Here is a 115,343-nt window from a genome sequence, read left to right as displayed (position 1 = left end):
TCACGGGCGGCTCTCAGCATACAGGCAAGGTGGTTCTTCTCACGCTGCATCTGGGTGTTCAACAGGCTCATGTAGCCCTCGCGGCCGCCCCAGAAAACGTAGTTGCGGCCGCCAAGCTTGATCGTGGCGTCGATGGCGGTCTTGATCTGGACACCCGCACGCGCCACGACGTCGAAGTCGGGGTTCGTAGCGGCGCCGTTCATGTAGCGCTTGTTGCCGAAAACGTTGGCGGTGCCCCAAAGAAGCTTGATGCCGGTCTGACCCATACGCTCAAGAGCGTAGTCGGTGATCGCAGACATACGAGACTCGTACTCGGAGATCGTAGAGCCCTCGTCGACAAGGTCTACGTCGTGGAAGCAGAAATACTCGATACCGAGCTTGCCCATTATCTCGAAGCCGGCGTCAAGCTTGTCCTTGGCACGCTGCAAGGCATCGTCGGAATTGTCCCACTCGTAGCTGCGGGTCTGACCGCCGAACTGGTCACCGGACGCGCCGCAAAGGGTGTGCCACCAGGCCATCGAGAAACGAAGCCAGTCTTTCATCTTCTTACCCATTACCAACCTCTCGGGATCATAGTAATGGAAAGCCATCACGTTCTTACTCTCGGGACCTTCGAAAGGAATCTTACCGATCGAAGGGAAATACTCTTTTGACATAGTTATATTTTTTTATTTGATAAGTTATACATTATGTATTCTGTTAAGTGTCTCTTTCCATCTTGAATATGCTTGCAGATATTCTGAACGATGTGCCTCGTCCGGCTCTATCACTTCCAGCTTGTCGAGCGTGGCGAAAGCTTCGTTGTTGTCTTTATATATACCTGCGCCTATACCGGCACCTTTGGCCGCGCCCACACTGCCGTCTGTATCATACAATTCGATTGTCGCACCGCTCACGCCGGCCAATGTGTCGCGGAACAGCGGACTAAGGAACATGTTGGCTTTACCGGCGTGTATCTTTCTGATATCCATGCCCATCTGCTGCATTATCTCCATTCCATAGCAGAAACTGAACACTATACCTTCCTGAGCGGCACGGATTATATGGCCCTTTCCATGTTTGTTAAAGTTTATTCCGCTCACCGAGCAACCCACTTCCTTGTTTTCCAATACACGCTCCGCTCCGTTACCGAAAGGTATCACCGTAACGCCATCACTGCCGATAGACACCTGTTCCGCCAAGTTGTTCATCTCGGCATATCCTATTCCCTCCGGAGCCACGGTGCGGCGAACCCACGCATTGAGAATACCTGTACCGTTGATGCAAAGCAGGACACCGAGACGGGTCTGCTCCTCCATGTGATTGACATGGGCAAACGTGTTCACACGGCTCTTCTTATCATAGTTAATATCACCAAGCACACCATACACCACACCGGAAGTGCCGGCCGTAGAGGCAATCTCACCGGGATTGAAGACATTCAGGCTGAGAGCGTTGTTAGGCTGGTCGCCGGCCCTATATGTTATAGGTGTCCCTTCTTTCAACCCCGTCTCGGCGGCTGCGGCGGCAGAGACACGGCTCTGTACGCTGAACGTTGGCACGATATCGGATATCACAGAGGCATCGAAACCATAATAGCTCATCAATGAATCCGACACCTTGCCCTCTTTGAAATCCCAGAACATGCCTTCGCTTAATCCGCTGACAGTTGTATTGGGCGCTCCGCTGAGACGCATGGCTATGTAGTCTCCCGGAAGCATTATCTTGTGGATACGACCGTAAAGTTCCGGCTCGTTCTCCTTTATCCATGCAAGTTTTGCCGCAGTGAAATTACCTGGAGAATTGAGCAAGTGTGAAAGACAATGCTCCTGTCCCAAATCACGGAACGCTTTCTCGCCGTAAGGTACGGCTCGCGAATCACACCAGATAATAGACGGGCGCAAAACATCAAGATTCTCGTCTACACATACGAGCCCGTGCATTTGATATGAGATACCTATTGCCGCTATCTCATCTGACTTTGCACCGGAATCGGCCATTACCTTGGCCAAACTTAGCTTGGCATTGTTCCACCACATCTGCGGATCCTGCTCCGCCCATCCTGCCTTTACGGCCAAAATCGGCGCCTCGCACTCGGGAAAAAACGCCGAAGCCTTACATTTTCCCGTATCCGCATCTACCAAAGACGCTTTCACCGAGCTGCTGCCCACATCAAAGCCCAATAAATATCTGCTTGCCATAAATATTAAATTTAAATCAAAATTTGTTATAATTATTTTCAGGAACAAATTTCGTTAAATATTTTCTAACCTGCAAGTTTTTTGTAAACAAGAAATACTTTTTTTATATTTATTTGCTACTATTTATTTTTTTTCTTATCTTTGCACTCTATAAGCAATGACTTTTTTGGTAAAAATCTTTACTAAGAAAACAAGTATAACGAAAAAACAACTGAACCTGATGAAAAAGAAAATACTTATTCTTGATGACAAAGAAACAATAGCCAAGGTGCTTTCGATATACCTCATGAGCGACTACGAAGTACAATGGCTTCCGGACGGGCTGCAAGGCGTAAAATGGCTGCAAGCAGGAAATACCCCCGACCTTATAATATCAGACATCAGAATGCCGGAAATGCGAGGCGATGATTTCCTTGAATGGATAAAACAGAACGAGTTGTTCCGCCACATACCTATCGTAATGCTAAGCAGTGAAGATAGTACAAGCGAGCGTATTCGCCTTCTTGAAATCGGAGCGGAAGATTATATAGTAAAGCCTTTCAACCCGATAGAACTGAAAATAAGAATCAAGAAAATCCTACCAAACTAATAATCATTATGTTAGGTGTAGTATATTATGGGACAAATCCCTACACCCAAGAACGTCTGAAGTTTATTTCGGGACAGTTCATAAGGATCACAAGCACCTATAAAGACGCGGCATCGGCATGCGTCTCGGGGTTTAACGGGAAACACAAGCACCTCATCGTACTTTTTGAGAAAGGCCTGCTCACCGAAGACATCACCGCCATAACATACCTTCGGAAGAAATGCGACAATATTTATATTGTATTGTTAACAGAAAAACTATCGGACGAAGAACGCTGCCAATACATGAAATGCGGCATTAACGACACTATAGGCAAAGATGCCACCGTGACGGATATAAACAAGAAAATACGGTTTATATCCGACAGGGAAGACATATTGTTCGACAGCAAGGCTCCAAAATACAAAATATTACAATTTGAGATACCGGTATGGAAACGGCTTTTCGATATCGTATTCTCCTTGATTGCGATAATAATATTATCTCCCATATTCCTTATTACTGCCATTGCCATCAGGATGGAAAGCAAAGGTCCTATTCTGTTCAAGTCAAAAAGAGCCGGAACAAACTACAAAATATTCGATTTTCTCAAATTCAGAAGCATGTACTGTGATGCGGACAAGCATCTGACAGAACTGAGCAAATCTCACAACCAGTATTCCGGGGGGGGCCATCCGGAGAGTATCACGACAAAAATACCATACAATGCTGACGATAACGCAGATACGTTTATCACCCAAAACAGAGACACGGGCGAAGAAATAATGATCGGAGATGAGGAGGTAATGCTCGTAGGTGACGATTTTGTGGTGGCAGAAAGTGATTTCGCAAAGCAAAACAATGAAGAAAAAAACAACGCTTTCATAAAGATAGAAAACGACCCGCGCGTAACAAAAGTGGGCCGTTTCATTCGCAAATACAGTATAGACGAGTTGCCACAACTATTCAATATCCTCAAAGGAGATATGTCGGTGGTAGGAAACAGGCCTCTACCTCTATACGAAGCGGAGAAACTCACGGGAGACACAAGTATCGACAGGTTTATGGCTCCTGCCGGTCTCACAGGTTTGTGGCAAGTGGAGAAAAGGGGCGATAGTGGAACAATGTCGGCAGAAGAGCGCAAACAACTTGACATCAGATACGGCCAAACCTACAACTTTGCTTTGGACATGAAAATAATATTCAAGACTTTGACCGCATTCGTACAGAAAGAGAATGTCTGAAAACAACTAAGAACAAACATAAGTTTTAATACCATAAGCACCGTATGAATAATCCTAGACACACGATATGTCTGCTTTTACTTACGATAATAAGCCTATCAGCAAAAGCACAGTTCAACAACAGCGGAATAAGTGCCGGTTTCTTCGATTCAAGTGAAAACAGCACCATAAACTTCTCCAAATTCCATTTACCGCCACTGGCAGTCCTGTTTGAGAACGCCAAGTCCAATCCACAAATTTTAGACCTGGCCAAAGCACAGGAAATAGCACAGGCTGAAGTCGCCAAACAGAAAAGGCACATATTCTCATACCTGCGAGGCCATGCCAGCTATAGCTATGGAAAAACCGACATGTGGGGTAACAACTCATCCACATATAACCAGATGATATACCAATTTCAAGGCAGCGAGCAGAACTATTGGAACGTAGGCGTAAACCTAAACATTCCATTGGAAGATATCCTCGACCTGGGTGCGTCTGTGAAAAGAAAGAGATTGCTCGTCGAACAGGCACAGATAAAAAAAGACATAGCATACGATCAACTTAAATTGCAGATAGCATCACTGTACGTTAAAATAACAAATGACCTCGTTTCGCTGAAAACCGCAAGCGAGAATGCCGCTATCTACCAAGGCGCAGGTGCCTTGAACCAAGAAGATTTCCACCAAGGCAACATGAACATTGAGGCTTTCGCATATACAAAATTAAGGGAACAGGAAGCCGTGAGCCGTTATCAAAACCTTCAAACGCAAATAACGACAGACATAATAACGCTCGAAATCCTTACACACACGCCTATAATAACAAACACCACCACGGATATTACACTGGACAGCGACATCCAGAAGAGCGACAAACAAGTCGCGAAAGAAAACAAAGCGGTGGAAAAACAAATAAAGAAGAACGCGGAAAAGGAGCAGAAAAGATTTGAAGCATTAGAAAAAGCGGATAAGGAAGCACAGCGAAAGGCAGCCAAAGAAAAGCCGAAATCATCCGGGAACAGCTCAGGAAACACTTCGAATACGAGCAGATAAGAAGAAAAAGACATACAAGCAACAAGATAAGTCAAACCACTATGGATACATTCAGATATTTAGTCAGATTCTTATACCGCATCAGATGGTATCTCGCCATACTGCCGCTGATCGCTCTTGTTATCGCATGGTTCCTCACACGGCACATGGAACGTACATACGACACAAACACAACTATATACACCGGAATGATAACCGGATACAACATAGAGGGAGGAACAGGGGTTGCCGGTGGAAATCCGCAAGCCAACATCAAGAACCTGATGCTCATAATAACCACAGACAACACCATACATGAAGTTGCTTTGAGGCTGTTCGCGCGATGCATGATGTACGGTAATCCCGATAAGGACAACAACTACATATCCGCCGAACACTTCCGCGAACTGACACAATCCGTTCCCGCTGACGTCAAAGCATTGATAAACCATAACAGCGAGTCGGCGACATACGCCAATCTGAAAGCATACGAAAAACCTTCACAAGACAATTATCTGTTCGGACTGCTCAATTATCATCCGTATTTCGGCATGAACAACATCACTTCGCGTCTTAAAGTAATGCAACTCGACAACAGTGACATCATCGATATCGGATATTCGGCCAATGACGCCGGTGTAGCATATAACACTCTTGACATCCTAAACGAGGTCTTTGCACGCCAATACCAACAAATAAGATTTGGAGAAACCAACAACGTGATAAAATACTTCGAGCGTGAGGTCAAGCGTTATTTCCGCATCCTGACAAACGCAGAGGACGATTTGGTGAAATACAACATATCAAAGAGAGTGATAAACTACCCGGAACAAACCAAACAACTGACCATACTGGATGCCACACAGCAGACATCGGACAATGACTTGCTCATGAACTACACTACGACGAAAGCCCTGATGGACTATCTTGAAAGACAATTAGGCAACAGAGCCAAGGTCGTAAGAGCCAACAGAGACTTTACGGATCAGGTTCGTGACATTTCAAGAATACAATCAAGGATTTCCAATCTGCAACTAATGAGCAGCGAAGGCGGAGGAAACGTATCCGAATCGCAGCAAGAACTGGCTAAAGCACAAAAGCAACTGGAACAGGCCACCAGCAAAGTGAAAAGCCTCACGCAAGATATCGAAGCCGGCACTTACAGTACTGAGACAGGCGTGAAAGCAAGTTCGATGCTGACCAAATGGCTCGATCAAGTTCTTCTGTTGGAAAAGACAAAGGCACAGATGACCGCCCAAGACATAATGCGCCAGAAACTAGACCAGCAAATCCTTTATTTCGCCCCCATAGGAGCCACGCTCGACCGTAAAGACAGGCACATAGGCTTCATTGAAAGCAACTACATGGAAATGCTCAAATCGCTAAATGCCGCCCGCTTGCGCCAGCGCAACCTGCAAATGTCTACCGCCACATTGCGAGTTCTCAACCCACCGATGTTCCCGCTCAACGCACAACCGACAAACAGATTGCTGATATTGCTCAGTGCATTCATCCTCACATTCCTGATGACAACAATGTACTTCTTCATCATCGAACTGTTAGACAGAACATTACGAGACCGCATGCGCTCCGAACGCATAACCAAGATACCTGTCATGGGATGTTATCCGAAAGACAGCAACTTACGCTATCGCAGATACAACAAGATTATCTCCGACATGGCACTACGCCAACTAAGCAAAACGTTGCTCCCCCACTTTAAGACCGGACAGCAAAACGTACTCAACCTGATATCCACCGACTCGGCAAACGGCAAGAGTTTTCTTGCGCAGGAACTTGAAAACTATTGGATTTCCCTCGGATTGCAAGTTCGCAGGCTTGCATACGATGAAGATTTCCTTGCCGATGACGGAAAATACATCATGGCAAAAAGCATAAAAGAACTGTGTCCCGACATTCTTCCTGACGAGATTGCCATCGTTGAGTATCCCAATCTCAACGATCATCCCATAGCCCCGGCATTGCTCAACCTCGGAACAGTCAACCTCATAGTGACCCGTGCCAACCGCACTTGGAAGGATGTTGATCAAAAAGCGCTTAAAGAGATAAAGGCACAGCTTGAAAACACAGAGTCCCTTTATATGTATCTCACAGAAACAAGCAGATATGCCGTTGAGGAATTTGTGGGCCAGTTGCCGCCATATACAAAATTAAAGAATTTCGTTTATCGGATTTCGCAACTCGGCCTGACAGCCACCGAGAACATCCACGCCAACTGACGGCAAGAAGCGTCTATTACTGATGATGGAGAACGGCAAATCAGATAACATATCAAAATACACAAGCGAAAACGGGGGAAAAGTATTACTGCTCTTCCTCCTGTTTTTAATTGCACTCTATCAGCTCATCACCATGGGCATCACCGGTTTCGCCATTGTCTGCATGCTGCCGGCTGTGGCGCTGTACGCCATCTTTGCGATGCGCCATAAGATGATAACTTTCTGGACTCTGTTCGTCATCAACTACTTCGTAATGTTTCTAAACAGGTACAGTTACATGCCCGTTCCTGTCTCAATGCCAAACGAAGTACTGGAAATAATATTATTGGCCATTGCCATAATCGATGCCAAAAGCCTTCACCTCGGCAGGGTGGCGAATATAATGTTCTTTGCCCTGGTAATATGGTGTGGTTTCTGTACCATCGAGGTTCTCAATGATACCTGCGACCTCGGAATCGACATTGCGTCATGGTTCTCAGGCGCACGCCTCATGGCTTTCCAGCTCATGTACGCTTATCTCGTATGCATCATATACATATCCACTCCAAAACGGGTGACAACATTCCTCAGACTATGGGCAGCCCTGTCACTCTTCGCCGCCTTCTGGGCATGGAAACAACAGCACATAGGTTTCACGAGCATCGAGAAAGCATGGCTTGTATACGGAGCGCGGACCCACATTGTGAATGGCATCACCAGATATTTCTCCATATTCAGCGATGCAGCCAACTTAGGATGCAACATGGCCGCGAGCGCCGTTGCGTTCTTCATCGTTTCCGTGTCACACAAGAGCATTTGCTGGAAAGAACGAATATTCTTCTTCATTACCGGTCTGGCATGTACATGGACTATGTTCGCTTCCGGCACGAGAACCGCCATATTCTGCTTTGCTTTTGGCGTTTCCATATATGTATTCCTTTCCAAATCCTTTAAAATAGCCATTCCCGTAACCATCGTATTCGGTTTCTTCATGTTCATTCTGGTGTTTACCACCATAGGCCAAGGCAATTCCATGATCAGGCGCATGCGTTCGGCATTCAACAAGGAAGACGCCTCTCTCGGTACACGAGAAATCAATCAGACGGCAATGAAGAAGTACATGCAAGACGCACCGTGGGGCATCGGCATCAGCCGCAACCTCGGTAACGTGCCGGCAAACAATAAATACAGGAAAGTTTCCGTCACCGCTCCCGACTCTGAGTACGTTTTCATCTGGGTACATACAGGTATCATCGGCATCACCACCTTCATTGTAACAACAATGATGATGTTCCTTGGAGCATGTATAATTGTCTTTTTCAAACTGAAAAACAAATCACTGCAAGGCATAGGAGCCGCTTTCTGCTGTGCTTTTGCAGCCATACACCTCGGAGGATACGGCAACCAGATACTGATGCAGTTCCCTAATGTATTGATCTTCTACGGAGGCCTGGCTGTCGTATATATCCTGCCACACATCGAGAATGAATACGACGGGCTGGAAAAAGACATTATTTCAAAAAGAGAAGAGCGCAAACGATTAATAGCGGAGAAGCAACGTGCATCAAGAGATTGAGCTATCTATTATCACTGTCAATTACAACGGCTACAAAGACACCTGCGAACTGATTGACACACTACCCCTTGACGACAAGTCGTTGGAGGTGATAGTCGTCGACAACGGTTCCCGAGACGATGAGGCCGCACTCCTGAAACAACGCTATCCGGCAATAACCGCAATTCGTTCGGAGCGGAATGTGGGATTTGCGGGCGGAAACAATATAGGAATGAAAGCCTCATCCGGCAAGTATCTGTTCCTCGTCAACAACGACACAATATTCAAAAACCGCAATTTCCACAATTTAACAAGCCGCCTCTGCTCATCACCGACAATAGGAATGGTATGTCCCAAGATATGTTTTACCGACGATGAGCGCAAGATACAGTTTGCCGGCTATACAAAGCTATCGCCCGTCACACTGCGTAACCGTGCCATCGGATACAACGAGGACGACCGCGGACAGCATGACACCGCCTACCCCACTCCTTACGCACATGGCGCCGCCATGATGATAAAGCGCAGTGCCATCGAATCAGCAGGCCCTATGCCCGAGTGTTATTTTCTGTACTATGAAGAGTTAGACTGGTCTGTGCGCCTGCACGAAGCCGGATATGAAATATGGTACGACCCGTCGTTCACCATCTACCACAAGGAGAGCCGCTCGACAGGCACCGACAGTCCTTTAAAGACATTCTACATAACCCGCAACCGCCTGCTTTTTGCAAAACGAAACACCAATGGCATTGAGAGATTGGCGGCATATTTTTACCTGATTACCATCGCTTCACTCAAAAACATCATAACACACAGTATCAAAGGCCGCTTTGACTTGGTAAAATCCACTGTCGGCGGCATCGTGAACTTCTTAAAATCATAACATCATGAACATCGGATGGATTGTCATAAACATAATAGACATCATACTGTTTGCAATCGTATCACTCACGGTTGCATATCTCACCGTATTCTCGATTGCCGCCCTTTTCAACAGACGTACCGGTGTTCCGGCGGCAAAACACCAGAACCGTTTTATCATCCTCATACCCGCATACAAACAGGATAAAAGCATAGAACAGACCGTCAAGACCGCTCTCGGACAGACATACCCGCAGCGTCTGTTCGACATAACCGTCATTTCCGACCATCAGAAAGAAATAACCAACTTTCATCTCGCTCAATATCCAATAACACTGCTGACCCCTAATTTTGCCAGCAGTACGAAAGCCAAGTCGCTGCAACTGGCCATCAACAACCTGCCGCAGTTCAAGATATACGACATAGCGATAGTGCTCGACGCGGGTTCGGTGGTAGAGCCCGAATTCCTCCAACAGATGAACGACGCATTCGAAACAGCAGGCACAAAGGCCATACAGGCTCATCGCCTGTCTAAAAACCGTGACACGGCAATAGCCAACCTCGACGCAATATTCGAAGAGATAAACAACTCCGTCTTCCGCCGTGGACACATAACACTCGGAATATCAGCCGCCATATCCGGTTCGGGCATCGCTTACGACTTCAAATGGTTCAAAGAAAACATAATGAAGATAAACACAGGATGGGAAGACAAGGAACTGGAGGCGTTGCTCATGCGCCAGCATATATACGTAGACTACTTCGACCATATCCACGTGTACGATGAGAAAACAAGACAGTCGGCCGATTTCAACAAGCAGAGAGGCCGGTGGGCATCCACACAACTGCGCTCTTTATTCTCAAACGCGCGCTATCTTCCGGCCGCAATATTGAAAAAACGATACGACCTGATAGACAAAATCATACAGTGGATGCTTATCCCTCGCACAATAATGGTAGCCGTGATGGTGCTCATGAGCATCGTCCTGCCGTTCATTTACCTCACACTGGCCGTGAAATGGTGGATTATGTTTGCCGTCACTATGCTTGTACTGGCCATAGCCACTCCCGATTACCTCGTAGACGACAAGTGGGACAAATCATTTTTCAAGGCACCGTTCATCATGCTTGTATCACTGCTGAACATAACGAAAATGATACGCCGCAAAAAGAATTTCGAAAACCGCAACTGACAGCAAGCCATGACATGGACAATAATACATATCATCGACATAACGCTATGGCTTTTAATGGCCGGTTCGGTCGTCTACGTGCTTTTCTTCGCCGTCGCCAGCAAGTTCAATAGCGGAAAGACACAACGCAGACCAAGGGCATGCAACGACCGGAGGCACACATTCCTCGTATTGTTTCCCGCATACAATGAAGACAATGTGATAACGACATCCGTATCAGCATTCCTCAACCAAGACTACCCCACCGACCACTATCATGTCGCAGTGATATCAGACCACATGCGGAACGATACCAACAACAAACTAAGCTTGATGCCGATAACACTCCACAAACCGGTTTTCGAGAACAGTTCGAAGGCCAAGGCCCTTCAGTATGCCATGGCAAACTGTGACCGCCGATACGACTTCGTCGTCGTGCTCGACGCCGACAACGTGGTGAACAGCGATTTCCTTATCCGGCTCAACACAGCCTGCCAATACGGATATTCCGCAATTCAGTGCCACAGGCTCGCCAAAAACACCGATAACGACATTGCCGTGCTCGACGGACTTAGCGAGGAGATAAACAACACCATATTCAGAAAAGCCCACAATAACATAGGTCTGTCTTCCGCTCTGATAGGCTCTGGTATGTGCTTCGACTTCAAGTGGTTCACGGACAATGTAAGACTTCTCTCAACCGCCGGCGAAGACAAAGAGCTTGAAGCACTCCTGCTCATGCAGGGTATATATATAAAATATGAGGAAGACATCGCCGTGTTTGACGAGAAGGTGGCAAGTAAAGACAATTTCCAGCAGCAGCGGCGGAGATGGATGACAGCCCAGATACAATGTCTGTCAAGAATGCTCCCGCACGTTCCCACCGCCATAAGGCAAGGCAACATTGACTATATCGACAAGACGGTACAGCAGATGCTCATCCCGAGGTCTATACTCATAGCCGCCATACTATTCTTCGCCGGGCTGTCACTTGTAGCCGTTCCGGTGTGGAGCATGAAGTGGTGGGCTCTGCTCGCCGTTCTCTGCCTCTCTGTCATCATGTCGATACCAGGAAAGAAACGCTCCGGAACCACTCTCCGCAAAGTTACGGCCATGCCCCACCTCGTATGGAAGATGCTCGCCAACATCCGTCATATCGACAAGAACGACACTACATTCACACACACAAGACACGAAAGATGAGAATAGCCGTCCTGACATCCGGAATACTCCCCGTACCGGCCACAGGCGGAGGAGCGGTGGAAAACCTTATCGATTTCTATCTCGAATATAACGACCGTCACCGCCTGCACGACATAACCGTATACAGCACAGAAAGCAAAGAGGCCCGCAAGCACCGTGCACTCGCCTCATCCGTAAACCACTACGTGTTCATAGATACGGAAAGTTTCATCTCAAAAATCATGAAGCGCATACACCGGCTGACAAACCGGAACGAATACTACCACTATACCATCGAGTTCTATCTCGCCAAAGCCCTAAGGCACATCAACAGGCAAACCTACGACGCCATAATAATAGAAAACCGCCCCGGCTATGCGCTTCATCTGGACAGCCTCGCCATACGTCCCAAGATCATATATCACCTGCACAACGATGTCTTAAACCGGAATACACCGAGACAAAAAGAACTGTACGACGCTGCCGACACAATAATATCCGTGTCAGACCATATCACCAAGCAGGTAAGCGCAGTGAGCGGTAAAGACAGCAAGTGCGTCACCGTGCACAACGGTATAGATACGGCCATGTTCTCCGCATGCGGGAAACAAGAGATGCGCAGAGCCGATATCGGCCTGGCAGAAAATGATTTCGTTGTCGTTTTCAGCGGAAGGATTATTCCGGAGAAAGGCATATCCGAGCTCATGGATGCCATGACAGCCCTACAAGACAGACCAGACATAAAACTGCTTATCGTGGGCGGAGCTTTCTTCGCCAACGAGACCGGAACCAATCCGTTTATAGACTCGCTCATAAAAAAAGCCGCCCCTATTAAAGACCGCATCGTATTCACCGGCTTCGTTCCCTATGACAAAGTGCCACTATACCTGCGTCTGGCAGACATCGCGGCACTGCCCTCTACATGGGAAGAGCCTTTCGGGTTGACATGCGTGGAAGCTATGGCCGCCGGACTGCCAATCATCACGACAGACAGGGGCGGACTGCCAGAAACGGCCACGGACGAATGTGCGGTCATCGTCACTCCCGGCAACGATTTGGCACGACAACTGGCCTACGCCATATCAGACCTTATGGACTCTGCCGAAAAGCGGGAGAAAATGGGAAGAGCCGCACAGGCACGTGCCGCCATGTTCTCAAAGGAGCGGTATGCCGAAGCGTTCTTCAAAGCTCTGCAAGCGATATAAAAAGAATTAAGACACAATAAAAGCCATCAATAATATTTACAAAACTCCTTTTATATTTCAATCATCTGAAAACAAAAATCCTCCGGACGGAAATACCGCCGCATTTCACAAGTTTTCACAAACACCTGTGTATCAATACAATACATCTGAAACACATTGTTTATTCAACAAACACCCCTCACCTGCCTTGGGTTGTATTTGCGTTTAGCGTCCCGTTAGCCTGCGTTTAGCCGCCCGTTGTCTTCCAACGAGCGGCTAAACGCAGTGCAATTAATTGCCAAATGCGTTCCAAGGAGTATCCCGCTGCAAAAAAAACAAAGAAGCAGACATCCCACAATCGATATACTATCGCAATGCGTATAGCTACACATATCGCATTGTTGTTCTATTTCAAAGAAAAACAAAGTGTTAATTTTATGATTTTTTCATTACAACAGATGATTAAAAAGTCAAATAAAACCAGTTCATTACCGATTCTTTTCCGTATCTTTGCAAAAGACAGGCGGTGCCCAGGCAAATTGAGACATAATCCATTGCTTACGGTTCTTAGCCATCATTCCCACATATAATGAACCGATGAAAATACTCTTTCTCGTATATCACGGCTTTTCGGAAGCAAGCGGAATAAGCAAAAAGATACGCAGTCAGGTAAAAGGACTGCGCGAGAACGGTCATGACGTGCATGTGTGCTATTATGACTTCTCGGCCGACGGACACCGATGCCGCTATGTGGACGATACAGTAATACAAGACTACGGCACCGGACTGCATGCCGCCATACGGCAACGGTACGACTACGGATGCGTGTACAAGTACTGTGCCGGTAACGGCATTGATTTGGTATACGCCCGCAGTTTCATGAATGCCACTCCGCAGCTCGCAAGACTGTTCGCCCGCTTGCGCAAATCGGGCATAAAAACCGTGACCGAGATACCCACATATCCTTATGACGGCGAGTTTGCGGGCTTCCCGTTGAAAGAGCGTATCAGGCTGTTTGTCGATAAAATGTTCCGCCGCAGGCTCGCAAAAGAGATGAGCGCGATAGTAACGTTCTCCGATGCCGAATATATTTTCGGCTGCAAGACTGTGAATATCAGTAATGGAATAGATCTCGACAGCATACCTATACATGAGTGCCGGCACAGAGACAATGCCGTACACCTAATCGGAGTGGCCGAAGTTCACTATTGGCACGGATACGACAGACTGATCGCCGGCCTGGGAGAATACTACGCAAAACCGGGAACAAGACGCAATGTATACTTCCATATAGTGGGAGGTGTGGGCGAAAGTGAGATGCACGGCTCCGCCCATGCTCCGGGATTTGCCTGCATTATAAAAAAATACAGGATAGAGAAAAACGTTGTTTTCCACGGTCAGTTATTCGGCACAGAGCTCGACAGGGTTTTCGACAGCTGCGTCTTTGCCGTGGGAAGTCTCGGCCGTCACCGCAGCGGAATAACCTCGATAAAGACATTGAAAAACCGTGAATATGCCGCCCGAGGCATTCCTTTCGCATATTCCGAATGCGACAGTGATTTCGATGGCCGCAGATATGTGCTTAAAGTGCCGGCCGATGAGTCGCCGATAAATATCGGCTCCATAATCGAGTTCATCGAAAGCCACGACTTCCAACCATCAGACATTCGCGACACCGTATCCGATTTATCATGGAAAACGCAGATGAAACGAGTCGTAGACGCGGTAAACAAGATGTGATTTCCACCGGTGTCTTATTGAGACACGCCTGTATCCGCGATATTAAGAAAGCGTTTGAATTGCCATACGGCAATACATAAATCCAAATTTCACTGCCACCACGCCCTTTTAAGCCAGAACACAAGGATTGATTTCAGCCCGATATATCCCATATACCCGGATTTCACAGCCCTGGCGAACAGTCCGAACTTGTATTTCAACGGTATCAGATGACCGGTGTAGAACACGATGGGAAGCATAAACCCGAGGTATCTTTCGGCCGTCTGGCCACCGTTTAACTTCTTAATCTCATCCGCCACGGTCATATAGCAGTCAAGATTGCGCCTCGTGAAGCCCGTGCCCATCGTGGAACCAGTCCTTATACGGTGGGTGACAAAAACTTTCCGAATACAAAAAACACTCCGACATTTAAGGAAAAGAGATGTCGAGAACAACTCATCCTCATGTATTATTCCATTGTAAAACGATATGCCCGTGCCTTTGAGAAAAGACCGTCTGACCATATAAAGCCACACGACAGAATTATATCTGCCGTTGTCCATCATTATATTCAACAGCTCTTCCCCCGTATATGCCCTGCCCTCTTCAAGAAAACGGCTCTGCCTGTAATCCCATGATATCGGGCATGCCCCCTCCTCATATACCGTATCGGCGTCGAACACGCACATGTCGGCATTGTTTACTGAGGCATATTCATGGCATGTTTTCAATGCGTCGGGATGTATAGTGTCGTCGGAATCCATGAAATAGATATATTCCCCGGTAGCGACGGCCATTCCGGCATTTCTCGCCGCGGCCTGTCCACGGTTCTCCTGATTGATGAGCGTGATACGGCAGTCTGACGCCATATACTTCCTTACTATCTCCTCGCTGTCGTCTGTCGACCCGTCGTTCACCGCTATAATCTCAATATCACGCAGGGTCTGGCCCATCAACGACGTGAAAGTGTCGTCAAGGTATAACCCGACGTTATATATGGGAAGTATTACGCTTACTTTATTCATTGTTACGGCAAATTTAATAAAATCTTTTCACTGTGGGAAATAATTACAACGCCTTTTCCTAATGTCGGAATAAATGACTATCTTCGCAATGTTAAACAACATAACGGCTCACTGTGCTTAAATCTTTCCGATTATGAAAATAGCCTATTGCACTCCATCTCTATATATTGCAGGAGGTGTCGAGCGTGTATTGACATTGAAAGCGAACTATTTTGCCGACCGCTTCGGTCATGATGTGACAATCATTCTGACCGACGGACATGGCAAACAGCCGTATTATCATCTTTCGGATAAAGTGAGGGTGATAAACCTCGACATCGGTTTTGAGGAGTTGTGGACATGCACCTTCATCAAAAAAGTGTTCGTATACCTGCGCAAGCAGCGGCTTTTCAAACGCAGACTGCGTGCCGAACTCATGCGCCTCAGACCGGATATAACGGTCAGCATGCTGCGACGAGAGATAAATTTCATCACCGACATCAAAGACGGAAGCATGAAAATCGGCGAGATGCACATAAACAAAAAGAACTATCGTAACTTCGAAACGGAAGATACGAACATTGTCAAACGGTGTTTTGCAAAGTTCTGGATGTACGGTTTGGTATCTAAATTGAAGAAGCTGGATAAGTTTGTAGTATTGACGGATGAGGACAAAAAAGCGTGGAACGGATTAAAGAACATGGTTTCCATTCCCGACCCCCTGTCTTTCACTCCCTCTACACGCAGCGACCTAATGCGGAAACGGGTGATAGCGGTAGGCAGATACAGTCATGAAAAAGGCTATGACCTGTTGTTGCGGGCATGGAGTAAAGTGGAAAAAGAATGTCCAGACTGGGAACTGGCTGTTTTCGGAATGGGCAACAGAGAGCCATACGAGCAACTGTCGGCCGAGCTTGGAATAGACAGTAGCCGCTGCAGGCTGAACGGCAGCACTCACGATATAGAACGGGAGTATACGGCCAGCTCGCTGTTTGTGTCAAGCAGCAGGTTCGAGGGGTTCGGAATGGCACTTGTCGAAGCTATGGCCTGCGGACTTCCGGTAATATCTTTTGATGGCGCCTGCGGTCCGAGAGCTATAATATCCCACGGCACCGACGGTCTGTTGGTACCTGCCGAAGATGCCAACGCGCTTGCCGCTGCAATGTCTTCATTGATGAAATCGCCGGGAAGGATGAATGAAATGGCAGGCAACGCCGTGCGGAAATCCGAAAATTATGACATGGACATGCTTGCCGAAAAGTGGCGTGAATTATTCAATGAAGTATGCAATAAGTGAAAACAGACATGGCTTGGTACAATAAATATCTTTCTATATACGACAAACCAATAGATGAAATACCGGTAGCGGTACTTGACGAGATACGTGAAAAGCTGGCCTCATCGCAGAGTGGAGAGCCGGTAGTGTCTGTGGTAGTCATCGCGCACAACGAGGGCAGACGCCTTGCCGCTTGTCTATGGTCGCTCAGCGAGTTGAAATCAAGCCATCCGCTGGAGATTATCGGAGTGAACAATAACTCATCGGATAACACGGAGGATATATATAAAACACTTGGATTGCCTTATTTCAACGAACCGCGACAGAGTCCGGGATTTGCCCGCCGGTGCGGATTATACAACTCGCGCGGCAAATATCATTTCTTCATAGACGCCGACACGGTATATCCTTCCGGGTATATAGATATAATGATGTCAACACTTTTAAAGCCCGGGGTATCATGTGTCGGGGCTCTTTGGAGCTTCTATCCGGATGAAAAGCATTCCGCCGCAGGGCTTTTCATCTTTGAGGCAATTCGTGACTTCTTTCTGTTCGTACAACATTTCAAGCGTCCGGAACTTTGCGTTCGCGGCATGGTATTCGCCTTCAACGCTGATTACGCACGCCATGAGAACATACGCACTGACATAAAACGTGGAGAAGACGGCTCACTCGCCCTGTCATTGAAAAAATACGGCCGCATAGCGTTTATCCATGATAGAAAAGCCCGCCCGGTAACCGGATATGGCACACTGGGCAATGATTCGCTGATGAAGAGCCTGATGAAGCGAGTCCGCATGCAGTCCAAAGGAATATGGCGCATATTCTATAAAAAAGAGCACTACGAAGACTCGAAAGACAACCTTGTATAAACATTATTCTCAATACTTTGCGAGGCTTATTTCAATATACGCCTAAAAATCCGCAACATTTATACAGATGCTATAATGCTTATTTACCAAGTGTATAACACATATGCCTAAACTGATTTCAGCACATTTTCAAACAGTTCAGCCCACTTTCCCATCACCGTTTCCCTCGAATACCGCCTGATGTTCTCCCTGGCCTTGCGCCCCATTAGCTTTCTCGTCTCCTCATTTTCGATAAGGAAACAAATCTTGTCGGCCAGCTCCTTGCAGTCCAAGTATCTCACAATAAATCCGTCTTCACCGTCTTTTATCACATCGGCCGGACCGTAAGGGCAGTCAAACGACACGCAAGGCACACCGCAGGCCATAGCCTCTATCAGCACCATACCGAACCCCTCGAAACGCGAACTCATGGCATATATGCTGCTTTCGAGATACTTTTCCATTATATTTTTAGTCGGTTTGTGTATGACAAATGACCGTTCAAGTCCCTTTCCGGCAATAATCTCCCTCAAACGGCCCTCATCTTCGCCCTCACCATATACATTAAGCGTCCAGTCGGGATGCCGCTTGCTCACCGACTCCCATGCCTCAATCATGTATTCGTAGCCTTTCTGCTCGCTGAGACGTCCCACGCATATCACGTTTTTATTCTCGCAAGCGCTCGATTGGCCAGGATAGAACGGCAATGAGTTGGGTATCACGTATGTACGGGCAGTCCCTTGCCAACTGGCAGCATCGTGCCCGGTCAGCAATACGAGTGCCGCCAGCCTTGAAACGGCTTTCTCCTGTTTCCGCCGCCAGTGCCGTGCCACGTATTTGTATATCCCCCCACGTTGTTCGAGCAAGTGAAAGTTTCGCGAATACTCTTTCGCCACGTGCGATTCGCCTATTTTCACACTCCCGTCGCGTATCGATGTCAGGAACTCCATGTCCCTTCCGAGCGTGGTTATCACTATATCCGGCTTTTCTTCACACAGCAACCGCGTGAGCGCACGCTTGTATCTGCGCATATAAATGAAGTAAACGCACGCCCGTAACACCGTATTGTATCTGTATTGACGGTCGAAATCTATGTCAATGCTTATCATTCTCGCTTTCGGCGATAACGGAAAGAACGGCTCCCTGCCGTTTTGCGACGTTGTGACAATAGCCACCTCATGCCCGTTCTCGGCCAGATAGTTTGCCTTTTCGACGATAACCCTGTCGGCTCCGCCTACCGTCGTGAGCGAATAATAGATATAAAAGATTTTCATTGGTTAGATATCTTTTTGTTAATGCGTATCGCCAAGCGTGTTATTTTGATGATGATGCGGTGTAAGCGGTCTCTTGTCGAAAGATAGGCGATGTCTTCAAGCAGCGGACTGCGCAACCGGCGGAAGAACATGTAGTCTTCGGCTATTCTCTCGGGAAACATCTCTTTCATTATGATATCCTGTTCCCTGTATCTCGCCCCGGCATCAAGACTGCTTATTCCGGTGACGTCATATACCGCAATCATATTGTCGACAACCCTATATGTACGGTTATCGGCCACTATGCACTTGACCGTCAGTTTCCAATCACTCAGCAATCTGAGATTTTCATCGTATCTGTCCGTGTCGAATATACTCTTCTTATAGAACGCAGACTGGTGATTAAACCCGTAAATACATAACGAATAGAGAGTCATACGCCCCGCAGGCGACCATATATTGCCGTCACTTCTCAATGCTTTGCCGAAAATAATGTCTTCATCCGCATCTTGCGGCAGATTAATAAGAACGTCATTATCGTGAAAACAGTCGCCCGAGTTCATGAAGTTAAGATATTCTCCATGTGCCTGCGCCAGTCCCTTGTTCATGGCATTATATATTCCTTTGTCACGTTCGGACACCCAATAGTCTATCTTTCCGGCATATTCTTCTATCACCTCCACGCTACCGTCTGTCGAGCCGCCGTCGATTACGATATATTCGATGTCCCGACAGCTCTGGTTGACCACGCTCTCTATTGTCTTGCGCAGTCCGTCACGGTTATTATAGTTTATCGTTATAATGGAATATCTCATTTCTTGAATACTTTTATTCGTCCGATACAGTCTCTCGCTCCTTTTGCGAAAAGTAGAAGACCGGTTATCTCGACAGCAAGGAATATAGCAAGACATGTGACCGAATAGCCGATCCACTGTATATAACCTTCATACGGATTTATCGGTATGAACTGTTCGAGAACCGTCCCTGCCGCAAACGCAGCCCCAAAGACGACATAATATCTTACAGCGCCGTTCCAATATTGCGTGACGGGCAATTTAAGACCGGCGGTAAACAGGTAGTACGGCTTCCAGAATATGACTATCGCAAACACACTGACTATCTTTCCAGCCAGTATTCCCGTGATGCCATACATCCATCCGCCCACAATAGTTATTGTGATGTTTATCGCCAGCTCTGCCCATGCCGACCATACATCGGCATACAGGCCGTGCGAGTGATTGAATATGTCCACCACTCCTCGTGAGTTTATCATGTAAATGTATATCACGAGCATCAAAAGTATGTCATGGTCCAGGATAAATTTATCTCCAAGCCATAGCGAAATGAACGGTTCCATACCGTAGTATATCGAGAAACAGAGCACTCCCGCCACAAAATGACGTATGGTCATAAGCTCCCAAAAGACCTTCATCATATTGTCTTTTCTACCCTCTGCCACAAGATTGCCCACTCCGGCATTCACACTGTCGAGTACAGAGGTGAAAAGAAGAGTGATCTTCGATGTTATCATTATATAGTTACCGTAGTAAGCTACCATTTTAAGCGAGACGAAAGCAAATATAAAAAGCTCGTCACTCTTGCTCAAAACAAAGTCTTTTATCTTGTGGATGAATATCTGCCGTGTGTTTGCCAGTATCTCGGGATACCGGCTCAGCAGGCGGCGTCCGCTCGCCTTGTCGGTTCTAAGCCACGGGTATTCCTTGTCAATCTTACGGTTTAGGACAATACAGGCGAACACCCCGAACATAAACTCTATCGCGACCCATACATAGAGATTATGATATCTGTATGCAAGAAAGATCTGGACGGCTGTCTTTACCAGCCCCGCCGACTGGAAATAAACAGCCACAAGATAGTTCTTCTGGTCTGCTTGAAGCAGTATTTGGCGGTAGTTTATGAAATATGATATAAGCGAAGAGCCGAGAAAAGAATAGAAAGTGAAATAAATTATAGGCATACCCAATTTCTCTCCGCCGAACATCAAAGGGAAAAAGAGACTCAGAACGACGCCCGCCCCAAGCATTGCGAAACCGATACAACGATACAGATAACCTAAAACAGACAATATCTGACCTATCTTTATCCTGTCGCCAGCCTGAATAGGCTTATACAGAAAGAAACTGACGCAACTGCCGATACCCAACTCCGCAAGGTTAAGATAACCGAGAATATTACCCAATGTGCCGGTGAGACCTATGAAATCGGCACTCAGGTTGTCGAGAAATATCTTACGGGAGAAGAAAGCCAAGAACAACGACAGGAAGTAAAACAAAAGATTTACCTCCGCGTTTATAACACTTTTATGTACTCTTCCACCCATCAGGCATGCGTTTTTCCATCGACTATACTATGCAAAGATAAGTCAAATATTTGGAAAAACGATTTTTTATCGCTATTTTTGCGGATATCAAAGAAACAGGCCATGAACAATGAACGTTTGCGACAAAACTTTAAATCTGATACCGGTATAAAAAGACTTATAGGCTTTCTGATAATGAACCGGGTGCAGACAAGACCGCGTTGGTACGTCCGTATGCTTGCCCCGCTATACCAACACAGAGGCAAGCACTCCGTAATACACCGCAGCGTGCGTATGGACACACCGCCATACAGACGTTTCTCGCTCGGCAATCGCAGCGTCATAGAGTCGTTCTGTTGCATCAACAATGCAGTGGGCGACGTGATTATCGGCAACGACAGCCGCATAGGCCTCCACAGCACAATTATCGGCCCGGTAACGATAGGCAACCATGTACACCTTGCCCAGGGCATCACCGTGACGGCTCTCAATCATAATTTCACCAATCCGGACAAGCGAATAGACGAACAGGGAATCACGACCAAACAAGTGACTATAGAGGACGACGTGTGGATAGGCGCCAACGCCGTGATCCTTCCGGGAGTGAATATCGGACGGCATGCAGTGGTTGCGGCGGGAGCCGTGGTCACAAAAGACGTGAGCCCGGGTACACTTGTGGCTGGAGTACCTGCAATATTGAAGAAAAGGACACTATAATCGGCATACGATGAGAATAGGGATAGAGGCGCAGAGAGTTTTCCGGAAAAACAAACATGGCATGGACTATGTGGTTTTGCAGGAAATACGCGAATTGCAAAATATTGATACGGAAAACGAATACTTCGTATATGTGAAACCAGGGGAAGACATTTGCCTGACAGAATCGTCCAACGTTCATATCCGTGAGACTAGATGTCCGTCGTATCCGCTATGGGAACAGTATGCACTGCCGCGTGCGGCAAAGCACGACAAGGTAGACATTCTGCACTGCACAAGCAACACCGCCCCCATATTCACCGGAGGCATACCGCTTGTTCTCACACTGCACGACATCATTTTCCTCGAACCGAGAGACAAAAAGAACAAGTCGCTGTATCAAAACATGGGGTGGCTGTATCGCAGGCTCGTTGTACCGAGAATAATATCAAAGTGCCATAGAATAATCACCGTATCAGACTTTGAGCGAAACAACATACTCAAAAAACTACACCTGAAAGACAAGCAGGTGACAAGGATATACAACGGATATAACGAATGGTTCGTACCGGCTGACAATGAAGACGGCAACTACAGAAAACACATCGGCGAAAAGGACTATTTCTTCTTCCTGGGTAACACGGATCCGAAGAAAAACACGGAACGGACACTCGTTGCCTACTCCAAATACTTGAAACACTCGGACATAAAGAGAAAACTGCTCGTTGCAGACCTGTCGCCAGAATATATAGCGGAAATTCTGAAAGCCAACGGAATAGAGCATGTGATGGATAACATATCCGCACCCGGATATATCGCCAACACAGACCTGCCCGGCATATACGGAAACGCTTTCGCTTTTCTGTATACCTCGTTAAGAGAAAGTTTCGGCATACCGTTGCTCGAAGCCATGGCCTGCGACACGCCGACAATAACGGCCAACCGCTCGTCGATGCCAGAGATAGCTGGCAGCGATGCCGCTCTCATAGACCCGGAAAATGCCGATGAGATAGCCGCTATGATGCTTAAATTGGAAAACGACCCTGCCTTTTATCAAAGTCAAAAAAGCATAGGACATAAACGGACAAAACTGTTCTCATGGAGAAAAACGGCCGAAGAACTGCTGCGGCTATATGCCAACGTTTTTAATGAGATAAAGGAAATACGGTGAAAAAAGCGACATACCGCCACAAACGGACCTATTCATTCAGACAAACAAATCGAGTGAAAGATCTCTAACCGGAGGCACTTCCTCTTTCACTACCACAGTCTCGTCACGAAATTCGAGCATCAGCTGTCGTGCGTCATCACTGTTATCGGTGTTCAATCTGTAATACCCCCTACGCCCTGTACTCTCTATCAACGATTGAGACGATTTGGAATTTCTCGAAAGATACTGCTGCACATAGCGATGAATTTCGCCAATATCGGGAGAAGAGAACAAGCCGCAGTTCATGTTATAAACATGCTTCGCCAATACCTGCACGCTTATTCCGCCGCTTCCGGCTTCGGACATTATTCTTAATATCTGTTTGTCGTATGTCATCTTGACCATAAAAAAGGCCGGTAATACCTATGCATACCGGCCTTTCCTTAAATGTATCACATTATAAATTTAAGCCAATGTAATCTTATCTTCCACTGAAACAATCTTGCCTTCCTTGAAGAGCCAGCCCATTCCAAGAAGAGTCTCCTCCTCGCTGATACCCGCCGCTTTTGTAATCTCTTTCAATGTCAAGGCTTTCCCTGAGGCTGCAAGTGCCTGATAGACATCACCTGCTTTAAATCCTACATTCTCAGCATTGAATGACACAACTGTCTTTTTAGCCGTTGCGGCTTTCTTCACGGTTGTCTTCTTCGTCTCCGCTGCCTTTGTCGCAGTCTCTTTCTTTACAGTTTTCTTTTCTGCCATAATAAAAAATATAATACTCTAACGAGTGATTTAATTTCTTTTTGTTATCACTTCGGATGCAAAAGTACGCTTTTTATTATTAACTGCAAATTTTTTATTACAATAATTAGCTAAGTTTCAACTATTTAAAAGATTTTTATCACCATTCTTGATATAAATCACGGGCAGCCGTTATTATTCTTGACGTATATCAAGTTTTAATTGAAGCTCATCCAGTTGTTTAGGATCAAGTTCACCTGGTGCGTCGAGCATTACATCGCGTCCGCTGTTGTTTTTGGGGAAAGCTATGCAGTCGCGTATGGAATCAAGACCGGCCATCACGCTCACGAAGCGATCGAGACCGAACGCCAGACCGGCATGAGGCGGCGCACCATACTTGAACGCATTTATGAGAAATCCGAACTGAGCCATGGCCCGCTCGGGCGTAAAACCGAGAATACGGAACATTTTCTCCTGAAGCTTGCCGTCGTGTATACGCAAACTGCCGCCTCCCAACTCTATTCCGTTGCACACAAAGTCATAAGCTCTGGCACGAACACGCTCGGGATGCTCATCGAGCAGAGGTATATCGTCGGGGTTGGGCATGGTGAACGGATGGTGTGTGGCCATCAGGCGCTGCTCCTCGTCGCTCCACTCGAAAAGCGGGAAGTCCACAATCCATAGGCACTCGAACCTGTCTTTGTCGCGCAATCCCAGCCTGTCGCCCATCTCAAGACGCAATGTGCAAAGCTGGGTACGTGTCTTGTTGGCCTTGTCGCCGCTGAGAATGAGGACAAGATCACCGTCTGCGGCACCCATCTTCTCCTTCAACGCCTGCAACACCTCAGGCGAGTAAAACTTATCTACGCTTGACTTAACCGTGCCATCGGCATTGAACTTAACATATACAAGTACCTTGGCACCTACCTGAGGACGCTTCACGAAATCTGTAAGCTGGTCGAGTTGCTTGCGGGTATAGTCGGCGCACCCCGGCACGCATATACCTCCGATATACTCGGCACTGTCGAACACAGAGAATGTGCCTGTACCTTTGAGTACATCCATCAGTTCAACAAATTCCATACCGAAACGCAGATCGGGCTTGTCGCTGCCGAAACGCCGCATGGCGTCGTGCCATGTCATCTGAGTGAGCTTTGCCGGAAGTTCCACACCGCGCACCTCCTTGAACAGGTGACGGGCCATGTCCTCAAACAAATCTATCACATCGTCTTGCTCTACAAAACTCATCTCACAGTCTATCTGAGTGAATTCCGGCTGACGGTCGGCACGCAAATCCTCGTCACGGAAACACTTGGCTATCTGGAAGTAACGGTCGAAACCGCTCACCATCAGCAGCTGTTTAAGTGTCTGCGGACTCTGCGGCAGCGCATAGAACTGTCCCGGATTCATACGCGACGGCACCACGAAATCACGTGCGCCCTCGGGGGTTGAACCGATGAGGACGGGAGTCTCCACCTCTATGAAGTCCTTTGAGTCAAGAAAGTTTCTGATCAGTATCGTCATGCGGTGGCGCAACTCCATGTTGCCGCGCACGGCATTACGGCGCAAGTCAAGATAACGGTATTTCATGCGGATGTCGTCTCCGCCGTCTGTATTGTCTTCGATAGTGAATGGAGGGGTGGCGCTCTCGCTCAGCACATTAAGTTCGGAGGCGATGATCTCAATGTCGCCTGTGGCTATATTATTGTTTTTGCTCTCGCGCTCGCTTACCGTACCCTTGACCTGGATGCAGTACTCTCGGCCGAGCCTGTTGGCCCGCTCGCAAAGGGCGGCATCCACAGCCTCGTTAAACACCAACTGAGTGATTCCGTATCTGTCGCGCAAATCGACGAACGTCATACCGCCCATCTTGCGGCTCCGCTGTACCCATCCGGCAAGCGTGACCACGCTGCCCGCATCGGAGAGTCGCAGCTCTCCACAAGTCTTACTTCTATACATAATTAAGTGTTATTGACTTTTATTCTATTATTATTGTATGCAAAATTATACAAAAATGCGGAAACAAGCAAATTATTGACTTCTTTTTAAAACTATGGCCTCGGTATACGATCGGAGCATGCCCCGATACCCGCTGACAGCAATATGAAAGGCACAAGGCTATCAGCAACAGACAAATGCGAAAAAAGATGACAAAAAGTCGCTTATAAATTGTTCGTAAAAAAAATAAAAATCCCACGGCCGAAAATACTGTCGCATTTCACGATTTCACGCAACCGCCTGTATATAAATAAAATACATTTACAACACCTTATTCTGGCACCAGATATACCCGACTAACTTAGGGGTGTTTTTGCGTTTAGACGCTCGTTGCATTGCAACGGGATGTCCGTTGCAATGCAACGAGCGTCTAAACGCATCGCAATTAACGGCCCAACGCACTCCAACGAGCGTCTAAATGCAGAAGAATCCCTTTTCCGTATTTCTGCCTATCGTAATGCATATAGCGACATATATCGCATCGCTTTTCTATTTCAAGGAAAAATAAAGTGTTAAATTCATGACTTTATTATTACTTTCACATTCTTAATCGGAATGATTTGAGTATCTTTGTAAACAGACTATAAATACCTGTTTTTATGAAACGACACATCATCACACTGCTCTGCGCCATGACGCTCGCGGCCAGCGCCCAACAACCGACCGTGGAATTTATCACCCCGGAAATCGTAAGGGTACGGTGGACGACAGGCAATGAGCCTACTGACAATGGAACGGGAGTATGCGTGTATGAGAGGAAAGACGTAAAAGTAAAACACAAAGAGACCACGGAAAGCAGTGTTCTCACCTCATCCGCACTCACGGTAACGATAGACAAGACAAGCGGCGCCGTGACATTCACGGACAGGAAGACCGGCAAAACACTGTTCAAGGAAAACACGGCACTGCCGCATGAGGCCGAGACGGTATTCAGGGAGCGCATCGTATATAACGACAAGACGGCGCGAATGGAGGAGACGGCAAACGGGAAAGTGACAGTAAAGGACATCATGCGCCGCGACACAACAGGCACATACACACGCTACAAAGTGAACTTCTCATACTGTGGCCCGGAGGCCGTGTACGGACTCGGATCACACATGGAAGACTACATGAACCTGAGGGGAAAGACGATTTATCTCACCCAGCACAACCTTAAAGCGATGGTACCGGTAATTGTGACGACGGGCGGCTACGGATTGCTGTTCGACGCCGGCTGCGCCATGAAATTCAGCCCCTGCGGACAGACGGCAGACGGGCATGCGGAAACCTCGGGATTTTCCATGGAGCTTGACGCGGCAAAAACCGTGGACTACTACTTCATAAGAGGGGAAAAGCCCGACGACATAGTGGCGGGCTATCGCCATCTCACGGGAAAAGTGTCGCTCATGCCGAGATATGTGTTCGGATACACGCAGTCCAAAGAGCGTTATGTATCGTCGGACGACATTATCAGCACCCTCCGCGAATACCGCCGGCGGCATGTGCCAATAGACATGATAGTACAGGACTGGAACTACTGGCCGGAAGGATGGGGATACATGAAAATGAACCCAAAGCACTATCCCGACCCGAAAGCTCTCGCCGACTCGGTGCATGCGATGAACGCCAAACTGATGATAAGTATCTGGCCCAACCCGCAGTACTGCCCCGAGGAGCGTGATTTCCGCGGCAGAGGGTTCATGCTCGAACACTCGGTATACGACGCTTTCAACGCCGAGGCACGCAAACTCTATTGGAAATACGCCTACGATGAGTTTTTCTCACGAGGTTTTGACGCATGGTGGTGCGACAGCAGCGAACCTCTTGACGGCGACTGGAACAAAATCCCCGACCAGAAAGACGGCAAACCGTATGGCCGGGACGACCACGAACGCCGCTGGCAGCTGAACAAAGACATACTTGGCGACGCTCTCGGAGCCGAACGCGGCAGCCTCTACTCGCTATATCACTCGCAGGGAATATACGAGAACCAACGGTTGACGACTGACAGCAAACGGGTAGTGAACCTCACACGCAGCTCATACGCCGGGCAACAGCGCTACGGTACGATAGTGTGGAACGGCGACACGCACGCATCATGGAGATCATTTCGCCAACAGATACCTGCCGGCCTGAACTACATGGCAACAGGCAATCCATATTGGACTGTGGACGTAGGCTCGTTCTTCACGCGCGACGACGGACGGCGGTGGTTCTACACGGGCGAGTTTCCCGACGGAGTGAAAGATGACGCATACAAAGAATACTACACACGAATGTTTCAATGGGCTACATTCCTGCCCATGCTCCGCAGCCACGGAAGCGACACACCGCGCGAGATATGGCAGTTCGGCGAACCAGGAACACCGTATTACGACGCCATATTGAAAATGATAAACCTGCGCTACACCCTGATACCATACATATACAGCATGGCAGCACGGCAAACCATGCACAGCTACACCATGGCACGCCCAGCTGCTTTCGACTTCCCGACCGACCAGACAGTACTCGACATGAAAGACGAATATATGTTCGGAGATTTTCTCGTATGCCCGATAACTTGCCCCATTGCCGAAAAAACACACAGAAAAGTGTACCTTCCGGCCGGAACGGACTGGACATACTACTTCAACGGCACTACATACAGCGGCGGACAATGGCTGGAAATGAAAGTGGAAACAGACAAGTTGCCACTGTTCGTGAGGTGCGGCAGCATAATACCCACAACCGAAGTGGCAGAACATACTGCCGCACAAACGGGCAAGCCGATAACCTTAAACATCTACCCGGGAGCCGACGTTACGTTCGAACTGTATGAAGACGAGGGCGACAACTACAATTACGAGCATGGCGCGCGGTCTTCAATACGCCTTATATGGAACGAGAAAAAACGCAAGCTCACCATAGACAATCGTCAAGGATGTTTCCCGGGGATGCAAAGCGAGAGAGTGTTTATAGTAAAACTGCCACACGAATATCGCACAGTGAACTATAACGGGAAGAAAACGACTGTAAGGTTTTAGCATATACGGAAAACAAAGCCATGGCAGCATACGGAAGATTTAGGCTGTATCACCATTCAATTACTTCACACATTCTTCCGTATATCACTTTTTTATGCTATCTTTGTAACCGAAAACATCAAATTACAATAATGAAAAAACTAATCACACTTTTCGCCGCGGCGGCAATGATGCTCCCGGCAGCGGCACAGACTACGAAACAAACGGAAGTGCTCAACACTGCGAGAAAAGCCAATGATTACTTCATGGCTAAGTATGAAGACCCCACACTGCCCACAAACGTAAAAAGGATACGACCGAGCCACCTGTGGACACGTGCCGTATACTACGAGGGACTGATGGCCCTTTACGGCATAGACAAGAACCAGAAGTATATCGACTATACGGACAAGTGGGCTAATTTCCATCAGTGGACACCGCGCAACGGCATCAAGACACGCCACGCCGACGACCAGTGCTGCAGCCAGACATATCTCGAGAGATTCATGATGACAGGCGACTCGACAATGCTCCGCCCCACACGCGACAATCTGCAAGGACAGATGAAAGAGCCGACCGTGGGATACTGGACATGGATAGACGCCATACAGATGGCTATGCCCGTATACGCCCAGATGTATAAAATCACCGGCGACCGCTCATACATAGAGCATGCCATGAAGATGTACCGCTGGAGCCGGAACGAGTGTGGAGGCGGACTGTTCAACGTAAAGGACGGACTGTGGTGGCGCGACGCCGACTATGTTCCGCCGTATAAAGAGAAAGACGGTAAAGACTGCTACTGGTCAAGAGGCAACGGATGGGTACTCGCCGCATACGTGAGAGTAATGGACCAACTGTCTCCCAAAGACAAGATATACAAAGAGATCAAGAAAGACTTTGTGATGATGTGCGAAGGACTGTCTAAATGCCAGCGTGAAGACGGTTTCTGGAATGTGAGCCTTGTATCTCCCGTGACATACGGCGGAAAAGAAATCACCGGTACGTCGCTATTCGTATACGGAATGTGCTGGGGCATGCGCAAAGGATACCTCAAAGAGAAAGTTTACAGGCCGATAGTCGACAAGGCATGGGACGCAATGGTGAAAGATGCCGTGCACTCCGATGGATTCCTGGGATACATGCAGGGCACAGGCAAAGACCCGTCGGCAGGCCAGCCCGTGACCTACGACAAGGTACCCGACTTCGACGACTACGGTGTGGGATGCTTCCTGCTCGGAGCAGTGGAATACTACAAACTGCTCGGCGGCGAGAAATAACACGACAAGGAAAGAATAGTTAAAGTATAAAAAAAACAAAGGCAAAAGTATGTCATTATAACAAAAATGGCTATTTTTGCCTTTAATTATTGGTAATACATATATTTTAATGACAATGAGAAAAATATTATTGATGTCGCTGATGCTGATATGCGGACTGACCATCGCTATGGCTCAGCAGGCCGGCGGCAAAAAAGGCGCAGAGATCAAATTTGACAAGACAACACACAACTTTGGAAAATTCTCAGAATCATCTCCAAAAGTGACATGCGTGTTCACATACACAAACACCGGAGACGCCCCGCTGATAATAAACCAGGCCGTAGCCAGCTGCGGATGCACAGTGCCTGAATACACGAAAGCCCCTGTGATGCCGGGACAGAAAGGACAACTGAAAGTGACATACAACGGGACGGGAAAGTTTCCAGGACATTTCAAGAAATCCATCACTGTGAGAACAAACGGTGTGGTAGAGATGACACGCCTCTATGTAGAGGGTGACATGGAAGAGGCCAAGCAGTAAAAACCGGTTTCAGCTATCTCAGAACGAGTAGCTGAAACCGAGCGAACTATATTCTTTCAACTGCCAGAAGTTCCAGTCTTCATCACGCTTTGTCGAATCGTCAAAGCGCGGATAGATGAATATATTGGCACTGATATACTTGCTGACTTTAAGGGTGAAAGTGTTTTCCCACTCCATAAGATAACGTTCATAGGTGGTGAAACAATAAAGACGTGTCTGCCACTTCATCATATCATTTATGTTCCATGTGAGGTTGGTCGTAAGTTGTGAACCGAAATCCTCACCCGTATGATGATTGCCTACTATCCCGTTACGGCCGTTCAGCGACTTCCGATCCACATACTTGAAGTTGAACGAAAGGAAAGACATGTTTATATTTCCGGTAAGCCTCTTGTTTTTAGTCTCCACAGAGTAGTCCATACCGAGACCGAGGTTTAACGTAAAAGGCGACATGAAATCCGAATACACATACTTATCGTTTGCTTTCAGACCTTTGGTAAACTGCGTATATGCAAGTACCTGCAAAGTATAATACCATTTATTTGCAGCCTGTATACCGAGTTTACCTGTATATCGGATAAGGTCAGAATTGGTCTTGAACTTGTGCAAAGTGTCGGAACGGGAGGTTTGGAAGCCAAGTTTCAGCTCAAGCTTATTGTCGAATTTAAGCCTTTGCTTGTTATTGTAGTTTGCGTTCAACACCACATTTGCCACCAACGAATAGTTGCTCTCACCTCCCTTATGCCAGTTTTCAGACAGATAATTCTGCATGAACTGCAAATTCTGGTCTCCTGAAAATGTCCAGAAGTTAGGCTTCTTTATCATCACGCCGACAGGCACACCCACCGGCTCGTCTATAAAAGGGTCTGCCTTGTCGGCCATTTTTATTTCCTGCCGTATCGGAGTGTCTATGTCGGTGAGCAGAGTTCCTGTCTGCTTGAGTTTACTCTCATCGTTTATCACAAGCCACGGCTTATTGAGATATACACTGAGCAAAGCAGCATCCACGGCATCCACGACCTTATCACCCTTATTATCCGAACGCTCGGAATACAATGCCTTTGCCACCGGTGAATGATAAAACGTAAGCGGAGCGAACAATCGGTAGTAACGGCCGTCACCGCTACCTGCGCTTAAAGAATCATTCGCCCTAACCAATGAGTCGATACGGGCATGCAAAACGGGAATGGAATCTATATAAGATCTTACAAGAACCAATGAATCTATTTTCTGCACACGCCTTGGACGCCGCTGTGCCGTCGCGTCAAAAGTAAACGCCACGGCAAGAAAAAGAATTATGATATATCTAAATTTCACCTCTGTATATTATTGTTGAAACCAAATGACGAAAAGACAAGTCGCAACTACCATCCCGTCGGACAATACCGATGACATAGCTCTATATCGTTTATATGTGGGTAAACGAATTGTCAACGGACGGTTATCTTTTGCAAAGTTAAGAATTATTAAACAAAAGACATCCCCAACGTAGTGAATTTCTGTTAATTATCGGGCTGTTTAGCGTCTTTTACAAGCTATTATCTCCTTCTCTCACGCAAACAGTCTATTCTCAACACAACTTTAAGCGGAAGATGGTCGCTTGTGCCACCGGCGGAATACTTATATCCGCTATACGTGCGATAAGGACGTACACCGCCATAAACAGCGTCGTCCTCCAAAAGGAACGGGGCATCATAAATATATGCCGTATCAACGGCCGTAAGCAACGATTTGCTCATGAAAATATGATCGAGACTGCCCCAACGGCCTTTATAACGGTAAGTGGCCTTGGCCCGGCTGCCCTTGGCTGCCGCCGTGACATCAAAAAGTCCTCCGGAAATATATCTGGAAACGGAGCGTTCGGAATTATAGGCATTGAAATCACCGGCCACCACTATGTCGGCATGTGGCGACAAGGCTCTTACCGAATCGACACTCCGCGCCACCACCTCGGCGACAGCCATACGATACGGACGCGTGATACGCTCACCGTAACGGCGGCTGGGTGCATGGACGACAAAGACATGCAACGTATCGCCAGTGATTATACGACCAGAAACATACAGTACATCACGTGTAGCTTCCATGCCTTTCATCGGCTTGACACGTAAAGAGCGATGATTTAAGGGAGCAAAAGAAAAAGGTGAATATAAAAGAGCCACATCCATTCCGCGCGGGTCATCGGAATCCGTCATGATATACTCATATCCCGCATTCCTAAGAAGGGATCGTTTGGTTAGATCCCGCATCACGCTGTCATTCTCAACCTCGCATAAAGCGACAATATCAGGTATGCCCGAACGACCTTGATACTCACCGGTGGCGATTATACATTGCGCAATGTTATTGAGTTTCTTCCAATAGCGCCATGGTTTCCATCGACGTGGTGAATCGGGAAGAAACTCGGTATCATTCCTCAGGCTGTCATGCTTACAATCGAAAAGATTCTCACAATTAAGCTCGACAAACGTGAGGAATGATACGAGTAGAAGGCTAAATGCCATCAGCAGACACGTTCAAGACGTTTCATTATAGAGAACATGAAGATGGCAGAAATGAGACAGAGAACTATAAGCACGCCCCATACCATCCAAAGCGGCAGTCCCCACAGCCATGCGGCAACTGCCGTGAGCTGATTTCCGATGGCAGTGGCGACAAACCATCCTCCCATCATCATTCCCTTATACTTCACAGGAGCCACTTTCGAGACGAACGATATTCCCATTGGAGACAGCAGAAGCTCACCGAAAGTAAGCACAAGATAGGTTGACACCAACCAATTCGGCGACACACGGGTCGCGGCATCACCGGCAGCGGCCTGCGCCTCAGGAGCAAGAAGACCCAAAGAACCTATAGTCATAATGATAAATCCGCAAGCAGCGACAAGCATACCGATAGCAATCTTGCGCGGTGCGGACGGCTCACAGTTCTTACGTGCCAACCAGCCGAATATGGCAATAGACACCGGAGTGAGCGCTATCACGAAACAAGGATTGAACTGTTGGAATATCGGTGCGGCAACTTCGGTTGAAGCCGGAAGATTCGTATATTTATAGAAAAGCGCGGCCAAAGAGGCTGCTATTACCGCACCGGCTATACTGCGGCCGCGAACGGTCTTCGACTGGAATATGGAAAAGAGGGCATACACGATGAAGATGCAAAGAACGAGGTTCCACACATCGAACATCATGCTCTCAACACCGGTAGATGACGTAGCCGTATAGTCTCGGGCAAAATATGTAAGGGTAAGTCCGTTCTGATGGAATGCCATCCAGAAGAATATCACAACCGCATATACGAGGCACAGAGCTATGATACGCTCGGTATCGGAAACACCGCTGGATTTATCATTTTGCTCGGCAACAGCATCCTTTTTAGCACTCTTCGGAGTATTTATCTCAGCATGCCTGAATGTACTACGGAAACCATAATATATCGCCATTGACACTATCAGTGACAGACATGCCACACCGAAAGCATAGTGATATGACTCTTCTTCACTGACACCAAGACTCTGTTGTGCCCAATCCATCACCTTTATAGCCGCACTCGGGGCAAACATTGCACCTATATTTATAGCCATATAGAAGATACTGAAAGCGGCGTCACGTTTTGAGGAATACTCTGGAGCATCGTAAAGATTACCAACCATGACCTGTAAGTTTCCTTTGAAAAGTCCGGTACCAAAGCCTATCATCACCAAAGCACCGAACATGCATACAAGTGCCACAGTACCGGTTCCCATCGGTAAAGCGAGAAGCAGATAGCCGATAAACATGACGAGTACGCCAAGCGTAACCATTTTGCCAAATCCGAACTTATCGGCCATTATTCCACCGACAAGCGGCAAAAAATAGACCAACATCAAAAAAGCACCGTAAATAGTTCCTGCCGCACCCTCGGAAAATCCGAAATTAGCCTGCAAGAACAGTACGAAGATGGCAAGCATGGTATAATAACCGAATCGCTCGCCGGTGTTGGCCAATGCCAACGCATAAAGACCTTTAGGTTGTCCTTCAAACATAGTTTATTATTTTTAGAATGTTACGTATACAGCTTTTATGCTATTTAATTTTAGAATTATCGGATTTTCGTATGTCAAAGAGATATGTCAGCTTAACAACAATATTACCAAGGTTACTACGCCCGAAATAATCGCGCTTCGAATTGTCGAAGATATCACCCAAACCATAATAATAACGCCCTTCAAGCATTATATGACCGAACTTAGGATGCGAGTATTCAAGTCCTAAACCTGCGGCTATACCATAATCAAACTTACGCTGTATAGGAAGCGAATCCTGAGCGGCATCACGCATGGCACCCACACGATCGGCCTTGTTCCGCTTGTCATAATCAAAACTTGACGTTGCCTTATCGTTAAGGAAAAAACCTACTTGCGGTCCGGCTTGAAAGAAAAATTGCAATCCTTTCCGTTCACGTCCCCACCCCATGCGGGCCATCATCGGTACCTGAATATACGTCAAGCGACGTTGATAAGTCTCCGGGAGGCCTGTATACTCATTTATTACAGGCAAATCATCCACCGTCTGTATGTCTTCTTTCCATCCTACCTGCGATATGTTCACTTCACCGACAAGGGCACAAATGCTCTTGAAGTATTTCTCACATGTGTATCGCAAGGTAAGTCCACCTGTCACACCACCCAAATTTGTCTGCGGAATATCCGGATTGAAACCTACATTACTCATTATATAACCGCCGTTGACACCCACACTCAACTCACTTCGGTACTCTCCGACCTGCGAAAAGGCGGCAACAGCCGGCAAAAGGAATGATATCGATAATAAAATTTTCCGCATATCAATAATATATGGTCTCTATCTTATGCCCCGGGGTATAATGAACAAACAAGATACTACGGTTCTGATGACCTCCGTCTCCAACTCGTTCAAAACTCAAAGGGGTCTGTATCGGAGTATAGCCGACAACGCCTTTGGCGCCAACGAAGCTCTTTCCGTACAAGTGCAGGCCCTTGATGAAATAATACGCCTGGTCAAAGCCTGTAATAGCGAAACGCGGCAAAGCCTGTATCATGTCCGCATGAAAATTCCAACGATACTTCAATTCTATGCGCGCGGTTTGAGCCGACAACGGATTTGTATAGAAATTGGCCGGGATATAAGTATCGTATTTATAGAAATTGTCGAGATTATACTTGGTATACATCATCCACTCGGTATAACCGAACATAGAAACGGAATACTTCGGGCTCTTCATCGTAAGATTGTTTATCTTCGCAAAAGCTACATTTAATTCCGGAGAACGCCCCGTATTGAGTATAACGACATTTGGCATGGCCGTACTGAATGCCTTGGCAAAGGCCTGCTCACCTGACTTCAAGTTTGTGATAGTGTGGGGTCTGCCCATCGCTTCCATCCTTCTCCGCAATCCGAAAGTGAATATTCCTTTTTTACTTGTCGTATCGTTACAATCTATAAAGACGGTATTATATCCCTCAAACTTATCGAGAAAACGATTGATTACCGCCTCATTATAATCGTTCGGACTTTGATACACCTGGAAAATATTTCTGTTGGAATACAGTTCCGATGTGTTTATCGAAAACGGTATGAGCACTTTTATATCATGGGCCTTGGCGAAATCAGACAGCGGTTTCACCTGTTTGGAATATAACGGACCTATTATCAGATCGCAAAGAGCCGCGTTTTTATCCCTGAGTGTCTTTTTGATATCAGCGTCTTCCGGCACGTTCCATGCGTGAATATCCACCGATATACCATTTTTCTTCAGACTGTCGCATGCCATCAACACACCACGATAGTATTCCACCATCCGGCGTCCGTCGCCGTTATCGTCATGCAGAGGCAACATCACGCCTATACGGATCTCCCGCTTACGCATATCCACATCGGCACCTTGACGCGCATTACCAGCCGATGCCGTTTGCGTACCGGCATTCGTGTCTATATTCTTAGACGGAAAAGGAATATAAATGAAATCTCCTTTCTTCAATTCATAGCCCGGCTTGGTCATCTCGGGATTGGCCTCAATAAGCTCATCAACCGTAAGGCCATTATCACGGGCAATGCCGAATATGGTCTCCTTGCGCTTAACCTTATGTATTTCACGCCATTTTGTTGTCTGTGCGGTTGCCTCCTCCGCAAGGAAAGCAACCAGCACAAACACCAATATAAATTTAAAGATTTGTTTCATACACTTTTTCCTATCCGTATCAAACAACCAGTTATTTTATATTCGGCTCTTCAAGACCGAGCCCTTTCTTTTTATCCACGGCTTTCAATATAAAGCCAAGCACAAGAGCAGCCACTCCGAGACATGCCAGCATCACCAAAGGCGCTGTGTAATCATAAGATACAGCTGCCTGCTCGGGAGTAATCACACCGTTCCGCAAGTCAGACACAAGCTGAGGATTGGTGCTGTCGAGTACCTTACCTATAAGCATCGGGAAGAGCCAAAGACCGATATTCTGAATCCAGAAGATAAGCGCATAGGCACTACCTATAATCTTTGCGTCGACCAACTTTGGCACGCTCGGCCACAAAGAAGCCGGAACAAGCGAGAATGACGCACCGAGAACAAGAATTGTAAGATATGAAATCATTATACCGCCAACGCCGCTACCCTTGAACATGGGAAGCACAAAAGCAAACGTAAGGTGGCATGCTATAAGCAAAACTGAACCGAGAACAAGCATCGAAGCCGCCTTGCCCTTATGATCCACATAGTTTCCGAGAATAGGTGTGATACCCACGGCAAGAATCGGGAACACGGCAAATACGGTCTCTGCACTCTGTCTCATATAGCCCATATAACAGAAAACGACCAACGCCGCAACGGCTACCACAAGCAGCCCGTATTTCATTTCTTTCCTCTTTGAGAAATTGCTTGCGAAAGAAGCCGCTGCCACAATGAGCATTATAACATATTGTATCACCGTAACCGCGGTACCGGCCCAGAACGATTCGGGGTCAACCTCGGTAAACGTAAGGTTGCATTGAAGCATGTTTACCGCATACTTCTGGAACGGGAAGATTGCCGAGTAATAGAGAACACAAAGCAACGCTACGAGCCAAAAGCCGCTGCTCGACAATATTTTGCCGAGATCGCTGACCTTGAACGGATCGTCTTTTTCTTCCGCCTCACCGGTTTGGGCATCGAGTTTCTTGTCCATGAAGAAATAAACAATGAACATTATGAGGGCTATCATCAGCAGAACAACTCCGAAAGCCACACTGCGGGAAACATCGATATCGCCTCCGAGTCTCGCAAACACCGGTGAGAATATCATACATGTAGCGACACCGAGACGCGCAAGAGCCATTTCCGAACCCATGGCGAGAGCCATTTCACGTCCCTTGAACCATTTTACGATACCTCTCGACACCGTAATTCCGGCCATTTCACAACCGCAACCGAATACCATGAAACCCACGGCGGCAAACTTTGCCGATGCCGGCATACCGAGATAGAACGGAGATATACCGAGTTCGTCAAATCCGGGAATATAATTAAGATTGTTATTGAACCATGTTTCAAGACCGCTTCCAATGAAACTGTCTGTCACCGCATACCAGTTTATGGTGGCTCCGATGAGCATCACCAGTCCCGACAACACGGCGGTAAAGCGCACTCCCATCTTGTCGAGAATGATTCCGGCGAATATCAGGAAGAAAACAAATACGTTAAGGAATGTCTCCGACCCTTGCATCGTGCCGAAAGCTGTGGAATCCCAGCCACGTGTGGACTGCATAAGGTCTTTTATCGGAGAGAGAATGTCCATGAATATGTATGAACAAAACATGGCAAAAGCAAGAAACATGAGCACCATCCAGCGTATGGCGGCAGAGTCTCTGAGTGTTGTTTTAATGTTTTCAGTCATTTTCCTACTATGTTTTTATATATACTTCTATATTTTTTCGCACTTTAATACCGTAAGACTAAAAAGCCAACAACGGTATTTATTATAATCCGTATTTATTTAAGCCAACGGTCGAGCCAGTTGAAGAATGTCCTTTGCCACAGTACTCCGTTCTGGGGCTTCAATACCCAGTGGTTCTCATCGGGGAATATAAGCAGTTCGGCCGGTATACCGCGCATACGGGCGGCATTGAAAGCACCCATGCCCTGATTGTAGTTGATGCGATAATCCAACTCACCATGGATACAGAGTATAGGCGTGTCCCACTTATCCACAAACTTATGCGGCGAGTTTTCGTATGTCCGCCTGGCGGCATCGGTCAGTGTCTTGTTCCAGAAAGCATCCTCATACTCCCAGTTGCTGAACCATGCTTCCTCCGTGTCGGTGTACATAGATTCAAGATTGAAAGCCCCGTCATGCGATATGAAGCACTTGAAACGTTTGTCATGATGCCCGGCAAGATAATAGACGCTGAATCCGCCAAAACTTGCTCCAACCGCTCCCATGCGCCCTTTATCCACGAACGGCAGATTGGCGGCAGCATCGTCGATAGCCGACAGATAGTCGCTCATACATTGCCCTGTCCAGTCTCCGCTTATCTGTTCGTTCCACTCGCTGCCAAATCCCGGCAGTCCGCGGCGGTTGGGAGCGATAATCACATAGCCGTTGGCAGCCATTATCTGGAAGTTCCACCTGTAACCCCAAAACTGACTGACCGGACTTTGAGGACCTCCCTCACAGAAAAGCAATGTCGGATATTTCTTGGAAGGGTCGAAATCAGCCGGCAATACGATCCAGTAAAGCATATCCTTGCCGTCCGTAGTCTTCGTCCAACGCTGCTGCACCTTGCCGAACGCAAGCTGCTCTGTTATATGTTTGTTCTCGAAAGTAATTCTCCTTATCTCCGTTTTCTTTTTCTCCTTATGCGGATTGACTATATATATATCAGTCGGGGCTGACAGGCTCTGCCGCAAAGCAAGCAATCTGTCACCGTCGTTAGCCATAGAGAGCGACACCACGTCTGCCCAGTCATTCGTCAACTGACTGACCTCGCCATTCAGACCGGTCTGGTAAATGTTCACGCAACCATGCCATACACCTGTGAAATACAGGGTCTTCGAGTCTTTATTCCAACAGAACGCATCCACATTGGAATCAAAAGACTCCGTAACGTATGTCTTTTCACCAGTAGTCAGTTCGTAGACACAGAGCCGGTTACGGTCTGCCTCATATCCGTCGCGGGCCATACTCTGCCACGCAACATACTTACCATCGGGCGAGAACTGTGGGTTCGTATCATACCCGGGATTGTTTTTGAGATTTTCCTCGCTGTTGACGCGTTGTGCCTTCATTGTCTTGGTCGCGTCCACGACCACCGGTTCGTATCCGTCTTCCTTGCATAAGTTCTTTGTCGCGCCGGTCTCTACATTATAAAGGTATATGTCTGAATCGGTGGATATCGCATAGTCACGTCCCGTTTTCTTGCGGCATGTATAAGCTATAGACTTCGAATCAACGCTCCATGCAATCTGCTCCATCCCTCCGAACGGCTCCATCGGACACTCGAAAGGCTCACCATTCAATATATCCGCACCTCCGGTTATTCCATTTTCGGTTACATCGGCGACATAAGGATGCTGTATGCTCTCCACATAATGATCCCAGTGGCGATACATCAGGTCGGTCACGCGACGTCCGGAAGCCTTTGGAAGATCGTCGGGATTTTTCTTTATGATCTCGTTAAACGGCATCGACTTCACAAGTATTACCTTCTTGCCGTCTGGCGAGAACTTATATCCCTCGATATCTCCGGTGGTTGTCAGTTGAACGCGTGCGGTTCCGTCGGCATTCATCGCCCAGATGTTTCCTCCGGCCAGAAATGCTATGCGCTTGCCATTCTCTATCCAGGAAGCATCCGTCTCGTTTCCGCTGCCTGTTGTCAGTTGCCTGTTATTCTTGCCATTGGCATCTATCAGACAAAGTACCTGATGGCTCTTGTTCTCCGCCACACTGTAATATCCCACCTGGTATACTATCTTTTTTCCGTTCGGTGAGGCCTCGGCCGCTCCGATGCGTCCCATGGCCCACAGAGCCTCGGGAGTCATCAAGTCGCTTTTCAGCGTGATATTGTTTTTGCCTATATTCACGGCGTCCTGTGCTTTTAGATTGCCAGCCGGTACCATCAATACCGCGGCTGCAAATAAGGTTGCGAATACTCTCATTACACGTTATTATAATAAAGTGTTCCCTTCCGCAAAAAGCCGGAAAGGGAACACATGATACCTGTTTACCGCTTGTTACGCTGCTGTTGCTGCATCTTCTGGATTTCAGCGGCCTGGCGCTGCATCGCTTCAAGACGTGCCGCCAGTCCGCTCGTCTTTTTCGGGTTATTCTGGTTTTCCTTATACTTCGCTTCAAGAATTTCCAACAGTCTGGCATCGTTTGTGGTCTTGCGCAAAGCCCACATGATAGCCGCGCTGAAAAACAACGATATGAAGTAATAGAAGTTAAGGCCTGCGGAATAGTCGTTAAACATGAAGAAGAACATCACAGGCATGAGATACATCATCCATTGCATCATCTTCATCTGCTCGGCTTGCTGGCCGACCATCTGGTCACGCTGCTGGCGCATCGTCATGACGGAATATACTATATTGGCCAGACAGAACAAGATACAGGTAAGACTGATATGGTCTCCGATAAGCCATATATTGGTATTCCACTCAAATATGGGATCGTATGTCGACAGATCGTCTATCCACATAAAACGATGTCCGCGCAACTGAATGGCATTAGGCACAAAATTGAACATGGCGATCCAGATAGGCATCTGAATAAGCATTGGCAAACATCCCGAAAGCGGACTCACACCGTATTTCGAATAGAGAGCCATCATCGCCTGCTGTTTCATCATCTGATCCTCAGGTTTGTCGTATTGCTTGGTCGCCTCGTCGAGTTTCGGTTTAAGGACACGCATCTTCGCCGAGTTCAGATATGTCTTCTTCACCATCGGGTAAGTTAGAAGTTTGAGAAGCATGGTTATCAATATGAGCACGATACCCATATTGAAGCCGAAGCCTGTGAGCCAGTCGAAAACATAAAGAGTGAACCAACGGTTGATAATCCTGAACAGAGGCCATCCCAGATATACGAGTTGTTGCAACTCAAGGTCTTTTCCGAAAGTGCTCTCCTCTTCCACTTCCTGCAATAACCGGAAGTCATTGGGACCGATAAACATTTCAAACTCAGTAGGCCTCGCACCCGTAGGGTCGAAAGCGGTCTTCAGCTTAGCGTTATATTGCTTCAGATATCCGGAGCCTTTTTCCTGCGGAATACTCGTAAGTAGCGAATTGGCGGCAATATCGTCACGGGCTATAAGCACCGCACTGAAAAACTGGTTCTTGAACGCCACCCAGTCGAGCGGCTCATCAATCTTCTCGTCTATCTCCTCCGATGTCTCGCTGAGATAGTCCGTTCCGCCGCCTTTTTCTTTATATGTAAGCGTTGCATAACGGTTCTCAAACGTGAACCCTTTCTCCTGTTGGCGGCATTTCTCACCCCACTCTATGTCCATCTCCCTGTAATTGGGTGCGAAAACACCAGCCAATCCCTTTGCCTGAACATACATGCGGAGCATATAATCAGCGCCGAGGGCGTATCTTATTATCACCGCCCCTCCGTTAGATGCCTGAGCGGTCATGGTGACGGTAGAGTCTGTTATGTCTGACGGCGTGAAATAAAGGTCACCGGTAACGATGTTCGTCGTCTTTCCGGCCATCATGAAATTCATGCTTTGATCGCCGCGGTCAAACAATGTCACGTCTTTCGCTCCGCTACGGTCTTTGAAGTTCAGTATTTTTGCCTTACTCAGCGTACCGCCCTTGGTATCGAGAGTCAGTTCTATTTTACTGTTTTTCAGTGTCACCTGCTCGTTCTTACCCACCAACGACGGATAAAAAAGCGACGTGGTGTCGTTTTGGGCAGCTGTGAGAGCCTGTGCCTTGCCTGTGACCTCCGCTATCTTTCTGTCCTCTTCAGCCTTTTTCTTCATTGCGGCGGATATTGAATCCTGCCTGCGCTGAGCGGCTATCTGCTCTTCCGTGGGTTGATTATACCAGCTGAATCCTATCAGCACCAATCCCATCAGCACAAATCCTATGATATTGTTCTTGTTCATCCTGTGTCTCTATTTGTTGGCTGCCGTTTTGATAAAGTCGAGGAACAGCGGGTGCGGTTTCAGCACAGTGCTCTGATATTCCGGATGGAACTGTGTTCCTATATACCATTTAAGGCCGGGTATCTCGACAATCTCCACAAGGTCACTCTCCGGGTTGCGCCCCACGCACTGCATGCCGTTGCGCTCATACTCCACCTGATACGTGCCGTTGAACTCATAGCGGTGGCGGTGACGCTCCTGGATATGTTCCGCCTTGTATATATCGAACGCTCTCGACCCTTGACGGAGCACGCATTCGTAAGCGCCGAGACGCATGGTGCCGCCCATGTCGGTAATGTTCTTCTGCTCTTCCATGATGTCAATCACGTTGTGGGTGGTCTTCCCGTCCATCTCACGGCTGTTGGCATCGGCATATCCGAGCACATTGCGTGCAAACTCGATGACCATCATCTGCATACCGAGGCATATTCCGAATGTCGGTATGTTGTGAGTGCGCGTATATCTGGCAGCTACGATCTTGCCTTCGATACCTCGCTGTCCGAATCCGGGGCAGATCATTATTCCATCTTGTCCGGCCAGTTTCTCGGCCACGTTCTCATCGGTGAGTGTCTCCGAGTTAATGAACGTGAGCACCGTTTTGAGGTCGTTGTATGTTCCTGCCTGCGACAGGCTCTCGCGTATGCTCTTATATGCGTCCTGCAAGTCATATTTGCCAACCAATCCAATGTGTACCTCCTTTGTGGCGTTGTTGCGGCGCTCAAGGAAGTTGCGCCACGGACCGAGCGTCGGTGTCTCGCCGATTTCCATGCCGAGCTTGCGCATGATAGCCGTGTCGAGCCCCTGCTTCTGCATGTTCACAGGAACCTCGTATATAGACGGCAGGTCCTCGCTCTGCACCACGCAGTCCATGTCTACGTTACAGAACGACGCCACTTTTTTCAATATATCCTCATTGAGATGTTTCTCGGTGCGGAGCACAAGCACATCGGGCTGTATTCCAACACTCTGCAATTCTTTCACAGAGTGCTGGGTGGGCTTGGTCTTCAACTCTCCCGCCGCTTTCAGATATGGCACGTAAGTGAGATGCACGCAAACGGCATTGTGTCCCAGTTCCCATTTCATCTGGCGGATGGCCTCGAGGAACGGCATGCTCTCTATATCACCGATCGTACCGCCGATCTCCGTGATTACAAAGTCATAGTGATATTTCTCTCCGAGCAACTTCACGTTACGCTTTATCTCATTGGTGATGTGGGGTACCACCTGTATCGTTTTTCCGAGATAGTCTCCGCGACGCTCCTTGTCTATCACGGCCTTGTATATCCGGCCTGTGGTGAGCGAGTTGGCCTTGGTGGTCTGGATACCGGTGAACCGCTCGTAGTGTCCGAGGTCGAGGTCGGTCTCCATTCCGTCTACGGTGACGTAGCACTCGCCGTGCTCGTATGGGTTTAGCGTACCCGGGTCGATGTTGATGTATGGGTCAAACTTCTGGATGGTGATGTTGTACCCCCTTGCCTGAAGCAGCTTTCCTATCGACGATGAGATAATGCCTTTGCCAAGCGATGATACCACACCGCCGGTGACGAAGATGTACTTTGTTTCTGCCACAATGTTTATTTTTTATGATTTCAAATTCCTATTAATCAAATTATACAAGGTGCAAAATTACTAAAAAATATTGAAAAGACAAGGATTAGGTATTATTTTAATTCCCACACAATTATAACGCCTTGCCTTTTGTAAAGAAAACTTGCTGATTTTTATACCCGCCGAAATTTTCAAACCAGAACGATTTAACGATACACAACACGATACGAAACGATGGATGAGAAACCGTTTTATAACCGTAAGACCTGTTTTTCGCCGCATTCGGTATCCCGTTGGAACGCGTTTAGTATCCCGTTGCATTGTGAAACGCCGCCAAACGCATTACAACGGGATGCCAAATGCAAGCCATTTGGTATCGTTTTGGGTTTTCAGGAAAGGCCTCATTTCAGCACAAGAAAGATAACGTCCTCACATACAACGACTTAACAAAAACCTCCAAATGCTCGGATTTTTCAGACCGGACAATTGTCTTTTTTGAAACAAGCGAGCTATGAGAGGCTTGTTGTACGATTTTTTGACAGCCACACGTATATCTGTAAACTGTGTCACGGATATGCCCAAAACAAAATCAGTAGGTAAAAGCGACATCCCTAAAAACCGCAAAAATAGTAATCCCGAGCAAACAAAAACAACGAAAAGAACAGATAAATCAACATTATTCGCTAAATTTGCACATTAATTTATATTCACCGTATGAAAATAAAACTTTATTTTGTTTTATCGCTGATACTCCTGTTGCCGGCCGCGGCATGGGCAGATTTTGAACCGAAAGCCTACTACACCGTAGACGGGGACGACTTTGAAGAGAGCGAAACCATAAACGACGCACAGGCTCCTTTAAAGGTGACATTCAAAGCCAATCCCTCGAACATCGACGAGGGAACGGTTCCGTCGTATGAATGGAAGTTTGTGAAAGACGGAAGCACCGATCCATACATCACAAGATATGAAGAGAACACCGAGTTCGAATTTCGCGAGTCGGGAGTCACGGCCGTATCACTCTACGTGTCGTACGGAGACGGAAACGACCCGGAACTCATATCAACCATAAGGGTAAGCATAAGCACAAGCCTGCTCGAGATGCCTAACGCATTCTCACCGAACGGCGACGGCATCAACGATATATACAAGGCCAAAGACAACCACAAAAGCATCGTGGAGTTCAAGGCGTATATATTCAACCGCTGGGGACAGAAACTGTATGAGTGGAGCGACATAGACGGAGGATGGGACGGCACGCACGGCGGCAAGCCCGTCAAAGCCGGAGTGTATTTCGTTCTGGTGAAAGCAAAGGGAGCGGACGGCACAGAATATAACATCAAGCGCGACGTGAACCTGCTCAGAGACTATACCGAAGGGTTTTCGGGCGAATAGCACCCTCATAACTACACGGATTTCATTCACGCATGAAGACAATGTATTGTAACTGATATCATAATGAAAGAAGACGAGAAGATAAACGTATGGGGCGCGAGAGCCAACAATCTGAAAAACATAGACGTTGAAATACCGAGAAACAGTCTTACCGTAATCACAGGACTGTCCGGCTCGGGTAAATCGTCGCTGGCTTTCGACACCATCTTCGCTGAAGGACAACGTAGATATATAGAGACTTTCTCGGCATACGCACGCAATTTCCTCGGAGGAATGGAACGGCCTGACGTCGACAAGATAACGGGGCTAAGCCCGGTGATAAGCATAGAGCAGAAGACAACCAACAAGAACCCACGTTCCACTGTGGGCACCACGACAGAGATATACGACTTTCTGCGCCTGCTCTTCGCCAGGGCCGGACGTGCTTACAGCTATGCCACGGGCGAACCGATGGTGAAATATACAGAAGAGAAGGTGCTCGAAATGATAAAACAGGACTACGACGGCAAGCGAATACTCATACTGGCGCCCCTTGTGCGCAGCCGCAAGGGACATTACAGGGAACTGTTTGAGAGCATGCGTCGCAAGGGATACCTGCACGCAAGAGTTGACGGCGAGGTGAAAGAGATAACCCGTGGCATGAAGACCGACCGCTACAAGAACCACGACATAGAAGTGGTAATAGATAAATTGCAGGTCAGGGAGAAAGACGACGAGCGACTGAAAAAGAGCGTCGCCACGGCAATGAAGCAGGGCGAAGGGCTTATAATGATTCTCGACAAGGAAACAGAGACGGTGAAGCACTTCTCCAAAAGACTGATGTGCCCCACAACCGGAATTTCATACAGCGACCCTGCACCAAACAATTTCTCGTTCAACTCACCCCAAGGCGCATGCCAACGCTGCAAAGGACTCGGCATCATCAACGAGATAGATTTGGGAAAAGTCATCCCCGACCGCCAAACAAGCATACACGCCGGAGCCATCGTGCCGTTGGGAAAATACAAGAACCAGATGATATTCTGGCAGATAGACGCCATTCTGCGTAAATACGACTGCGATATAAAGACTGTCGTGGCCGATATTCCCGACGAAGCCTTGAGCGAAATACTGTACGGCTCGCTTGAAAACATAAGAATAGACAAATCGCTGGTACATACGTCGAGCGACTATTTTGTGGCGTTCGACGGCGTAGTGAAATATCTTAAAAGCGTAATGGACAGCGACGACTCTCCAAAGATGCAGAAATGGGCAGATCAGTTTCTCGCAGTGTGCACATGTCCGGAATGCGACGGCAGGAAACTTAACCGCGAAGCCCTGTCTTACAGGATATGGGACAAGAACATAGCGGAGCTTGCCGAGATGGACATAGCCGAACTGCGCCGCTGGCTCGACCAGGTGGAAGAGCACCTTGACAACCAGCAGCGGCAGATTGCGGTCGAGATATTGAAAGAGATCAAGACAAGGATCGACTTCCTGCTTGAAGTAGGTCTCGACTATCTGTCGCTCAACCGTCGCTCGGCGACACTATCGGGAGGAGAGAGCCAGCGTATCAGACTGGCCACGCAGATAGGCTCTCAGCTCGTGAACGTACTGTATATCCTCGATGAGCCGAGCATAGGACTGCACCAACGGGACAACGACCGGCTTATAAAATCACTGAAAGAACTGCGCGACATAGGCAACACGGTAATAGTGGTAGAGCACGACAAGGACATGATGATGAGCGCAGACTATCTCATTGACATAGGACCAAAGGCCGGACGCAAGGGCGGCGAAGTGGTATTCCAAGGGAAACCGGAAGAGATACTGAACATGACCGACCTATCGGAGACTACACCACTACCCTCCCTCACTGCCCGATACCTCGGAGGCAAACTCAAAATAGAAGTACCGGAAAAGCGAAGGGAAGGCAACGGAAAGAGCATCATCATACGTGGAGCCTCCGGCAACAACCTGAAAAACGTTGATGTGGAGTTTCCATTGGGCAAACTAATACTCGTGACCGGTGTCAGCGGATCGGGAAAATCCACCCTGATAAACGAGACTCTGCAGCCAATTCTGAGCCAGCACTTCTATCGCTCGCTGAAAAAGCCCATGCCATACAAGAGCATCGAAGGACTGGAAAACATAGACAAGGTTGTAGACGTGGACCAAAGTCCGCTCGGACGCACCCCACGCTCGAACCCGGCAACATATACGGGGGTGTTCAGCGACATACGATCACTGTTTGTCAATCTGCCGGAAGCCAAGATCAGGGGATACAAACCGGGCCGTTTCTCATTCAACGTAAAAGGCGGACGTTGCGAGGCATGTGGTGGAAACGGATACAAGACAATCGAAATGAACTTCCTTCCGGATGTAATGGTTCCGTGCGAGGTGTGCCACGGCAAACGATACAACCGTGAGACACTTGAAGTGCGCTACAAGGGGAAAAGCATTGCCGATGTACTTGACATGACGATAAACCAGGCTGTGGAGTTTTTCGAGAACGTGCCAGACATACTGCGCAAGATAAAGACGATACAGGATGTCGGTCTCGGATACATAAAACTCGGACAACCGTCGACAACCCTGTCGGGCGGTGAGAGCCAACGCGTGAAACTTGCCACCGAACTGAGCAAGAAAGACACAGGAAAGACACTGTATATTCTCGATGAACCGACAACCGGACTGCACTTTGAGGATATCAGAATACTTATGGAAGTACTCAACAAACTCGTGGACAGGGGCAATACCGTGGTGATAATAGAGCATAACCTCGACGTGATAAAACTCGCCGACCACATCATTGACATGGGGCCGGAAGGCGGACGAGGCGGCGGACTTGTGCTCACGACCGGCACGCCGGAAGTGGTGGCGAAGAGTAAGAAAGGACATACGCCACGCTTCCTGAAAGAGGAGCTTAAATAAAAATCACAGAACATAAAGCGAAAACTCTCCTCGTCGCCTGCAAACTCAAATATCCGCAGGCTATAACAGACAATAACATACAACAAAACATCAACACCCGAAAAATCATGATACGGCAAACAGAATTCCGACTCACAGCAAAGCGGCGCGGATGTCATCTCGTGACACAAGAGATCATAAGAAACCTGCCACACCCACTGCCGAAAGCCGGACTGCTCAACCTCTTCGTAAAACACACATCGTGCGCACTGACAATCAACGAGAACGCGGATCCCGACGTAAGAAGTGATATGGAGAAAATACTCAATCACATGGTAAAGGAAAACGAACCATATTACGACCATACGTTTGAAGGCGCGGACGACATGCCTGCACACGCTAAAAGCAGTCTTTTCGGCGTGAGCGTCAACATACCGATAACCGACGGCAAACTTAATCTCGGCACATGGCAAGGTATCTATCTATGCGAGTTTCGCGATTATGGCGGAGAAAGACGTATAACAGCAACCGTTTACGAATAAAGACAAAGACATGAACAAGCGCGAATACATGACGGCCAATAAAAACTGGCTGGCCGAAAAGGCAAAGGAAGAGGGTGTGAAGGCTCTTGGCAAAGGCATATACTACAAGGTGATGGCAAGCGGCGACCCGACTGGAACACACCCTACGCCACAAAATATCGTGACGGTGCACTACACCGGACGCACCATCAACGGTAAGAAATTTGACAGCAGCCTCGGAGGAACCCCGCCTGCATTCAGACTCAGTGACCTTATCAAGGGCTGGATAACAGCTATGCGGCAGATGGTGGTCGGCGACAAATGGGAGGTATACATTCCTGCCGAAATGGGTTATGGCAAATTCTCACAGCCGGGAATACCCGCCGGCTCCACGCTCATATTCGAAATTGAGCTTATCGGTATCTCATAATCTTGGATGCCGAACAGCCGGCATAAGCCCGGCAAGCTATTCCGAAATACACGTGACGCATTAACGAAAAAACAATCCAAACAAGCACCATGTAAAGACGATATAATAGGGAAAAAGGATTTCATTTTTTTTCGTAAAACATGACAATCAAGGCGCTGCACATTGCAAGAAAGAATGTGCCAGCGCCTTGATCATAAAATGAGAAATCCCGATTTTCGTGTGATGAGAAATCTATTATAACATACTGGACAAGCTTTCGAATGGCATTTGGATACCTGCCGGCTCCAACAGTATTCCCGCCTGTTCTCCACACTACATCTATACTTATCTTCAAGATCTATTTCGCAGTTTCGTTTGTCAGCAATTATCCTCTTCTGATTTAGACAATTTTATTAGCCTGCAATGCTGGCGGAAATCGGAAAGATAAAACGAATATTGCGGATACTCATGCAACACCGGTACTACCTTTTCCATAAAAGCACGAACATCATACAATAGAAAGTCCATATAATGGCATTCGGTTCCCGTTGCACCTCCCAATAAAAGTCCCAATCCTTCCGGTTTTAGAACTTCTCTTTCTATCCTGTCTTCCAAATCATACCGGAACTTCATAACTTCTTTTTGCTCCTCATCATTGCTTTCGTATGGAAAAGCAAGAAATACTGCCTGCGCTCCGAATTGGTTCATATTATCGAATAATTCGGTATCGTTCTGGTAATATTGAGAAACCAATCCGTAGAAACAGGTGCTTCCTGCAACTACATCATACCGCAACTCTTCATTTTCCTGTGGTTCCAATCGATAAGAAGCAAAAACTTCCTGCGGATTATCAAACACTTTCTTGCCATTATCTTTTAATGTTTCTGTGATATATCTACGGAGAGCCGGGAGGGGAAACATTCCTTTTCCCGTTTTATCCATACGCTTAACCTCTGAAATATACTGGTAAGAAAGCCCTTCACCCAACATCGTTTCCAACATAATGTAGAAAGCATTGTAACTTTGGTCTTCAGGCAATGCACACAAATTCTTCTCATAAAACGAAACGGTAAAATCATTCTGCTCCTCACAATAACCGACTGCCACATGCACTTCTGACATGTCAACTTCAACTCCGTACATCTGAAAAGCGAAAGAATTATCCGTTCCTTGGTTATAGGGGAAAAACCGCCACTTCCCTTTCAGCTTTTCAGGCATTCGGGATATAAGATAAGGATAGAGATAGAATAAATGGCTGTTTCCTTCTATGGAAAATGTAAATTCATAACCGCCACCAATATTGAAATACACATTTTCTGTTATCAAATCAGTACCTTGGGTAATAAATCTGATTATATCATCGGCATCATATTCGCTACGCTTTTCTACAATCCTCGAAAGTTCCGCCTCATTCTGCAAAAACCATTGCCAAAAAGCGTCAACACGGTTCTTGAACGGCATTTCCTTATTGCAGCAACGAATAAAATCGATTGTATCTTCATCATCAGGCGTCAATTCATTGGCTTTTGTGAAATAAGACAGCGCTTCCTTTATCCTGCCCAGGTTGTAGAGGGCGTAGCCCATACGAAAATTCCAATTGGTGTCTTGCGCACCCTCGTCCAGGGTTGATTCGAGCAATGCTAATGCTGTCTCATACTTGCCAATATAATTGTAAGCTCGTGCCAACAATCCGGTTTCTTCAAAATTTCTTTTGGAAGGAGAAATTTTTTCTAATGTATCAATTACATTCTGATGTTCGTCGGCATTTGTCCAACTGTCAATCTGCTGTTTTAGTTCTTTGTCCATAATTCTATTTTACTTATTTGATTGCTAACGCTTGAAAGGTTCAGATTATGTTAACCGTGTCTTTTTGTTTCTTCACAAAACTCAATGTGATGCCAACAACTGACTTGGCTGTTTTTCTTTAATTGTATCACTTGTAAAGCAAATATAGCAAAAGTAAAGTATACCAACAATGATACTACCCACTTTTTCATTAAACCGGTCAATTTTTAACATTTACAATTTACCACTTGCTTTTTCCTTTGCTTCATGGGGGCGTAATCTCAGCTATAACTATTATAAATGTTCTTTAAACAAATAAGAAAAGAGTCTTTGCTACGATAGTAAGAACTAACTTTACCTTGTATTTGGATATTTCAACACTTGGGATACCACCCATCCAATAAAGAGTCTGCGCTTGTATTACTACAAATAAAGTTCTACTGCATACTCCTAAAGTCTTCCGCTGGCAAGCATTTGTTTCTGCATTTCATCAAACCTTACAAGAAGGCATAGTATATGCATGCGCAGGATTTTTCCTGCCAATTAAACCAGACGTACCGTTTCTGTCTATTAAGCATATTACTCTCAATTTTGCTATTTAGCCATGTGGATATTTTAAAACAAACGGTCTGTAAAAGACTTTTTAAACAATATCTTGATTACGGCAAGCAGAGAAATAATGAAAACATATACGGCACATACCTGAGGCACTGTCAACGATATGCCCTCAACCGAGGCAAACGGCAACGAAGAGAGAAAAACGAGGACATGATTGAGCGATGAGACGACAATCGAAAGCAGAAAGGCGAACAAACCGCTGACAGACGGAATGAAAAAAGAGAATATCATGACAACGGAAAGGTAAAGAATAAGTGTCAAGGCCGGAACGGCAATGATATTGGCAAAGAGGGAGACGAGCGGCAACCGACCGAAATAGAACGCCACAAGAGGAGCTGTGGCAAGCTGGGCCACGAAAGAGACTACCACAATCTGCCATACTCCGGTCGCTACAGGATGGCTCATCCTAAACTCTGAAGAGACAAAGCGGGAAGCAAACGGACATAAAACCAAGATGCCCGCAAGGGAAACAAACGAGAGTTGAAAGCCTACATCATATATAATCAGAGGATTGACAGTAAGCATCAGCATGGCTGTAAAGGCAAGCACATTGACCGACATCCGTTCACGACCGGAAAGTCCGACAATGGAATAGACAGTGATCATGGTTGCGGCACGGACTACCGATACCGGCATTCCGACCATGAAAACGTATGACCAGACTGCCGTAATAATCAATATCTCTCGTAACAAAGACGGACCACGACGTAGAGAAAGTAGGGTCAGAAGCATGTAGATTATGCCGAGATGCATTCCCGAAAGGGCAAGTACATGGGATACTCCCGTAACCGAATATGCATCTCGAATATCGGCGGATAGCTCAGACTTATGTCCGAGTGTCATCGCTGCGGCAACGGCAAAGGTCTGCCCGTCCAATCCAAGTTCACGATAAGCGGAAATAAGAGAATGCCGATATTTGAGAAAAGCAAGACGGGCACGCTGAAAAACAGACAGACCGCCCATATCGACCGGAGCCGGGCACCAATCACGATAATAGACAAAAGCGGTGGCGTCCACACCGTTACGCTCCAAATAGGCCGCATAGTCGAAACGAGATCCGGAATAATTGGCCGGAAGTTTCAATCGCGAAGCAAACACAAACCCGACATTTACCGACAGCGCACTGTAACGGCGCTCAACAGTATCTTTCATTAGTGAAATCACTATTTTCTTACCTGTCAACCGCCCCGAAGTGATTATGGCCTCAAAACGCAACGTCTTGCCTCGCTCCACAGGTTCGCTCGCAACCACAGACTCATACACTGACTTTTCATCGGAAAGAGACACGCGAGGTTTCTGCTTAGCAATCATCATACAGACACCGCCAAACATGAAAAATAGCAAAACGATGAAAAGACTCTGAGCGACAGGATGCCTAACGGAAAGCAGACAAAGAAGAAAAGAAAGACAAGCGGCTGCAATCCACACGGAAAGAGCTACAAAAGGAAAAGAAATATCACCCGCTACAAGCCCTGAAACAAAACTCACGGCAACAGGAACGAACGGGTATAAGGCAAAGACACCATTATTCTTCATTATACAGACCGTGGTTTTTCATGTAAATATCGAAACAAAAAGAGTCGGAGGCCGCAAGGCTCGTCCGACTCTTTAATATATTCGGGATTAATTCGCCGCGGCGGCAATCCAGTCGTAAACACAACTGAATACTCCGACGGCGAGTATACCTGCCGTGCATAAGGCAAGAGCAAGCCTGGTATTGCAGTCGCTCTTGAATGTTTCCAGCGGAGTGTCCGATGTCTTTATGTACATCGCCTTGACAATAAGCAGGTAGTAGTAAAGACTGACAACCGTATTTATCAAAGCTATGAACACTACTCCGTATGCAAAGTAAGAACCCTGTGACGCGGCAGCCATGAACACAAAGAACTTGCTGAACATTCCGGCAAAAGGAGGTATTCCGGCAAGAGAGAACAGGGCCAGCGTCATGAGAAGAGCCAACTTGGGATTGGTCTGATAAAAACCGTCATAACAATCCATCTTGGTTTTTCCGCCACACTTCTGCTCAACGATGTTTATAACGGTGAAAACACTCATGTTTGCAACAACATATACAAGTACGTAGTATGTAAGAGTAGATACACTCATGGCACTGTTGCCCACCACGGCAAGCATGATATAACCGGCCTGAGAGATAGAGCTGAAAGCCATGAAGCGCTTCAATTCCTTCTGACGTATGGCAAAGAGGTTGGCAATAGTGATGCTTAGCACGATGACAATGTACAAAAGATACTCCCAGTACTCTACCATCGGCGCAAAGACTTTCATCAAGATCGTCATCAAGGTAAAAGAAGCCGCACCTTTCGATATAACGCTGAGATAACCGGTAACGGCTGTCGGAGCGCCCTGATATGTGTCGGCGGTCCAAAAGTGGAACGGAACAAGCGATATCTTAAAACCGAGACCGCTGAAAAAGAACACAAGTCCCATTATTGTCATCGGCGAGATATACAACAGCGAGGCTACATCTTCGAAATAAAGAGTGCCGACAGCACCGTAGATAAACGATATTCCGTATAGCATCACACCACTTGAAAATGTGGCTGTGAGGATGAACTTGGCCGCACCTTCAGCCGAGTTTTTACGCAACTTGTCGAAAGCCACAAGGCATGCCATGGGCACGGAAGCCATTTCAAGTCCGAGGAAGAACATGAGAAAATGTCCGGAAGACATCATCATGTACATACCGAGAAGGGTTGATATGACCAATTCGTAAAACTCTCCCTCCTTGTTGGAGACATCCGCACGTTGAAGCCAAGGCTGGGCCATTATTATTACGATAAGCGTACCGGCTGTTAGAATTATCTTCATCACGTTGACGGCATTGCTCGTGACATAAAGTCCGCCGAAAGCCTCGGCCGGTTCGGCAACAGCGCATGCGGCAATCTGGGCCGCCATGAGCAAACCGGTCACGGCATACAGCATGTTATGCTTCTTCGCACTGTTGTTAAAAGCGAAATCGGTAAGGAATACTATTACCAGAATTGCCATCAAAGTGGCTTCCGGAAACATATTTAGAAATTGACTGTAATCCATTTGTACCAATATTTTAGAAGTTAATTACACTTAAAATCGGAGCCACACCATCACTGATGACATTGCTCACCCACAACGGCATAGAGCCGAGACCGGCAACACAGAATATCAGACAGCAAACGGAGAAACGCTCATCCCATGTCGCATCTGTCAGTTCAAGATAATGTGGATCGGCCACTTTGCCGAACAAAATCTTGCCGACTGTGCGAAGAATGTATACCGCCGTCACAACAATTGACATACAGGCAATGATCGTTGCCGTACGATGGAATATGTCAGCATTCTCGAAAGATCCGACAAAAATTGTCATCTCGGCAGCAAAACCGGAGAACCCCGGGAGACCGAGATTGGCAAGTCCGGCAATGACATAACCAACACTGAGGAACGGCATTATCTTCATCAAGCCACCGAGTTTACGTATATCACGTGTATGTGTACGACCGTAAATCATACCGATGAGCGCAAAGAAAAGCGCCGTCATCAAACCATGAGAAAGCATCTGCAAGATAGCACCTGTGCATGCCGTCTTCGTCATCATAAGAAGAGCGAAAAGAACAAGACCGCAGTGAGAAACGGAAGAATATGCGTTGATATACTTCAAGTCTGTCTGCACACAAGCCGATAGCGCTCCATATACGACAGAGATGGTAGTAAGCACAAGGAATATCCACGCCAACTCCTGGGCGGCATCTGGCAACAGGTACATTGCCACACGGAAACAGCCGTAACCTCCAAGCTTCATCAATACTCCGGCATGGAGCATGGATACAGCGGTTGGCGCCGAAGCGTGACCGTCGGGAGACCAGGTGTGGAACGGGAAAAGTGCGCCGAGCACACCGAAACCGATGAATATGAACGGGAAGAAAATCTTCTGTATCTCAACAGGAATATTGTGCATTGCGGCAATCTCATTCACATCCATTGTCGTAGCGCCGCTGTAATAGTATATTCCAAGGATACCGAGGATGAGCAGAGCAGAACCTCCCATGAGCATCAGTGTCAGTTTCATGGCCGCATATTCCTTGTTGCCGCTACCCCACACACCTATCAAAAGATACATAGGTATAAGGGCTACTTCATAGAACATGAACATGGTGAACATGTCGGTACAGATAAAGAAACCGTAAACACCTGTCGAAAGCAAGGTGAACCACAGGAAATATTCTTTTGTCATGGGCTTCAACTGCCATGAGGCAAATGTCCCCGTGAAAACGATGATGCTGGAAAGAAGCAACATCACAACAGATATTCCGTCGACCCCGACAGAGTATGCTATATTGAGAGGCTCAAACCACGGTGTACTGTAAGTAAACAGCATCGTATCGGTATTTCCTCCCTGACGTGCCTGAATGAAAGCGATTGTCAGCCATACGGACAGGGCAAGCAAACATGTTGAGCCTGCCACCATCACGCCTCGTACTTGATTGAGATTGCGGGCGATCCAAAGACCGAGCAACATAAGCACGGGAATTACAACGAATAGACTTAATATACTCATCTTTCTAAATTATATGCAAAGTAATACTAATGTTAATGCCACAGTGCCGGTAAGGAACCATACGGCATAACGCCGCACGTCGCCACTCTGCCACGGACGGATGGTCTCTCCGGCCTCATTCGCACCCCAAGCCATGAAGTCAAACGTTCCGTCGACAACATGACGGTCGAACCATGCGATAGGCGTGCTCACACAACGGAAGATTATCTTATGGGTGATGAACATCCATATCTCATCCATATAGAAACGCTTGTATGCCGCACGGTGAAGTGCCGGGAAGCGCTTATAAAGCATATCGGCAATCGGTTGTTTCTCGCCTTTATATATATATGTGGCAAGAGCGATGCTGATAACCGCTATAACACATGATGTTATTGCCACCTGTGTGTCAAGATGGATCTGATAGTCCTGACCGCTTGCGCTGATAAATGAGCCGAAGTTGAGTGCCCAACCGCAAGTAACGGTTATCACGGTAAGGATAATCAATGGAACTGTCATTGTGAGCGGAGCCTCATGAGGAGTGTGATGCTCATGGAGTTCCTTATTCTCCGTACCCCAGAATATCCCGTAATAAAGACGGAACATATAGAAAGCTGTCATGGCCGCTATACCTGTCATTATCCAACCAACGACGGGACTATATGCGAAGCATGCGGTGATAATCTCGTCCTTTGAGAAAAATCCGGAGAAAGGAGGAATACCGGAAATGGCAAGACAGGAAATTAGGAACGTGACATGCGTAACCGGCATATACTTGCGCAGACCGCCCATTGTTGACATCTCGTTGGAATGAACGGCATGAATGATACATCCGGCACCAAGGAACAAGCATGCCTTGAACATGGCATGAGTGAACAGATGGAACATGGATGCCATATAACCGAGTTGTGTGTGATTGTCGAGCACGGCCTCATGACCGGGCAGACACACACCGAGCGAAACCATCATAAACGCTATCTGGGAGATCGTGGAGAACGCAAGCACACGCTTGATATCGCTCTGCGCACAAGCGACGGCCGCCGCATAGAACGCTGTGAACACACCGACCCACACTATAATGCTCATCTGTCCCGGAGCATACTCTATCCACAATGGGAAAAGACGCGCGATCTGGAATACGCCCGCAACCACCATAGTAGCGGCATGGATAAGCGCACTGACAGGCGTAGGGCCTTCCATGGCATCCGGCAACCAGATATGCAATGGGAACATGGCACTCTTACCCGCACCGCCAATGAACATCAGCACAAGAGCCGTGGGCAGAATGAAACCGCCGGCGGCAACCGCCTTAACCACATCGACAGGAATAAAAGGAGTCGTACCGCTACCCATCACAACATCTCCGGCAAAAGAGAAGCTGAAAGAGCCTGTGTAATAACCGAATATCAAGATACCTATCAAGAAGAACATATCGGCAAAGCGAGTTACGATAAACGCTTTCTTTGACGCTGACACCGCTGCCTGCAAAGGATAGTAAAAACCAATGAGCAGGTAAGAGCTTACTCCGACAAGCTCCCAGAACAAATACATCTGGAATATATTGGTGGCAACAACCAATCCGAGCATTGACATCGTGAAGAGACTGAGGTATGCGTAATAACGCTGGAAACCTTTCTCTCCGTGCATATAACCGAAAGAATAGATGTGAACCATCAGACTGACAGTCGATATTACGATAAGCATCACCACCGAAATCGGATCGAGCAGGATACCGAGATCAAAGTTCAGGTCACCCAACGGCAACCATGTGAAGTTATAAGGCACCAATGTAGCGAAAGCACCGTCAGCACCTCGATCGGCCGTAAAGTAGCATATCGCCGTGTAATAGGAAAGCACCGTGACGATACCCAACGATGTGGTACCGATAAGTCCGGCCGCCTTATGTGACAACTTCATGCCAGCAAGTCCCAGCGCAAGGAACGAGAGAAGCGGCAGAAGGAGTATTAAAAATACATAACTATAATCCATAAGTCACGTTAAAATTTCATGTTTTCAATACTGTTCACCTGATCGCTGTTGAAGTTTCGGTAAACATTAATAATAATCGCGATAGCCACCGCACTTTCCGCGGCACTCACTCCGATTGAGAACAGAGTCATAAAGAAACCTTCGAACTGCCCAGGGAAGAGCAGGCGGTTAAACGCCGCAAAGTTAATATCTACGGCATTGAGCACAAGTTCGATAGAGATGAGCATGGCAATCAGATTGCGACGGGTGACAAAGCCGAACACGCCGATAAAGAACAACAGTGCACTGAGCACAAAATAATATTCTACCTGTACCATATATTACTTCTCCTCTTCTTTTCTTGAAACAACAATTCCACCGATAATACATGCAAGGAGAAATACTGATATGAACTCAAACGGGAGCACATACTGATATTTCTCGCTGCCGAGCAACGCCTGTCCGATAGTACTCATCGGAACCTCACCTGCCGACGCATCGCAAGCCACCGTGATAAGCTCATTCTTCAACATCACCAAAGACACTAAAGCAAAACCTACCAACGACATAACCGCACCGAAAACGACACGGCTTCCTTTCATTCTCTCAACGAGGCCTTGAAGCGTACGCTTGCTGACGAGCTGGATGGCGAATATGTAAATCATCGTAACGCCGCCTGCATAAACACTTATTTGGGCCGCACCGAGATACGTATAGTCAAGCAGGAAATAAAGTCCCGCCACTCCAAAGAGAACGAACAGCATGAATGTGGCCGCTCTCATTATCCGTGTAGTCACCACACACATCACGGCTGAGCCGAGGATGACTGCGGCAAGAATTATAAACATTATTAAATTAGCCATTTATCATTCTCCTATTACTTTTTTGTATTCCACTTACCCACTTCCTGCGGCGCGCCGCCATCAAGAATATTTGGCAGAGAAGACTCGTATTTCACTTCTTTGTCAAGATGAAGAACAAGCGCTCCTCTGTCGAAAGTAGAGTTCTCGAAATCATTGGTGAACTCTATCGCGTCTTGCGGACACACATTGACACAGAGCTGGCAGAACATGCACTCACCCATATCATATTGATAATCCACGAGCACACGCTTCTTCTTGCCGTCCTCCGTCTCCTTCATCTCCGACTTAATCGTAATAGTACCGTTGGGACATGCTTTCTCGCACAACGTACAAGCGATACACTTATGATTTCCTTCGGCATCATGAGGCATGACCAAACGGCCGCGATGACGGGCCGCCACATGCAGTGTTGTCTTGCGGTTTTCCGGATATTGTTCCGTCACTTTCGGAGTGAAGTACTCCTTCATTGTGACGCGGAAACCGGTAAGCAGCGACTTCACGCCATGCACTGCTTCTCCGAAATATGATTTGTTATTTTCCATTTTCAATTCTTAATATACCATCCTAAGACTACTTAACATACCATCCCAAGGCTACTATTACCGTCATCAGAACAAGGTTCAACAGAGACAGCGGCATAAGATACTTCCATTCAAGCTTAAGAATCTGGTCTATACGCAGACGCGGGAACGACCAACGAATCCAAAGAAGCACCCAAACAAGGGCAAAAGTCTTACCAAGGAACCACACAATACCGGGAATATAATCCATCACCGCATCAAATCCGGACACACCTATGTGTATAGGCATCCATCCGCCGAGGAACACTGTCGCCGCAACTCCCGCGATAACAAACATGTTCAGGTACTCGGCAAGATAGAAGAAGCCGAATCCCATACCCGAATACTCGGTATGATAGCCTGCGGTAAGCTCGCTCTCGGCCTCAGCGAGGTCGAAAGGACCGCGGTTCGCTTCGGCGTTTCCGGCGATAAGAAATACTATGAAAGCTATGATTGCAGGAATATGTCCCTGGAACACAAGCCAACCGAAAGCACCTTTCTGCGCCTCCACAATTCCGCTTATCTGCATTGTACCGGTAAGGACCACAGCTGCGATAAGGCACAGGCATAGCGACATCTCATAAGATATCATCTGAACGGCACCGCGCATGGCCGATACCACGCTATACTTATTGTTAGAACCCCATCCGGCAAGGAAGATACCGACGACCCCGATGCCTGATATTGCCGTGAGAAGGAATATCCCCACGTTGAAATCGAGTATTCCGGCTCCCTTGTTCCAAGGCATGAACGAGAATGTTCCCACCGATGCGATGAGCACAAGGAACGGCGCGACAAGATAAAGCAGCTTGTCAGCTTTATCCACGAAGAAAATCTCTTTTTGAAGCATCTTCAACACGTCGGCAAACACCTGGAACACACCCCACGGACCGACACGCATCGGACCGAGACGGCACTGGAAGTAAGCGCAGACCTTGCGCTCCATGAATATCAGCACGATGGCAAGCATGGCGTAAGCCGCAAGTATCAGCACACCTACGAGCACGCACTCGATAAGTATCGACAAGAAATCACCCAACCCCAAAGTGTTGCGCAACAAACCGTCGAACCAAGTTGTTACTATACTAAAATCAAACATAATCTTTATCTGTCTATATCAGGAATTACGTAATCTAATGTAGCGCCCACAGAGATGAGGTCGGCTATTTTCTCACCGCGCAGCATGGTATCCATCGCCGATACGAGAGGCAATCCCATCGGACGGAATTTCAGACGATAAGGGCTCTTGTCTCCCCTTGAATCGAGATATACGCCGATTTCTCCACGGCTGCCCTCGCATGATGTGTACCACTGTCCCTCCGGAACACGTATTATCGGCTTCTGCTTCACATAGTAGTCGCCGGCGGGAATGTTGTCGATGAGTTGTTCTATTATGCGTATGCTCTGCTCCATCTCGTCCATACGTACCATATAGCGGTCGAAGCAGTCGCCTGCATTATATGTTATCTCGTCAAACTCGACCTTGTCATACATAGCATAGGGGTGATGCTTGCGCACATCGTTTTGCCATCCTGCCGCACGTCCCGTACCTCCGGTACATCCGTAGCTTATGGCATCTTCCAGAGTGAGCTTGCCTACGCCCCTGAAACGGTTCTGCAAGATGATGTTTCCTGTGAAAATATCGTGATACTCCTTGAACATCGGCTTAAGATACTCACAGAGTTTCTTGACGTTCTGCACGAAATTGGGATCGATATCGGCCTGACATCCGCCTATCCTGTAATAGTTCTGGATAAGCCGGCCTCCGGTGGTCTCCTCCATTACGTTGAGCACTTGCTCACGCTCGCGCATACCATATATAAATGCGGTAAGCGCACCGAGGTCTTGGGCGCAACAGCTGTAAAACAGCAAATGGCTGTCAATACGCTGAAGCTCGTCCATGATTGTACGGATATACTTGATGCGGTCGGTAAGCTCCACTCCCATAGCCTCCTCTACTACAGAGCAGAGGGCATGGCGGTTCATCATCGCACTGAGATAATCCAGACGGTCTGTGAGTGCCAGTGTCTGCGGATATGTATAGCTCTCGCACATCTTTTCCACTCCGCGGTGTATGTATCCGCAGTGCGGATATATCTTGCGGATTGTCTCGCCGTCGAGTATCGTCTGCAAGCGGAGCACTCCGTGGGTTGCCGGATGCTGGGGGCCGATATTGATAACATAGTCGTCATCGGTGAAAAGCGGATGCTTCACAGCCACCAGTTTTCCGTCTTTATCAAGGCTGTATTCGAACGTACATTCCGTTTCGGGGTCATCCGTAAGCACATACGTGTTGTTCTCAGGACTCATGTCGTAGTCCTTACGGAAAGGATAGCCCTTGAAATCCGAGCGCAGGTATATGCGGCGCATATCCTTGTTGCCAAGAAACTTGATGCCGAAAAAGTCGTAAACCTCACGCTCCAATATCTCGGCACCTTTCCACAGGTGGCTCACCGTAGGTATATACGGCTCGTTACGGTCGGCATTCACTGCCTTAACGCTCGTGCGCTCGTGAGTCTTCGTGTTCTCCAATATATAAACGCACCCGAGTCCTTCCTCGCCGAAGTCTTCTCCGACAATGGTGACAAGGAAGTCGAAATGCTTATCATTCCTCAATTTTGCCATCTCGGAGGCAAAAGCGTTCAATTCGAATTGTCTGTTTTCTAATTTCATCTTCGTCTCCCTTTCTTAGTCGTTATTGCTATTGTCAGGCACGTCAGTCACCACTATAGGCTTCTTTTCCTTATGATTGCGCCCACCGAAGAATTTCTCTATCTTCACCTTACGCTGCAACTGCATCATTCCGTAAAGTATGGCCTCGGGGCGTGGCGGACAGCCGGGCACGAACACGTCTACCGGAACTATTTCCTCTATACCCTTAACCACATGATAGCTGCTCTTGAACGGACCGCCGGATATGGCGCAACCGCCCACAGCCACGACATACTTAGGCTCGGCCATCTCGTCGTAAAGGCGCTTCATGACCGGAGCCATCTTGTGAGTGATGGTACCGGCGCACATGATGAGGTCGGCCTGTCGCGGAGAGTTACGAGTAACCTCGAAACCGAAACGGGCAAAGTCATAACGTGCGCAACCCACGGCCATGAACTCGATACCGCAACAACTCGTGGCGAAGGTCAGCGACCACAACGAGTTGCTACGCCCCCAGTTGATGGCCTGATCGAGCGAACCGACAAACACATCCACACCTCCCTCGTGAAGCTCGTTGATTATCTTTTCGAGAGATTCATTGTCCTTAAATTCCTCGTAAGGAATACTCTTGATGCGCGGCTTTCTCACTTCCATTCCAACGCTCCTTTCCGCCAAGCGTAAGCCAGGCCAAATACAAGTACCAAAAGGAAAAATCCGATGCTCAGCAACGCCATTGCACCAAACTCCTTAACAACCACTGCCCACGGATAGAGAAACACCGTCTCCACGTCGAACATGAGAAACAAGATAGCGAACAGGTAGTAGCCCACATGCATAGGTATCCATGACGAACCGTGCGTGGGGATACCACACTCAAACGGTTCTCCTTTTACCTTGTTATACGAGCGCGGACCGATCAGCTTGGCAATGACATAAGCCGCCGCTACCAGTACGATAGCCGTTATCAAAACGGTAAGTAACAAAATAAAATACATAAAATATTATAATATTACAAATTTGTACGCTTGAAATAAGCGGGTGCAAAGATAATAAAAAAATCTTAAATCGTGTAATATTAACAACAAAATTGTACCTATATATAAATATAAAACTTATCTAAGGACAACTATAAAACAAACATCAATTATATTAACAAATCGGCAACCTCTATATTTTCTTTCCGACAGTCAAAACAGAAGAGCCGACAAACCGTATATCGCACAAGACGGCACATTTATCAAACCGGCAAGTCACTTCCCGCCGTGAAACGCCACCAGACCTTCCAACGGACTGCGCATCACTTTCCCGACAGTGAAGCCTTCGACCCCCGCCGCCTCTTCAAGCTCGGCTCTGAAATAATACGCTATACTGCCAACGGCACCGACCGGCAGGTCCGGACGGCAATATTGCACCACGTTGCGACTGAAAAACGACCTGAAATTCTCTATCACCATACTACGCAGCGACGGCACGTCAAGCCTGCCGGCAATGAAGCAAGACATTGAGGCCAGATAACGGTTTGCCAGCGGTTCACGATACACACGCCGTATAATGTCTGCCATGGTCTGCCCTGTGATCGAAAGATACTCGTCGCGCAGGGATTTGGGCAACCCACCTTTGAAAATAGCGTTGACAAACATCCTACCCAGCACAGCCCCACTACCCTCATCGCCGAGAATATAACCCAGCGGAGGGGTGTTTCCGGTGATGCGGACACCATCGTACAGACCGGAGTTGGCTCCCGTGCCGAGAATACATGCTATGCCCTCATCACGACCGCACACGGCTCTTGCCGCTCCGAGCAGGTCGCCATTTACCTCCACATGTTCCGCTCCGGAAAAAGCTGCAGTAAAAATATCGGCCATCATAGGAATAAACTCCTCGCGACAACCGCTGCCATAGTAATACACGGCCTTTACGTCTGCCGCGCCTAACTTCGGCAGAAGTTCACCGGCAACGATATTCTCCACCGTGAGCCTATCCTGATGAAACGGATTTATGCCTTGCGTGAGCACCTGCCTTACCACATGCCTACCGTCTGCAAGCACCCAGTCCGTCTTGGTGCTTCCGCAATCCGCAATGAGTATCATAATATTTACTTTTCCGCAAAAGTACAAAAATATTCTTATTCCCTCAAAAAAACATGCCACTTGATAATCAACAAAGAACATTCATAATATGCGGACAGCCTGTCAACGCCACCGCCCGAGATTATTCCCGAATACACCAAACGTAAAATAAATATCACAAGCATACACTCGCCACTTTTTTGAATATTTATACAGGGACACATCATAAACCGAAGAAAACCACCTTGTTTTTTGATAATCCACAACTTGCAACAGCATAAACCGCCACGCTTTCCGCATCCGGATACCGGTTGCGTTCCACCGGGATACCGGTTAGCTTGCATTTAGCGTCTAAACGCAACGCGACAAGCACCTCGTTGCAACGCAACAAGCACCCCGTTGCAACACAAAAAAGGCTTCCGATACAAGTTTCGGAAGCCTTTTTCACATACATGTGCATATCACAACACACATATCCGTGCGACATGTTGACGCCATCAATAATCCTAATTATTCATGTAGAGATGCGCACAATCACACTTTTATCAAATATCAAAGGCGCGACTCCGTGCATAAATATACATTTCCGGCATATAACCGATAACGCCGCAATAGTTGTTTTGTAAATATTTATCATAGCCTTTTATTGTTTTTGATGGTTTATTCCATACAAATTTAGCAAAAAACATCACCGGATACAACAATAAGCACGATATACTTAGCGATACTTTCCACAAGACAAAACAACATTTTGACAAGGACATATTGCCGCAAAACATCAAAATTTACAGCGTTTTTATTTACGGGTTACATTAATTTTAATTAACTTTGCATTCTGATAAAAACGCTTTTTACAATTATGAGAAATACGATAATCGCCGGCCCATGTGTAATAGAATCGGCCGAGCTTCTAAATACAGTGGCGCAAGAACTTGTGAGAATAAACGATACACTTGGCACTGACATCATCTTCAAGGCTTCGTTTGACAAAGCCAACCGAACATCCATACATTCATTCAGAGGTCCGGGACTCGAGAAAGGCTTGCAGATGCTGGCAGACATAAAAAGCAGATACGGGCTGAGAATACTGACGGACATACATGAAAGCTGCCAGGCCGAGGCTGCGGGAGAAGTAGCCGATGTATTGCAGATACCAGCTTTTCTGTGCCGACAGACCGACCTGCTCGTTGCGGCTGCACGCACCGGGCGAACGGTCAACATAAAGAAAGCACAGTTCCTAAGCGGCAACGACATGCGGTATCCTGTGGAAAAGGCGCGCGACGCGGGGGCGAAAGACGTATGGCTTACCGAAAGGGGCAACACGTTCGGGTACAATAACCTCGTGGTGGATTTCAGAAACATCGACGACATGCTCGGCATAGTGCCCACAGTGATAATGGACTGCACCCACAGCGTGCAGCGTCCGGGCGGCGCCGACGGCAAGACCGGCGGCGACAGACGGTTCGTACCGCAAATGGCAATGGCAGCCAAAGCCTTCGGAGCGACGGGATATTTCTTTGAAGTACACCCCGACCCCGACAAGGGACTGAGCGACGCAGCCAACATGCTCGAGCTGTCGAAGCTCGAAAATCTCGTAAGGAGACTGGCCGAGTGAGCACGGACACACAGGCAACGGACAAAACAGCAAACAAAAACAAATTCAAAAAAATGACTACAAGAGAACACGCCATACAGTGCATAAAAGACGAGGCCGAGGCTCTGCTCGACCTAATACCCAAGATGGACGAGAACCTCGACATGGCCGTTGAGCTGATGTACAACTGCCGGGGAAAAGTGATAATCACCGGTGTGGGCAAAAGCGGACACATCGGAGCTAAAATAGCGGCCACCCTTTCGAGCACCGGCACTCCCTCGTTTTTCATCAATCCGCTCGACGTGTTCCACGGAGATCTCGGTGTGATGACGAAAGACGATGTGGTATTGGCCATATCAAACTCCGGACATACCGACGAGCTGCTGCGCTTCATTCCCATGGTGCTGCACATGCAGATACCGATTGTGGGCATGAGCGGCAATCCCAAATCGCTGCTCGCCAAATACTCCAACTGCCATCTCAACGTAAGCGTCAAGAAAGAGGCGTGCCCACTCAACCTCGCGCCGACAAGCAGCACCACAGCCATGTTGGCAATGGGCGACGCTCTGGCCGTGGCCCTGATGCGGAAACGGCACTTCCAGCCGAACGACTTCGCACAGTTCCACCCCGGCGGCGAGTTGGGCAAGAGACTGCTGACAACGGCACAAGACGTGATGCACAAAGACAACATGCCTGTAATCACACCGGAGATGCATCTCGGCGAGGCCATCATCCTCGTCAGCAAAGGCAAACTCGGACTCGGAGTGGCGGAAAAAGACGGGGCTGTATGCGGACTGATCACCGACGGCGACATCAGAAGGGCAATGGAGAAATGGCAAGCCGAGTTCTTCGACCGCACAGTGGCCGATATAATGACGACAACACCGAAAACGGTTTCTCCACAAACAAAAATCACAGATATACAGAGTATCATGAACAAATACAAGGTTCACTCAGTGCTCGTGACAGATGAAAACTCAAGACTTCTCGGAGTGGTAGACCACTACTCATGCATGATATAAAAACGCTTTACAAAGCATCCGGAAACACAAGACAAAAGGCATGAAGACGTTAAAGAAAGTTCTGATCATCATAATGGCATTTCTCCCGCTATATGCAGCCGGAATATACATGTTCAAGACGCTCGATGCAAGAAACGGCCTGAACAGCAGCCAGATAAACTGTATATTGAAAGACTCGCGCGGGTTTGTATGGCTAGGCACCCCGGCCGGTCTCTACCGATATGACGGCTATACGTTCAAGAGCTACCAGTCTGACTCGCAAGACGGTTCGTCACTGCCCGACAGTTACATTAAGAGCATTCAGGAGTCGCTCGACGGATGCCTATGGATACAGACCCCGGCCGGCATGTGCGTATATCACCCTCAGTCGGACAGTTTCGAACGTGACATGCGGCAAGTATATGTGAAGATGGGGATAAGCGAAATGCCGGAAATAGTGTATATAGACAGCCATAAAAACCTGTGGATGTCTGTTCCCAAAAAGGGAGTGCTGGCATACAACATGCAGCAACAACTGCTCTACGAGTTTGGCTACTCTGACGACGCGCACGGCATACCGGAAGGGGAAATATGCTCGATAAACGAATGCCGCGACGGTGCGGTAATCGTATACAAAGACGGCAAACTGGCATGTTGCAACATATCTCGGCAGCAACGCACCGTATGGAAGACAAGCACGGTGGCCGATGCCCGCCTGCGGAGTTCCTCGACACTAAAAGCCTTTGCCGACCAGATGGACAATATATGGCTATACGGACAGGGGACACTGATGGTATACCACAAAAACACAAAGAAATGGAACACCACCATCGGCGACAACATAGGTCTGACAGGGGTTGAGGTGGACAGAGCTGTGAACGGGATAACCGGCGACAGGAAAGGCAATATATGGATAGGAACCGATGCCGCCGGACTGATACGGATGAACGTAAACAACCATGAGATGGAGTTCGTAAATCCGAAAAGCGCCAACAAGCATGACAACAATAACGAGACAACAGCCATACAAAGCGTGTATGTGGACGATACGGACCTGTTGTGGGTGGGAACGGAAAAGGCCGGACTGGCTTTCTATGGAAACAATATATACAAATTCAAGTCGGAACTGTATGGAGACATCACCGCTATCACTCAAGATGCCGATGGAAAAGTGTGGTATGGAACGAGCGACAACGGTGTGGTGGGCTACGACGGACTGCTGGCCAGCCGAAAAGTGTCGGCAATGGCGGTAACTCCGGACGGCAGTTTATGGATAGGCTCGAAACGAAACGGACTGACACGCGTCAAAGACGGCGACACAAAGATATACTCGGCGGCGAGAGACAGCATGCACACGCTAATAGACGACCGCATCAACGGCTTGTGCACCGACAAGTCGGGCAACCTATGGATTGCGACAAGAGGAGGATTGCAGGTGTTCAACACCAGGATGCAGACATTCGCGACATATACCCGCGAGAACGGGAAACTGAGCACAAACACCATCACCGCCCTGTTCTATGGAAACGGGAATAACATGTTCATCGGAACAAACGAGGGTCTGATAATACAAAACCTGTCTACGAACGAACGCTGCGCACTCACCGGAACAAAGACCGGAATGCAAAAATTCACCAACAACTACATAACACAGGTTATCGAAGACTCGCGAGGACTGGTATGGATAGGAACACGTGAGGGCGTAAACATACTCGACATGGAAAAAGACAGGCTGGACTATCTGACGGAAAAAGACGGTCTTGCCAACAACTGTGTATGCGGACTGACGGAAGACAAAAACCACAACATCTGGATAACGACAAGCAACGGAGTGACACGTGTAGTGGTGCAGAGAAACCACGAGGAGGCTTCTTTCAACTACGGACTGTACAACTATGACACATCGGACGGACTGCAAAGCAACGAGTTCAACATCGGGGCCATATATACCAAGAAAGACGGAAACGTATTGCTCGGCGGTCTGTATGGAGTGAGCAGCATAAGACAAAATGTCAAGAATGACAGGGCGTCACTGCCACGCGTCATGCTTACACAACTCTTTGTCGGAGACACCGAGATAATTACCGGACATGAATATGGCGGGCATGTTCCGCTGCCGCAAGCACTCAACGAAAGCAGCAGGATAGAACTGGCTGACAACCAGAATACGTTCACCATCAAATTCGCGGCCGGAAACTACAACCAGAGCGAACGGCTACTCTTCATGTACTGGATGGAAGGGAAGGACGACAACTGGAAAAACGGGGATCCGCTGACGCATGGAGTGACGTTCACCGATCTTGCCAGCGGTACATACACACTGCACGTCAAGGCAATAAGTGCCGACGGAACCGTGAGCGACCGGGAACGCACTCTCGAAATAAAGATAATGCGCCCGTGGTGGATGTCGTGGTGGATGATTCTGCTATATGCCGTTTCACTTATCGTCATTATATATATATGGATGATAGGCACCAAACAGATATCATATATATGGACAAAAAAGAAAGCCGTGATAAGGGAACTGATGATTCAGCGGGAAGAGATAAAGGCCGCAAGCGACGAACTGCGCGTGCCGCTGTCGAGAATGACCACAATAATAGGCAATATGGCCGAGAAAGAAGGCACTGTGGAAGAAAAAGAGCAAATAAACGCACTTCATTTCCAAGTATTGCAGGTGATAACGAGAATATCGGAAATGCAGACCTCGCTCGAAAATCCAGAGGCACGCGCCATTGAAAACGCCGACAACAGACTGCAATTTAACAGCAAAGGAGAAATAGCGTCGGTACAATATGGCAATGATGATATACTGACCGCCGAGATAAAACCAAAGAGAACAGACCTCATTACGATGCAATACACAATTGCCATAATAGACGATAACGATGATTTCTTGAGATTTTTCATGGCACACTTCCGCAATGTGTACAACATCAGGGCATATAACAGCATGGAAACGGCCGCCGCAGACATGAATGCCATCGCCGCAGACATAATCGTATGCAAGCACGGCATGAAGGAAATGACAGGAAGCGAGCTGTGCAACAGAATAAAGACAAATCCAAGGACGGAAAAGACAAAGTTCGTTCTCATGACGGACGGAGTACTGACACCGGCCGACATGCAAAGCATGAACATCACGTTGGCGGCCGACGACTATCTGGCGAAACCGTTCAACATGCAGGAGGCGGCGATGAGGTTTAACCGGTTGCTTGGACTCGCACCGGCAGAAGGAATGGACATCACCGGCAACAGTAACGATATACCTATGCTGGAAAGCATGAACACGGTCATGATGTCTGACAACGGGATGAGCATCACATCGGATGAAGACGTGGAAAGAATATTATCCGCCGCAAATCATAATGATGCCGGCAATACAGGAAATACGCAAGAGCGTAACAAGGATAATGGCGAGAAGGCAAACAATATGCCCTTATACAAGAATGGAGAGACCATCGGCGACTACTCCATGAACAGTTTAATGGACAGGCGACTGATGGCAAACGTGGAACAATACGTTCTTCACAACATGAGCAGAGGACATATAAACCTTGAAGAAATGGCCGTGGCCATGGGAATGGGACGGGTACCGTTTTTCCATAAAATAAGAAGCATCACATCCAAGACACCTGCAGAGCTGGTAAGGGAGTTGCGACTGAAACACGCATGCACATTGCTCGAACGCACCAATATAAACGTCGGAGAGCTGGCAACGACCCTCGGATTTATGACTCCAGAGAATTTTACTTACATATTTAAGGAAAAATACGGCATGTCGCCGCTTGAATACAGAATAAAACACAGAGAACAAGCATGAGATACTATATGTTTATCATCGGGTTGCTCGCCTATTGCAACATGGCAAACGCACAAACAAGCGACTCGATGATAGTTGATATATTGGAAAAAAAGGGGATAACATTCACACACGACAACAGCATAACGCTTCTGACAACGGGCAAGGACAAGTTTAACGACATGTTCAAAGCCATCAGACAGGCCAAAAGCAGCGTGCATCTTGAATACTTCAACTTCCGAAACGACTCAATCGCGTCGGAGCTTTTCGACATATTAAGACAAAAAGTAAAGGAAGGCGTAGAGGTCAGGGCGCTGTTTGATGGCTTTGGCAATGACTCCAACAACAAACCGTTACTCAAGGAACACATACAGAATTTAAGGGAAGACGGTATCGAGATATATGAGTTCGACCCCATACGCTTCCCGTGGATAAACCATGTTTTTCACAGAGACCACCGTAAAATAGTGGTAATAGACGGTAATATAGCATACACGGGCGGAATGAACGTTGCCGATTACTACATAAACGGCACCGAACAGGTAGGCGAATGGCACGACATGCACTGCCGGATAGAAGGCGGCGCTGTAAGCCAGTTGCAACTGATATTCATGAAAATGTGGCGAAAAGTCACCGGACAGGACATCTGGGACCAAAAATATTTCAATACTTACGCACCAATCACATTCAAAGGGCTGGCCGCCGACACTACCGCCACAGCCGGAAAGAAGACGGTTGGAATAATAAACAGGGAGCCGAGAACATCGAACGAAATAATCAGGACTTTCTACGTGAACGCCATCGACTGTGCCAAAGATTCCATAAAACTTATCAACCCCTACCTAACACTAAACCGAAAACTGAAAAAAGCACTGAAAAACGCTGTGAAACGGGGCGTGAAAGTAGAGATACTCGTATCGGCAAAAAGCGATATTCCGCTAACTCCGGACTGCGTGTTCTATAATGTCCATAAACTGATGAAGAAAGGAGTGGATGTATGGCTGTTCCAACCGGGATTTCATCATACCAAGGTAATAATGGTAGACGGGCGTTTCTGCACCGTTGGCAGCGCCAATCTGAACGCCCGAAGCCTCAGTTGGGACTACGAGGAGAATGCTGTCATCATTGACAGGAACACCACAAAAGAACTTGACAACCTGTTTGACAACGAGAAAAAGAGAAGTGTCTACCTGACGGAAAAGACATGGAACGAGTTCAGGACACCGTGGAAAAAGTTTGTAGGATGGTTCGCGCATCTGCTTACTCCTTTCCTATAATCATAATTAAAACACAGCAATCAATATCCGAATGAAAAGAGACGAGACCATATCCATTTGCAAAGCATTCGGCATCATACTGATGGTTATCGGCCATGCCAACTGTCCCGGTTCGCTGAGCAGTTTTCTGTATGAATTCCACATGCCGCTGTTCTTCATCGCGGCAGGATATTTCTTCTCCCTGAAATATCTTGACGATGAGGCAACATTTGTGAAGAAGCGCGTCAAAGGGCTGTATATCCCGTTTCTGAAATGGTCTGTCCTTTTTCTTGCCATACACAACCTGATGTTCAAAACGGGAATACTCAACGAGCAATACGGCAATGCCGCCGGTGGAGTGACACACCCCTACTCATGGCACCAGATACAACAGAACCTGTGGACAATGGTCTGTGCGATGGGCGGATACGACCAGTTTCTTAACGGTGCGTTCTGGTTTTTCCGTGGATTATTCGTTGCAAGTATAGCATATCTCGTACTGTTCAAGATCACAGACAGCCTCATCGGCAGGCTATACATGACAAAAGAGAAACGGAATAAAGATTATGAAAACACCGGCCATATAATCGAAAACGAACAACCAAAGGTCTATCGCACGCTTGTAATACCGGTAATAATATGCGTTACAGTTCTTGTAGTTCAATCATGGAAAACCCTTGAAGGCCTGAAAATCATAAACCTTATACAAGGCGGCAACCGCGAGATAATGGGAATATTCTTCTTCGGATGCGGATTTATATTCAGACAACTGAGAGACAAATACCGCGTCACGTGGCAGGCGACCATTGTATCGGCAACGGTTGTCTACCTGTTTTCACGCTTTGCCCCGTCAAGCATGGGATGGAGAATGGATTTCAACGGTTTCATCGCCCTACCCTTGCCCGCCATTTGCGGTTTCCTCATGACATACAACATAAGTGATTGGTTTGCAAGACATGACGGCCGAGTCAAAGACTTCCTCGTCTTCTGCGGCAATAACACAATGTGCATATTCGTGTTCCACATCGCGGCATACAAGGTTGTGAGCCTGATAAAGATATGGTACTATGGTTTGGATTACTTACAGATAGGTTGCCACATGGTAATACACGAGTACTCGGATATGGATCACTTCTGGATTCTATATTCAATGGCAGGCGTAGGCATCCCATTGGCATGGACATGGGCCTATCGCAGGATTTCCACGCTTATCAAATCAAGCATTAGCTGAATATCAACCATACCGACACCGTGGTTTTCAATAAAGCCAAGCTCACTTCTTATTATTTCCGCCTCAGCCCGTTCACGGTAATAATCGGTGGTTGAGTTGGGATATATCGTTTTCAAATAGCATGCAAAAAGACGTGCGGCCTCACGGTTATTACCGGCAAACCACTCGCAAAATCCGAAATTAACAATATCTTCGGCATCGTCATTGTCACCGCCGCTTAACTTCAAATATATATTTTTGGCCTGCTCATACTTTCCGTCTCCGACCAAAGCGCGCGCCAAAACTCTCCTTACCGTATAATCTTCCGGATACTCATAGTCCAACCTGTAAAGCACCTTTAACGCCTCGTCATACCGCTCCAGATTGGTAAGACACACACCATAACCTACCAGATAGCTCTTTTTATCAGGCTCTTTCTCCATCAACTCTCCATAAGCATCACATGCCTCGACATAATTCCCTTCATAAAAGCATGCCCTTGCATATCCCATTAAAGCCCGCTTGTCATCCGGACGACATTCCATTGCCTTACGAAAACACTCCGAAGCCGTATATCCCGACAAAGAATCATGCAGAATAACATTCTTTTTATGCAGCAACACATTGCCGCATAACATATAGTACTGATAGTCTTTATCCTTATCGGCATAGCAATCCAACACTTCCGCCGCCTCACCGTACATACGCCGCTTCATCAAAAATGTTACGATCTCACTGTTTTTCTTAGACAAGGCGGTACCCTTGAATATACTGTGGGCAAAAAATATATAATCGGCATGCCACTTTTCACCCTTACGATAATCGAAAGGATTGTAGAAATGGGTCCGTGAAGGATAAAGACGGAAAAAGCGATAAATATCCTGAAGGTATATTCTTCTTATATAAGCCGCACTCCGATTATCGATATCCATGATCCGCGCGACACCCGCCACTTCGCCATTGCCAATCATTTCGCGCATACTCTGCGGTATGCGGTCTATCACCTGAGTGAAAGCAAGCACGAAAGAATACTTATCGCTGTCACAGAACGGACCGCTACCGATTATCTTCTGCACAAGCTTCCCATTGTTGCCACTGTCGCAAACAGGCGCAACCGCAGGATGCTCCTTATAGAACGGTACAAACCAATTGCTGATATTATCGAAAAACGGGAAACGCTTCATTTGAGAGAAACCACCGAAATAAATGTCGGAACCTGCTTTCTGCATATCCACCATACGCCGGAAACTCTGCTCCACCTTCTCCATATTACTCTCCGATTCCTCCGGATGGAATATATCTTGCATCGGGTCTTCGTCCCGCTCCTCTATCCCATTGCGGGTAATATGAAAATTATTGTTTTTCAACAAGTCGGGAATTATCTCCTTCTGAATGGTATTATTATCACTTTCCGCACTCACGCAATACAATAGTTGTATCTGCAATTCGGTCAGTTCCTCACATACTTTCTCTGATTTCAACAACTCTTCCACCATCTGCCTCTCTTCCGGAAACAGACGTTCCTTTCCTTTTCCCAATGAAAACACCCACCCGACAAGGGCACGCTGGCTGACCTTATCATCCATGCTACGGCGATATACATTAATAAGGAGACCGAGCTTATTGACATCGAAGACATTCATTGCCGACAACATCACGGCTGAAACCATCAACGCCCTGTCGTTAACATCCACCGTGGGGGAGAGCATCAGCTCCTCATAAGCGTGCGACTGTTCCTCTGTCCACTGCTCCGAAAGCCATATTCTATTGAACAGCTCCGACATAAGAGACTGATGTCCGGCATAAATCCGAGCCTTTTTCTCCCTCTTTATATGCTCCGGTTCAAATTGAAGCATTGCCACCTCAGACACAAACTCTTCCAAATCCCTCTGTATCGCCGCGACCGTCCAGTCGCGCCTACTTGCCGCAACCGCACGATGAGCGGACGAGAAAAACGGAACATGTGCAATAATATGTCGCAACATCACATTAGACGTAAGACTGTACATATACCGTGTAAGCCTGCGATATATCCCATCCAGTTGAGGATCGCGATAACCTCCCGCCCAATAATCGGCCATCAAACGGTAATCGTTCTTTATTCCGTCAAACACATCGGCAAAACCGAGTTCGGGATATTTGCAAAAGAAAGACTCCAAATACTCTATCGCCAAACCAAGCCTTTGGCCGGCAAGCAATTCCAATATATCATCTAATTCCTTATTCCTTTCCATTGTGTTCCTCCTTCGTTTTCAACCACTTATCCGCTATCTCCGTATCACGGTTACGTGGCGCGGCAGCGTGATTGTATTTTATATTTTCCGGTATCGATAATACCACGTCGCCGGATACTCCGCAATACTTCGATATAAGCTTATCATATTTCCTTATTCCATGCTTGTTTATCGAATCACAGGCCATATTGTATGCTTTAACAAACACATCCACCTGCTTTTTACGTGCCGTATCTGCCAATAGTTCTTTTCTGAAAGCAATAACCCCGAGCCACATATCGAGTTTGCGCGAGTCGAGCACAACCCTATGCCTCGCCATTCGTGCGGCCGTTGCCTGCGGTTCCGCGAGCCATAAAGCATCCATCATATTGTTTTCAAGCATCTTAAGGCGTATATTGACATCGTTTATCTGCACCTTGAAAACACGCTCGTCGCTCAGCCCGACACTGTCCGCAACATAATCGCTCAACAGATCGGTTGCCGATAGGCGCGACATGGCTATCATTTTATCATCAAACTGCTTCAGATTCTTTATACGTGCGTTCTTGTTGCTTATCAACTGCCAGTATGCCCCGGTTGCGGCGACATAAGTCAAAGGCATTGCCGCTGCCGCAATACGTTGTGCCCGCACCACATCGGTCACCGTTCCTTCCACTCTCCGGTTTACTATGGCGGTGTCACAATCCATCTGTGCCGTATAATACTTCAATCGCACATCAACACCAAGCTGCTCATACAGCCCGTATTGCCGTGCCACATACATAGGAAGGCAATCAAGCGTAGGCATGACTGCCACTTTCAGCGCAGCCGAGTCCTCGCGTGCCAGACGTATACGCTCAGCCCTTGACATACGTTTTTGCTCCTCATAAGACTGTCCGCAGGCAATAATGAGCAACAGCGAAATAACAGAACAGACTATATTTTTCATCATCATCCTAGTTCTAATTTAAAAGGGCGTCAACGTATTTAAAACAAACACGAGCCGCCCTTTCGAGTGTTTAATGTGCGATATTAGCCTTTATCACGATGCAAAATTACAAAATAAAGATGAATAACCAACCTGTTTTTAGAATATTAATGCAAATAAACATGTCAATAAAGACATTACAACAGAAAACAACCGAATTCACGAACATAAGCCATATAATATCTTTCGATATTCATCAGCGTCACGCAAATCTAAAATCATGAACACAAATATATCAATGTTCCCAACAAACCATTTATCGTGATTGAATATCCTTATTCAATATTTTCGTAAACTTCTCTGCACCAATGTCTGACAAATGATCACAATCATGAAAATCATCGGCCACGAAACGTGAATCTTTCAGATAATCAAAGTATGGCAGATTATATTCCTGTTGTAACCTATGGATTAATTCGTACATCTTTGCCAACTGCTTTTCATCGAGATTATCATAGTACGTGCTCCAACAGGGAGTGGTTATCAATATCATCCTTACATTACGATTCTTACAAAATTCTGCCATCTCCTTCATTCGCTCATAATTCGCTTCTATAAATTCAAAGCTGTCTGCCGTGTGCCTTTTCACGGCAGATACGGCATCCGTACCCTTATTCCACGCTTCCATGTTTTTACCATGCGAACCAAAATGTGTCCCAAAACCGTATTTATCACAACTTATACCATCTTCTTTCCGGAAATACCTTACTAACTTTTTACTCGCACTTCTAATGTCCGACACTTCCAAATTATACAAAGACCAGTCAGGATAAAGACTGCAATCCATATAAATCTTGTAATATCGGCAGCGGTATTTCTCCGCACCATATTCCATTCCGTTAATAAACCACGACATATACGAAACAGGAACTATAACAGTTTTCAATCTTTTGTACCTGTCTGCCCAATATTTCAACAAGGCCAAATCCTGCTTAAAGTCTTGGGCTACATTGGCAAGAGAAAAAGCATTGCCTTCTAAAAACTCCGGACGTATGCCATTGTACGTATGACTTGGACCCAGTACCAGTACCTCAACGTCTTCCGCGTTATCCTGCATCCACTCATATTTATACTTATATGTATTCGGTACTTGACGCAAAATGAATTCCACCGAAATTGCCATAACAACAATTAACAAGACAAATAACGCACAATATTTCAGAAACTTCTTCATAATGACTTAAAATTGAAAATAGATAAATGTTTGGCTCGCCCCGGCATATTTGGCTATCACATATATGCAAATATAATATACCGTCCAACGCACAAAACGATAATTGAAAGGACGCATATTGGAAAACTGTAAAACATGACGCTTATCACGCTGAAACCATTCGACAAGAATGATAATGAGGCCAAAACGTAAAAACTTCATACCGCAAAGCATTGACGAGTCGAAGAACTGATTTGTAAACATCGCCGACAAATATCCCACTGCCTGTCCAATGGTTTCCGCACGGAAAAGAACCCATCCGATAACAACCAGAAAAAACGTCAATAACATTTGCAAAGCCACTTTGGCTCCGGAAATAAAACGGCCGCAAGCGATGGCACTGTCATACTTCGTATTGACACCAGGCAGATTATAAACAACAAGCAACACGGCATGGTATAATCCCCAACAAACGAATGTCCAATCAGCTCCGTGCCATAATCCGCTTATGACCCAGACAATAAATATATTACGAACTATTCTCCACTTTTCACATCTACTCCCGCCTAACGGAAAATATATGTAATCGCGAAACCATGTGGTAAGCGATATATGCCAGCGCCGCCAAAACTCAGGGATACTACGTGAGAAATACGGAAAATCGAAATTGCGTGTCAGATTAAATCCGAACAATCTTGCACAACCTATGGCTATATCCGAATATCCCGAGAAATCACAGTAAATCTGCAACGTGAACAACACGCCAAGTATAAAAAGTGTCAATCCAGGCAATTCGGCATACTGGCCCCAACAAGCATTAACCTCAGCCGCACAGTTATCGGCTATGACAAGCTTTTTCAAAAAGCCCCAAAGCATCTGCCTGCACCCGTCTACCGCCTTGTCATATTCAAACATGCGCGGCCGTTGGAATTGTGGCAACAGATTGGTCGCCCTTTCTATCGGGCCTGCCACCAACTGCGGGAAGAAACTTATATAGGCAAAAAACTCCACCGGATCATGCGTGGCAGGCATTTTCTTCCTATATACGTCTATTGAATAACTAAGTGCCTGAAACGTATAGAAACTGATACCTACAGGCAAAATGACATTTATCGTGACCCAATCAAAATGCCAACCCAACGCATCCGACAGCTCTTCGATGTTTTCCATGAAGAAATTGTAGTACTTAAACACTACAAGCACTCCGACATTAAACACCATATTGGCCGCATTCACCGTCCGCTGCCACTGTCGCCGACCCTCGTAACGCTCAATCAACAGGCCGCTGACATAACTGCAAACGGAAGTAAATGCAATCAAAAACACCAGCTTCCAGTTCCACCAGCCATAAAAGACATAACTTGCAATGACGACAAGCATATTCTGCCAGCGCCGCTCTTTGGCCACAAACCAATAGAGATAAAAAACTATCGGCAAAAATACTATAAAATCAAAAGAATTAAAAAGCATACGTTCATTCTGCATTCAATATGTCGCCCTTAGAATACCCGAACAGGACGTAATAAGTATTGATATCGCAGCCACATAAAAAAAGCGGGGTATCCTACCTCTGCTTGTCCGAACTATTAGGCCGTAGGAAACCTCACAAATGAAACAAACAGAACCGATACCCACGCCATTGGTATATATAATACGCCCCTAATGGTGTGCATGATGACTATGATTAGCCACCGGCACACCAACGGAGTGGTATGATATACCTACCCGTAGTATCCGCCTCTGCAATGTCTTTTATTTGTGTTATTGAGTTTCCTACGTTCAATAGTTCCAAAACACAGCGTCAGCAAACACTTTTCTATAATGTAGCACTTCTACCATTGCCTTACCCTGTACTCTCATCCGATACGGAATGAAGCGGCAAAAGCGGATGCAAAGGTATTAATTTATTTTTGAAACATCCTCATAATAATATAAAAAAAACATGACAGTAAAACGATATCACGAATACGCATATAGCCCGAGAACCGATATAAAGCCCCAAACATAAATATACAGGGATAAATCTTTAAAACATATTTTCGTACTATTATACTATTTTCCGTACAAATATCCATCATGCAAATCCCCGCTTTCAGCTATTTTTGCACTAAACAATATCCATGTGCCTATGAAACGTATGTTTGGCAAAAAACAGCGTCGTGCATCTCCGCATCATGCATGGCCGCAATGCCCGTAAATGAAAACATCATAATATATAGATTTCAGATACCACAATATTTGATCGGATATACCGATTGTCAATGAAACGAACCAGGGGGCTCGTCCTGATGAAATAAATACCTTCCACCCGTAAATAACAAATCACCCAAAAGCAATGAAAAGAATTCTAACTACTTTCCTCACTGCCTTATCGCTCACAAGCAGCCTTACGGCACAGGCTCAGTACCAAGATGTGAAAGCAAAGAAAGCCGAGACAAACAGGCCGTTATCCGAGTTTGCGGAACACCGGAAAACACTGTTGGATTTCGATTGGAAATTCATGCTCGTCACGGCAGAGAACAAAAATACGGACTTCGCCTCGCCGGCACTTGACGACAGCTCATGGCGTACGCTCGACCTGCCGCACGACTTTCAGTTCGAGCAGCCGTGGAGCAAAGATGCCGGCGGAGCGCGTGGCTTCAAGCCTATGTGCGACGGATGGTACCGCAAGACTTTCCGTGCCGACGCTTCATGGAAAGGCATGAGAGTGACACTCGACATCGGCGGAATAATATATCTGGGAGACGTATATCTGAACGGACATAAGATTGCATCGACCGATTACGGATATGTAGGACTTGAAGCCGACCTCACTCCCCACTTACGTTTCGACAGCGACAACGTGATTGCCGTTTACGCATCGACAGGCCCGAAAAAAGGCTCACGGTGGTATACGGGTGGAGGTCTTTTCCGTGATGTGTTCCTCAAAGTATCCAACCCGACACACATAGCCCGCCACGGGGTGTTCATCACCACACCGGAAGTGAGCCGCGAGCATGCCACCGTCGGCATACAGGTAGAGGTTGACGGATGGCAGAAACACAATGTGAGAATACTCGCGAGGGTGAAAGACAATGACGGGCGCACGCTCGGCACCGTGGAAAGCGGCATGCCTGAGCATACCCACCAGTCGTGCACGGAAGTGAAAATGCCCATCGTGGAACTGCCCGCCCCCAAACTATGGTCTCCCGACACGCCTTATTTATACGATGCCGAAATCATCGTCTACTCAAACGGCATCGCCGTTGACAGCGTTCACGAGTCATTCGGCATACGCAAGCTTGATTTTTCACCGGAATTCGGTTTCAAACTCAACGGAGAAAAATTTTTCCTTAAAGGAAATTCCGGTCACCACGATCTCGGAGCGCTCGGAGCGGCGAGCCACGACAAGGCCATCGAGCGGATGATGATGAGGCTTAAAGAATTCGGATACAACACCATCCGTTGCTCCCACAACCCATACAGCGAGAATTTCGTGCGGATAGCCGACCGTGTAGGACTCATCATTGTCGACGAGCTGATAGACAAATGGAGCGACCGCGACTACTGGGGCGGACGGCAACCGTTCACCGATATATGGCACAAACTGATACCCGAGTGGGTGAAGCGGGACCGCAACAGGCCGAGCGTGATACTGTGGAGTCTCGGAAACGAACTTCAAATACGCGAGGGATGGGCGGGCTTTGCAGGCATGAACGACTGGGGAGTGACCACATACCGCATATTCGACCAAATGGTGAAGAGGTTCGACAACACCCGACCGACCACCGTAGGCATGTTTCCCGCCCGCGCCGGAGCGATAACGAGAAAAGACAAAGACTTCAACGACTATCTCGTGCCGCCGGAACTGAGCTGCGTCACCGAGATAGCGTCGTTCAACTACCAGTCTGACAAATACGCCGATTATCTCAAATACAAGCCCGACATGATAATCTTCCAAAGCGAGGCCGAGACTTCAAAAATGCTTGAGCCCTACTACAACATGAATCATGAACGTAACGTCGGAATATGTTACTGGGGGGCTGCCGAATACTGGGGAGAATCCAACGGATGGCCGAAAAAGGGATGGAACTACTCTTTCTTCGGGCACACCATGCGCCCGTATCCGCAAGCCTACCTCATACGCTCGGCTTTCATGCCCGACGAGCCGTTGGTACGCATCGGAGTGATAGACAGCAAAGGCGGAGAGAGCGTAAGCTGGAACGATGTCATAGTAGGACGCCCGTCTATCCTCGATCACTGGAACTTTGAAAATGGCAGCACGCAGAACATAGTCACATATACCAACGCACACACTGTGGAACTGATTGTCAACGGGAAAAGCATCGGGACAAAAACCAACAACGGGACACGAAAAGACCAGCGCAACTCCATCCTGTGGCAAGACGTGAGCTACGGAGAGGGTGGAACGATTGAAGCCGTGGCACGGGATGAGGCAGGAAAGACCGTAGCACGCCATAAGATGGAGACCGCCGGAGAAGCCGTGGCACTGCGGATAGAACCTGAGTCCGACACATGGAAAGCCGACGGCATGGACTTGCTATATCTCAACATCACGGCCGTAGACAGGAAAGGACGCACTGTCCCCGGCTTCAACGAGCCGCTGACAATAGAAACGGAAGGGGCGGCCACCCTGCTTGCCATCGACAACGGCGACCATTACACCGACGACCTGTTCCTCGACGTGAACACAAAGCCTATGCTCCAAGGACGCATGCAGGCCATAATGCGCAGCAAAACGGCAGACGGCCGCGTGATTGTGAAAGCAAAAGCGGGAAGCCTGAAACAAATCTACAAAACAAAGACAAGCGCGCAATAAAATACCGCAAAATGCATGTTAGACAAAAATATTTAGTAAATCTGTATAAGAAATATACCTACCTGAAATCAAAAGAGTTAGAAGAATTACCTCGTTTTGGGGTAATGAGTTGGTAACCGTTCCAATTGCCGTAGTCTGCATCGCTTTGCTTGTTCGGGTAACTCTTACAGATGCAAAAGTACGAAAAATATTCCGACTGGAATAATCATTCCCAATATTCTTTCAGCTGATTGGCATCCACTCTTATGCCGTTTGAGGCTTAAAGCAAATTGCAAACAAGGAAGCCACGGTAAAAGCAACTCTTATCCATAACAAATGAATGCATTGCATTTCCTCAGAGGTTTAGGTTGTCATGCGGGAAGCTATGTGTCAGTCGGTTAAAACCTTCAGCATGAATATACTGGTTGCCGTATGCCCGGAATCTCCGAGTTGACCATCCAACAGCTGAAATCCCCGTTCCTTATACATATCAATGGCTTTACCAAACGAAGGGAATGTTTCTATATACAGGCTGGTATAGCCCGCTCCCTTTGCACGGCGGACAATCAAATCAAGAATCATGCCTCCCAATCCTTTTCCTCGGACAGCAGGCGATAAATAATACTTGACTATTTCAGCACACTTGCCGGGCAAGCCTTTGGTGGGATAGAAGCCACAGCCTCCTTGAATCTCTCCGCCGTAATCAATCACCCAATATTCTGCATTTACATTTTCAACCGACTGACTGATGCAGTCCGTGACAGGGTCATCATACACCGTGCCTGTATGCGACACACCAAATTCATCAATAACACATCGTATCAGACGAGCCATTTGAGCATTATCCGTTTCCTTGATTGGACGGATGATAAAACCATCTTTTGTCTCCATATTGTTATCAGTTTATTTCCTATTCCTACAAAGATTCTCTTTGTTTTCGGGCAATGAATCTGTAGCCATTCCATTTACCGTGGTCTGCATTACTATATTCAGGCTGAATATTTGACATCCACACTTATGCTGTTTTAGAGTTGAAGCAATTAACAAGCAAGGAGGCTACGGTAAAAGCGATTCCTACTCCTGCCACACCCGTCCATCCACAATGTTGCCAAAACAGACCTGAAACGAATGTTCCGGCAGAACCGCCCAAGAAGTAAATGGTCATATAAACGGTATTGACCCGGTTGATGGCGGATGCGTCAAGAGCGACCACGCTGGTTTGGTTGGACAAGTGGATGCATTGCATTCCTGCATCAATTAAAAGAATGGCGATTATCATCCACAAGTAGCTGTCATTTCCCCAAAATGCCAACAACCATGCAGCCAAGATAACGCATCCTCCGACGATGGAGAAGAATCTTGCGCCGTATTTTTGGATATATCCGCTAATGAATACAACCGTAGATGCACCTGCCAATCCGCACAAACCGAGTGCTCCGATAATATCGTCACTCGCGAAGAAAGGCTCTTGCTTCATTCGGAAAGCAAGGCAACTCCACAAAGCGAAGAACGAGCCATAAGCCAATGCCGCTCTCAACGAAGCGATACGCAGGTACGGGTATTGGAAGAGCAGGCGCAACAAAGATTTCATCAGCCCTGCATAGCTTTCTTGAGAACGGGCAGACAGCACGGGCAGCATCTTGTGAATCATCAGAAAACATCCGAGCATAAACACGCAAGCCACGAAATAGACGGAACGCCATCCCCACACATCAGCAAGAAAGCCACTGAACACCCGCGAGCCGAGAATGCCTATGAGCAAGCAGGATTGTATAATGCCCACATTGCGCACCTTGTGTGCAGGTGCCGAATGGAAAGACACTAACGGGATGAAGAACTGTGGCATGACCGAAGATGCTCCGGCAAGCAAGGATGCGCCCCACACCCAATAGATGTTCGGGGCAAGGGCTATGGCAAGCAATGCGCACGATGAAACGATATAATTGGTCAATATCAGTTTCTTTCGTGAAACTAAGTCACCAAGCGGGATGACAAATACAAGCCCGGCCACATAGCCTATTTGGGTCAATGTCGCCACCATACTGGCGGAAAAGTCATTGACCGCGAAATCCTTTGCCATGCTGCCCAACAAAGGTTGGTTGTAGTAGCAGTTGGCAACGGAAAGCCCCGTAGCGACTGCCATCAGAGCCAACAGAGGGGTCGGAATGCCTTGGTTCTCCCTCAATTCATACTTCATCTGGTGCCTCCTTTCAATATGACACGACTTTCAACCCTATCAACGACGCGATGAGCGTGAACAGGAAGAAAAGCCGGATGGGAGTGGCAGGCTCCTTGAATACGAATATTCCAATCAAGACCGTGCCTACAGCCCCGATGCCCGTCCAAATGGCGTATGCCGTTCCTAAAGGCAAAGTCTGCACAGCTTTGGCAAGCAAAGCCATACTCAACACGGTAGATGCCAAGAAACCGCTCCCCCACAAATAAAATTCAAGTCCTGATGCCGCTTTCGTTTTACCCAAGCAGAATGTGAGGCTCACTTCAAACAATCCTGCCAACAATAAGATAATCCAATTCATACCTATGAAATATTAAATTCGGGTACAAAAGTAAACAAGTAATTCCTAACCGCTTTTTGCATTTGGTAAAAACAGATTTTTCATTTGACAAAAAAATAGCTGTTTATTCTCGTTTCCGTGTCTATTTTATAATTTTGCATACCGAAAACGGCAATGGATTATGGATATAAAGGAAATCATCAACCAAAGATATGCCATGCCGGACGCATCTTTGGACAGGTTGCGGCAATGCCTGACGGAAGTTTCCTATCCCAAAGGCTTCCGTGTGTTGGAAAGCGGCAAGGTGGAGAAAAACATCTTTTTCATCAAGCAAGGCATTGTCCGTGCCTATACTTCGGTGGACGGGAAGGAAATCACTTTTTGGGTCGGCAAGGAAGGGGCAACCCTTGTTTCTATGAAAGGCTATGTCAATGATGAGCCGGGTTATGAAACGATGGAACTGATGGAAGATTCAGTTTTGTATGTATTGGAAAGGAAAAAGCTGAAAGTGCTGTTTTCGGAAGACTTGCACATTGCCAATTGGGGGCGGCGCTATGCGGAGATGGAGCTGCTTGCCACTGAAGAACGGCTGATTTCCATGTTGTCCGCCATCGCCTCTGAACGTTATAAGGAGTTGTTGGAGAAAGAACCTGATTTGTTACAGCGATTGCCGTTGGGAAGCATCGCCACCTATTTAGGTATCACGCAAGCGAGTCTGAGCAGGATTAGAGCACAAATAAAGTGACGTTTCAACCAACCAACGGGAGGGTAGCAAGCGGTTTTGGGCAGACCAAAACACAAACTTGCTACCCTCCCGTTGGCTTTGTTTACAATCCCAAGCCTTTGTCTTTTCTCTGCGGTGTAACCGTCTTGCGAATGGATGAAAACAGCCTGTCGAACTGCTCCTTGAACCACTCGCCAATCAGTTGTCCATTAATGGCAAGTACAAGTTTCGATTTGTCTGTCGGGTCTTTCACCACTTGGAAGCCAGCCCTTTCGGTTGTAAACCTCCGTCTGTGTTCCTCCAAGTAGAGTTCGCCCTCGTAAAACAGCGGCTTGCCGCTGATGAGCGTGGCGGTCTGTCTTTCGGTGAAGCCGACTTTGAGGCAGAACTTCTCCATGTACACCAACTCTTGGAACAGCGGAAACCATTTTTTGGCTTTTCGGATAATGGATTTCAGGAATGACACTTCCTTTTGGTGTTCCGCTTCCTTGTCCGCCATCTCCCTGCGGTGCTGGGCTTGCAGTTCTATAAGCTGGCGGCTGTGTTCCTCCTGCTGCCGCTGCATTTGCTGTTGCAGCAACTCGATGCTCTCATCACGAGCGGCAACCTCGCCTTGCAGGGTGCGGTTGTCGGCTTCAAGCTCTTTCAATTTGCCACTTCCCAAAAGAGAACCGACCTTTGCCACGAGTGCCGCTTTCGCCTCTGTCTTGGCGGCTTCCAGCTTCTCCGATTTGATTTCTTTCCGTACTTCGTCAAGCTGCCATTCCGCCTGCCGCTGCTCGGTCTGTAACTGCCGCACGTTGGCTTCAAGTTCTCCCGTCTGCCGTTTCAGGTCACGGTAGTATTGGGCGGTGGTCGTGTGCCGTGCCTCCGAACCACGGATGCCACGCTGCAAGCCGTATTTCGCCATTGCTGCGGCGTAGCTGTCATGGTAGGCGACAAGCCTTTCACGGGTCAAGAGGTCATCGGCACACAGGCGCACGGCGTTGGCTTTCTTGCGGTAGGTGCGTTTGCCCTCTGTCTGCTTCCGCTTAGCTTTCCTGCGCTCGCCCGTCACTATCGGTACGACCGTTGCGTGGATGTGCGGCGTGTGTTCGTCCATGTGCAGCACCGCCGATACGGTGTTCTCCCTGCCGAACGTGCGGTGCAGCCATTGCAGGTTGTCATAGCACCATTCGCCAAGCCTGCCCTCGTCCTGCATTCTCGCCATATCCTCGTGCGTACCCGAAAGCACGATGCGGATTGCCCGTACTTGGTCAGGCGTTATCTTCCTCTTGATGCCAGCCGTGCGGATGCGGTGGCTTATCGCTCCGGTGCGGTCTGACACGCCGTCGGGGAACTCCACCAGCTCACGGTTGAGGTGGGTGCGTGTCAGGTCTGCGTTCTTGGGCGTGGTCTTGCGTTCGATGTGGTCGGATGCGCCCGTGTCAGCCGACCCTTTCGCCTTGTTGATTTGGATGCTGATATATCCCATGTTCGTTTCTTGTTTTTGAGGTTATACAAACTTGTTTGTCGGTGTCCGCCTGCCTGCGGTCATTGCCGCACGGAACAAACGGGGTGTCCAGAGGGGTGCAACCCCGCTGGCTCATTGGGGCGTTTTTAGCATTAGCGTCAGCGGTGCGTGAAGAAAACGCCCTAATGAGCTATGGCTTTTTGTTTCCCAAAAGCCTGCGGCGGTGTCGGTGGTGATGTCGGCGGACATTGGTTCCCCTTTTCTTTTTGCCAGCCTTGCATGATATTCCGTGCCATTGTGCCGGCATGATTGCCTGTCGGCACACGGGCATACAGGCAGGGATGGTGCTGCCGTTTCCACAGCGGACTTGATGAGGGGTGAAAATCCGATGAATTGATGATTATGTAGTCTAATATGTTGATAGCAAATAAAATAACCTTTCATCAGCGTCTCATCAAACGGCTCGCCAAAAGAAAAGTGATGTACGGGGGTGCATCTGCTTTCTCTTTTCATCAGCCATTTTCTTTTGTTGAGTGCTTGATGAGGATGTAAACCGCTGTTATTCTTTATGTTTATATATACTTTCATCGTTTCATCAAAATATCAGAGTGTTTCCAACTGTTCCTTGCTCACTGTGTAGTAGCGTCCAATCCTTCTGACGGGTGAGTAGCGGCATTCGCGGTTGTAGTCGTACTGGTAGGTGGTGTAGGAAAGCGAGTTGGATGCAGGAGCCAGTTTCCAGCATTCCTGCACCACTTTCCGAACCTGCGACTTCTCCACCTTGACTTGCGAGCAGACAAGCAACGGAACAATATCATTGAGGCAAAAAGAAACAGACCCGACACCCACGCTTGCCATGATGTCAAGCAACAGTTCCGCCATTTCTATCTCCAAACGGTTACGGTTGCTTCGGATAATCTTCCGCAGGGCATCCGTTTCCAGCCGCTTCGGGTTGAACCACATACGACTTTCCTTTTCGGTAGAGAGTGTACGGTTGCATAGGAAGTGCAAGAAAGCGGGGATTTCCGCTTTCAGCTTTTGCAGGAAGTCGGTATCATCACTCCGTAACGGCACAATCTTCCGCACCCAATAGCGTGTCTCCCCTGCGTCAATGATGACGGGCAGGTGCTCGTTGTTGGAGCAAAGCACGAACTTGGCGAAGAAGCCTATCTCGTCACGGTCTTTGCCTTTCGCCTCCACCTTGTAGGAAAGCGTGGTGCTTAGGTTCTTCAACCTTTCGCTGTCCTCACGGCGGTTGAGCAGCACCTCGTCCACCATGATGAGCAGCTTGCCAGCCCAATCGGAATTGAACTGGCTGCGGAAGTCCTCGTTGGTGTTGAAGGTCACGTTGTTTTGGAAGATAGCCTTTAAGAAATTCAAAAACGTGCTTTTGCCCGTATTCCTTTCTTCGGACACAAGCAGAAGGATGGGCAGCTTCTGAACGGGGTACAGATACAGCAGTTGCAGATAGTCCATGCCCAACTCGTACTGTTCGCCGAAGATGTGTTCCACCAACGAACGGATGCAGGGGAAATCCCCTTGTTTGGGAACATGGCTTATCGGCTCGTAAAGGTTGAGGAACTTGCCGACTATGGGCTGGTAGCCCACATGGTCGGGTACGGTGCAGAAGCCGTCATACTTGGGGACGCTCGCCATGTAGTCCTTGCCGTAGTCCTGCCGCAGGGTCTCGGAGTTCCATGCGATGCGTTTCCTCACATATCCGCCGTCAATTCGGGGTTGGTCCACAATCTTGTAGAGCGTGGTGCCTACTCGGATGAATTCTTCTTTTTTCTCCATGTTTTCAATAATGTTTTAGTGCCGCCAACGTATTGTCGGCAAGCGGGTTGAACATGGTTGCAAAGCTACGGCAGGACGATTAAAGCCTTGATACGTAAAACGATGCAGAACGGCGCAAAAGAAACCGACGGATAAGAAAATGCGGAGGAACGGATAATGTCGGCCATCAAAAGGTGAAAAGAAAAAGCCCGAAGGAGTGGAAAACGGTACTTCTTCGGGCAAAGGGATTGTGTGAATGCACGGGCGTATTGACACGCAACCGCACCCGCTAACACTTACACGATATGCTGTTGCCTAACGAAAGCCAAAGCATTTGTCTGTCTTTTCGCAAGCACAGCCTTTCTAATAGGGCATTGCGCACCCTTGCAGCATTGGGCGTATTGATACGGAAAGCAAGTGCCACGACCATTGGTAGGACATAGACTTCCGCATAATAGCCGTTGGGCAGCCTGATACGCCTTTCCACCTCGCAAGGCTTCAACGCACCGCTTTTGTACACGGATCGGACGGCGGCACGGAGTGTCGGGGCGATAACATCGAACAGCCTAACCAACTCCATTTCGCTCATCCACACGCTGGCGGCATCGGACGGCACGGCAACCCTGCCGCACCCGTCCATCGTGATTGTTGTCCGTTTCATGTCCCTGCCACTTTGATGTTACCGAAAGTCTGGTTCAGTTGGTTACCGAATGCCGTCAAATCGTCACCCAGCTTCTGCGTGGTTATTTTTGCGTAAATCTGTGTGGTCTTGATGTTTGTGTGACCTAAAACACGGCTCACGCTCTCAATCGGCATGCCTTTGCTGAGGGCTAATGTGCCAAACGTGTGGCGGATGCAATGAAAAGTGATAGGCTATGCAAAGAAACACAGAGAGGTAAAGATTAAACGTAAGTCGTTTGAAATGAACGGTATTTCAGCATTCTGCCAAGTAGAGAAAATGCAAACGGCAACGGAATATTGAGGTTGTTCAGTTACCAAACCGTTAGCCGGGCAGTTACCGAAACGGGAATAGGTAACGGCAAGCAATGAAAAGAAACCCTCACCGTTTTATTTGCGCTCATACACAGTGTTTTGCATATCAAGGAACGCTTATACGGCAAGTAATTTTGCACTAAAAAATATAAGCGTATGAAAGTAGAAAAATTCAAGGTGCTGCTCTACCTCAAAAAGAGCGGACTGGACAAGTCGGGCAAGGCTCCCATCATGGGACGCATAACCGTGAACCGCACGATGGCGCAGTTCGGATCTAAGCTGTCCTGCACTCCCGAACTGTGGAATCCCCGTGAAAGCCGTCTGAACGGCAAGAGCAAGGAAGCGGTGAAAACCAATGCCAGGATTGAAAAACTGCTGTTGGCGGTGAACAACGCTTTCAACAGCCTTGTGAGTCGTAAAGTGGATTTTGAAGCCACCGATGTGAAGAATCATTTTCAAGGCAGCATGGAAACACAGATGACTCTCATGAAAATGACGGATGTTGTCTGTGACGACCTCAAAGCCCGTATCGGCATAGACCGCGCGAAAGGAACTTATCCCGGCTATCACTATATGCGTCTGACCCTCGGAGAGTTCATCGAGCATCAGTACAAGGTCAAGGACCTGTCATTCGGGCAACTGACGGAACAGTTCATCCACGACTATCAAGCATTCGCTATGGAAAACAAGGGATATGCGATAGATACTGTCCGCCATCATCTTGCCATCCTGAAGAAGATATGCCGTCTGGCTTATAAGAAGGGGTATGCCGACAGGAGCCATTTCCAGCATTTTACCTTGCCGAAGAAGACTGAAACGACACCACGGGCATTAAGCCGTGAATCGTTTGAGAAAATCCGGGATGTGGAAATACCTGCTTACCGCAAATCCCACATGCTGGCAAGGGATATGTTTCTCTTCGGATGCTATACCGGAGTCTCTTATGCAGATGTCGTTTCAATTACACATACCAATTTATATACGGATAAGGACGGGGCTTTGTGGCTGAAATACCGCAGAAAGAAGAACGAACTCCGTGCCAGCGTAAAACTATTGCCCGAAGCTATTGCGCTTATCAATAAGTACCATAGTGAGGACAGGAAAACCTTGTTTCCTTTACTTCGCTGGTCAAATCTCAGAAGGCACATGAAAGCGTTGGCGGCATTGTCAGGAATCAAGGATGACTTGTGCTACCATCAGGCCCGCCATAGCTTTGCCTCGTTGATAACGCTTGAAGCAGGCGTTCCGATAGAGACCATCAGCAGGATGTTGGGACACTCCGATATCTCCACCACTCAGGTATATGCCCGTGTAAGCCCGAAAAAACTATTTGAGGACATGGACAAGTTCATTAAAGCGACCGAAGATTTCAAACTCACTCTTTAACACTTAAAGAATAATATGCGAAGTACATTTTCATTATTACCCTACATCAACCGCAGCAAGGTAAAGGCTGACGGTACGACCGCCGTATTGTGTCGTATAACCATTGACGGCAAACAGACCGTCATCAGTCCCGGAATTTATTGCAGACCGGAAGACTGGAACGGCAGGAAGAACGAGATAAAGTCCGCAAGGGAGAACAACCGTTTACGGGAATACCTGCGCCTGATGGAAGAAGCCTATAATGAGATATTGAAATCGCAAGGTGTGGTCAGTGCGGAGATGCTGAAGAACCATATCACCTTGAACAACATCCATCCGACGACCCTCCTGCAAATGGGGGAATGGGAAAGGGAGCGTTTGAAGAAACATTCCGAGGAAATAGACTCAACTTCTTCCTATCGGAGTTCAATGTATTACCAGAAGTACCTGACAAATTATCTCATGTCTTTGGGCAAGAAAGACATAGGCCTTGAAGAAGTCACGGAAGACTTCGGCAAAGCCTACAAAGCGTTTTTGAAGAGATGCAAGAATTTCGGGGCTTCCCAAACCAACCATTGCCTGCGTTGGTTGAACCGCCTGCTGTATCTGGCAGTTGATAAGGAGATTATCCGCGTGAACCCTTGTGAGGAAATGGAATATGAAACCAAGCCGGAGGCAAGGCACAGGTATATCAGCCGTGAGGAGTTCAAGAAGATACTTTCCACCCCGATGTATGACAAGCGGATGGAACTGGCAAGACGGGCTTTCATCTTTTCGACTCTGACCGGACTGGCGTATGTGGATATAATGCTCCTGCATCCACATCATATCGGGACGAATGCGGATGGTAGGCGGTACATCCGCATCAACCGCAAGAAGACAAAGATAGAGGCATTCATTCCACTGCATCCCATAGCGGAGCGGATATTGTCGCTGTATAACACGACTGACGATGAACAGCCCGTGTTCCCTCTTCCCAGCCGTGATGCCCTCTGGTTTGATATCCATGAGATGGGCGTTATCATAGGGAAAGAGGATAACTTGTCCTATCATCAAAGTCGGCACAGCTTCGGAACATTCCTGATTTCGGCGGATATACCTATCGAGAGCATCGCTAAAATGATGGGACATTCCAATATCCGGACGACACAGGGTTACGCACGGATAACCGATGATAAAATCTCGAAGGACATGGACAAGCTAATGGAACGCAGGAAGATACAATCTACCGGCGAAAAGCCAGACAGCAATAAGTAAACAGTATCAATTCAATACATTATGGACAGAGGAATAATAACAATCAGTGAAACGGGTGTAGTCATTATGCCGACAGTACCCGTATGGATGACACAATTCGAGATAGCCGACCTGTTCGGGATGTTCTCATGCGATATCCGCAAGGCGATTCATACCATTTACAAGAATAAGGAACTGAACGAATTTGACACGATAAAGTATGTCAGGCAACCGGATGGTATCAGTTATGATGTCTATAACATTGAAGTGATTATAGCCGTTGCATTCAGGATATGCAGTAAAGAGAGTGTCTTGTTCAGACGGTTTATAATAAATGAAATTAGCACCATTAAGAAAGCTACACCGATTACACTATTTGTTGCCAGCGTCAGAGGTAATAACCGATGGTATAGTTGAGGTTCATCCCGTCAGCCACTCGTTTCCGATGCACGGATGCAAAGGTAGCGTATGGCTTAATGGCAGCGGCAAGGTCGGGCGGCAGAGCCGTTTCGGGCAGAATCTTCCTCAAACAAGTTTGAGCGTATTCAACCCGAAAACCTTGTCACTGTCTGCCACTCGCTTGAAAAGCATCCGGCAACGGAAACAAGCGACTGACGGGAAATCAGAAGAAAGAAGAGAGGAGCGACTTACAGACGAAGCGGTATTTTGATGCTCCGTCCGTAAACCGTTCCTTTCTCTTTTTGCCGAAAGTCCGTTGCTGACGCAATCATAGGGCAGACGGCAAACTGCGCTCTTTCAAGAAAATCATGTGCCTGTCAGCCGATAGGCGGAGCGGTAGCCGTCAGCAAGCATCCTTTCGATGTCGGATTCACGGTAGAGGATTTTACCGCCCAACTGGATATAGGCTATGCGCCCTTCGTTCCGGTAGTCCTGAAGTGTCCGGCGGCTCACTTTCAGCCGTGCCGACACTTCTTTGTCAGTGAAGAAACGCTCTCCGTTCAGTGTCGGTCGGTAATAGGCGGTCAGATGCTCGAAGCTGTCCAAAAGACGGTCGAGACTACCCATGAAGTGGATTATCCACTCGCTGTCCTTGTTTATCAGTTCATTCATGCTACTTTGGATTTAGTGGGTATTGTTAGTTTACTTCGTTCATTTCATCAAGTTTATACAGTTCTTCCTTTGAACTTCGCCTCTTTCCGCCTGTCCTCCACAACGGAAACAATACGCTGCACGTCATCGGGACGGTAATACGTCTTGTGGTTTATCTGCGAGTAAGCCAGCGTCCCGTTGTCCCGAAGGGTCTGCAATGTGCGTGGGCTGATGTTGAGCATCCGGCAAACGTCCTGATTGTCCATCCACTCGCCCATTGTCTTCTCTCCGTGCCGCCGGCAGATGGCATCCATGCGACTGACGAAACGGTCGAACTTGGCGACCATCGCCTCAAAGGTCTTTCTTTCAATTGATACGATTTCCATATACATACTTTTTATTGTTACTGTTTCTTTTGCTGCAAAGGAATACATAATCTGTTATCCGGCAATGGATTTCTAGGAAGTGGAAGCATGTGGCACAGGTTGGTAGAGGTTGGCACAGATTGGGGCTATATTCTTAATTCCGGAAATCAGGAATGTGGCAAGAGAGAAAAACAAGGGCTTAATTCAAACCTGACTGTAATCGCACCTTTGTTCTTCCGATTATTCACGTCCGGCAAATCTGTGAAGTCCTCACCAATATCTCTATCACCATAAAGCAAAGTCTCACAATATTGCCTAACCGAATCCAAGTTGTTGACTGACTGTACTAAAACGTCTTACTTTGCTTGCAACAATCGGTCAAGGCACAGACCAAGACCACAGTAATAACTTAGTCAATCTGTTTTATGACAATGAAAAGAGAACCAAGTATCAGTGAGCAGCAGACCCGTGAAATCGTGGAAAGAAAGGGACGCAGGGAATCCCGCAGTGAGAAGTCTATGGACGATTTCTACTGGAACATCGGTCTGGATCCGGAACAACTGGCACAACCCGGCAGGACCGTCACGAAAAAAGCGGAAACAGCTACGGTGGATGAACCGTCAGGCAGAACGCCCGAAGAAGTGGCAGTGCCACAGAAGCGTGTCAGCAGCAAACAACGCAGGCTGTCGCTGGACGAATACCGTACCGCTTACCTGCGAGTACCCAAGATAACCGACCGCAAGCCCGTGTTCGTCAGCGGTGAGGTGCGTGACCGACTGGACGGGATTGTCCGCCGTCTCGGCGGGCGTGGCATGAGTGCGTCGGGACTTATCGAGAACCTCGCCCGCCTGCACCTTGAAACCTACCGGGAGGATATCGAGCAGTGGCGCAAACTCTGAGCGAATTACGGTAGAACCAATCAAGTCGGTGGATATACTCCATCGGCTTGACTGATATTCCAAATGAGTTATTATACTCACAAACCAATCCGACAGGCGGAGGATTCTTGTGTCCTCAAAGACACAGCAAGGTATATTTTCAGTTACCCGAATAATTCTAAGTAACTGAAAACACCTTCACCGCCGTGGGTAGAATTATCCTCCGCAGTCGGATAATTTCGGGGTTCCTTAATCAAAGATTAAACAATGGACAAGCCATAAAATTAAAAGAATAAGAAGAATGAAAAAGAAGAGCAAGTACGGGAGAAATCCCAAGTTGAATCCGAAGACGCACTGCGTGATGGTGCGCTTCGACGATGTGGAATGGAACAGGTTCCTGACGATGTACGAGGAATCGAACGTGTATGCGAAAGCCGTCTTTCTGAAGGCGCACTTCTTCGGGCAGAAGTTCAGGGTGCTGAAGGTGGACAAGACGCTGGTGGATTACTACACCAAACTGTCGGACTTCCATGCCCAGTTCCGCGGTATAGGAACCAATTACAATCAAGTCGTGAAGGAATTGCGCATCCATTTTTCGGAGAAGAAGGCGATGACGTTGCTCTACAAACTGGAGAAACATACCATCGATCTTGTGAAGTTGAGCAAAGAAATTGTGGAACTTTCAAGGAAGATGTATGCTAGGTGGGAACAACAGAATTGAAGAAAGTAGCCTGATAAATGAACAAAGTTCGTCAAACAACTTCATTGCCGATCATGTCATCATCGGCGGCCGGGGTTTCAATTCAAGGATGAAAACCATCCGAAAGGGATAAAAATGTATATAAAAAAATGAAGTAAGCGGAATAATTATCTACATTCTCTTGCTTCATTTTCATTTATTAATCTATAAATTTCATTGTCGTAATAATAACGTTTGCTTATAAATCATAAAAATAGCCGTATTTGCTTGACTGACTAATTTATTTAGACTAATTTTGCATATACCAAATTTCATTTTATGATGGAACAACTTACCAAGCGTGAAGAAGAAGTGATGAATAAGTTTTGGGAGAAGGGCGAAGCTACCGTTAAGGAGATTATTGCCACTTATCCCGAACCTCGTCCAAGCAGAACCGCCATATCTACATTCGTGAAGTTTCTTGTTGATAAGGGCTTTTTAGACCACAAGCCGGCAGGAAACAACGGATTCATCTACTATCCCCTTATAGAAAGAGAGGAGTATTGTGGTAACAATCTGAAAAATGTCGTTCAGCGATATTTCAACAATTCCATTCGTGGAGTGATAAGCACTCTTGTAAGGGACAGGAAAATGTCAGACGATAAAGTCCTGGAGTTGATAAATCAGGTGATAGAAGGCAATCGCCAAGAATAGAACTGATTATTATATGGAAGTCAAGAGCGTTATTGGCATTAATGCTGATGCGCAGGAAGATGGCAATATTTATCATTATTTGCACATATTGAATATAAATGAAATAGAACGGCTCAAATAGTTTTAGATATGAACCAAACAGAGATATATCCTCGTTCTGGTGATAATCAGACTGTCTATCTTAAATCAGTCATAACGCACCAGAATATTGAAGTCGGAGATTTTACCATTTACAATGATTTTGTGAATGACCCTCGTGACTTTGAGAAGAATAACGTGCTGTATCATTATCCTATAAATCATGATCGTTTGATTATCGGAAAGTTTTGCTCAATAGCCTGCGGAGCAAAGTTTATATTCAATTGCGCCAACCATACCCTGAAATCGCTTTCTACATACACGTTCCCACTTTTCTTTGAGGAATGGGACTTACCGAAATCTGATGTTGTTTCTGCTTGGGATAACAAGGGCGATATTGTAATTGGCAATGATGTGTGGATTGGATATGACGCTATAATAATGGCTGGAGTGACCATCGGTGATGGTGCTATAATTGGCACACGAGCTGTTGTCACAAAGGATGTCGAGCCATACTCGATTGTTGGCGGTGTTCCTGCAAAGGAAATACGAAAACGATTCTCTACAGATATTATAGCCCGATTGCAAGAACTCCAATGGTGGAACTGGGACGCAGATATAATTCGTAATTCAATCAAAGCTATTCAAGACGGGGATTTAGGTTCATTAGACTGTCATTTTATATGAGGGACAAAACGCATTCAAAATGAAGATATTACTGATTATAATAACATTTCTGACTTTTATGTCGCCTGTTTTCGCTGAAAGAAACAAGGCGATAGAGAATGCTTTGCACGAGTATATCAAAGGGAAAGATGCCCGTATAGGTGTCGCGGTCATTATCAATGGCAAAGACACCGTATCTGTCAACGGCAATCGGGATTTCCCTATGATGAGCGTAGTCAAATTTCCGCTGGCTCTGACGGTAGCGCACTGGATAAATACTAACGGTATGTCCCTGAACGATACCGTAACATTCAGCGAGAAGGCTATGAAAGAGGATACCTATAGCCCGATGCTCAAAAAGTATGGTAAGAGCCTAAATGCCATGACTGTAAGAGAACTGCTTGAATGGTCTTTGGTTGAGAGTGACAACAATGCGGCAGACATACTCCTGTATCGCGTCGGTGGAACATCGGGAGTAACATCAATAATGAGGCAAATGGGTATCTCTGATGAGATTGTAATCGGAGCCTCGGAAGAAGATATGCACCGTGATCCATACCTAAGCTATCTTAACCGTACCACACCTTTGGCAATGGCGCAGCTATTTGATAGGTTTTACCACGAATTGAGAAACGCATCACAGTCATATTCTGAAATATCCGTCATGCTTGAACAGTGTCGCACGGGGCTTGACAGGCTTGCTTTACCCCTTTTGCCTACTAATGCCCTGATAGGACATAAGACAGGTACGGGATTTCCGACACCCGAAGGTCGCATATCCGCAGTAAATGATTGTGGATATGTGAATTTGCCTAATGGTACAAGATATTCTATTGCCGTGTTTGTTGCTGATTCCAATTACGACATAGCAACGACCTCAGCCATCATTGCTGAGGTTTCTAAGATTGTCTTGGAAGGTTTGATTAAACAAAAATAAGATAAGAATATGGAACATAAATTTTGTCAAAGCTGCGGAATGCCGCTGACTACAGACAACAAAGGTACTAATGCTGATGGCAGTCGCAACGAGGATTACTGTATCTACTGCTATAAGGATGGCAGATTCACACAAGACTTCACTATGGAGCAGATGATTGAACATTGCGCTCAGTTTACCGACGAGATAAACAAGGAGTCAGGACAGACCTTGACACAGGAGCAGGCAAAAGACATGATGCGTCAATTCTTTCCACAACTCAAACGCTGGAAAAACCGGACAGCCATGTTTATTGCAATTCTGACATATAAAAAACCGCTTGAAGAAGTCGACCGTTTCCTTCAGGCACATCGTGACTATCTTGCCGAGCACTATGCGGCTGGCGATTTCATCGCATCCGGTCCGCAGGCTCCCCGCGTTGGCGGTGTGATAATGATAAAGTCTGACAATCGCGCGTTGGTAGACTCCATCATCGCTCAAGATCCGTTCAACATCAACGGAATTGCCGACTACCGGATTGTGGAGTTTACTCCGACAATGTTTGTAGAATCGAGCCTTTCCGACATACTAAAATAAGTATTATACTGATGGTTAATAAAAGAGCTATAATTATTTGGCTGGCAATCACAATCCTTGTGATGTTAGCATTGCCTTTTGCCGTTGCCCGGCTTGCGTCTGAATGTTCCGGAATGGCACTGTGCATGATGCTTTTCTTAATTGTGAATCCTATTTATTCTGCGATTCTTGGTTATCGCTGCGGGAAAGACATAAAAAAAATGTGGAATCTTCCATTGGTGTCAGCCGTAGCGTTTCTTGCCGGGACATGGATTTTCTTTGACATACATGAATTATGGTTTGTCGTCTATGCAATAGTATATCTTGCAATAGGTTGGATAGCAATGGCTATCAGCAAGCATATAAACAGTCCCAATAAGGGTAATGATATTTTCCCGTTTTCAGACGCTCCAAATACAGCTGTTTTCATATGCAGTCATATTCTGGATGGTAGAGAAAAAATATTATTTGTTTCTCACGATGCGGATGACGGAGCATGGCAATTCCTTTGTGGTAAAGAACATAACGAAAGCGATGCAAGGATAGTTTCATTAAAGTATGTATTGGATTTAGACCCGACTATCGTCAACCTGAAAGATTTACCTCTGGGCCATTGTGCAGAAAGAGAATCCAAGAATGACAAGTGGGTAATTGCAAAGAATTAAATCATGCCCTACATATCAATCGAAAGCATCAGACTGACTGATGAACATAAAAACAGCTAATTGAAAATGAGCAACGAATCACGCAGTATATTCCCGGGAATTAAAGCCCGCAAGCCGCAATATGTGCTGGGGACAGAGAATGGAACCAGGCGCACATCCAATGTGACCGAGGAGAAAATCCGTGATGCCATAGACGACATAGAGGACAATGTGGCGGTATACCTTGAAAAATGTGTGCCGGTGGTATTGGTCAGACATGCCGAGGCTTATTCTATTGACTACTTTAAAGATTGCAGTATTGCTGTGTGTTTAAGGGTTAAAGGATATTTATTCCGTATGTGGCGGTCTGACGTATATTGTGACGAGGCCGCTGATATTATGTGCACTTTTTTCCGCACCGCATCGCTCCCCGACATGACCGATTGGCATTGTCAGAAAATCTATTCTGAGGATGAAGAAAAAGATGCCGACAAACTGACAGTGGATAATGAGGATTTCCGATATTTCAGTTGTGCCGATGTGATCGGTGCATTGGAAAATATCATAGAGGGCAAATCGCGAAGTATGCTTTATTGCTTTGCTAAAGATAACGGCGGGTACGTCGAGATACGTCGATGCGACAAGGATACAGGTCCTGAGCAGGCATACAAAGTTGAATATGTCAGATGGACAGAACAGACTCCAATAGGCTATAGAGGAAAAATGTCGGATTTCAGACTATTGCGAAGCTGGCTTTGGGATCTGATTGATGTGGATGGATTGCCTGAGTCTATTGCCGGCTGGGAGCAATTTGATGTCAACAACCACTTTGAAAGACTGATGTTCAGATTTTTAGACGAAGAAAAAGATGAAAGGTAAATATAGCAAGCCGGTGAAAACGGCTGTCAAACTGATTTGGTCGAGTTTCGACCGTGAGAAGATACGTCAGGGCTATGCGATGCTCATGCAGGCAGCGCAACAGGGCGATGCAGATGCGCTGGCATTCATAGCCCGCTGCTTCACGGGTGAGTCGTATGTGTGGCCGCAGGCAGGCTTCAAAGCTGACGATGAAAACGCATCGAAGCTGATGCGGAAGAGCGTGATGATGGGCAGTGCCACGGGCGTTCTTTGTGCTGCGCGAAGCGCAAACCTTACCCCTTCGGTGGAACGTGCAATGCCGTTCGCCTCGTTTAAGGAAGCGTTTGAGGAGATTCTCGGTCAGGCAGAGCGGGGCGACGCCTTCTGTTGCTACATGGTCGGCAATGTGTATTATTGGGGCGACTATCTGCGTGTCGAGCCAGACTATGCCAAGCAATTCAAAGACGAAAGCGACTATAACGCATGGGCCTGGCCGATAGCAAAGGCGTGGTACGAGCGCAGTTTCGACGGCGGGCTTTGTGCCGGATGGGGCAATTACTGCGACATACGCAAATCCGGCCTCTGCGAGATTGCGCGGGATGTTTATGAGAAATATTACTTGATGCTGGCGGATATTTCACCCGTAATCTGCAACAACTACGGCTATTATCTCCGCACCGAGAAGGGCGACTCATACGGTGGGCTGTTGCGATATGTGGAGGCTGCCCGCAGGGGCGACCCCCAGGGAGCATACAATGCCGGGCATATCTACGAAGCCGGTGAAGAAGTGGATGAGAATATCGACCTTGCATATCAACTCTATGAAATGGCTGCCAAATGCGGACATCCCGCAGGACAATTTGAGGTCGGATATTATCTGTTTGAAGGCTTCGGTGATGTGGAGCAGGACTACGCCAAGGCTGTGGAATGGTTTGAAAAGGCATACCAAAACCCGAAATGCAGCGAGACCACCCGGACGCAGACCGCCGCCTACCTCGGTTTATGCTATCAGGAGGGGCTGGGAACAGTTCAAGACGACGATGTGGCATTCGAGTATCTTCATGAAGCCGGGGAAGACATCGACAATCTATGGGAGTCAATAACCGTCAAGGTGCTCACCGCACTCGGCGTGGCGTATGCCTTCGGACGTGGCACCGAAATGGATATAGAGTTGGGATACCAATATTTTGAGGATGCTGTAAAACTCGGTTCGGAAGAAGCCAAAGAGTATATCAGCTATATCAACTCGCCCGACTTTGAAGCCCGCGAGCGGAAAAAAGAAGAACCGGCCACTCCCGTAGCCCCGTTCTGGCAGGAAGTGACTGAAAAAATCAGAGATGCGGTTACAACTGACCTGCGCGAAATTCTTGGCCGCATAGATGATGAGCACATATACACTGCCGCTTTGGTCACCGACAGGTATTGCTGCTCTCTTTTTCTCGCTGTGAACACGTTGGAGTACCTTCAAAGCGAAGACGAAGAACCCGATGACGAGAGCAAATGGCATCCGGATGAATGGGGATATTCTGACGGACATGGCAGCGAACTGGTGAAGCTCAGCAAATCGCTGTGGGAAAACCACGCCACTTTGCCGGGCGAAGCCTTTTTCTTCAGTGCAATGATATCAGCGATGGCGCAGGTCAAAGGCTCGGGAATATTCGGAGAAGGCACCGAAGAAATCACATTCTTCATTTCAATATCGGATGATGAAGACGCTGAAAATCTTGAAGACTCGTCAGCCATGACACTGAACAGCCCCGAACTGGCAGCAGCTTTTTTGAATAGAAACAAGTAACATCGTATTATGGCATATTATACTGTTTACTGGCCTCAGGACTGGTTGGACGAACTAAGAAAATCAAATGACACAGGGCCTGTAAAAGTAGTGTTTGGCAGCATCCACTCAAGGATGCCATCAATAGCATCAATAAAAGAGGGAGATGTCGTATTTCCGGTCTCATTGCTTGATAGGCATCTCTACATAATGGCAAGATTGGAAGTGACGCATAAGGAAAGAGCCTTCGACTATTGCATAAGAGAACTCGGAAATCCTTACAGGTCTCTTATTCCCGGAGGTGTTGTCGTTAAGGTCTCTGACTCATTCTTTTGTGCAAAAGACGTTTCTTATAAAAGTCTCCAGAGTGTGCCTGAGAATCTCACGATGATTATTCCCGGCGACAAACCCCATTGCAAGTATCAGGAACCGTTTAATTGCTGTGCCGAATGGGCAGTATGGGGAGAAAATGGCAGTGTTATCCAACCGCGCCTCATTCCTGATGAGGTTGTGCCACTTCTTAGATTCGGTTATCCGAAGAGTAAAGAGAAGCCATTACGAATCAATTCAAAAGGAGTTGTGTTGGCTCAAAGTATAGCTGCAACCCGGCGTTTGTCGGAGGAATCTGCAATGATTTTTGAAGGGCTCTTTGAAAACAGCTAAATTCGTTTAACCTCAGGAGAATCATGAATATAAAGTCGGAACTACAACAACTCTGTGGGGATACCCAAAATCTACGGCTTAATGACGTAAATATTGAGCCGGGAACGATACGGGCAACCATGATAAATGAGGTTGTCCCGTCATGTCCGGAGGAGGATTTCTACGGGAAACAGGATTCCGCGTATATGTCAACGACAATTCCATTGTTCAGAAAAGCAGGGATAGAGGTAAATTCAATACAGGACATTCTGGATCATGGAATTTACATTACCAATGCTGTCAAGATACCTAAAAGCGAATATGCAGTTTCAAAGGAGAGCATAGAGGATAGCCTGCCCTATCTGGAAAAAGAGCTTGCTTTGTTTCCAAACGTCAAGGTTATCATGCTTATGGGGGATGTGGCAAAGAAAGCCTTTAATATGATATGCAAGAAGGCGACCAAGAAAAATGCCGTTCCAAGTATATCTACTTACAAGTTACGTAATACTGAGATTTTCTATAATGGAATACGCATTATACCTTCATACATCATGACCGGTCAGAACATTCTGATTGAAAAGTCAAAATTCGAGATGGCATCGAAGGATATAGAAACGATGTACAGGTTAATTAAATGTTTTGATTAAAGATGGCTATTGCACCTGATGATATTTTGAAATATTGCCTTGACAACCTTGAAGGGACGGTCGAAGTAAACAGTTGGGGCGAGCGTGGGATTTTCTACAATCCGGATGCAGTGTTGAAACGTGGGATTTATATCTTGACGATAAAAGAAAAGGATGGCGACAATGATCGAGCTTCCCACCTTGACCGCAAGGATGTGTGGCGAATAAATATAGGAGTCAGAAAACAGACTTTCCGCACTTTATTCGGAGAACTGCCCAAACGTCCATGTAAAGGTTGCATTGTAGATATGCCGTATGAATTTACCGCAAAGGATGTCATTATGCCGCATCCGGTTTATGCGTGGATGGGCTGGATTTGCGCTTTAACCCCATCTGAAGCGACATTTGAATTATTAAAACCTTACATCCTTGAATCCTACGAATACGCAAAAGAGAAATTCAAAAAAAGATGACGGGATAGTGAACTGATTATTTGAAAACGATGATAGAACATATGGAACAAAGATTTTGTCAAAGCTGCGGTATGCCCCTTGTAGAGGGTAACATCGGCACAAATTCAGACGGCAGTAAAAGCGAGGACTATTGTGGCTACTGCTACAAAGGCGGTGCTTTCCTCCAAGATTTCAACATGAGCCAGATGATAGAGTTCTGCACTCAGTTTACCGACCAGATTAACAAGGAAACGGGTTGGAATCTGACGCCCCAACAGGCAAAGGCTCAAATGCAACAAATCTTCCCAACACTCAAACGCTGGAAAGAGAAAGATGAAAGAAGTTTGATTGAAAAAGCGATCCATCTTCTTTCCCAATGCAAAGAGGTTACGCTGGCATCGGTCAATGCGGAGGGTTTTCCTCGCCCTGTGCCATTGGATAAAATTCACTCGTTAGGATGCAATGAAGTTTGGGCAGTGACCGCAGCAGACTCCGAAAAGGTTGCCGATTTCAGGCTCAATCCCAAAGCCGGGCTTTCCTATTCATTTTACGGCGATAGTGTTGCTTTGCGCGGCACAGTCGAAATCATTACGGATGATGTAACCCGCAAACGGATGTGGCAGGAGTATTTTATAAATTATTTCCCCGCCGGCCCGGCAGATTCGAACTATGTGCTTATTCGCTTTATCGGAAATGAGGCTACCATCTGGATAAACCGCGAGTTTGTTCACATCACCATATAACACATAAATTATGAGAGATTCGGAACAAATGTATCCGGTCGTTTTTACAACAGCTATCATTCAGAGGAATTTACGGTTGAGTGAGGCATATAACACCAATGTCTGTTTTTTACTATCATTGGAAATTGTCATGTTGTAATTTTACGGGATGCAGACATTCAGAATCATACAGCCAACGCCTGCCCTGAAACCGTTCATACGGTATTACTGGATATTGCAGGATAGTACCTCAGGCATAGTGTCGCAACGCACTTTGCCGACAGGCTGTATATCACTTGTGTTCCATCGAGGCGAAAGGCTCAAAGTCACGAACCGTGATGAATTGCAACCGCATAGTTTTATTTGCGGTCAGGAAAGCGGTTATTCAGATGTGACTTCAACCGGTGACATCGAAATGATAGTGGTGATATTCCAACCTCATGCAGCAAAAATATTCTTTCATATGCCAGTCACTTTACTACGTGACTGGAATGTGGCGGTTGCGGACATTGAAAATCCAGCCTTGCGTGATTTGGCACACAGAGTTGAAGACAGTGAAAATCACGACATCTGCATTGAACTGATAGAGAATTATTTCTATAAGTGCCTGATGTACGGGACACCTTATCATCTGCCACGACTGGCGGAAGTGGTACGTCATATCAACAATTCCACTCAAACAAATATCAGGGCACTTTCGAATATTGCGTGCCTGAGCGAAAAGCAATTCTCCCGGATTTTCTCGGAAAACATAGGAACGACACCCAAAGATTTCATGCGTATAGTCAGGTTGCAACGTACCTTATCTGTCATGCAGCATAATCAGGGAATAGGTTTTGCGCAGCTGTCATACGAATGTGGGTACACCGACCAATCCCACATGATTAAAGAATTCAAGCTATTCTCTGGCTACACACCGAAAGAGTATATTGCTCGATACTCTCCTGTTTCTGACTATTTTACATTCTGAAAAATAGCGTTTATACAGCCTTGTATTTGGTTGTCACCGATTATTTTTATAATTTTGTCACCACTTAGTGACGTTATATAAGGTGGAATTGAAAGAAACAGAAAAAAGGCTTCTTGAAGCCGTGAGCCAAATCGTAGAGAACGACGGTTTTACCAAAATCGGAGTTAATCGCATAGCTAATCAAGCCGGATGCGATAAGGTTTTGATTTATCGCTATTTCGGTGGATTGGATGGTTTGCTCGTGGAATGGGCAAAGCGTCATGACTATTATTCGTTTGCCTATTCGGAGTTTATTGACACCATTAAACGAGCTAAAGACGGTAACATAAAGCAGATTGTTAAGGATGTGTTTATGTGTCAACTTAACTATCTAAAAGATAATGTACTCATGCAAGAACTTCTGGTATGGGAACTTTCAGGTCATTCATCTTTCAAGGGAATTATAGAAGAACGTGAGCGTGTCGGTCATAAATTGCAGGAGGAACTGAACAGGTATTTGGGCAAGAGTGTCGACAACAATATGTCGATTGCAATAATCATATCCGCAATCAACTACATTGTTCTTTTCACAAGGCAATACCACAAAATCAACGGCATAGATTTCAGTAACCCGGAAGCATGGGAAAGAATGGAAGCTATGATTTCCAAATATGTGGATTTTATCTTTGACAATAACTGTCTATGAAACATATTATTACAATAGTACTTACATTATTTCTTGCAGCATTTGCTATGGCGCAGGAAAGAAATTACATTTCCATCTGCGGCAAGACCAAAACATCCATCAAATGGATGGAAGAACGCAAGAATGGAAAGATATACCTGTACACGGTTCAAGGCAATGAGAAGCATGAGTATATCTTAGGAAGCGGTTATAAAACCGAGAGTTGGAAGATAGTAAATACTTCTTCAAACACCAATCTGTCAATCAGTCTGAATAATGGGATATACTCCATATCCGGCAAATTCAATGGAAAACAGATTTCAAAAAAGGTGAAAAGTAAAGGCAAGCCGTGGTATCAAAACATAGCCTATAATGCGGGATTAACTCTGAAAAATGGCAGGTCTGTGGAATACGAATGTTTTCGCCACGACAACATGAAGCTCTATACCATGTCGGCAGCAAAGAAAGGAACTGAGAAATTAGACGGAAAGAACGCCGTAAGGATAGAAGTCAGTCTTACCGGCTTTATGTCTGCTTTCTGGAGCTGTGATTATTACTTTGACACGAGTTCTCTGATGTTTGTAGGCTATAAAGGCGTAAATGGAGGCCCCGGAACACCTGAAACAAAAATATCAGTCGCAAGATGAAGACAATAATATTCTATCGTTCCTCATATAGAGGAAACACGTTGAAGATTGCGGAAAGCATGAAGGATGCCCTATCTGCCGAATTGGTATCTATCGACAGCAATCCGTCAATCGACCTGTCGGATTATGACCTTATCGGCTTTGGCTCCGCGATTAACTTTGCCGCTCACGATATACGACTTCAAAGATTTGTTTCAGGTCAATATCTTAAAGGTAAAAACGTGTTCGTATTTTCCACCCGTTGCAGACCTTTCTTGGGGGCATATCATAAGCACCTCAAAAAAATCATAGAGGCGAAAGGAGGAATTATAGTCGGAGAGTTTTCCTGTCAAGGATTTGACCGCACCGGGCCGTGGGTTCTGATGGACGGCTACAATAAAGCCAGACCGAATGAGCGGGATATATTCAAGGCAAGGCTGTTTGTGGAAAAGCTTCGATGGAAATTGCATCCGTTGGCTCTTGCCCATAAAAATCCTGTTGCAGGATATTCAGATGGCATACCGATACGGCACAATGGTTCAAATATAGTGATAGGTGATAAGGTGGTATTCCTTAATACCTCTACTTGTATAAAGTGCGGAAAATGTATCAACGTTTGTCCGATGCACATATTTGCACAAAAAGATACGATTTTGCCGATGGACGAGAAAAATTGTATCCAGTGCCGATTATGCGCCGACAACTGTCCGACATCCTCAATATATATCCGTGAATCTTTTTTGAACGGATTGCGGATAGCTCTCAGGGAATCATTCAGTAACAAATTGCAGAATAATTATAAAGCTGAGGATAATCATCATTAGGTCTTTTAACTTAACACGGATGTCCGCTTTTTACTATCACAGGCTATTACATCGCTGTAACTTTGCAGCGTACTAATCAAATAATAAAAAGTATGATTGCATTTTTTGAAATCCCCACCAATGACTTTGACAAGTCGGTGGCGTTCTATCAGGCTCTCTTTGGCGAAAAGCTGGAGGTGTCCCAGTTCGGCGATGAGAAAATGGCCTGTCTTATGAAAGAAGGTAAGAGTGTATGCTCAATCTCCTCGGCTCCCTCGTTTCCCAGTTTCGCACCCTCTAACGGAGGCGTGTTGATATATCTCCAGACAAAAGATTTGGATGCCAGCGTGAAAGCTGCGTTGGATAACAGCGCGACGCTCGTAACTCCCAAGACCAAGATTCAGGTTGACGGTTGGGGTTACTTCGCTATCATCGCCGATCCTGTCGGCAACCGCATCGGGCTTTATGGCGACAAGTAAAGAGCCGAAAACGTAGGTTACAGTGGAGAGAACTACTCGGTTTTCTCCACTATCCGTATCTATAATCAATTTTTTCTGCCCGATTATTTTGTTGTCTAAAATAATTAGACTACTTTTGCATTATCAAATAGTCTAATTCAATTAGACTATATAAAATGGAAGATATGAGGCCATTAACAGAAAGAGAAGAAGTGATGAACTTCTTTTGGGAAAGCGGGGCACTCTCGGTTCGGGATGTCGTTGCCCTTCACAATGAGCCGCGTCCAAGCCGGACTACGGTAGCTACATTCGTGAAATTTCTTGAACAGAAAGGCTATCTCGACCACAAGGTTGAAAGCTCAGGCTTCATATATTTCCCAATAATAGAGCGGGAAGATTATTGTGGACAAAATCTGAAGAGTGTCATTAGGCGGTATTTCGACAATTCCATTCAGAATGTTGTGAACTTCCTGATTAAAAGCGATGGATGCAGCGATATAGAGGCAAAAGAACTGATTTTACAAATATTTGATAAAAGAAAGTAATACCAATGGCAGGCGTACTTTTGGCATATTCATTATTGGCAAGCACCCTCCTGATATTAGTGTGGGCGGTCTATAAATGCGCCCTTGCCAACTTGGGCTGTTTCCGGTTCAATCGGACTCTGTTGCTTTCTTGCGTAGGTATCTCTTTTATTCTCCCGGTGTTTATTCTGAATCCTTTTTGGGTAGCGGATATTGTGGAAAATAATGTTGAAATCGCTTTTAATCCGGTCGATGTTGCCTATATAGCCAATACGGTACTGGAGCAAATCACTCCGATATGGGATTATATAGTCACACTTTTCCTTATAGGGGTTATTGTCATGATTCTCTATTTCCTCGTTTCACTGGTACGGTTGGCACTGTTCATTCTCAAAGGTGAGCATATAAAACAGGATGACTGCCGCATTATACTTCATCGCCATAACAGCGTCGCCCCGTTTGCATGGTGCGGATATATCATGATGCCAAGACGTGACTGGTATGAGTTCGGGCAGATGATAGTATGCCATGAAAAAGCGCATATAGAATGTCGCCATTGGATTGACTTGCTTTTTATGCAGGCTGCGATTATTATCACTTGGTATTGTCCCGCTATATGGCTTCTGCGCAATGAGCTTCATACCCTCCATGAGTATGAAGCCGACAGCCATGTGCTTGCATCGGGCGTAAAACGAGAAGAGTATCAGATGTTTCTAATAAAAAAGACAGTTGGAGCAAGGTTCGCAACTCTTTCCAACTGTCTCAATCACAGTTCACTTAAAAAACGTATAACTATGATGTTATCAAGCAAACCGACAGGCAAAGCCCGTGTGCGTGCTTTTGTCATGGTGCCTGCAATGGCACTCGCGTTAATCGGTCTGGCCACCCCTGCGGTGTAAGCAGTAATCAACGAGGTATCTGCCGCTACGCCGGTGGAGGATCTGCGTTACAAAATTAGCGAAAAATCCGATTCCACCATTCGAGTGACAGAAAGAAATTCCGATGTGGTGGTCACGGAGAAAGCGGACGCGGCCGATGCCGTGCCATTCATCAGGACAGAAACCGCCCCAAACTTTCCCGGAGGTAAAGATAAGTTGACGGAGTTTGTCAACAAGAATATATCTTTCCCTGAAAGCACATACGTCAACGGTATTCTTGATATGGATGCGGTGGTTCAGCTCACAATCGCTAAAGACGGCGTAGTAAAAGATGCCCGAATTGTAAAAAGCTCAGGCCAAGTGCTGGATGCCGAAGCTCTGCGTGTGGCTCGTATGCTTCCAAAATTCCACCCCGGTCTCAATGGAGGACTGCCTGCGGAATCAAGTTACACACTGGCTTTCAACTATTCGGTCAACAAACAGCAATAAAACTTCTAAAAAATACATATATCTTATCTGATACTTGGAGTGTGCCGTATTTTGCAGTACGGCATACCTTGTATCATTAGTAGCCTTAGTTATCTCTAAGAGATAGACTGCGATATAAAGGTCTTATAGTCGGGATGATTCCGACAAGTTGAATTAATCAGTTTTATGGACAGGAATATGATTGCCCTATGTGGGCTAAACTGCGCTGTTTGCAGCGAAGCATTGCGAGAAGATAGTCCCTGCGTGGGTTGCCGTAGTGAGGGCAATAAAGGTGAGTATTGTGCCAATTTATGCAAGATTGTCAAATGCGAGATACGAAAAAGTCTGCCGGACGGATTCTGTGACAAATGCCCTCAATACCCTTGCCGGGAGATTGTCAATAAGGAGTGTTGGTATGCCAACGCCTATCCGATGATAGAATCGCTGATGGGCAATCTCGCCTTTATTGGAGAGAACGGTCTTAAAAAGTTCTTACAAAGGGAAAAAGAACGTTGGACTTGCTCCGATTGCGGTGGTGTCATATCCGTGCATAACGGAAAATGTTATGGCTGTGGCAAAAATTATACAAATAGAAAATATTGAATATATGGGAAATATAACAACAGATATAAACAATATAGCCGCCTGTGGGCTGTATTGTGGCGCGTGTCGCAAATTTTTGTCTGGGAAATGCCCCGGATGCAGGAATAACGAGAAAGCATCATGGTGTAAAATCCGCAAATGCTGCATAAACAAAGGCTATCATACTTGTGCCGAATGCGAGTGTGACGTAAGAGAGTGTAAAACCTATTCCAACTTCATAAGCAAAGTGTTCGCGTTGCTCTTTAACTCCGACCGTCCGGCTTGTATCAGCTATATACGGGAACAAGGAGAAATAGCGTATGCAGAGGAAATGAGCAAGCGAAAATGCCAGACCATAAAACGCAAATGATATGAAAACAAACATTCTTACAGCGATAATGCTTGCATTAGCCATATTGGTTGGCTCATGCAATGCCCCGTCAGATAATGCCCTATACAGGGAATGGCGACTTGAGAAATACAACTGTATCGCCACTTCTTCATACAGGCTGACACAGGTAAATGAGAATTGTAATTATGTATTGCAGATGGATAAAACCGGAGTATTCTATTGTACCACCGATTGCAATACCATCTCCGGCTGTTTTGAAAAAAGCAAAAACACTTTGAAATTCTCCGGTATATCCTTTACCGAATTAGCTTGTGATGACATGATGGTGGAAAGGAGCATAATATTTAATTTGCCATGTATCAAATCATACGAGATTACGGATGACACCACTTTGGTATTGAAGGATGACAAGGGTCATATAATGATGGAACTAATCAGTTATGACTCACCGGATGAAAGTTTGTATGGAAAATGGCGAATTGAAAAGTACAACAGCATCGTTACAACTTCAAACGAACTTACTGATGTAAATGAGGAATCGGACTGCGTTTTACAGTTGAATAACACCGGATTTGTCTGCACCACTGACTGTAACATAATATCAGGCAATTTTGTCGAGGATAATAATATTTTGGGCTTCTCCAACATATCCATGACTGAAAAGGCAGTAGAGTGCATAGTTTCTTGTGATGATATGGAATTGGAAAGAAGTATAGAGACAAATCTACACTGTGTCAAGTCATACGAGCTAAAAAATAACACTGTGCTGTATCTGAAAGATACGTATGGTCATATATTAATGGAGCTAACAAAGCAATAGTTTTACAATGATGAAAAGAATAATAATTGCAACTATTTTAACCACCTGTTCCATGCTAAACATCATGGCTTCCGATGATAATATTTCGGGTGCATGGCATGGTACGCTGAAGATAACTCCACAAGTGGTATTAAAGATTGTTTTCAATTTCAAGACAGAAGAAGATGGCAAAACGTCAGTTACGCTTGATTCTCCGGATCAAGGAGCATACGGAATAGCCGGAGAAGTGAATTTTATTTCGGCGGATTCTGTAAATGTGACGGTTAGACGCATCGGATTGACATTTGCCGGACGAAAACAAGATGGGAAACTCATTGGGAAATGCACACAAGGGGCAATGAGTACCGACCTTGAATTATTTCCGGGTATTGTGGAATTAAAGCGACCTCAAACGCCTAAGCCACCATATCCATACACTATAAAGGAGTTGCATTTCAATAACTTATCAGATAGTGTTACTCTCGCTGGGACATTTACTTTACCTGAAGGTTTTAATGAGACAACTCCGGTTATCGTAATGATTACCGGTAGCGGATTGCAAAACCGCGATGAAGAAATATACGGACATAAGCCGTTTGCTGTCATCGCCGATTACCTTGCCCGAAACGGCGTTGCAACCTTACGATATGATGACCGAGGATATGGAGAATCAACCGGCGACGGCAAAAATGCCACCACTGAAGATTTTGCACGGGATGCGAAAACGGCAATGGAATACCTGCGCAAAGAAATGAAATTCAAAAATGTCGGAATATTGGGGCATAGCGAGGGAGCGGCAGTGGCATTTATACTGGGAGCAGAGAACAATTCGGGATTATTCTCAAATCCGAATTTCATTATTGCCATTGGCGCACAGGCGGTTCGAGGTGACTCGGTATTGATAGACCAGAGTGCAACAATGCTGGAACAAGGTAACATGCCGGCGGATATTGTGTCTGATTATGTTGAAGCATTGCGCAAGATGTATGAACTGAAAATAAGGAAGGATAACAATATGACCGTTGACAGTATTGAAGCTATATGTGCAAATTGGGGGAATACACCAGTTTACACATCATTAAAATCCAATCTGACAAAGATAGCTTCTGACACTAACCGTTGGTTAAATTACTATATTGGTTTTGCACCTGCTGAAAGCATCGCGAATACAGATTGCCCGATATTCGTGCTTTATGGAGAAAAAGACATACAGATTCGTCCGGAACTGAATATGCCTCAAATGCAACGAATCGCACCAAAAGCGACCGTAAAACTTTATCCCGGTCTTAATCACCTTTTCCAGCACGCTCAAACGGGTGCAGTACAGGAATACGGCACAATTGAGGAAACGATCTCCCCCGAAGTCCTTCAGGACATTGTTGATTTTATCTCTTTCAAACCTCATTAAATTTATGATTTCAATCCGCAAGCTAATATCATGTGGCTATATTCTAATATTCATACTAATAGGAATGATTATATATTGCTATCAGTATGAATGGAAAAAGCTTGAAGTATTAGAGAAGGAGAACCGAACCACTGATGAGTTGCGCCGACATGTTAATGAATTAAACTTTCGCTTAACAGGATTTTCTCTGTTAGGAGAAACAATATTGGAATGGGAAGATAAAGATATTGCAGATTATCATTTGCAGCGTATGGCTTTGGATAGTATGCTTTATTATTTCACGTCTATCTACCCGTTTGAACGCATTGACAGTGTACACTATCTTTTAGAGGATAAAGAAAAACAAATGCGACGAATTGTACAGATGCTTGATGAACAGAAAAGCATCAAAGAAAGGATAGCCCGTCAAGTGCCTGCAATCGTATATAAAAGTACGCAAGAACAACCCAAGAAGCTGAAGCGAAAGGGCTTCTTGGGCATCTTTGGTAAAAAGGAGGAAGCAAAGCCCACCGTGACTACCACGATGTTCCATTCTCTTAGCCGGAATATGATAGCCGAACAACAAGCACAAAGCCGCCGTTTATCGGAACACGCTGACAGTCTTGCTGCACGGAATGCCGAACTTAACCGTCAGTTACAAAGTTTGATTCGCCAAATAGATGGAAAAATACAAGCTGACCTGCAAAAGAGAGAGGACGAGATAGCCGCCATGCGTGAAAAATCGTTTATTCAGATAGGTGGCTTGACAGGATTCGTCCTTCTTCTGTTAATCATTTCATATATCATAATTCACCGGAATACTAACCGTATCAAGCGGTACAAACGGGAAACGACAAATTTAATCAAACAGCTACAACAAGCGGTAGAGAAAAACGAGGCACTGATAAATTCTCGCAAGAAAGCCGTGCATACTATCACGCATGAACTGCGCACACCTTTAACCGCAATAATCGGTTATACCGCGTTGATGGAAAAAGGGAATGATGCGGATAAAAAAGAGCAATATGTCCGTAATATCCGGCAATCTTCGGAACGTATGCGTGAAATGCTCAACACCCTGCTGAGTTTCTTCCGTCTGGACAACGGCAAGGAGCAGCCGAACATTTCTCCTTGCAGAATTCCCGCAATTATTCACACGTTCGAAACGGAGTTTACGCCCATCGCCATGCACAAGGGACTGGCTCTGACCATAACCAATCAAACGGATGCAGTCGTCTTGACCGATAAGGAACGTATCCTACAAATCGGCAACAACCTGCTGTCAAACGCCATCAAGTTCACGGAGAACGGTGGCGTTTCTCTGACAACTGACTATGATAACGACGTCCTGAAACTTATCGTCAAAGATACGGGTACAGGTATGACCGAAGAGGAACAACAACGGGTATTCGGTGCGTTTGAGCGTCTGTCAAACGCTGCCGCAAAAGACGGCTTCGGACTGGGACTGTCCATCGTTCAGCGTATCGTGACAATGCTCGGCGGCACGATACGGTTGGAGAGCGAGAAAGGCAAAGGCAGCCGTTTCACGGTAAAAATACCCATGCAGACAGCCGGGGAACTGCCGGAAAAGATAAATCAGACAAGGATTCATCATGACCGTACATTCCATGATGTGATTGCCATCGACAATGACGAGGTACTTCTCCTGATGCTTAAAGAAATGTATGCACAGGAAGGCGTACACTGCGAAACCTGCACCGATGCTGCGGAACTGATGGAAATGATACGCCGGAAAGAATACAGCCTGCTTCTGACGGATCTGAACATGCCGGAAATCAACGGCTTCGAGCTGCTGGAGCTGCTACGTACCTCCAATGTTGGCAATTCAAAGACTATCCCGGTAGTCGTGACAACCGCTTCCGGCAGTTGCAGCAAGGAGGAGCTTATGGAACGTGGTTTCTCCGGTTGCCTGCTCAAACCGTTCTCCATATCGGAACTGATGGAGATTTCTGACAAGTGCGCCATAAAAGGCAACCGGAATGAAAAGCCGGATTTCACCTCCCTGCTGTCATACGGCAATGAAGCCGTCATGCTGGAGAAACTGATAACGGAAACCGATAAGGAAATGCAGGCAATCAGGGAAGCGGGTCTAAAGAAAGACCTTCAGGAACTGGACGCCCTGACACACCACCTGCGAAGTTCATGGGAGATACTCCGTGCCGACCA

General features: G+C 46.8%; 102 protein-coding genes and 1 pseudogene (1 of these 103 running past the window's edge). 58 read left to right on the top strand and 45 right to left on the bottom strand.

Annotation, left to right across the window (positions count from 1 at the left end; genetic code table 11):
- Both xylA and HPS53_RS08560 read right to left on the bottom strand, forming a co-directional pair.
- Positions 1-656: the start of a xylose isomerase gene (gene xylA, locus HPS53_RS08565; RefSeq protein ID WP_172205657.1), read on the bottom strand. The gene continues 661 nt to the left of window position 1, outside the view; the window shows 656 of its 1,317 coding nt (coding positions 1-656); the start codon lies at positions 654-656; its stop codon lies beyond the left edge, outside the window.
- Between the two features lie 24 nt (positions 657-680).
- Positions 681-2,180 carry a xylulokinase gene (locus HPS53_RS08560; protein WP_172205656.1) on the bottom strand — a complete coding sequence of 500 codons (1,500 nt, stop codon included), beginning with the start codon at positions 2,178-2,180 and terminating at the stop codon, positions 681-683.
- A 220-nt stretch (positions 2,181-2,400) separates the two neighbouring features.
- Here HPS53_RS08560 and HPS53_RS08555 point away from each other — a divergent pair, with 220 nt between their 5' ends.
- The 10 genes from HPS53_RS08555 (at position 2,401) to HPS53_RS08510 (ending at position 14,918) form a co-directional block, all read left to right on the top strand.
- Positions 2,401-2,769, top strand: a complete 369-nt coding sequence (locus HPS53_RS08555; protein ID WP_104368500.1) for a response regulator transcription factor — start codon at positions 2,401-2,403, stop codon at positions 2,767-2,769.
- 8 nt (positions 2,770-2,777) lie between these two features.
- The gene (locus HPS53_RS08550) at positions 2,778-3,992 is read left to right on the top strand and encodes a sugar transferase (RefSeq protein WP_172205655.1); all 1,215 of its coding nucleotides are present in this window, start codon (positions 2,778-2,780) and stop codon (positions 3,990-3,992) included.
- A gap of 44 nt (positions 3,993-4,036) precedes the next feature.
- Complete coding sequence (locus tag HPS53_RS08545) at positions 4,037-5,026, top strand: TolC family protein (protein WP_172205654.1); 990 nt, start codon at positions 4,037-4,039, stop codon at positions 5,024-5,026.
- A gap of 41 nt (positions 5,027-5,067) precedes the next feature.
- Complete coding sequence (locus HPS53_RS08540) at positions 5,068-7,245, top strand: hypothetical protein (protein WP_172205653.1); 2,178 nt, start codon at positions 5,068-5,070, stop codon at positions 7,243-7,245.
- A gap of 22 nt (positions 7,246-7,267) precedes the next feature.
- Complete coding sequence (locus HPS53_RS12790) at positions 7,268-8,800, top strand: O-antigen ligase family protein (RefSeq protein ID WP_172205651.1); 1,533 nt, start codon at positions 7,268-7,270, stop codon at positions 8,798-8,800.
- Positions 8,784-9,662 (top strand): glycosyltransferase family 2 protein, encoded by an 879-nt coding sequence (locus tag HPS53_RS08530; RefSeq protein ID WP_172205649.1) that lies wholly within the window; start codon positions 8,784-8,786, stop codon positions 9,660-9,662. Before HPS53_RS12790 ends, HPS53_RS08530 begins: the two co-directional genes overlap by 17 nt.
- A 4-nt stretch (positions 9,663-9,666) precedes the next feature.
- Positions 9,667-10,833 carry a glycosyltransferase family 2 protein gene (locus HPS53_RS08525; RefSeq protein WP_172205647.1) on the top strand — a complete coding sequence of 389 codons (1,167 nt, stop codon included), beginning with the start codon at positions 9,667-9,669 and terminating at the stop codon, positions 10,831-10,833.
- 9 nt (positions 10,834-10,842) lie between these two features.
- Positions 10,843-12,015 carry a glycosyltransferase family 2 protein gene (locus tag HPS53_RS08520; RefSeq protein ID WP_172205645.1) on the top strand — a complete coding sequence of 391 codons (1,173 nt, stop codon included), beginning with the start codon at positions 10,843-10,845 and terminating at the stop codon, positions 12,013-12,015.
- The gene (locus HPS53_RS08515; RefSeq protein ID WP_172205643.1) at positions 12,012-13,199 is read left to right on the top strand and encodes a glycosyltransferase family 4 protein; all 1,188 of its coding nucleotides are present in this window, start codon (positions 12,012-12,014) and stop codon (positions 13,197-13,199) included. Before HPS53_RS08520 ends, HPS53_RS08515 begins: the two co-directional genes overlap by 4 nt.
- Positions 13,200-13,775: 576 nt before the next feature.
- Entirely contained in the window at positions 13,776-14,918 is a 1,143-nt protein-coding gene (locus HPS53_RS08510; protein ID WP_172205641.1) for a glycosyltransferase family 1 protein, read from the top strand.
- Between the two features lie 89 nt (positions 14,919-15,007).
- Here HPS53_RS08510 and HPS53_RS08505 read toward each other — a convergent pair whose 3' ends face one another.
- Complete coding sequence (locus HPS53_RS08505; RefSeq protein WP_172205639.1) at positions 15,008-15,922, bottom strand: glycosyltransferase; 915 nt, start codon at positions 15,920-15,922, stop codon at positions 15,008-15,010.
- Between the two features lie 133 nt (positions 15,923-16,055).
- Between HPS53_RS08505 and HPS53_RS08500 the strand changes: the two genes are divergently transcribed.
- Entirely contained in the window at positions 16,056-17,198 is a 1,143-nt protein-coding gene (locus HPS53_RS08500) for a glycosyltransferase family 4 protein (protein ID WP_172205637.1), read from the top strand.
- A gap of 8 nt (positions 17,199-17,206) precedes the next feature.
- Entirely contained in the window at positions 17,207-18,049 is an 843-nt protein-coding gene (locus HPS53_RS08495; RefSeq protein WP_172205635.1) for a glycosyltransferase family A protein, read from the top strand.
- A gap of 107 nt (positions 18,050-18,156) precedes the next feature.
- On the opposite strand, the gene HPS53_RS08490 is transcribed toward HPS53_RS08495, so the two are convergent.
- From HPS53_RS08490 to HPS53_RS08480, 3 genes are read right to left on the bottom strand one after another with little or no spacing between them, the layout of a single operon-like run.
- Positions 18,157-19,302 (bottom strand): glycosyltransferase family 4 protein, encoded by a 1,146-nt coding sequence (locus tag HPS53_RS08490; RefSeq protein WP_172205633.1) that lies wholly within the window; start codon positions 19,300-19,302, stop codon positions 18,157-18,159.
- Positions 19,299-20,096 carry a glycosyltransferase family 2 protein gene (locus HPS53_RS08485; protein WP_216651907.1) on the bottom strand — a complete coding sequence of 266 codons (798 nt, stop codon included), beginning with the start codon at positions 20,094-20,096 and terminating at the stop codon, positions 19,299-19,301. The genes HPS53_RS08490 and HPS53_RS08485 overlap by 4 nt, the downstream gene beginning before the upstream one ends.
- On the bottom strand, positions 20,093-21,622 hold the full coding sequence (locus HPS53_RS08480; protein ID WP_172205631.1) for a lipopolysaccharide biosynthesis protein: 1,530 nt from the start codon (positions 21,620-21,622) through the stop codon (positions 20,093-20,095). The genes HPS53_RS08485 and HPS53_RS08480 overlap by 4 nt, the downstream gene beginning before the upstream one ends.
- A gap of 102 nt (positions 21,623-21,724) precedes the next feature.
- Here HPS53_RS08480 and HPS53_RS08475 point away from each other — a divergent pair, with 102 nt between their 5' ends.
- Positions 21,725-22,318: a DapH/DapD/GlmU-related protein gene (locus HPS53_RS08475; RefSeq protein WP_104368478.1), complete on the top strand. Its 594-nt coding sequence runs from the start codon at positions 21,725-21,727 to the stop codon at positions 22,316-22,318.
- Positions 22,319-22,328: 10 nt separating this feature from the next.
- A complete protein-coding gene (locus HPS53_RS08470; RefSeq protein ID WP_104368477.1) occupies positions 22,329-23,468 on the top strand; it encodes a glycosyltransferase family 1 protein in 1,140 nt (379 codons plus the stop codon).
- A 36-nt stretch (positions 23,469-23,504) separates the two neighbouring features.
- On the opposite strand, the gene HPS53_RS08465 is transcribed toward HPS53_RS08470, so the two are convergent.
- From HPS53_RS08465 to aspS, 3 genes are all read right to left on the bottom strand, one after another.
- Complete coding sequence (locus HPS53_RS08465; protein ID WP_253942854.1) at positions 23,505-23,852, bottom strand: hypothetical protein; 348 nt, start codon at positions 23,850-23,852, stop codon at positions 23,505-23,507.
- Positions 23,853-23,912: 60 nt separating this feature from the next.
- The gene (locus tag HPS53_RS08460) at positions 23,913-24,209 is read right to left on the bottom strand and encodes a winged helix-turn-helix domain-containing protein (RefSeq protein ID WP_104368476.1); all 297 of its coding nucleotides are present in this window, start codon (positions 24,207-24,209) and stop codon (positions 23,913-23,915) included.
- A gap of 174 nt (positions 24,210-24,383) precedes the next feature.
- Positions 24,384-26,147 carry an aspartate--tRNA ligase gene (gene aspS, locus HPS53_RS08455; protein ID WP_172205629.1) on the bottom strand — a complete coding sequence of 588 codons (1,764 nt, stop codon included), beginning with the start codon at positions 26,145-26,147 and terminating at the stop codon, positions 24,384-24,386.
- Between the two features lie 638 nt (positions 26,148-26,785).
- Here aspS and HPS53_RS08450 point away from each other — a divergent pair.
- The 3 genes from HPS53_RS08450 (at position 26,786) to HPS53_RS08440 (ending at position 30,976) form a co-directional block, all read left to right on the top strand.
- Entirely contained in the window at positions 26,786-29,194 is a 2,409-nt protein-coding gene (locus HPS53_RS08450; RefSeq protein WP_172205627.1) for a TIM-barrel domain-containing protein, read from the top strand.
- A gap of 131 nt (positions 29,195-29,325) precedes the next feature.
- On the top strand, positions 29,326-30,453 hold the full coding sequence (locus HPS53_RS08445) for a glycoside hydrolase family 88 protein (RefSeq protein ID WP_371410491.1): 1,128 nt from the start codon (positions 29,326-29,328) through the stop codon (positions 30,451-30,453).
- 115 nt (positions 30,454-30,568) lie between these two features.
- The gene (locus HPS53_RS08440) at positions 30,569-30,976 is read left to right on the top strand and encodes a DUF1573 domain-containing protein (RefSeq protein ID WP_172205625.1); all 408 of its coding nucleotides are present in this window, start codon (positions 30,569-30,571) and stop codon (positions 30,974-30,976) included.
- An 18-nt stretch (positions 30,977-30,994) separates the two neighbouring features.
- Here HPS53_RS08440 and HPS53_RS08435 read toward each other — a convergent pair whose 3' ends face one another.
- From HPS53_RS08435 to HPS53_RS08395, 9 genes are all read right to left on the bottom strand, one after another.
- The gene (locus tag HPS53_RS08435) at positions 30,995-32,293 is read right to left on the bottom strand and encodes a DUF3078 domain-containing protein (protein WP_233210104.1); all 1,299 of its coding nucleotides are present in this window, start codon (positions 32,291-32,293) and stop codon (positions 30,995-30,997) included.
- 221 nt (positions 32,294-32,514) lie between these two features.
- Positions 32,515-33,480 (bottom strand): endonuclease/exonuclease/phosphatase family protein, encoded by a 966-nt coding sequence (locus tag HPS53_RS08430; protein ID WP_172205623.1) that lies wholly within the window; start codon positions 33,478-33,480, stop codon positions 32,515-32,517.
- Entirely contained in the window at positions 33,480-35,000 is a 1,521-nt protein-coding gene (locus HPS53_RS08425) for a peptide MFS transporter (protein WP_172205621.1), read from the bottom strand. Before HPS53_RS08425 ends, HPS53_RS08430 begins: the two co-directional genes overlap by 1 nt.
- Before the next feature lie 40 nt (positions 35,001-35,040).
- Positions 35,041-35,799, bottom strand: a complete 759-nt coding sequence (locus tag HPS53_RS08420) for a porin family protein (RefSeq protein ID WP_172205619.1) — start codon at positions 35,797-35,799, stop codon at positions 35,041-35,043.
- Between the two features lies 1 nt (position 35,800).
- The gene (locus HPS53_RS08415) at positions 35,801-37,174 is read right to left on the bottom strand and encodes a LysM peptidoglycan-binding domain-containing protein (protein ID WP_172205617.1); all 1,374 of its coding nucleotides are present in this window, start codon (positions 37,172-37,174) and stop codon (positions 35,801-35,803) included.
- A 31-nt stretch (positions 37,175-37,205) separates the two neighbouring features.
- On the bottom strand, positions 37,206-38,861 hold the full coding sequence (locus HPS53_RS08410) for an MFS transporter (RefSeq protein ID WP_172205615.1): 1,656 nt from the start codon (positions 38,859-38,861) through the stop codon (positions 37,206-37,208).
- A 95-nt stretch (positions 38,862-38,956) separates the two neighbouring features.
- A complete protein-coding gene (locus tag HPS53_RS08405) occupies positions 38,957-41,122 on the bottom strand; it encodes a S9 family peptidase (protein ID WP_172205613.1) in 2,166 nt (721 codons plus the stop codon).
- Positions 41,123-41,187: 65 nt separating this feature from the next.
- On the bottom strand, positions 41,188-43,077 hold the full coding sequence (gene yidC / locus HPS53_RS08400; RefSeq protein WP_172205611.1) for a membrane protein insertase YidC: 1,890 nt from the start codon (positions 43,075-43,077) through the stop codon (positions 41,188-41,190).
- 9 nt (positions 43,078-43,086) lie between these two features.
- Complete coding sequence (locus HPS53_RS08395) at positions 43,087-44,685, bottom strand: CTP synthase (RefSeq protein ID WP_104368466.1); 1,599 nt, start codon at positions 44,683-44,685, stop codon at positions 43,087-43,089.
- Positions 44,686-45,378: 693 nt separating this feature from the next.
- On the opposite strand from HPS53_RS08395, the gene HPS53_RS08390 reads away from it, so the two are divergent.
- The 4 genes from HPS53_RS08390 to HPS53_RS08375 all read left to right on the top strand — a co-directional run bounded on the left by HPS53_RS08390 (position 45,379) and on the right by HPS53_RS08375 (position 49,902).
- Positions 45,379-46,059, top strand: coding sequence for a gliding motility-associated C-terminal domain-containing protein (locus HPS53_RS08390; RefSeq protein WP_172205609.1), 681 nt, complete (start codon positions 45,379-45,381; stop codon positions 46,057-46,059).
- 63 nt (positions 46,060-46,122) lie between these two features.
- A complete protein-coding gene (gene uvrA, locus HPS53_RS08385; RefSeq protein WP_172205607.1) occupies positions 46,123-48,972 on the top strand; it encodes an excinuclease ABC subunit UvrA in 2,850 nt (949 codons plus the stop codon).
- Positions 48,973-49,079: 107 nt separating this feature from the next.
- Positions 49,080-49,493, top strand: coding sequence for a secondary thiamine-phosphate synthase enzyme YjbQ (locus HPS53_RS08380; RefSeq protein WP_104368463.1), 414 nt, complete (start codon positions 49,080-49,082; stop codon positions 49,491-49,493).
- 10 nt (positions 49,494-49,503) lie between these two features.
- Positions 49,504-49,902, top strand: coding sequence for an FKBP-type peptidyl-prolyl cis-trans isomerase (locus HPS53_RS08375; RefSeq protein WP_104368462.1), 399 nt, complete (start codon positions 49,504-49,506; stop codon positions 49,900-49,902).
- A gap of 357 nt (positions 49,903-50,259) precedes the next feature.
- Here HPS53_RS08375 and HPS53_RS08365 read toward each other — a convergent pair whose 3' ends face one another.
- The 13 genes from HPS53_RS08365 to HPS53_RS08305 all read right to left on the bottom strand — a co-directional run bounded on the left by HPS53_RS08365 (position 50,260) and on the right by HPS53_RS08305 (position 64,948).
- Positions 50,260-51,687: a tetratricopeptide repeat protein gene (locus HPS53_RS08365; protein WP_172205603.1), complete on the bottom strand. Its 1,428-nt coding sequence runs from the start codon at positions 51,685-51,687 to the stop codon at positions 50,260-50,262.
- Positions 51,688-52,281: 594 nt separating this feature from the next.
- On the bottom strand, positions 52,282-53,820 hold the full coding sequence (locus HPS53_RS08360; RefSeq protein WP_172205601.1) for a ComEC/Rec2 family competence protein: 1,539 nt from the start codon (positions 53,818-53,820) through the stop codon (positions 52,282-52,284).
- 87 nt (positions 53,821-53,907) lie between these two features.
- A complete protein-coding gene (locus HPS53_RS08355) occupies positions 53,908-55,338 on the bottom strand; it encodes an NADH-quinone oxidoreductase subunit N (protein WP_172205599.1) in 1,431 nt (476 codons plus the stop codon).
- 13 nt (positions 55,339-55,351) lie between these two features.
- Positions 55,352-56,836 (bottom strand): NuoM family protein, encoded by a 1,485-nt coding sequence (locus HPS53_RS08350; RefSeq protein ID WP_104368458.1) that lies wholly within the window; start codon positions 56,834-56,836, stop codon positions 55,352-55,354.
- A gap of 9 nt (positions 56,837-56,845) precedes the next feature.
- On the bottom strand, positions 56,846-58,804 hold the full coding sequence (gene nuoL / locus HPS53_RS08345) for an NADH-quinone oxidoreductase subunit L (RefSeq protein ID WP_172205597.1): 1,959 nt from the start codon (positions 58,802-58,804) through the stop codon (positions 56,846-56,848).
- An 8-nt stretch (positions 58,805-58,812) separates the two neighbouring features.
- Positions 58,813-59,121, bottom strand: a complete 309-nt coding sequence (nuoK, locus tag HPS53_RS08340; RefSeq protein WP_104368456.1) for an NADH-quinone oxidoreductase subunit NuoK — start codon at positions 59,119-59,121, stop codon at positions 58,813-58,815.
- 3 nt (positions 59,122-59,124) lie between these two features.
- Positions 59,125-59,646: an NADH-quinone oxidoreductase subunit J gene (locus HPS53_RS08335; protein ID WP_104368455.1), complete on the bottom strand. Its 522-nt coding sequence runs from the start codon at positions 59,644-59,646 to the stop codon at positions 59,125-59,127.
- 14 nt (positions 59,647-59,660) lie between these two features.
- Positions 59,661-60,188, bottom strand: coding sequence for an NADH-quinone oxidoreductase subunit I (locus HPS53_RS08330; protein ID WP_104368454.1), 528 nt, complete (start codon positions 60,186-60,188; stop codon positions 59,661-59,663).
- Positions 60,189-60,216: 28 nt separating this feature from the next.
- Positions 60,217-61,305 carry an NADH-quinone oxidoreductase subunit NuoH gene (gene nuoH, locus HPS53_RS08325; protein ID WP_104368453.1) on the bottom strand — a complete coding sequence of 363 codons (1,089 nt, stop codon included), beginning with the start codon at positions 61,303-61,305 and terminating at the stop codon, positions 60,217-60,219.
- A 5-nt stretch (positions 61,306-61,310) separates the two neighbouring features.
- Positions 61,311-62,879: an NADH-quinone oxidoreductase subunit D gene (locus HPS53_RS08320; RefSeq protein ID WP_172205595.1), complete on the bottom strand. Its 1,569-nt coding sequence runs from the start codon at positions 62,877-62,879 to the stop codon at positions 61,311-61,313.
- 15 nt (positions 62,880-62,894) lie between these two features.
- Positions 62,895-63,512 carry an NADH-quinone oxidoreductase subunit B gene (locus HPS53_RS08315; protein WP_104368451.1) on the bottom strand — a complete coding sequence of 206 codons (618 nt, stop codon included), beginning with the start codon at positions 63,510-63,512 and terminating at the stop codon, positions 62,895-62,897.
- Positions 63,503-63,853, bottom strand: a complete 351-nt coding sequence (locus HPS53_RS08310) for an NADH-quinone oxidoreductase subunit A (RefSeq protein WP_104368450.1) — start codon at positions 63,851-63,853, stop codon at positions 63,503-63,505. The genes HPS53_RS08315 and HPS53_RS08310 overlap by 10 nt, the downstream gene beginning before the upstream one ends.
- A 255-nt stretch (positions 63,854-64,108) precedes the next feature.
- Complete coding sequence (locus HPS53_RS08305; protein WP_172205593.1) at positions 64,109-64,948, bottom strand: ATPase; 840 nt, start codon at positions 64,946-64,948, stop codon at positions 64,109-64,111.
- 838 nt (positions 64,949-65,786) lie between these two features.
- Here HPS53_RS08305 and kdsA point away from each other — a divergent pair.
- The 5 genes from kdsA to HPS53_RS08280 are packed head-to-tail and all read left to right on the top strand — an operon-like array spanning position 65,787 to position 73,811.
- On the top strand, positions 65,787-66,542 hold the full coding sequence (gene kdsA / locus HPS53_RS08300; protein WP_172205591.1) for a 3-deoxy-8-phosphooctulonate synthase: 756 nt from the start codon (positions 65,787-65,789) through the stop codon (positions 66,540-66,542).
- A gap of 53 nt (positions 66,543-66,595) precedes the next feature.
- Positions 66,596-67,543 (top strand): SIS domain-containing protein, encoded by a 948-nt coding sequence (locus tag HPS53_RS08295; protein WP_104368446.1) that lies wholly within the window; start codon positions 66,596-66,598, stop codon positions 67,541-67,543.
- Positions 67,544-67,583: 40 nt separating this feature from the next.
- Entirely contained in the window at positions 67,584-71,345 is a 3,762-nt protein-coding gene (locus tag HPS53_RS08290) for a two-component regulator propeller domain-containing protein (protein ID WP_172205589.1), read from the top strand.
- On the top strand, positions 71,342-72,601 hold the full coding sequence (gene cls / locus HPS53_RS08285; protein WP_172205587.1) for a cardiolipin synthase: 1,260 nt from the start codon (positions 71,342-71,344) through the stop codon (positions 72,599-72,601). The genes HPS53_RS08290 and cls overlap by 4 nt, the downstream gene beginning before the upstream one ends.
- A 31-nt stretch (positions 72,602-72,632) precedes the next feature.
- Positions 72,633-73,811, top strand: a complete 1,179-nt coding sequence (locus HPS53_RS08280) for an acyltransferase family protein (RefSeq protein ID WP_172205585.1) — start codon at positions 72,633-72,635, stop codon at positions 73,809-73,811.
- Here the strand turns inward: HPS53_RS08280 and HPS53_RS08275 are convergent.
- The 4 genes from HPS53_RS08275 to HPS53_RS08260 form a co-directional block, all read right to left on the bottom strand.
- Positions 73,769-76,024: a tetratricopeptide repeat protein gene (locus tag HPS53_RS08275; RefSeq protein ID WP_172205583.1), complete on the bottom strand. Its 2,256-nt coding sequence runs from the start codon at positions 76,022-76,024 to the stop codon at positions 73,769-73,771. The two genes, HPS53_RS08280 and HPS53_RS08275, sit on opposite strands and share 43 nt — an antisense overlap.
- Positions 76,011-76,958 (bottom strand): ABC transporter substrate-binding protein, encoded by a 948-nt coding sequence (locus HPS53_RS08270; protein ID WP_371741817.1) that lies wholly within the window; start codon positions 76,956-76,958, stop codon positions 76,011-76,013. Before HPS53_RS08270 ends, HPS53_RS08275 begins: the two co-directional genes overlap by 14 nt.
- 289 nt (positions 76,959-77,247) lie before the next feature.
- The gene (locus HPS53_RS08265) at positions 77,248-78,165 is read right to left on the bottom strand and encodes a DUF1574 family protein (protein WP_172205581.1); all 918 of its coding nucleotides are present in this window, start codon (positions 78,163-78,165) and stop codon (positions 77,248-77,250) included.
- Positions 78,166-78,171: 6 nt separating this feature from the next.
- Positions 78,172-79,614 carry an MBOAT family protein gene (locus tag HPS53_RS08260; protein WP_172205688.1) on the bottom strand — a complete coding sequence of 481 codons (1,443 nt, stop codon included), beginning with the start codon at positions 79,612-79,614 and terminating at the stop codon, positions 78,172-78,174.
- Positions 79,615-80,479: 865 nt separating this feature from the next.
- Here HPS53_RS08260 and HPS53_RS08255 point away from each other — a divergent pair.
- Complete coding sequence (locus HPS53_RS08255) at positions 80,480-82,963, top strand: glycoside hydrolase family 2 TIM barrel-domain containing protein (RefSeq protein WP_172205579.1); 2,484 nt, start codon at positions 80,480-80,482, stop codon at positions 82,961-82,963.
- Positions 82,964-83,332: 369 nt separating this feature from the next.
- Here HPS53_RS08255 and HPS53_RS08250 read toward each other — a convergent pair whose 3' ends face one another.
- The 3 genes from HPS53_RS08250 to HPS53_RS08240 all read right to left on the bottom strand — a co-directional run bounded on the left by HPS53_RS08250 (position 83,333) and on the right by HPS53_RS08240 (position 85,479).
- Complete coding sequence (locus HPS53_RS08250) at positions 83,333-83,833, bottom strand: GNAT family N-acetyltransferase (protein WP_121735407.1); 501 nt, start codon at positions 83,831-83,833, stop codon at positions 83,333-83,335.
- A gap of 124 nt (positions 83,834-83,957) precedes the next feature.
- Entirely contained in the window at positions 83,958-85,139 is a 1,182-nt protein-coding gene (locus tag HPS53_RS08245; protein WP_121735408.1) for an MFS transporter, read from the bottom strand.
- A 13-nt stretch (positions 85,140-85,152) separates the two neighbouring features.
- Positions 85,153-85,479, bottom strand: coding sequence for a multidrug efflux SMR transporter (locus HPS53_RS08240; RefSeq protein ID WP_057329034.1), 327 nt, complete (start codon positions 85,477-85,479; stop codon positions 85,153-85,155).
- 160 nt (positions 85,480-85,639) lie between these two features.
- On the opposite strand from HPS53_RS08240, the gene HPS53_RS08235 reads away from it, so the two are divergent.
- Positions 85,640-86,203 (top strand): Crp/Fnr family transcriptional regulator, encoded by a 564-nt coding sequence (locus HPS53_RS08235; RefSeq protein WP_057329035.1) that lies wholly within the window; start codon positions 85,640-85,642, stop codon positions 86,201-86,203.
- A gap of 82 nt (positions 86,204-86,285) precedes the next feature.
- Here HPS53_RS08235 and mobV read toward each other — a convergent pair whose 3' ends face one another.
- The 5 genes and pseudogenes from mobV to HPS53_RS12625 all read right to left on the bottom strand — a co-directional run.
- Positions 86,286-87,656 carry a MobV family relaxase gene (gene mobV, locus HPS53_RS08230; protein ID WP_172205577.1) on the bottom strand — a complete coding sequence of 457 codons (1,371 nt, stop codon included), beginning with the start codon at positions 87,654-87,656 and terminating at the stop codon, positions 86,286-86,288.
- Positions 87,657-87,767: 111 nt separating this feature from the next.
- Positions 87,768-88,148, bottom strand: coding sequence for a hypothetical protein (locus tag HPS53_RS08225; RefSeq protein WP_253942853.1), 381 nt, complete (start codon positions 88,146-88,148; stop codon positions 87,768-87,770).
- A 90-nt stretch (positions 88,149-88,238) separates the two neighbouring features.
- Positions 88,239-89,432 carry a primase-helicase family protein gene (locus HPS53_RS08220; protein WP_057329038.1) on the bottom strand — a complete coding sequence of 398 codons (1,194 nt, stop codon included), beginning with the start codon at positions 89,430-89,432 and terminating at the stop codon, positions 88,239-88,241.
- A 268-nt stretch (positions 89,433-89,700) separates the two neighbouring features.
- The gene (locus HPS53_RS08215; protein ID WP_172205575.1) at positions 89,701-90,072 is read right to left on the bottom strand and encodes a hypothetical protein; all 372 of its coding nucleotides are present in this window, start codon (positions 90,070-90,072) and stop codon (positions 89,701-89,703) included.
- Positions 90,069-90,281 (bottom strand): annotated as a pseudogene (locus tag HPS53_RS12625) (tyrosine-type recombinase/integrase); the annotation flags it as partial. The gene HPS53_RS08215 and the pseudogene HPS53_RS12625, both read right to left, overlap by 4 nt.
- 279 nt (positions 90,282-90,560) lie before the next feature.
- Here HPS53_RS12625 and HPS53_RS08205 point away from each other — a divergent pair.
- The 4 genes from HPS53_RS08205 to HPS53_RS08190 are packed head-to-tail and all read left to right on the top strand — an operon-like array spanning position 90,561 to position 93,675.
- The gene (locus HPS53_RS08205; RefSeq protein WP_172205573.1) at positions 90,561-91,790 is read left to right on the top strand and encodes a site-specific integrase; all 1,230 of its coding nucleotides are present in this window, start codon (positions 90,561-90,563) and stop codon (positions 91,788-91,790) included.
- Positions 91,791-91,805: 15 nt separating this feature from the next.
- On the top strand, positions 91,806-93,026 hold the full coding sequence (locus HPS53_RS08200) for a site-specific integrase (RefSeq protein WP_057329630.1): 1,221 nt from the start codon (positions 91,806-91,808) through the stop codon (positions 93,024-93,026).
- A 21-nt stretch (positions 93,027-93,047) separates the two neighbouring features.
- On the top strand, positions 93,048-93,422 hold the full coding sequence (locus tag HPS53_RS08195) for a hypothetical protein (protein WP_065538124.1): 375 nt from the start codon (positions 93,048-93,050) through the stop codon (positions 93,420-93,422).
- A complete protein-coding gene (locus HPS53_RS08190; protein ID WP_253942852.1) occupies positions 93,385-93,675 on the top strand; it encodes a hypothetical protein in 291 nt (96 codons plus the stop codon). The genes HPS53_RS08195 and HPS53_RS08190 overlap by 38 nt, the downstream gene beginning before the upstream one ends.
- 95 nt (positions 93,676-93,770) lie before the next feature.
- On the opposite strand, the gene HPS53_RS08185 is transcribed toward HPS53_RS08190, so the two are convergent.
- Complete coding sequence (locus tag HPS53_RS08185) at positions 93,771-94,076, bottom strand: helix-turn-helix domain-containing protein (RefSeq protein ID WP_172205571.1); 306 nt, start codon at positions 94,074-94,076, stop codon at positions 93,771-93,773.
- Positions 94,077-94,129: 53 nt separating this feature from the next.
- Positions 94,130-94,441, bottom strand: a complete 312-nt coding sequence (locus HPS53_RS08180; protein WP_057329640.1) for a helix-turn-helix domain-containing protein — start codon at positions 94,439-94,441, stop codon at positions 94,130-94,132.
- A gap of 410 nt (positions 94,442-94,851) precedes the next feature.
- Here HPS53_RS08180 and HPS53_RS08175 point away from each other — a divergent pair, with 410 nt between their 5' ends.
- The 26 genes from HPS53_RS08175 to HPS53_RS08050 all read left to right on the top strand — a co-directional run.
- Positions 94,852-95,319 (top strand): DUF3408 domain-containing protein, encoded by a 468-nt coding sequence (locus HPS53_RS08175; protein WP_172205569.1) that lies wholly within the window; start codon positions 94,852-94,854, stop codon positions 95,317-95,319.
- A gap of 280 nt (positions 95,320-95,599) precedes the next feature.
- On the top strand, positions 95,600-96,019 hold the full coding sequence (gene mobA, locus HPS53_RS08170; RefSeq protein WP_172205567.1) for a conjugal transfer protein MobA: 420 nt from the start codon (positions 95,600-95,602) through the stop codon (positions 96,017-96,019).
- Between the two features lie 300 nt (positions 96,020-96,319).
- Positions 96,320-96,691 (top strand): BlaI/MecI/CopY family transcriptional regulator, encoded by a 372-nt coding sequence (locus HPS53_RS08165; protein WP_172205686.1) that lies wholly within the window; start codon positions 96,320-96,322, stop codon positions 96,689-96,691.
- A gap of 129 nt (positions 96,692-96,820) precedes the next feature.
- Positions 96,821-97,456, top strand: coding sequence for a CatB-related O-acetyltransferase (locus HPS53_RS08160; protein ID WP_065539640.1), 636 nt, complete (start codon positions 96,821-96,823; stop codon positions 97,454-97,456).
- Positions 97,457-97,475: 19 nt separating this feature from the next.
- Positions 97,476-98,372, top strand: coding sequence for a class A beta-lactamase (gene bla / locus HPS53_RS08155; RefSeq protein WP_172205565.1), 897 nt, complete (start codon positions 97,476-97,478; stop codon positions 98,370-98,372).
- 9 nt (positions 98,373-98,381) lie between these two features.
- Positions 98,382-98,948: a zinc ribbon domain-containing protein gene (locus tag HPS53_RS12620; RefSeq protein ID WP_253942851.1), complete on the top strand. Its 567-nt coding sequence runs from the start codon at positions 98,382-98,384 to the stop codon at positions 98,946-98,948.
- Positions 98,949-98,959: 11 nt separating this feature from the next.
- Positions 98,960-99,592: a DUF2185 domain-containing protein gene (locus HPS53_RS12500; RefSeq protein ID WP_216651912.1), complete on the top strand. Its 633-nt coding sequence runs from the start codon at positions 98,960-98,962 to the stop codon at positions 99,590-99,592.
- A gap of 66 nt (positions 99,593-99,658) precedes the next feature.
- Positions 99,659-100,450, top strand: coding sequence for a hypothetical protein (locus HPS53_RS08135; RefSeq protein WP_172205563.1), 792 nt, complete (start codon positions 99,659-99,661; stop codon positions 100,448-100,450).
- The gene (locus tag HPS53_RS08130) at positions 100,440-102,224 is read left to right on the top strand and encodes a DUF4303 domain-containing protein (RefSeq protein WP_172205561.1); all 1,785 of its coding nucleotides are present in this window, start codon (positions 100,440-100,442) and stop codon (positions 102,222-102,224) included. The genes HPS53_RS08135 and HPS53_RS08130 overlap by 11 nt, the downstream gene beginning before the upstream one ends.
- A 9-nt stretch (positions 102,225-102,233) precedes the next feature.
- Positions 102,234-102,866, top strand: a complete 633-nt coding sequence (locus HPS53_RS08125) for a hypothetical protein (RefSeq protein WP_172205559.1) — start codon at positions 102,234-102,236, stop codon at positions 102,864-102,866.
- A 23-nt stretch (positions 102,867-102,889) separates the two neighbouring features.
- Complete coding sequence (locus HPS53_RS08120; protein ID WP_172205557.1) at positions 102,890-103,492, top strand: uracil-DNA glycosylase family protein; 603 nt, start codon at positions 102,890-102,892, stop codon at positions 103,490-103,492.
- A 2-nt stretch (positions 103,493-103,494) separates the two neighbouring features.
- Positions 103,495-103,944 (top strand): DUF6194 family protein, encoded by a 450-nt coding sequence (locus HPS53_RS08115; protein WP_216651906.1) that lies wholly within the window; start codon positions 103,495-103,497, stop codon positions 103,942-103,944.
- A 41-nt stretch (positions 103,945-103,985) separates the two neighbouring features.
- Positions 103,986-104,666: a zinc ribbon domain-containing protein gene (locus tag HPS53_RS08110; protein ID WP_172205555.1), complete on the top strand. Its 681-nt coding sequence runs from the start codon at positions 103,986-103,988 to the stop codon at positions 104,664-104,666.
- 148 nt (positions 104,667-104,814) lie between these two features.
- Complete coding sequence (locus HPS53_RS08105) at positions 104,815-105,615, top strand: helix-turn-helix domain-containing protein (RefSeq protein WP_172205553.1); 801 nt, start codon at positions 104,815-104,817, stop codon at positions 105,613-105,615.
- Between the two features lie 82 nt (positions 105,616-105,697).
- Positions 105,698-106,300: a TetR/AcrR family transcriptional regulator gene (locus tag HPS53_RS08100; protein ID WP_172205551.1), complete on the top strand. Its 603-nt coding sequence runs from the start codon at positions 105,698-105,700 to the stop codon at positions 106,298-106,300.
- Positions 106,297-106,926, top strand: a complete 630-nt coding sequence (locus HPS53_RS08095; protein WP_172205549.1) for a hypothetical protein — start codon at positions 106,297-106,299, stop codon at positions 106,924-106,926. Before HPS53_RS08100 ends, HPS53_RS08095 begins: the two co-directional genes overlap by 4 nt.
- Positions 106,923-107,729: a 4Fe-4S binding protein gene (locus HPS53_RS08090; protein WP_172205547.1), complete on the top strand. Its 807-nt coding sequence runs from the start codon at positions 106,923-106,925 to the stop codon at positions 107,727-107,729. Before HPS53_RS08095 ends, HPS53_RS08090 begins: the two co-directional genes overlap by 4 nt.
- Before the next feature lie 92 nt (positions 107,730-107,821).
- Positions 107,822-108,187, top strand: coding sequence for a VOC family protein (locus HPS53_RS08085; protein ID WP_172205545.1), 366 nt, complete (start codon positions 107,822-107,824; stop codon positions 108,185-108,187).
- Between the two features lie 164 nt (positions 108,188-108,351).
- Positions 108,352-108,711 (top strand): BlaI/MecI/CopY family transcriptional regulator, encoded by a 360-nt coding sequence (locus HPS53_RS08080; RefSeq protein WP_172205543.1) that lies wholly within the window; start codon positions 108,352-108,354, stop codon positions 108,709-108,711.
- Positions 108,712-108,716: 5 nt separating this feature from the next.
- Positions 108,717-109,589, top strand: coding sequence for a M56 family metallopeptidase (locus HPS53_RS08075; RefSeq protein ID WP_253942850.1), 873 nt, complete (start codon positions 108,717-108,719; stop codon positions 109,587-109,589).
- An 84-nt stretch (positions 109,590-109,673) separates the two neighbouring features.
- Complete coding sequence (locus HPS53_RS12785; RefSeq protein ID WP_371741815.1) at positions 109,674-110,057, top strand: energy transducer TonB; 384 nt, start codon at positions 109,674-109,676, stop codon at positions 110,055-110,057.
- A gap of 165 nt (positions 110,058-110,222) precedes the next feature.
- Positions 110,223-110,639 carry a DUF3795 domain-containing protein gene (locus HPS53_RS08070; RefSeq protein WP_236588616.1) on the top strand — a complete coding sequence of 139 codons (417 nt, stop codon included), beginning with the start codon at positions 110,223-110,225 and terminating at the stop codon, positions 110,637-110,639.
- 4 nt (positions 110,640-110,643) lie between these two features.
- A complete protein-coding gene (locus tag HPS53_RS08065) occupies positions 110,644-110,988 on the top strand; it encodes a DUF3795 domain-containing protein (protein ID WP_084081213.1) in 345 nt (114 codons plus the stop codon).
- Position 110,989: 1 nt separating this feature from the next.
- Positions 110,990-111,790: an META domain-containing protein gene (locus HPS53_RS12610; protein ID WP_253942849.1), complete on the top strand. Its 801-nt coding sequence runs from the start codon at positions 110,990-110,992 to the stop codon at positions 111,788-111,790.
- Between the two features lie 7 nt (positions 111,791-111,797).
- The gene (locus HPS53_RS08055; protein ID WP_253942848.1) at positions 111,798-113,177 is read left to right on the top strand and encodes an alpha/beta hydrolase; all 1,380 of its coding nucleotides are present in this window, start codon (positions 111,798-111,800) and stop codon (positions 113,175-113,177) included.
- A gap of 4 nt (positions 113,178-113,181) precedes the next feature.
- Positions 113,182-115,343: ATP-binding protein (locus HPS53_RS08050; RefSeq protein ID WP_172205541.1), on the top strand; the 2,162-nt coding region annotated here is incomplete at its 3' end.

Origin of the sequence: Prevotella sp. PTAC, from assembly GCF_013166535.1 — a bacterium.
Taxonomy (GTDB): Bacteria; Bacteroidota; Bacteroidia; order Bacteroidales; family Bacteroidaceae; genus Prevotella.
This window is presented reverse-complemented; position numbering and strand designations above follow the sequence as displayed.

What these genes read in the sequence shown, in the direction of transcription:
- HPS53_RS08465 (WP_253942854.1), bottom strand. Translation starts at nt 23,852, where the DNA reads ATGGTCAAGATGACATACGACAAACAGATATTAAGAATAATGTCCGAA.
- HPS53_RS08290 (WP_172205589.1), top strand. Translation starts at nt 67,584, where the DNA reads ATGAAGACGTTAAAGAAAGTTCTGATCATCATAATGGCATTTCTCCCG.
- nuoK (WP_104368456.1), bottom strand. Translation starts at nt 59,121, where the DNA reads ATGGTACAGGTAGAATATTATTTTGTGCTCAGTGCACTGTTGTTCTTT.
- HPS53_RS08175 (WP_172205569.1), top strand. Translation starts at nt 94,852, where the DNA reads ATGAAAAGAGAACCAAGTATCAGTGAGCAGCAGACCCGTGAAATCGTG.
- HPS53_RS08070 (WP_236588616.1), top strand. Translation starts at nt 110,223, where the DNA reads ATGGACAGGAATATGATTGCCCTATGTGGGCTAAACTGCGCTGTTTGC.
- kdsA (WP_172205591.1), top strand. Translation starts at nt 65,787, where the DNA reads ATGAGAAATACGATAATCGCCGGCCCATGTGTAATAGAATCGGCCGAG.
- HPS53_RS08080 (WP_172205543.1), top strand. Translation starts at nt 108,352, where the DNA reads ATGAGGCCATTAACAGAAAGAGAAGAAGTGATGAACTTCTTTTGGGAA.
- HPS53_RS08165 (WP_172205686.1), top strand. Translation starts at nt 96,320, where the DNA reads ATGGAACAACTTACCAAGCGTGAAGAAGAAGTGATGAATAAGTTTTGG.
- HPS53_RS08560 (WP_172205656.1), bottom strand. Translation starts at nt 2,180, where the DNA reads ATGGCAAGCAGATATTTATTGGGCTTTGATGTGGGCAGCAGCTCGGTG.
- HPS53_RS08525 (WP_172205647.1), top strand. Translation starts at nt 9,667, where the DNA reads ATGAACATCGGATGGATTGTCATAAACATAATAGACATCATACTGTTT.
- HPS53_RS12610 (WP_253942849.1), top strand. Translation starts at nt 110,990, where the DNA reads ATGAAAACAAACATTCTTACAGCGATAATGCTTGCATTAGCCATATTG.
- HPS53_RS12790 (WP_172205651.1), top strand. Translation starts at nt 7,268, where the DNA reads ATGATGGAGAACGGCAAATCAGATAACATATCAAAATACACAAGCGAA.
- HPS53_RS08375 (WP_104368462.1), top strand. Translation starts at nt 49,504, where the DNA reads ATGAACAAGCGCGAATACATGACGGCCAATAAAAACTGGCTGGCCGAA.
- HPS53_RS08545 (WP_172205654.1), top strand. Translation starts at nt 4,037, where the DNA reads ATGAATAATCCTAGACACACGATATGTCTGCTTTTACTTACGATAATA.
- HPS53_RS08510 (WP_172205641.1), top strand. Translation starts at nt 13,776, where the DNA reads ATGAAAATACTCTTTCTCGTATATCACGGCTTTTCGGAAGCAAGCGGA.
- HPS53_RS08335 (WP_104368455.1), bottom strand. Translation starts at nt 59,646, where the DNA reads ATGGCTAATTTAATAATGTTTATAATTCTTGCCGCAGTCATCCTCGGC.
- HPS53_RS08540 (WP_172205653.1), top strand. Translation starts at nt 5,068, where the DNA reads ATGGATACATTCAGATATTTAGTCAGATTCTTATACCGCATCAGATGG.
- HPS53_RS08265 (WP_172205581.1), bottom strand. Translation starts at nt 78,165, where the DNA reads ATGAAGAAGTTTCTGAAATATTGTGCGTTATTTGTCTTGTTAATTGTT.
- HPS53_RS08450 (WP_172205627.1), top strand. Translation starts at nt 26,786, where the DNA reads ATGAAACGACACATCATCACACTGCTCTGCGCCATGACGCTCGCGGCC.
- HPS53_RS08515 (WP_172205643.1), top strand. Translation starts at nt 12,012, where the DNA reads ATGAGAATAGCCGTCCTGACATCCGGAATACTCCCCGTACCGGCCACA.
- HPS53_RS08360 (WP_172205601.1), bottom strand. Translation starts at nt 53,820, where the DNA reads ATGAAGAATAATGGTGTCTTTGCCTTATACCCGTTCGTTCCTGTTGCC.
- HPS53_RS08460 (WP_104368476.1), bottom strand. Translation starts at nt 24,209, where the DNA reads ATGGCAGAAAAGAAAACTGTAAAGAAAGAGACTGCGACAAAGGCAGCG.
- HPS53_RS08420 (WP_172205619.1), bottom strand. Translation starts at nt 35,799, where the DNA reads ATGCGGAAAATTTTATTATCGATATCATTCCTTTTGCCGGCTGTTGCC.
- mobA (WP_172205567.1), top strand. Translation starts at nt 95,600, where the DNA reads ATGAAAAAGAAGAGCAAGTACGGGAGAAATCCCAAGTTGAATCCGAAG.
- HPS53_RS08505 (WP_172205639.1), bottom strand. Translation starts at nt 15,922, where the DNA reads ATGAATAAAGTAAGCGTAATACTTCCCATATATAACGTCGGGTTATAC.
- HPS53_RS08270 (WP_371741817.1), bottom strand. Translation starts at nt 76,958, where the DNA reads ATGATGATGAAAAATATAGTCTGTTCTGTTATTTCGCTGTTGCTCATT.
- HPS53_RS08430 (WP_172205623.1), bottom strand. Translation starts at nt 33,480, where the DNA reads ATGGCATTTAGCCTTCTACTCGTATCATTCCTCACGTTTGTCGAGCTT.
- HPS53_RS08500 (WP_172205637.1), top strand. Translation starts at nt 16,056, where the DNA reads ATGAAAATAGCCTATTGCACTCCATCTCTATATATTGCAGGAGGTGTC.
- uvrA (WP_172205607.1), top strand. Translation starts at nt 46,123, where the DNA reads ATGAAAGAAGACGAGAAGATAAACGTATGGGGCGCGAGAGCCAACAAT.
- HPS53_RS08115 (WP_216651906.1), top strand. Translation starts at nt 103,495, where the DNA reads ATGGCTATTGCACCTGATGATATTTTGAAATATTGCCTTGACAACCTT.
- HPS53_RS08130 (WP_172205561.1), top strand. Translation starts at nt 100,440, where the DNA reads ATGAAAGGTAAATATAGCAAGCCGGTGAAAACGGCTGTCAAACTGATT.
- HPS53_RS08305 (WP_172205593.1), bottom strand. Translation starts at nt 64,948, where the DNA reads ATGATACTCATTGCGGATTGCGGAAGCACCAAGACGGACTGGGTGCTT.
- HPS53_RS08405 (WP_172205613.1), bottom strand. Translation starts at nt 41,122, where the DNA reads ATGAGAGTATTCGCAACCTTATTTGCAGCCGCGGTATTGATGGTACCG.
- HPS53_RS08195 (WP_065538124.1), top strand. Translation starts at nt 93,048, where the DNA reads ATGGACAGAGGAATAATAACAATCAGTGAAACGGGTGTAGTCATTATG.
- HPS53_RS08380 (WP_104368463.1), top strand. Translation starts at nt 49,080, where the DNA reads ATGATACGGCAAACAGAATTCCGACTCACAGCAAAGCGGCGCGGATGT.
- HPS53_RS08250 (WP_121735407.1), bottom strand. Translation starts at nt 83,833, where the DNA reads ATGGAGACAAAAGATGGTTTTATCATCCGTCCAATCAAGGAAACGGAT.
- HPS53_RS08125 (WP_172205559.1), top strand. Translation starts at nt 102,234, where the DNA reads ATGGCATATTATACTGTTTACTGGCCTCAGGACTGGTTGGACGAACTA.
- HPS53_RS08475 (WP_104368478.1), top strand. Translation starts at nt 21,725, where the DNA reads ATGAACAATGAACGTTTGCGACAAAACTTTAAATCTGATACCGGTATA.
- HPS53_RS08425 (WP_172205621.1), bottom strand. Translation starts at nt 35,000, where the DNA reads ATGTTTGAAGGACAACCTAAAGGTCTTTATGCGTTGGCATTGGCCAAC.
- HPS53_RS08410 (WP_172205615.1), bottom strand. Translation starts at nt 38,861, where the DNA reads ATGACTGAAAACATTAAAACAACACTCAGAGACTCTGCCGCCATACGC.
- HPS53_RS08065 (WP_084081213.1), top strand. Translation starts at nt 110,644, where the DNA reads ATGGGAAATATAACAACAGATATAAACAATATAGCCGCCTGTGGGCTG.
- HPS53_RS08470 (WP_104368477.1), top strand. Translation starts at nt 22,329, where the DNA reads ATGAGAATAGGGATAGAGGCGCAGAGAGTTTTCCGGAAAAACAAACAT.
- HPS53_RS08550 (WP_172205655.1), top strand. Translation starts at nt 2,778, where the DNA reads ATGTTAGGTGTAGTATATTATGGGACAAATCCCTACACCCAAGAACGT.
- HPS53_RS08280 (WP_172205585.1), top strand. Translation starts at nt 72,633, where the DNA reads ATGAAAAGAGACGAGACCATATCCATTTGCAAAGCATTCGGCATCATA.
- HPS53_RS08495 (WP_172205635.1), top strand. Translation starts at nt 17,207, where the DNA reads ATGGCTTGGTACAATAAATATCTTTCTATATACGACAAACCAATAGAT.
- HPS53_RS08215 (WP_172205575.1), bottom strand. Translation starts at nt 90,072, where the DNA reads ATGAAACGGACAACAATCACGATGGACGGGTGCGGCAGGGTTGCCGTG.
- HPS53_RS08220 (WP_057329038.1), bottom strand. Translation starts at nt 89,432, where the DNA reads ATGGAGAAAAAAGAAGAATTCATCCGAGTAGGCACCACGCTCTACAAG.
- HPS53_RS08390 (WP_172205609.1), top strand. Translation starts at nt 45,379, where the DNA reads ATGAAAATAAAACTTTATTTTGTTTTATCGCTGATACTCCTGTTGCCG.
- HPS53_RS08240 (WP_057329034.1), bottom strand. Translation starts at nt 85,479, where the DNA reads ATGAATTGGATTATCTTATTGTTGGCAGGATTGTTTGAAGTGAGCCTC.
- nuoH (WP_104368453.1), bottom strand. Translation starts at nt 61,305, where the DNA reads ATGTTTGATTTTAGTATAGTAACAACTTGGTTCGACGGTTTGTTGCGC.
- HPS53_RS08120 (WP_172205557.1), top strand. Translation starts at nt 102,890, where the DNA reads ATGAATATAAAGTCGGAACTACAACAACTCTGTGGGGATACCCAAAAT.
- HPS53_RS08090 (WP_172205547.1), top strand. Translation starts at nt 106,923, where the DNA reads ATGAAGACAATAATATTCTATCGTTCCTCATATAGAGGAAACACGTTG.
- HPS53_RS08200 (WP_057329630.1), top strand. Translation starts at nt 91,806, where the DNA reads ATGCGAAGTACATTTTCATTATTACCCTACATCAACCGCAGCAAGGTA.
- HPS53_RS08075 (WP_253942850.1), top strand. Translation starts at nt 108,717, where the DNA reads ATGGCAGGCGTACTTTTGGCATATTCATTATTGGCAAGCACCCTCCTG.
- HPS53_RS08135 (WP_172205563.1), top strand. Translation starts at nt 99,659, where the DNA reads ATGAGCAACGAATCACGCAGTATATTCCCGGGAATTAAAGCCCGCAAG.
- HPS53_RS08235 (WP_057329035.1), top strand. Translation starts at nt 85,640, where the DNA reads ATGGATATAAAGGAAATCATCAACCAAAGATATGCCATGCCGGACGCA.
- HPS53_RS08310 (WP_104368450.1), bottom strand. Translation starts at nt 63,853, where the DNA reads ATGTATTTTATTTTGTTACTTACCGTTTTGATAACGGCTATCGTACTG.
- HPS53_RS08205 (WP_172205573.1), top strand. Translation starts at nt 90,561, where the DNA reads ATGAAAGTAGAAAAATTCAAGGTGCTGCTCTACCTCAAAAAGAGCGGA.
- HPS53_RS08245 (WP_121735408.1), bottom strand. Translation starts at nt 85,139, where the DNA reads ATGAAGTATGAATTGAGGGAGAACCAAGGCATTCCGACCCCTCTGTTG.
- HPS53_RS08180 (WP_057329640.1), bottom strand. Translation starts at nt 94,441, where the DNA reads ATGGAAATCGTATCAATTGAAAGAAAGACCTTTGAGGCGATGGTCGCC.
- HPS53_RS08085 (WP_172205545.1), top strand. Translation starts at nt 107,822, where the DNA reads ATGATTGCATTTTTTGAAATCCCCACCAATGACTTTGACAAGTCGGTG.
- HPS53_RS12500 (WP_216651912.1), top strand. Translation starts at nt 98,960, where the DNA reads ATGGTTAATAAAAGAGCTATAATTATTTGGCTGGCAATCACAATCCTT.
- HPS53_RS08555 (WP_104368500.1), top strand. Translation starts at nt 2,401, where the DNA reads ATGAAAAAGAAAATACTTATTCTTGATGACAAAGAAACAATAGCCAAG.
- HPS53_RS08330 (WP_104368454.1), bottom strand. Translation starts at nt 60,188, where the DNA reads ATGGAAAATAACAAATCATATTTCGGAGAAGCAGTGCATGGCGTGAAG.
- aspS (WP_172205629.1), bottom strand. Translation starts at nt 26,147, where the DNA reads ATGTATAGAAGTAAGACTTGTGGAGAGCTGCGACTCTCCGATGCGGGC.
- HPS53_RS08095 (WP_172205549.1), top strand. Translation starts at nt 106,297, where the DNA reads ATGAAACATATTATTACAATAGTACTTACATTATTTCTTGCAGCATTT.
- HPS53_RS08440 (WP_172205625.1), top strand. Translation starts at nt 30,569, where the DNA reads ATGAGAAAAATATTATTGATGTCGCTGATGCTGATATGCGGACTGACC.
- HPS53_RS08185 (WP_172205571.1), bottom strand. Translation starts at nt 94,076, where the DNA reads ATGAATGAACTGATAAACAAGGACAGCGAGTGGATAATCCACTTCATG.
- HPS53_RS08295 (WP_104368446.1), top strand. Translation starts at nt 66,596, where the DNA reads ATGACTACAAGAGAACACGCCATACAGTGCATAAAAGACGAGGCCGAG.
- bla (WP_172205565.1), top strand. Translation starts at nt 97,476, where the DNA reads ATGAAGATATTACTGATTATAATAACATTTCTGACTTTTATGTCGCCT.
- HPS53_RS08225 (WP_253942853.1), bottom strand. Translation starts at nt 88,148, where the DNA reads ATGAAAAGAGAAAGCAGATGCACCCCCGTACATCACTTTTCTTTTGGC.
- HPS53_RS08365 (WP_172205603.1), bottom strand. Translation starts at nt 51,687, where the DNA reads ATGGACAAAGAACTAAAACAGCAGATTGACAGTTGGACAAATGCCGAC.
- cls (WP_172205587.1), top strand. Translation starts at nt 71,342, where the DNA reads ATGAGATACTATATGTTTATCATCGGGTTGCTCGCCTATTGCAACATG.
- HPS53_RS08445 (WP_371410491.1), top strand. Translation starts at nt 29,326, where the DNA reads ATGAAAAAACTAATCACACTTTTCGCCGCGGCGGCAATGATGCTCCCG.
- HPS53_RS08415 (WP_172205617.1), bottom strand. Translation starts at nt 37,174, where the DNA reads ATGAAACAAATCTTTAAATTTATATTGGTGTTTGTGCTGGTTGCTTTC.
- HPS53_RS08055 (WP_253942848.1), top strand. Translation starts at nt 111,798, where the DNA reads ATGATGAAAAGAATAATAATTGCAACTATTTTAACCACCTGTTCCATG.
- HPS53_RS08160 (WP_065539640.1), top strand. Translation starts at nt 96,821, where the DNA reads ATGAACCAAACAGAGATATATCCTCGTTCTGGTGATAATCAGACTGTC.
- HPS53_RS08490 (WP_172205633.1), bottom strand. Translation starts at nt 19,302, where the DNA reads ATGAAAATCTTTTATATCTATTATTCGCTCACGACGGTAGGCGGAGCC.
- HPS53_RS08255 (WP_172205579.1), top strand. Translation starts at nt 80,480, where the DNA reads ATGAAAAGAATTCTAACTACTTTCCTCACTGCCTTATCGCTCACAAGC.
- HPS53_RS08260 (WP_172205688.1), bottom strand. Translation starts at nt 79,614, where the DNA reads ATGCTTTTTAATTCTTTTGATTTTATAGTATTTTTGCCGATAGTTTTT.
- HPS53_RS08275 (WP_172205583.1), bottom strand. Translation starts at nt 76,024, where the DNA reads ATGGAAAGGAATAAGGAATTAGATGATATATTGGAATTGCTTGCCGGC.
- HPS53_RS08105 (WP_172205553.1), top strand. Translation starts at nt 104,815, where the DNA reads ATGCAGACATTCAGAATCATACAGCCAACGCCTGCCCTGAAACCGTTC.
- HPS53_RS08110 (WP_172205555.1), top strand. Translation starts at nt 103,986, where the DNA reads ATGGAACAAAGATTTTGTCAAAGCTGCGGTATGCCCCTTGTAGAGGGT.
- HPS53_RS08315 (WP_104368451.1), bottom strand. Translation starts at nt 63,512, where the DNA reads ATGGAAGTGAGAAAGCCGCGCATCAAGAGTATTCCTTACGAGGAATTT.
- yidC (WP_172205611.1), bottom strand. Translation starts at nt 43,077, where the DNA reads ATGAACAAGAACAATATCATAGGATTTGTGCTGATGGGATTGGTGCTG.
- HPS53_RS08520 (WP_172205645.1), top strand. Translation starts at nt 10,843, where the DNA reads ATGACATGGACAATAATACATATCATCGACATAACGCTATGGCTTTTA.
- HPS53_RS08355 (WP_172205599.1), bottom strand. Translation starts at nt 55,338, where the DNA reads ATGGATTACAGTCAATTTCTAAATATGTTTCCGGAAGCCACTTTGATG.
- nuoL (WP_172205597.1), bottom strand. Translation starts at nt 58,804, where the DNA reads ATGGATTATAGTTATGTATTTTTAATACTCCTTCTGCCGCTTCTCTCG.
- HPS53_RS12620 (WP_253942851.1), top strand. Translation starts at nt 98,382, where the DNA reads ATGGAACATAAATTTTGTCAAAGCTGCGGAATGCCGCTGACTACAGAC.
- HPS53_RS08350 (WP_104368458.1), bottom strand. Translation starts at nt 56,836, where the DNA reads ATGAGTATATTAAGTCTATTCGTTGTAATTCCCGTGCTTATGTTGCTC.
- HPS53_RS08485 (WP_216651907.1), bottom strand. Translation starts at nt 20,096, where the DNA reads ATGAGATATTCCATTATAACGATAAACTATAATAACCGTGACGGACTG.
- mobV (WP_172205577.1), bottom strand. Translation starts at nt 87,656, where the DNA reads ATGGGATATATCAGCATCCAAATCAACAAGGCGAAAGGGTCGGCTGAC.
- HPS53_RS08320 (WP_172205595.1), bottom strand. Translation starts at nt 62,879, where the DNA reads ATGAAATTAGAAAACAGACAATTCGAATTGAACGCTTTTGCCTCCGAG.
- HPS53_RS08480 (WP_172205631.1), bottom strand. Translation starts at nt 21,622, where the DNA reads ATGGGTGGAAGAGTACATAAAAGTGTTATAAACGCGGAGGTAAATCTT.